The following is a 115,343-nucleotide window of genomic DNA, read 5'->3' as shown; positions in this document are numbered from 1 at the left end:
GGTTAGCGGGTAGCACCCAAGCGTTCTGAAACGCACCGACTTCTCTTCAGGCACTTCACCTGGCGCTAGCGGCAAACGATCGTCGTCTACCATCACCTGCATGCCGTCGCGCTCAACCACTGGGCGCTTGGCTGCGAAGTACAGTGGCACAATCGGGATAGACTCCAGATAGATGTACTGCCAGATATCCAGCTCCGTCCAGTTGGAAAGCGGGAACACGCGAATCGACTCACCCTTGTTGACCCTGGCGTTATACATGTTCCAGAGCTCAGGACGCTGGTTTTTGGGATCCCAACGATGGTATTTGTCACGGAAGGAGTAGACCCGCTCCTTGGCCCGAGAGGCTTCCTCATCGCGCCGGGCACCGCCAAACGCAGCATCAAAACCATGCTTGTCCAGCGCCTGCTTGAGCGCTTGGGTCTTCATGATATCGGTATATTTGGCACTGCCATGCTCGAACGGGTTGATATTCGCCTCCCGCCCCTCTTCGTTGGTATGCACGATCAGTTTCATGCCCGCCTCGGAAGCCATGCGATCACGAAACTCGATCATTTCCCGGAATTTCCAAGTGGTATCCACGTGCATCAGCGGAAACGGCGGGGTACCGGGATAAAATGCCTTCCGCGCCAGGTGCAGCATCACCGAAGAGTCTTTGCCGATCGAATACATCATGACCGGGTTACTGAACTCAGCCGCCACTTCACGAATGATATGGATGGACTCGGCTTCAAGCTGTTTTAAATGAGTGAGACGCGCGGCGCTAAGTGCGCTGGGCACCTCACGCCGGGGCGTCGAAGAGAGCGGGGAGAACTGAGTCATGGTCTGCTACCTCACAAAACAAGCCAATTTTTATAAGCTTGCAGTACACGCTGAATTAAAACGTTATACGTTCGATTGTGGATAGAGTAACGCCGAGTCAATAATAACCCAAAAGAATTAATAACTATCTTTTTATTCTTTTATCGCCTAACGAACATAAAAAACATGATATCGCTATACGTCAACGCGCTCGACCCAGGTATCCCACTGCTCACCGCTAAGGTTTATCACTCGGTAACCAGGCCGTGAGGCTTCATCAATCGTAAATTCATCAGCGCCCGGCATAAACTGATCAGACATGGCTGGGCAGCCGTAAACACTCACTGAACCTGCCGCTGTTTCAATGTGCTGCGCATACGCTTGGTGAGCGTGACCAAACAGCACGACTTTCACCTGAGGATAAGCGCTTAAAACCTGCCAAAACGCTTCACGATCTTGTAGGCCGATAGCATCCATCCAGTCAGCGCCAACATCCACCGGTGGGTGGTGCATGGCAATCAGCGTGGGGCGGTCATCCTCTTCCAAGCGTGTCGTTAATGCCATCAACTGTTCGCTGCCCAGCTCACCGAAGGGTTGGCCCGGCACTTGGGTATTGAGCAGCAGCAGACGCCACTGCTGCAAATCTACCTCGTCAAGCAGCGGATGCTCGGCGCACATGAATGCTACCTGGTCGTGATTGCCCGGGAGCCAAAACCACGGGCAAGGAAGGTCAGCCAACGCCTCCTTGGCCAGTGCATAGGAAGCCGCTGTTTCATCCTGACTGATGTCTCCCGTCACAACGATAACGTCCGGACGCTCAGCCGCTGCCGCCGCGAGAACACGTTGAAAATGCAGCCATGGAACCCCCGCACGCGAACGTGTAGTAACATCAGCATGCAAGTGAGCATCGGTAATCTGTACAAGGCGCATTAGCGCATCTCCGGTAAATCGCAGGTATGACCATGGGCTAGTCCATGCGCTAACCATTCGCCTAAAAAGCGGTTTAGCTGGAGCTTTTCGTCAGGCTGATGCATCTGCGCATTAGGATATCGATAGCGGCCACTAAAGTGGCGCTGACGCTGAAAATCCGTCACCTCCGCCATACGCACGTCATGGTAAAGGTGCACGCGCATGCGCGGACCGTCCATAACTGAATCCAACGGACCGCTTTGAGTGACCGCCACCATGGTGGTGTAAGGGGCATGTTCCAATACGGTAAGCTGCAAATCGCCAAAGTGCTGCTCGTCACTGCTTAAGGCGATCTCTCGGCGCTGGCCACTCTCCATATCGCCCACCAGGCGTAATAACCGCAGGTAGTTGGCGCTGCACTCCCCTTGGAGCGACTTTAAATCGGTGACATAGGCTGTTCTTGCCATGAACACTCCTCGTGGTTTTCACTTTACGTGAGCGCTCGTTGGGATGCCGCGCGCAACGAAGCACGCTGACCAGCTAGCCAGTGCAATCCAATCAAACACATGGCGTTGTCGAGTCTTCCCTGTATCAAGAGTTCCCACGCGGTCGGAAAAGACACCACGTGAACACGAATATCTTCATGCTCCTCATCAAGGCCATGAATACCGCCCATACCTTGAGTATCAACCAGCCCACAAAAAAGCGTTACGCGTTCGTTGCACGCGCCAGGGCTTGGGTAGTACGTATGCATTAGCGTTAACGGGCCTACCACGCAGCCCGACTCTTCCAGCGCTTCGCGCCGGGCAACCTCTTCGAGTGATTCATCTTGTTCAACCAACCCTGCAACCAGCTCTAGCTTCCAAGGCGAAACGGGATCATCGAAAGCACCAGCACGAAACTGCTCCACCAGCACAAGCGCATCCCGTGCAGGGTCGTAAAGCAATACGCCTACCGCATCGCGACGGTGGTGCACTTCGCGATGCATGGGCTTGCTCCAACCACCTTCAAAAAGCCGGTGGCGTAGTTCCATCGCTTCCAAGCGAAAAAAGCCCTGATGAAGCGTTTTACGCTCAATCAGTTCTATATCGTCACGGCCAAAAGGCGGTGTTTCTAATGATGAAGTTTTAGCATTGAATGCCATGCGGCACTCCCAGTAATCACAATTACCCCATTATCAATGCTTACTACCGGGAATGCCAACCTGGCCTGGGCGGGGTTACAGACGGTTTAGCATGGCCTGGGCATCGCGGCGTAGCGCTTCATCGGAGAGTTCACGCTGCGCTCGTGGAGTACCGTTCACCGCACGTTCAGCGTGCTCGCGGGCAGCGGCGGTGTCCCCTTCATCAAGCAGGAACGCGGCGTAATAGTAGTTGACGTCGATACCTTCAGGGCGAATCTCAACGGCACGCTGAAACATTTGCTGAGCTTTTTCACTGCTTCCAAAGCTAATTGGGCGCCCAGGTACGTTGTCGTAAAGTGCGCCCAGTGTGACGTAGGCAGAACCGTTTCCTCCTTGCGGATCAAGCGCAATGGCCTGTTCAAGCGCATCACGCGCATCACCAGCGATACCCAACGCGCCGAAACCACCACGTTCACGCGCATACGAAGCCAGAATAATGCCCTGCCAAATCAGAAGCTCCGGCTGATCCGGGTTTTCGCTGGCCAACGTCGTGACTTCATTGGACAAAACGTCCAACGTGCCTTCACGCTGGTTAGCTGGCAAGTCGCTCACCGTATGTTCCCAACGGTTCTTCAAGGAGAACAGTTCGTTTTCATAGGCCAAGGCCGTTAAGGGTAACAGCATTAGCGTGCTGCCAAGCGCTGCAGTCATTATCAAACGAGAAAACGGTCGTGTGCGCATTATTATCTCCTGAGTTGTTTTTATATCGACATATAGACGCTGCGTTGTTAAGCGCTAATCAGCCTATTCTCACAATGTAACGAACGTTTGATTGATTCGCTAGCCGCGAGTGATGTCACTGTGCTTTTGTTTACTTTCTCTTTACCCTACAGTCGTCTTTAACCAGCGCTATCTTTAACCAGATGAGAGTCCCTTAATGAAAGGTCGTAACATGACCCGCTGGCGCGATCCGGCAAAAGATCCGCGTCAGGCACCCAAAAGCAATTTGATTACCGCCGAGGGCGCCGCGCGTTTACGCGGAATTTTGGATCACTTATCCAGAGTCAAACGCCCCGCACTCTCAACAAAAGTAGGTGAAGCCGCTGCGCTTGGCGACCGTAGTGAAAACGCTGATTACACTTACAACAAGAAAGAGCTGAACCGTGTGATTGCGCGGATTCGCTATTTGACCCTACGTCTGGATGAGCTGCAGGTGGTTGATCGACTACCCGCAGACACCAACAAGATATTTTTTGGGGCATTTGTCGAGCTGGAGGATGAAGATGGCGAAGCGCTTAGCATACGGATTGTAGGACACGACGAAATCGATACCCAAAAGCGCTGGATCAGTATTGATGCGCCCATGGCCAAGGCACTTCTCGGCAAAGGGGTCGATGACGATGTAGAAGTGCTTACTCCGAATGGGAAGGTGTTCTACACCGTTACTGCGATCCGCTATGCCTCGCTTTAGTGCACGGGGCTTCCTAATCTTTTAAGGCATAGTCGATAGTCGTCACCACTCGGACACGCTTGATATGCGGAGTATAGCTGTCCAAATCATCAATCGAGAAATAGCCTTGGGTTGCCTGGCGGATCTGCCCTACCTGACTCCCGGAGTCTTCTGCAAACTGCTGGGCGGCATTACGCGCGTCAGCCGTCGCCTCGGCAATCATCTCAGGCTTGATCGCCTCCAAGCCGGTAAATAGAAACTCGGTTTGGTACTCGTAACTTGGCGAGAGCAAAACCCCTTGACGTACCAGCGACGAGGTCCCTGGCATCGCCTGCATCACGCCCTCTACATCTGGCGAACGCAGCAGTAACGTGGCCTCAGCGCGGTAACGCTCATCAGGGCGCTGCCCGCCATAGAGATTACTAAACTGGTCGGTAATTCTGGGGGGTGTTGTGCTGATATGCCCGGGTTCAAATCCCTGAGACTCCAAAAAGCGACGAATCGCCTGGTCATTATTGGAAAGCTGCTGCTCCAGGTCGCTTAAGCTATTAGCGCTCACGCTGTAGTTAAACGGCCATAGCACCAAGTCGGCCGCCACCTCGCGCTCGGCCAAACCACGCACGGTGACATTGCGCGAAGACTGCTGCCACACGTCGGCCGCCTGCTTGATATAGCTGCCACCTCCTACCAACCCCAGCGCCAGCAATCCACCTAGCACAACTGCACTTCCCAATATCACGATGCTTCTACTGCTTTTAACCATCGTCGCTACCTCGCACAACGTTCATTAAAGTGCCCAATGCCTATCAGCATCATAGCCGTGAAATGGGGATGCGTCGGTAGTTGAATATGGTTAGTGTGAGGAAATAGTGTCAGCTACGCTGGCTACGGTAGACCCGAAACCGCCGATTATCAGCAAGCGTTTCAAAGCTGCCAAAAGCCTCGGTGAGAAGGTCCGGATAAGGCAAGAACACATTGGCGACGATGATGAGACGCCCACGGTTAGCAAGATGCTTGGGCGCTTGGCGAATCAAGCGTTGGCTGGGCCCATAGCTTACGTCTCGCTCTTGATGAAACGGCGGGTTACTAATAATAAAATCGTAGGTTTCACTTTCCAATGCGCTATATACATCGCTTTGCAAAGCGTGCCCATTAACCTGATTAGCCTCTAGCGTGCGATGCGCTGCCTCTACAGCAAAAGCGCTGACATCCACGGCGGTTACCGCATGGCCACGTTTGGCAAGCCAAGCGCTAATAATGCCATCGCCACAGCCCATATCGAGAATACGTTGAGGCGCTTTAGGCAGCTCTTTTTCCAGGCTGTCCAATAGTAGCAGCGTGCCTTCATCTACCTTGCCATGACCAAAAACGCCGGGATGACTAACCAGCGTTAAGCCCAAAGCATCAAAGCGCTGCCAAGCGTCTTCCAGGGTATTCTCAAGCGCGATGGTGCGTGTGGCAAAGAGTGAACAGCGCCGCGCGTTATCGCGCTTGTCACACATCATCCCCCGCTCTGCGAGTACGTTAGGCACGCGTTTCACGCCGCCACTGTGCTCACCGATAATTTCAATGGCCGTGCCCGTGGGTAGCACGCTGCATAGCCACTCAAGCCACCAAATGCCTAGCTGATGCGCTTTAGGCCAGAACAACACTATCTCGCCGTGGGTAACGGCATTTTCAGGCAGCGCGAAGGGGCTATAGACCTGCTTGCCTACCGCTTGCCACTCGCTTAGCACACCAAGATCACCGCTGATAACGCCTGCGGATTGCGCGATTAACCAAGCATCAACCGGTGGCGCTACGACCATAAGTGCCGTGTAGTCATCCTGTTGACGTTCCAGCAGTTGGCAGGCAGGTGATTGGGCACTCATTGGGAAGTCTCCGGTTTAATCAACGTGTAGAGTAAATAACGACCCAGCCGCCAGTGCGGGTCTTGTTGGCAGTACTTCTTTTCGAGCGCCAGCAGCGTTTCACGCTCTTTATCGCTGGCGGGAGGCAGGCGTAGGTAGTCCTGAAATACACGGATACCCGCAACGCTTGCCACTTCAAGACTGTTTTCCGCCCCCCATGCCACCATCTCAGCGTGGGTGACCGGCGAAATAGGCGTTAAGCGCTGCCGCTTGCCCATGCCTTCCAAACGATCACTTAGCGCCTTTTCCAAATTGCCTTTCACCGCGTTGGAAAAGCGCAGTGCATCGCGGTTAAACACCATCAGGCTCAACTGCCCGCCGGGCGCGAGCAGGCTTGCCAGGCTTGCCATCGCTGAGCGCGGGTCGCCCAACCACTCAAGCACCGCATGGCAGGTAATCAACGGCCAGGGGCCAGGAGCTTGCTGGCCTAAATCCTGAAGCGGGGCATGCACGTAGGTCATCGCCTCGCCAGACAGCCGCTTAGCTTCACTGTGCCAATGTTTGGCATACGTAAGCATATCCAGCGAGGGCTCGGCCATGGTGACCGGGTGCTGGCGTTCGGCAAACCACGCCGCCTGCTGGCCTAACCCGCCGCCGACATCCAGTACGGGCTGCTGAGTTAGTTCAAGCATTTGCGGCAGCAAGTAATCCAGCATCGCCAAGCGCAGCTCGCCGCGAGGCGCTTGGTAAAGCGAGCGTGAAAACTTGTCGACCAGACCGTCAAAGTAGCGGTCTCCAGCGTCGTTTAATTCATAGGTTGGATGCATGCATAAGGCCAAGCGGCATAGTAAAGCCGCGTAGTTTACCCTGCCTAAGAGCGGAACGCTTGCAGCGGTAATTGATGCTGCCAGGCATCGTACCGTTCCAATGCCGCAGCTAGCTGTAAGAGCTGTTTATCTTCACCAAACCGCCCGACTATTTGCACGCCTACCGGTAGGCCATTGGCGGCCATATGCAAAGGCACTGACATGGCGGGCTGGCCGGTCAGATTGGCTAATTGGGTGAACGGCGTGCGGCCAAGGGCGTCCACCGCCAGCCTCTTTAATAAGCCAGCCTTTAGCGCCAGCGATGATGCCCCGGGAATGGCCAGCACAGACATTAAGCGTTCACGTGCCGCAGATGGATAGAGCTCGCCAATTTCAGGGGCGGTATCTGCGGTGACCGGCATCACCAGCGCATCAAAGCGTTGATGAAAACGGCTCATCTGTTCAGCGGCCACGTGCCAATGGCGTTTCGCCAGCTCGTAATCCTGTGCTAATAGTTTGCTTCCTAATCGGCCGATGGCACGTGTAGAGGGTTCAATCGCCAAGCGATGAGTGGGCACACCGGTTTGCTGGCTAATCCAGCGAAGGTCCGCCGCCAAGTGGCCAAGGTAAAGCGTCAGGTAGCTATCTGCCAGGGCTTCACCATCCACCGGCGGATCGCACCACTCCATCTCATGGCCCATTTCCGTTAGCGCGGCGGCGGCTTTATTAACCGCTGTTTTTACTTCCGAGCTTAACTGCGTGCCCAAGCCACGGCTTAAAGGCTCGCCCAGCGATACAGCAATACGTAATCGCTTAGGCGAGGACGCTAATGCCGTTACGAAGCCGGTTTCAGCGCGCACTGGGTACGGGCCGGAAGGTGCCATACCGTTCACCTTCTCCAACAGCGCCGCACTATCTCGTACGCTACGCGTCAACGCGTGCTCAATGACTGCACCCTGCCACACCTCCCCATGGCTTGGGTCAAGCGGCATCCGCCCACGCGTAGGTTTAAAGCCAAAAAGCCCACAGTAGCTGGCAGGAATACGGATGGAGCCACCACCGTCCCCGGCCAACGCCAACGGCACAATTCCGCTAGCCACTGCCACGGCTGCACCGCCGCTGGAGCCACCGGGTGAATACCCCTTCCGCCACGGGTTAACAGGGTGCGGAAAGGCTTTAGGCTCGGTAATTCCCATCAATCCCAATTCAGGCGTGGCTGTTTGCCCAATAACGACCAAACCCGCAGCTTTTGCGCGCTGGATAATCGGCGAATCCTCTTTAGGGCGCCACTGAGTTAACGCAGCACATCCGGAGGCCAAGGGTTCACCGGCCAACCCCATCAACAGATCTTTACTTAAGGTGGGCACTCCACCAAAGAGCGCGTCATCGGCGATCTCCTCGCTCTCACGCCGGGCTTTCTCAAATCGCGTTCTAACGACCGCTTTTAGGGCAGGATTTAGTGCTTCAATCGCCTTAAAGGCAGCCTCCAGAACGTCTGCGCGGCTCACCTCCCGGCGGCGGATCAGTTCGGCAAGGCCGGTGGCATCATATTGCTGGTACTCGTGGGACTGCATTACGTTCGCCTATTATGCTTTTCTCTACATCCTAGCAGAGGCCGTCTGCTTAATTTTTCTTAACTATATGTTTTCGCCGACTCTTCTACTGAGCCTTAAGGCGTATTGCCTTTAAACCCAAAACTCACTATGTTGGAGCCAATTGGGAACGTTCCCATTTTACTGTTTAATGGATAGCCAACATGCCCCCTGCCTCTGTGCGCGCCACACTTATTGAAGTCGCTAAACTGGCGGGCACGTCTAAAACCAGCGTATCGCGCTTTTTCGGCCCGGAGCGCGAACGGCTAACGCCCAGCCTTCAAGCGCGCATTGCCAACGCCGCCACGACGCTGGGCTACCAGCCTAATTTAATGGCACGCGGTCTCAAGGGAGGCGGCTCGCGCCTACTGGGCGTACTGGTGGCCGATATCCGCAATCCGTTCTCAGTGGCAGTTGTCCACGGCATAGAGCAAGCGGCTCGGACTCACGGTTATTCATTAATCGTCTGCAATACCGATAACGACCCAGAACGAGAACAGCAGCACCTGCGCCTGCTGACGTCGTATCAGGTAGAAGGCTTGATGATTAATGCTACCGGGCAGCCTGAAGCTCAGTTACAGGCACTCATGCATAGCGGTGTCCCCCTCGTGCTACTTGACCGCGAAGTTCACCAACTTGACGTTGATGTGATCGGGCTTGATAACGCGCTAGCGATTGATATGGCACTGAATCATCTCGTGCAACAAGGGTATCGCTCCCTTCTCTATGTCAGTGAGTCGCCTGCACATGCCAGTACCCGCCAGGAACGGCTACAGCGCTTTAACCAGCAAGCAGAGAGCTTAGGGATCAAAAGTCAGACGCTAATACTGGACAATGCAGCACCTCACATTGAAACGTTAGCCAACTTTAACCAGCACACTGCCTCATCACCAGGCGCTGTTTTATGCGCTAACGGTAACGTCACGCTCGCTATGACACGCAGTTTTCAACAGCTGGGCATCCCTTTGGGCCCTACCGGTTTAATGGGCATTGACGAACTGGATTGGTGTGAGCTGATAACGCCAGGCATCACCACCCTGGCCCAGCCTACCGATGATATCGGCCATGCTGCCGTCAGTTGCCTGCTCAACCAGCTCGGCTCAGCACAGGCATCGCCCGTACGCTACCGCCATGCGCCACGTTTACAGATCCGCGGCAGTACAACGCTTTAGCCAAATCCTTAACACCCTTAAAAAGAGAATATCCTGATGGCAAATACAACGTCCTCCTCCCCACGGATACTGACCTTTGGCGAAGCCATGGCCATGCTGGTGGCGAATACACCGGGTGATCTAGCAGAAGTCGAAAGCTTTCATCGCCGTTTAGCAGGCGCCGACAATAATGTCGCTATCGGCCTTTCGCGCCTGGGTTTTCACGTTGGCTGGTTGAGCCGAGTGGGCACCGACAGCCAGGGCAGGTTTATTCAGCAGTCTTTAAAAGCTGAAGGAGTTGACGACCGGTATATTCATCTTGATGAACACCACCCCACCGGGCTGATGTTCAAAGAGCGCGCAGAAAACGGTGCCGACCCACGGGTTGAGTACTTCAGGCGCGGAAGTGCCGCCAGCCACTTAAGCATTGAAGATGCCGCTTCCATCGATTTTCAGTCGCTCACTCATCTGCATGCTACCGGCATTACCCCCGCGCTTTCTAAAAGCGCCCTGGAATTAACCCGCCACTTGATGCAGCAGGCACGCCAAAGCGGCGCCAGCATTTCCTTCGACCCCAATTTACGCCCATCACTTTGGCCCAGCGAAGCTGTCATGCGTGATACCTTAAATGAGCTGGCTAGTCTTGCTGACTGGGTGCTACCGGGACTTTCCGAAGGGCGGCTTTTGACCGGCTGCGAATCGCCCGAAGCGATTGCCGACTTCTACCTTGAGCGCGGTGCCAAGGCCGTTATCATCAAGCTGGGGCCAGAGGGCAGCTATTATCGCGGCACGCTGGGAGGCTCTTTGGAAAGCATCAACGTGCCCGGCCAGCCGGTCGCCAACGTTGTTGATACCGTGGGGGCTGGCGATGGCTTCGCGGTCGGTGCGATCAGCGCACTGCTGGATGGCCTAACTGCTCGTGATGCGCTTAAACGTGGCAATCTGGTAGGCGCCCAGGCCGTACAAGTCGTCGGCGATATGGAAGGTTTGCCCACCAGGGACAAGCTGGAACAACTTGAGCATTAAGGCCACATGTAACGATCACAACACGAGGAGATAGCATGAAAAAAAGTATCATTGTGACAGGACGACTTGGCGATCCACTAAAAGAAACGCTAGCGCAACACTTTGAGCTTATTGAGCACTCAGGGCCACTTGATCCCACTCAGCAAGGCGTGCTCGACATGCTATCGAAGGCACACGGCATTATCGGCTCAGGACTGCCCATTACACCTGAATTACTGGATGCGGCGCCCGCGCTTGAAGTTATTTCGACAATTTCGGTGGGTTACGACAGCATCCCCGTGGATGAGTTAACCAAGCGTGGCATTCTGCTGTGCAACACGCCTGATGTGCTCACTGAAACGACCGCTGATACCGGTTTTGCGCTGGTGATGGCCTCAGCACGCCGGGTAACAGAGCTTGCCGAATGGGTAAAAGCGGGCAACTGGAAAGCTAGCCTTGGCCCTGATCACTTTGGTAACGACGTACACGGAAAAACGCTGGGCATGATAGGTTTTGGACGCATCGGCCAAGCGGTTGCCCGGCGCGGTGCACTTGGCTTTGGCATGTCGATTCTCTACTCCAACGCGTCTCCCAAACCTGAACGCGAAGCAGAGCTAGGAGCCAAGCGCTGTGAGCTTAACGAACTATTGGAAAAAGCAGACTTTGTCTGTGTGACCGTCCCGCTAACCGCAGAGACCAAGCACCTAATCGGTGCCGACGAGTTTGCACGCATGAAGTCCTCAGGTATTTTCATCAACATTGCTCGCGGTAAAGTCGTCGATGAATCAGCGCTAATTGACGCACTTGAGAAAGGCACCATTAAAGCAGCGGGTCTGGATGTCTTCGAGCAGGAACCGCTGCCAGCCACCTCCCCTCTACTTAACATGACCAACGTCGTTGCCCTGCCCCATATTGGGTCCGCAACACATGAGACTCGCCAGGCAATGGCTCAGCGCGCCGTGGATAATATTCGCTTGGCCCTACAGGGCAAGCCCCCCATTAACCTGGTTAACGAGGACGTACGCCAATGAGTCCTGCTATGCCCAGAGTAACGCCCAGCGCAACGACCGCCGCTTACTGCCTACTGTTTGACAGCGATGGCACGCTGGTAGACAGCGAAGTACTCCTTGCAGAGGTAATGGGCGACATTCTTCCGGAGTTCGGCCTACCGTTCTCTGCGCGTCAGTATATGGAAGAGTTTCGTGGAGTACGCTTTCACACGATAGTCAATACGTTAGAAGCGCGCTTTCAGCCCCTCACAGAAGACCAGGCGGCGACGCTTGAAGCCGGTATGCGGACACGCATGGAAGCCCGCATGCGGGCAGAGCTTGAACCCATCGCTGGCATTCCAGATGCGCTTGATCAATTAAGCAGCTACGCCAAAGCCGTGGTATCTAACGGCCCCGAGCGCAAGATCCGCTGTGCCATGGAAAGCACTGGTTTAGGCCACCATTTTAAAGGGAATTTATTCAGTGCTTATACCCTGAATGTCTGGAAACCCGACCCCGAGCTTTACCGCAAGGCGGCGGCGGCAATGGGCTACGCGCCCGAGCAGTGCATTGTGATCGACGATGCGGCCGTAGGCGTAGAAGCCGGGTTGGCTGCAGGTATGCACGTTATCCATATTAACCACTTTCCTGATGAAGAGAGCACGCCCGAAGGCGCCGTTAGCATTCAGCATGCCAATGAATTGCCTAGCGTGATTGCCCGTTTAGTCGCTTAGATAATTACCGACACACGAGTGCACCGACAAAAAGAACCCCACGGCTGCTTAAGCAGTGAGGTTCTTTGAGGTCCCGATTCAGGGTGGGCTACTTTTCAGCACGCTTCAGATAGCTATTTAATCCATCAACTGGCGTACCGCAAGCTCAATACCGCGCAGTTCGGCAAGCCCGCGCATACGGCCATAAAGCGGGTAGCCCGGCGCGGTTTTACGCTGTTGGTCGTCAAGAATATGATGGCCATGATCAGGGCGTAACGGCAAGCGCGCCCCGCCCTCCTTTTCACGGCGACGCTCTTCTTCGACCAGTGCCTGGATAACGCCGACCATATCAACGTTACCTTCCAGGTGAGGTGCTTCGTGGAACGAACGTGGGTCCGCCTCGCGCTTTGTGGCACGCAGGTGGATAAAGTGAATATGCGGGGCAAAGTGGCGAGCCATGGCAACCAGGTCGTTGTCTTCACGAACACCATAAGAGCCGGTGCAAAACGTTAGGCCATTGGCCGGGCTGGGCACATGATCCACCACCCACTGTGCATCCTCATGAGTTGACACCACTCGCGGCAAGCCCAGAAGCGACCGGGGTGGGTCATCCGGGTGGATCGCCATACGAATGCCGACTTCTTCAGCCACCGGAATAATCGCCTGTAAAAAGCAGCCAAGATTTTCGCGCAGCTTTTGCGCATCAATCTCGGCATACTCCGCCAGTACATCCCGAAACTGTTCCAGCGTATAGTGCTCTTCCGCCCCAGGCAGCCCGGCGATCAGTGTCGTCACCAGCTTGTCGCGGGCGGTCTGATCAAGCGTCTCAAGGTAGCGTTGGGCCATACTCTTATCCGCTTCGCTATACTCAGCCTCGGCCCCTGGCCGCTTAAGAATATAGAGATCAAACGCCGCAAACGCGGTGTGATCAAAGCGCAGCGCCAGCGCACCATCCGGCAGTGCATGGACGAGATCGGTTCGCGTCCAGTCGAGCACCGGCATAAAGTTGTAACAAACGGTGTCGATACCGCAAGCTGCCAAATTACGTAGCGTTTGGCAGTACGTAGCAATCAACGCATCGCGCTCGGGCAGGCCCTGCTTTATCGCTTCATGGACCGGCACACTTTCAACCACCGACCAGCGAAGCCCGGCGGTCTCAATCAGGTTCTTGCGCGCTTGAATAGCCTCGACCGGCCACACTTGGTGATTAGGTATTTCATGCAGTGCCGTCACAATGCCGGTCGCACCGGCCTGGCGAATTTCTTCAAGACGTATCGCATCGTTAGGGCCGAACCAGCGCCAGGTATGCTCCATAAATAACTCCCTATCCTTCGATGCCTAGCGCTGCTAACGCGGCATTTAACCCATCTTGCGTTAAGGCGCGATAGGCCGCTACTACGTCGTCGACAAACGGCTGATGTGTTGCCAACGCGGGCGGTACCACTTCGTCCATGGCTAAAAATGCGTTTACCAACGCGACCGGCTGGCCACCGTGAGTCTGATGTAGCTCAGCAAACTGCTTTGCCATGGGATCATCAACGGTATAAAGCTTGCCGTTTAGCTCTTGGCCATCGGTATAACGAATCCACCCAGCCATTCCTAATGCAGTGCAAGGCGATGCCTGACCCACTTGAATACGCTCAAGAGCGCCGCTCAGCCAGCGCTGGGGCAGCTTCTGGCTGCCGTCCATGGCGATCTGCTGCAAACGGTGGCGCAAGCTGTCATTGGTAAAGCGTGAAAGTAGCGAATCAGCGTACGCCGCAAGGTCAGTGCCTTCGGGCATATTAAGCGTCGGTGCGGCTTCTTCCAGCATGTAGCGGCGCAGCAGCGCGCGCAGTGCCGGTTGGTTGATGCCGTCATACACCGTTTCAACACCTTCCAAAGCACCCAGATAGGCCAGCAGAGAATGGCTACCGTTCAACATTCGCAGCTTCATGGTTTCAAACGGGGCAACATCGGCGACCATTTCTACGCCGTCGGCCTCCCAGCTTGGCCGCCCGGTGGGGAAGTTGTCCTCTACCACCCACTGCGAGAATGCCTCACCCACCACGGCATTAGGATCAGCAACGCCCAAGGTAGCTAAGCGCTCAAAGTCAGCGTCGGTCATCGCTGGCACAATGCGGTCGACCATGGAGCTTGGAAACGCCACTTCCGCATCAATCCACTCGGCAAGTTCAGCACTACGCTGCTGGGCAAGCTTAACCACGGCTTTACGAGTACGCTGACCGTTGTGTGGCATGTTATCGCACGAAAGCACGGTAAACGGTGCCACGCCCGCGGCGTGCCGCCGAGCCAGCGCTTCAACCAGTAAGCCAGGAGCGGTCCGCGGCTCGCCAGGTGAGGCGATATCGCCCGCTACCATGGGGTCATCCAGGCGCAGCTCACCGCTGGCCGGGTTCAGGAAATACCCTTTTTCCGTCACGGTCAGCGTGACAATACGCGTCGCTGGCGCCGCCAGCCGCTCAAGCAGCGCGTCTCTATCCCGCCCCCAGTTGCCCGACGCATCGCGGCCGGAAAACAGCGTTTCTTCAATCACGCCGATCTCGCGTAGCGTCAGCGTCTGGCTGTCGGCATATTCCGCCACCTGATAGTGGTAACCCGCCTTGCGCAGGCTATCTACCAGGTCAACACTCGAGCGTAAATTGGCGCTACATACGCCCCACTCGCCATCGCCTGTGCGCTGGCGATAGCGCTCAAGATAAACCGCTTGGTGAGCACGGTGAAACGCGCCCAAGCCAAGATGGACAATGCTGATATGGCCGGATGGCGGCGCTGCATTAATACGTTTCATGGACATGCCTAGTTACTCCCCATCAGCAGATTAGGCAGCCAGAGTGAAATAGCCGGTACGTAGGTCACCAGCATCAGTACTGCCAGGTTGCATAGCAGGAAAGGGACAATCGCTCGCGCTACCGAAAGCATGGGCAGCTTACCGATGCCAGCGACGACAAACAGACACACCCCGACCGGCGGCGTGGTCAGGCCAATCATCAGGTTAAGCACGGCAATGACGGCAAAGTGCACTGGGTCCACACCCACACCGGTGGCCACGCCTACGAGGGCCGGGAATAGAATGATCAGCGCGGCGATGGTTTCCATGAAGGCGCCGACAAACAGCAGGATCAGGTTGAGAATCAGCAGCACGATCAGCGGGTTTTCACTGATGGAAAGAATCAGCGTGGCGATCATCTGAGGAATCTGCTCGCTGGTCAGAATCCAGCCGAACAGGTTAGCCAGGCCCACCATCAACAAAAGCGCTGACGAGGTCAAAACGGTATCGACCAGAATGCCCGGCAGTTTGCGCCAAGTAAGCCCCTTGTAGACATACATGCCTACCACCAGGGCGTAAAGACTGGCCACAATCGAGGCTTCGGTGGGCGTAAAGAAGCCGCCAATGATGCCGTACAGAATAATCACAGTCATCAACAGCGCCCAGAAGGCTGTTTTCGCTTCGCGCAGAAGCTGCAGGACCGGCACGCGCTTCTCCTTGGGGTAGCCGCGACGAACAGCCAGAATGTACACCGTGACCATCATGGCCAGACCCATTAAAAGGCCAGGCACCGCACCAGCCAAAAACATCCGGCCTACGGAGATACCACTTAATGAGCCTGCAATAATCATCGGCACGCTGGGTGGAATAATCGGCCCTATGGTTGACGAGGCGGCCGTCACCGCGGCGGCAAAGGGCTTGTCATAGCCCGAGCGCGCCATGCCCGGAATCATCACCGAGCCGATACTCGCGGAGTCCGCCACAGCGGTACCGGAAATACCGCCAAAAATCATCGAGCCGCCTACGTTGGCAAGGCCTAGCCCGCCGCGAATATGGCCAAGCAGCGCATTGGAGAAGCGCACGATATGTTCGGTGATATTGCCCACGTTCATCAGATTACCGGCCAGCACAAACCCCGGAATACATAGCAGAACGAAGGTGTCGATACCCGCGTACATACGCTGGGGTACGATGGTGAGCGAAATGCCCTCCAGCAATAGATACGATACAGAGGCGATACCAAGCGCAAACGCAATGGGCATACCCACCACGAGAAGTATCAGAAAAACACTAAACAGAATAATAACTTCCATGCTTACGACTCCTGTTTACGGGTGGCAGAGGGACGACACATTGCGATAATTCCCTCAAGACACCCCAGCACGCTATAAGCCAGGAGTAGCGCAAAGGTGACTACCGTTGAGAAAAAGATATACAGCATGGGAATCCGCAGCGTTGGCGAGGTCTGCCAGGTACCGTTCTGGGCATACTGCCAGGCATAGGGCAGCACCAGAAACGCAAATACCCCAATCATCAAGCAGATCAGCGCCTGAAACGCGGCTTTCACGCGTGGGCCAAGCATATGATGGAACAGCTCGACACTGATATTGCGGTGCTGGCGCATCACCACGCCGACCGAGAGCGCCACCATGTAGATAAACAGGTAGCGCGAGAGCTCTTCTGTCCAGGCAATGGAGAACGGCAGAAATAGCCGAGAACTCACCTGCAACAGCACCGTGCCCGCAATAGCGACCAGTGCAAGCACAGCCAGGGTTAGAAAACAGGTATCCACCCAGTCAATCAAGCGCCCAATAGGACCTTGCAGCCTGGGTACTACCGACATCGAATCCAAACTCTCCAACGCTTCTTGCTCAAGCGCTTTTTGATCCGAGCTCATAAACGTATCCTCATGGGATAAACCACTCTTGCAGATAGACGATGGGCTGGCGCACGACCAGCCCATCGTCATTACTTACCGACTTACAGGCCTTGAATGGCGTCGAAAATCTCACGCTGTTCAGGGGTCAATGCTTCTAGTACCGCTGGACGGGCCGCTTCAGCGAAGGCATCAACATCCACCTCAACGAACTCCATGCCCCGCTCTTGCAGTGCCTGTTCAAGACGCGTTTGGTCTTCGATAAACAGCTCTGACTCATACGCTTGCATGGTCGCTGCTGCATCACGTACCACCTGCTGAAGATCTTCAGGCATGTTTTCCAACTGGTTACGGCCAATCACAACGTAGATCCAGCTGCGCACATGACCGGTCATGTTGACGTAGTCCTGCACCTCGTTGAAGCTGGCGCTTTCGATCAGGCTAAGCGGGTTTTCCTGACCTTCCAGAGTGTTCTGCTGAAGTGCGGTGAACACTTCACTGAACGCCATGGGCGTTGGGCGTGCGCCCATTGCCTGCCAGGTATCCACGAAAAGCGGCACGTTAGGTACGCGCAGGCGTAAGTCGTTTAAGTCCTCTGGCGTGCGGATCGGACGGTTGGAGGTCAGCTCGCGAGGGCCACGCTCAAACCAGGCCAAGGGCACCAAGTTGGTACGCTCTGTGATCTGCTCTTCAATCTCGGTGCCGATCTCACCATTAACGGCTGCGTGCAGATGCTCGGAGTCGCGGAAGGCATAAGGCACGGCCATCATGGCCGCCTTGGGCGCCCAGTTTTGCAGGCTCTCGCCGGTAATCGTCATGTCCGCTGTGCCCAGCTGAATGCTGTTGATCACATCCATTTCACTACCCAACTGCTCGCTGGGGTAAAGGCGAACTTCAATACGGCCGTCAGAGTTGGCTTCTACTTCTTCCTTGAACTTCTCGGCCGCCTGGTGCCAGATATTCTGCTCGTTGGCCAAGTGGCCAAAGCGTAGCGTGTAGTCGGCGGCCAGCGCGGATTGCGCACTGAGAAGAACCGTTCCAAGTACCGCACTGGTTAATAGCTTCTTGATCATTTTTATCGCTCCTGCACTTTGCATTGTTGATTGTTAGTGCGCGTAGTTAATGTGAATGGTTAATGTGAATGGGCGTCGTTAAGCACTGACTTGAATCAGCACTTTACGAGCTTCTTCAGGACGGTGGTCAAGCATATCGATAGCACCCGGCATATCGCTCAGCGGTAACCGATGGCTAACCAACGCCAACGGGTCCAGCTTGCCACTTGCCATTAACGCTAGCACCTCCGGAAACTTACGATTATTAAGCCGTGAGCCGACCAGCGTCAGCTCTTTTTTGATCACTTCAAGCTGCACCAGATCGCTTGGCTGAACGCTGAACCCGAGCAGACCAATACGGCCCGCGGGCGATGCCAGCCGCAGCATCTGGGGAAGCAACGCCGGCACACATGCAGCGTCGGCAATCAGCGGTACGCCTTCACCCTGGGTTAGAGCCAGCACCTCTTTTTCGACATCCTGCTCACGGCTGTTGAGAACGTGCGTGGCGCCCAGCGCTTTAGCGGCCTCCAAGCGCTCATTGATAACATCGGTGACGATGATCTCTTCAATGCCCAAGGCCCGGGCCATCTGCAGGATCGTCATGCCGATCACGCCTGCGCCCAAAATCAGCAGCCGATCACCGGGGTGCGGCTGCATGCGGTCCAGCACGTTGGCGGCAATGGTGTAGGGCTCTACCAGGGCAGCGGCGTCCAGGCTGATATGCTCCGGCAGCTTGTGAACATTCGCTGCGGGCACCGCCACGAACTCTTCAAAACCGCCGTTACGGTGTACACCAATGACTTCAAGGGCGCCGCACACGTTGGGGCGGCCAATACGGCAGGGGTAGCAGGTGCCGCAACTAATAACCGGGTCAACGCAAACGCGATCACCCACCGAAACATCAGCTACGCCTTCGCCAACCGCGTCAATAACGCCCGCAAATTCGTGGCCCGTGATACGCGGAAAGCGCACAAAGGCGTTATCGCCGTGGATAATATGCATGTCCGAACCGCAGATACCGGCAAACGCTACGCGCACCCGTACTTCGCCTGCGGCGGCGGTGGGTACTTCAACATCGGCGACCTGGTAGTCATGGGGCGCCTTGACCTGAAATGCTTTCATGGATGCAAAACTCCTTACCCGTTCGTTAGGTCACCAATGCCAAAGAGTGCCGTCTTCCAACCGGTTAACCGGCAGGCTGGCACGCTTATAGGGATATTGCTTGGCAAGCTCTTCGTCGATATCCACGCCATGCCCAGGCGTTTCGCCCACGATAAAGTGGCCATCCTCAAAACGGTAATCGTGAGGAAACACCTCGTCAGTCGCGCTGGTATGCGGCATGTACTCCTGAATACCAAAGTTAGGCACCCAGGTATCAAAGTGAATAGCTGACCCCAAGCACACCGGAGAAAGATCGGTCGGCCCGTGGAAACCGGTACGCACGTGGTAAAGACCCGCTAAATCAGCAATACGGCGCACGTGAGTGATGCCACCAGCGTGAGTCAGCGTGGCACGAATATAGTCGATCCACTGGTTTTCGATCAGCGCTTTGGCATCATGAATACTATTGAATACCTCACCTACCGCTAGCGGTGTGGTGGTGTGCTGACGTATAAGACCAAACGCCTCCTGGTTTTCAGCCGGTACGCAGTCCTCAAGCCAGAAAAGATGATAAGGCTCAACTTCCTTGCCCAAGCGGGCTGCTTCAATGGGCGTTAGGCGGTGGTGAACATCGTGCAGAATATGCAGATCATCACCAAAGCGCTCGCGTACGGCAGCAAACAGTTTGGGCACATGGTTCAAGTACTTGCTGGTACTCCATACGTGCTCGGCGGGTAAATCGGCATCCGCAGGCTCGTAGGGTTCGCCGTCTTTTTTGGCAACGCCATAAATACTTGCGATGCCTGGCACACCAGCCTGCACGCGCACGGCTTTATAGCCTTCGTCTACATGGCGGGCGACCTCTTCAAGGCACGAATCGATATCGCGCCCGGTGGCGTGGCCATACACCATCACGCGGTCGCGGCTCTTGCCGCCCAGCAGTTGGTAAAGCGGCATACCCGCGAGTTTCGCTTTGATATCCCAAAGGGCCATGTCGACAGCGGCAATCGCGCTCATGGTAACCGGGCCACGGCGCCAGTAAGCACCACGATACAAGTAGTGCCAAATGTCTTCGATGCGCTGAGGATCACGGCCAATCAAGGCCGGGATTACATGCTCATCCAAATAGGCGACCACGGCCATTTCCCGACCGTTTAGCGTGGCATCTCCGATACCGTAGGTCCCCTGGTCGGTAACGATTTTCAAGGTAACGAAATTGCGCCCCGGCGAGGTGACAATGGTATAGGCGTGTTCGATTTTCATGGGGTTGCCTCCTCAATGAGGGATACCGTTTCCTGAGTATCGAACATCTCGGGAAACCGCTGTACTAAATCGGGAAGTGAAACAAAAATTTCACGCAAATGGCGCCGCATGGATTGCTCGGCAAGCGCTACGTCGCGGGCTTCAATCGCCGCCATAATATCGGCGTGCTGTTCAATCAAACGGGCAATCGGTGTGGTGTCAGGAACACTTAAGTAGCGTACACGGTCCAGTTGCGCCCTCACCTCTTTGATAACCTTCCAGGCGGCCTGTTGGCCAACGCCCAGCGACAGCGTTTTGTGAAAATGCTCATCAAGACGGTAGAAACGAATGGTGTCGTGCGGCTCAATACAGCGGCGCTGGCGCTCCAGCAAGTCGTGTAACTCGGTGAGCACTTCGTCGGGAAGCCCTTTGACCGTTGCCTGACGCACTACCGCTACCTCAACCGCCTCACGTACAAAGCGCGCTTCAAGCACTGCTCGCTGAGATATTCTGACCACATAAGTACCACGCTGTGGCCGGACTTCGACGAGCCCTGTTTCAGAAAGACGGATAAAGGCCTCGCGCACCGGCTGACGGCTGACCGAAAAAGCGTCCGCCACTTCTTTTTCAGATAGCGCTCGGCCAGGTTCCAACACCATTTGAATAATCGACTGGCGCAGTACCTGGTAAAGACGCTGACGCACCGACTCGGTCTCCGACGTCTCCTGCCATAGCGCTTGTAGCGTAGTGTTTGTATCACTCATCTGCCGCCGCCTGGGTAAAGGGGCATGACGCCCTTATCTGATACAACTAGTATGGTAGTATGGCGAGACAAACAAAAGCCTAAACGCCCTATACTTTGGTTGAAGGTAACGCACATGAAACGCCAGCTTTACACGGGTTCAAACTATAAGAAATCAATAAATATCAACGATCTTGAACGCATCGCCAAAAAAAGACTGCCGAACTTCGTGTTTGAATATGTGTATGGCGGAAGCGATGATGAACATACGCTGCATCATAATCGCACTGTGTTTGATCAATACCTGTTTGAACCCAGAACAATGACAAAGGTGGGTACGCGGGATTTAAGCACCACACTGTTTGACCGTTCTTACCAAATGCCAGTAGCGATTGGTCCAACAGGATTTAACGGCATGCTGACGCGTGATGGCGACCGAAAACTTGCCTGTGCCGCCCGCGATGCGAATATCCCGTTTGTGCTGAGCAATGTCTCTACCACCGCCATGGAAGATATCCAGGCCATTGAAGGCTTGACGGCGTGGATGCAGCTGTACTTCTATCGTGACCGAGCCTTCGTAAAATCGCTTATTAAGCGCTGCCAGGACGCCCGTTTTGAAGCCATTGTGATCACTACGGATAGCGCCATTTACGGCAACCGTGAGTGGGACGTGCGCAATTTCCGGCGGCCCATGAACCCCACCTTCGCCAACCTGGCACACATGATGACCAAGCCTCGCTGGATGCTGGATGTGTTGCTGCCCGGCCTACCTACCTTTAAAAACCTGGATGAGCTTCTGCCACCGGGAAAGCGTGGCGCCCAAGGCGCATCGCAAATTATCGGCTCGCAGTTGGACCCGTCGCTTAACTGGGAAGACATTGCCTGGTTACGTGAGACGTGGCCAGGCAAGATAATTCTCAAAGGAATTCTGGCGCCGGAAGAAGCCGAGCAGGCCGTAAAACTTGGCGTTGACGGTATCGTGCTTTCCAACCACGGTGGAAGGCAGCTCAATCACTCGCTCTCGCCCATGGATACCCTGGCCGACGTAAAAGCCTGCGTAGGGGAACGCTGCCATGTGTTTGTGGATAGCGGGTTTCGGCGCGGCACCGATATTATAAAAGCACTGGCATTAGGCGCAGACGCCGTTTGGCTTGGAAGAGCGACGCTTTACGGGCTTGCGGCGGGTGGCCAAGCGGGTGCAGCGCATGCTTTAAACCTGCTGAGAGGAGAAGTAGACAGAACGTTAGGCTTGTTGGGCCACACCAATATTGAGGATTTAACCTCAGCGTGCCTGGTCAAGCGACCACGTTGAATTACTTATGAAACCTCTGATTACCTATAACGCAATTGCGTATGCTCAGCGCTTGCAATTGCGTTTAAAAAACCAGGTTACTGACACAACAACATTAACGATCCATACATAAAAACCCTCTCTATTACGCTATTGCTTATCTTCTTTCATGCTGCATAAACCAAGCCAGAAACATTAAAAGAAAAAGAGCAACCTGTGCCACAGGGTTTAAAAAATATTAAAGATTCTCTTCTCCTACGCAAAATACCCACTTAGATCCTACTATCAAACAATGGCTAGCATCATCAACTACTTATTAAGCGTAAACGCCTTTTCCAGCTATTCTTCAAACTAAATTAGTGTAAAGGCGCATCTTCATAAAGGAGGTAATAACGTGAGTATACCGAAGTTTAAAGAGTGCATCGAAGCCTGTAATATATGTGCGGTCTATTGCGATAACTGCGCGGCCTCCTGCCTTCAAGAACCCAACATTGAGCACATGGCTGAATGTATTCGGTTAGATATTCAGTGTGCACAAATTTGCCGGTTGGCCGTCTCCTTTATGGCCCAGAATAGCGAATATGCTCAGGATGTCTGCCAGCTGTGTGCGGATATCTGTCAAAAGTGCGGTGATGAATGCGACCAACATGACGCAGAGCACTGCCAAGAGTGCGCCCAAGCATGTCATCTGTGCGCCAGCCTATGTGCATCAATGGTGGCATAAAAAGGCAGCGCTGCTAAACCCAGCCCTTCATTTGGAAAATAGCTGATTACGCCTAATGTATAAAGTGAGCAAGGCTTGAGCAACCCTATGCTCACTTTTTTGTAAACCTTATTAATGAGCGGTTATCTACATCCCCTTAACGGGAGCGGCTATACGATGCAAAGCAAGGATAGCTTTATATCATGCGTTTTTTGGACCCACATGCTGCTCATTTGTGCAGTTTTCGCTTTGGCAGGTTGCCGTTATCCAGCCAATATTGAACGCCCCATGACAGAGATGCAGGGCGGGGAGCTGAACGTTGGCCTGTCCGAGAACCCGCCTTGGGTCATACATACTGACCAAGGCCCGGCAGGGCTGGAAGTCGACATCATTCGTGCGCTTGCAGAAGATATGGATGCCACCGTTAACTGGCACTGGGATAGCGAAGGAAACCTGTTAGCGGCGCTCTCCCAATACCAGCTTGACCTGGTGGCCGGTGGGCTTACTCAGGATTCAAATGTGAGCGCCCTCGCCACCCCCACCAAGGCCTACTATGAGAGCCGCTATTCAGTCGGGGTACCCAGAAGCACTTCCTTACCCCGCCATCTTGAAGGTGTTGAGGTCGCCCTTCCTGCCGTTAATCATATCGCCCATGCGCTTAAGAAAGAGGGCGCGATTCCCCGCCCCACTTCCAATCTTGATGCACTAAACCAAGCGGTTGCCAACCCCTCCTGGTGGCTTCATGCGCATAACTATCAGGTTGGAGAGTGGGAAATCGCCACCGACCAGCATGTTATGGCGCTACCCAAAGGAGAAAATGCCTGGATGCTGGTCGTACAGCGCCATTTAAATAGCTACCCCGGTATTGAACAACGCCTTCAACAGCTGGAGGCTGAACAATGAAAATACGCAAGCTTTATCACCTGCCTCCGGAGAAACAGCAGGATCTCGACTACCTGATCCGCCTTGAATGGTGGAATTTAGCGTTTCGTCTTTCCATTGTAGCGGTACTGGGTTCGGTATTGGGCAACAGCCAGGCAATGAAAGTCGCATGGCTGGAAGACATGCTGTCGCTCATTCCGCCTATCGCTTTCTTGCTGGCCGTCCGGTTTCGCAATCGCCCGCCTAATAAGACCTACCCTTATGGGTATCAACGTGCCACGATCATTGCCTTTTTATGCACCGCCACTGCACTAAGCGCGATGGGCCTGTTTTTACTAGGAGACTCGTTGCTAAAGCTTGCCCACCAGGAGCACCCCAGTATCGGCGCCATCACGCTGTTTGGTGAGACGATATGGATGGGCTGGGTGATGGTTGGCGTGCTTATCTACAGTGTCATTCCACCGGTTATTATCGGGCGCTTACAGACCAAAGCCGCCGCCAAAGTGCATGAGAAAACCGTCTTTGCGGATGGCAAAATGAGTAAAGCTGACTGGATGACCGGGATGGCTGCCATTGTAGGCGTGCTGGGCGTAGGGGCCGGTTTTTGGTGGGCAGACGCAGTTGCTGCGGCCATTATTGCCTTGGATGTTACCAAGGATGGCATTACCAATTTAAAGGAGGCCGTAGGCGACCTGCTTGATCGCCGCCCTCATTTTACGTCTCGCGAAAAGCCGGAGCACATGGAAGAAGCACTTGAGGCCGAACTTTGCGCCATGCCTTGGGTAGCCGCCGCCTCGGTACGCTTACGTGAAGAAGGCCCCATCTTCAGCGGCGAGGCCTTTGTCACCCCGCATAGTAATGATGATTTGGCGCAGCATCTGAAAGAAGCCTCTCAGCACCTTAATAATTACGACTGGCGCATTTATGAAGTTGTCGTTACCGCATGGCCCAATGAAGAGCACATACCTTCCCCCGCCAATGCCACTCCTTCATAACTGCTTTTTCATGACCTTTTTTCATAATCCTGTTTTCATAACCCCTGTTCCTGAACCGCTTTGGCCTAGCGGATTAACGATGTTCTAAACTCAAGGCCGCCTCTTTCGCATTCACCCACGGCGAAGGAGGCGGTTCGATACTATTCGACTAAGCGATGTCTAACGCCTTCGCCGGGCCGAAGTGCTCGAAGTGGCGGTGTGACTCGGGCACACCCAAGCGAGTCAGGCTTTCATCCACCGCACTCATAAAGCCATGAGGCCCGACAAAGTAACAGCGCTCGCCGGACACGATATGTTTCGCCAAAAGCTCATCACTGATACGCCCCTGGTAGTCACCGCTGTCATCCTGCTCAAATACGGTGACGACGCTTAACTGCTCAGGATACGCGTGTGCCAACTCCTGTAGCGTGGTCGCAAAGGCACGGTGCTCAGCGTCTATCGCGGCATGCAGATAAGCAACCTTACGGCCTTGTTGCAGCGCCTCTTGAGCAATCGGCAGTAAGGGCGTTTGACCGATGCCGCCACTCACCAACAACAGGGGCTCATCGCCCGGTACGAGTGTCATTTCACCCGCTGGCGGCAGCAGCTCAATCGTATCGCCTACGTTTAGTTGGTCATGAAAATAGCGGCTGGCAAGCCCGTGAGGTTCACGCTTGATAGACAAGCGGTAAGAACGCCCATCCGGCATACCTGACAAGCTGTAATGCCGATGTACCGGCTCGCCATCAATCATAAGCTTCACGCCGATATACTGGCCGGGCGTATAGTTTGCGACTGGGCCGCCATCTTCAGGCACCAGGATGAACGAGCGAATAACGCTACTCTCCTGCTGTATTTTTTCAATACGAAAGCGCCGCGTGCTGCGCCAGCCGCCAAGGCGCTGCTCGAACTCCTGATAGCGCTGCTCTTCAAGCTCGATCAACAAAGCGGCAAGCTCTTGGTACAACGCCCCCCAGGCATCCGCCACTTCAGGCGTCACCGCATCGCCCAGCACCTCACCGATAGCCTCCATCAGGCATTCCCCAACAATCGGGTACTGGTGCGGCTGAATATCCAGCGAGATATGCTTATTAACCACGGTTTCCATAATGTGGCGCGCCGTTTCAGGATTCTGGCGAACCTGCACATACGCCAGAATGGAACCTGCCAGCGCTCGTGGCTGCCCGCCATTTTGCTGATGCGTTTGGTTGAAAAGTGACTTCACCTCAGGATAGCGCTCAAACATTAACGGATAAAAGCGCTGGGTAATCGTATCGAGATGCTCAGCCACAACGGGGGCTGTAGCAGCAATGATCTGTTCTTGTGCCGGTGTGAGCATGGCGGCCTCTTCCCTATAGCTTAAAGATTCATTTTAAATGCACCTTTAAAATATCAGATTTCAGCAAGCCATGGCATGAGCTGCGTCAATAAATCGCTCCTCATGGGGAAAAGAAAAATGCCAATGACCCTGACACCACCTATTGAACACAGAGTTTAGGCAATGCGCGCCCAGCGCCTTCCCTGCTATTAACAGAGCTACTTTTTATCAGCGCGTACCCGGCGTTAGATCGCCATAATGCACAGCGGTAACCGCATTTTTTGGCGAGCCATCCACCAGCTTTGTGCTATAGGTCAGATACACAAAGGTTTGTGTTTCAGTATCATGCATGCGCACTACGCGCATATTCTTGAAGAGCACCGAGCGGCGCTGGGTGAACACCACCTCTTGCGGATCTATCTCATCGGGATTAAAAACAATCGCGCCTGTTTGCCTGCAGGCCACGCTTGCTTCGCTAGCTTCTTCAGCAAGCCCAATCGCGCCTGAAATCCCACCAATCTGGGAGTAGGAAATATAACAGGAGATACCCTGCACTTTCGGGTCATCGAACCGCTCGACTTCAATGGTATTGTTGGGCCCCAGCATTCTGAACTCGGTGCGCACGCTACCAATATGCGCCTCCTGAGCCAATAACGAGGCAGGAAGCAGAGCAAGTAAACCCGCCAACGATGCACTGGCGATACGGTTAGACGACAACATGGGCAGTGTCCTTGAAGAAGCGACGAGGTAATAAGTAGGCGACGAGCATACCTGAGTGCGCCTATTCAGAGGAGCCGCATTAATCCTAATGCCGAAATGGGCCAACAAAGAGAACGCCCGCCTTGTGTATCAATCGTTTCTCAACCCTTCGGTTCGATACAGCATATTCACTTCAACAACGCGGCCTTCAACTAAATGGCAGTAATCACGTTGAGTACCACCAGATTCACGACTGCGCACTTCCCCACCCTCACGTTCGCAGTACTCAACGGCATAGCGGTGTGCTTCTTGTGCACCATCCGCCGTACCTTGCGTTGAACACCCAGCCAGTGCAATGGCTATCAAAGCCAACAGGCCATAACGAGCCATTCGCGCCTCCCTTTGCGTCAATGTGTTGAACAGCGTTCATTGGCGTCCAAGAACGCCTGCGCCTGGTTCACTATAGTCAATATTCTGGCTTTCCCGGGCCAAAGGAGAACAGCCAAGGCCGTTATACCGCTGCTGCCATCAAGGCGCTGCCCGCGCGTGACCGGTTAGGGGCGTTGATCGCTTGCGTGATCCAATCCCCTGTTCTTGCTAGCGCGTTTAAATTGATGCCTGACGCGATACCCAAACCTTCAAGCATATACACCACATCTTCGCTGGCCACATTGCCAGAAGCCCCTTTGGCATAGGGGCAGCCACCCAAACCGGCGACGGAGCTATCAATAACGCTTACGCCCTCTTCCAGCACCGCATAGAGATTAGCAAGTGCTTGACCGTAGGTATCATGAAAGTGAGCGGCCAGATTATTCACCGGGACTTGGGCGGCAACAGCCGCCAGCATACGCTTGGCTTTGGATGGCGTGCCGGTGCCAATCGTATCGCCCAGCGATACCTCATAACAGCCCATCTGGTATAGCGCCTTGGCCACCCGCGCCACCTGTAAAGGTTCGACTTCTCCCTCATAAGGGCAGCCAAGCACGCAGGAAACATACCCCCGCACGCGCAGCCCGGCCTGACGCGCACGGGCGACCACCGGCTCAAAGCGTTCGAGCGACTCGGCAATAGAGCAGTTTATGTTCTTGTGCGAGAAGGCTTCGCTCGCCGCACCAAATACAGCGACCTCTTCAACACCACACTCAATCGCCGCCTCCAGGCCTTTCAGGTTAGGCGTCAAGGCTGAATAGACGACGCCGGGGCGCCGCTCAACACCCTGCATTACCTCCCGGTGATCAGCCATCTGAGGCACCCAGCGAGGCGACACGAAGCTCGCCGCCTCGACATTAGTACAGCCCGCTTCTACCAGGCGCTGGATGAACGCAAGTTTCAGATGAGTCGGCACGCGCGCCTGTTCATTTTGCAAACCGTCGCGCGGGCCGACCTCGACCAGACGCACAGAGGATGGCAGGGTCATGTCTTCTCCTTATCCGTGACGCAACTGTTCAAGAAGCTGTTGGGCGATATCCACACGCACCTTACCGCCATCCACAAGCAGCGCCGCGATCCGGTCAACTTCCTCATTTTCGGCCCCGGCCATCACTGCGATATTCTTGGCGTGCAGCGCCATATGGCCTTTCTGAATACCTGTGGTTGCCAGCGCCTTCATGGCGGCAAAATTTTGCGCCAACCCTACTGCGACGATAATACGCGCCAAGCGATCCGCTGTTTTTACACCCAAAATATCCAGGCAATGCCGAGCACTGGGATGCGAGCGAGTAGCGCCGCCCACCAGGCCTACCGGCATGGGCATTTCCAGCGTACCGGTCAGGTTCCCTTCGCTATCAGCCTCCCAATGTGTCAAGGAACGGTAGCGCCCGGTACGCGCGGCGTAGGCATGCGCGCCCGCTTCCACCGCACGGGTATCGTTACCGGTTGCCAGCACGACAGCGCTTACCCCGTTCATGATGCCTTTGTTGTGGGTGGCTGCCCGGTAAGGGTCCTGATCAGCAAAGCGATACGCATTAAGCATGCCGTCACGTACCGACTCGCCACCAAGATCTTCGAGCTTCCAGGTAGCACGCGCTCGCGCAATGCGCCGATCTGCAAGGTTGGAAAGAATACGCAGGCAGCTGCGGCCACCACTCCACTCTGCCAGAGAAGGTGCGACGGCTTCCGCCATCGAGTTGACGGCATTAGCGCCCATGGCGTCACGCACATCCACCAGCAGATGCACGATCAGCATGTTGTCGAGCACGCGCACTTCCAGCTCGCGAAAACCGCCCCCGTGCTGCAGCAACACCGGGTCGGTAGCATCACAAATGCTTTTTACCTGCTCAAACTCGGAAAGTAGCCGGAGGCGCGCAAACTCAGGATTGGGCACATCCAGCAACTGCACCTGTGCAATCATGATGGGTTCTGACGTATCGGTATAAAACCCGCCCGAGGCGCGACACTGCCTGGCCGCATTACAGACGGCGGCGACCACGGAGGACTCCTCGGTCGCCATGGGCACCAGCTGTTCCTCGCCATCAATGACCAGATTGGTAGCAACCCCGATGGGTAGGTTCAGCGTACCGATGACATTCTCGATCATGGCATCGGCAGTGGCTGACGAAATATTGCCCGTATCGGAAAAATGCGCGCGAACCTCGCTGCCAAGTCCGGCTATTTCAATGACTTTATCAAGCCGCTCGCTGGGGGGAAGCTGATAAAAACCGGGAATGCGTGATGTGCTGTGTGCCATTGATAATGCCTCTGATCAATTGAGATTGAATAAGTAAATGTGCCTGAAGCAGGCGGTTTACCAGGACGCTGCATATGCTTCAGGCATGGACCAAACGTATTAAGCAAGCAGCCCTAAAATCCACGGTGCGGCATATAGCGTCATGAACTGCACACCGTAGTTGACGCCCCATCGGTTGAGCAGGCCCGCCATCAGTGCCAACACCATCACGCCCAAAATGCCCATTACGCCAGCATCCATATAGGCGAGCAGCATGACCAGCGAGAAGAACATCGCCAGAAACGCTTCGTGGGGAATGTGCTTGAAGACAAAGATGCAGATACGCCGCGCGTACCGAACCGCAATCGGGTAAGTAATCAGCAAAGCGACACCGGCGCCCAAAATGCTGGCGATGGTAATTTCAGAAAAACTCATCAAGTGGTGAGCGTTCTGCTCAAGCGTCAGCACCGGCGGTGCGTTGAAGAAGGCATTACCCGGACCAATCGCCATGGGGCTCATGGGAATGCCCAGCGCCGCCAGGGGAATCAAGATGCCCGCGATGTAAGAAGCATTGGTGACCGCATCCATTGAAGAGAGCGCTCGGCTGGCCTTATTGACCGTGCCCTTCACCCAGCTCGACATTACCTCGCCCAGAAAAATCGTGATGCCCACTGGGCTCATGAAGAACGTAACCGAGCCCAGTACGGAGCTTGCCGCGGCCGAGGCGGTTTCCTGGCGCGTCAGAATACGAAACGGATTAGGTAGCTGCCCTTTCTCGTCGTCACCGTAGATCTGGATCTGCTTGGGCTCAGACTCCACCATTTTATGGCGCTCACTGTTGACCGTAAGCTGCGCCAGATTAAACATCATCGGACCAATGGTGATGCCCAAAAAGAACGAAATGAAGACCGTCTGTCCTTCTGGAATGACGCCCATTCCCCAATACAGGTGCCGTAACCCCTGGATCAGAGCCGCCAACAGCACAATACTGATCAGACTGATGACTTTCTCCTTGCTCATCAGCGCCAGAAATACGGCACCGCCAAAGAAAATCTGGCTGGCGTACTGGCCAAGCACATCGGCTAGCGGCGTTAACAGAAAGGCGAGGAACAGGCTGATGGGTATCGCGACGAGTGTACCTATGACCGAACCGGAGGCCATTTTACGAATCGCCAGGGTGGCGTGCCCTTCCCGCTTTAGAATCAGCGCGTGCTCGACCATAGGGGCCGACATCACCCCGCCCGGTATACCGGCTACCGAAACGGGGATAGAGTCGGTCAGCTTCTTGGCAACGATTGCCGCCATAAAGAAAGCCAGCACCACGGGAAGCGGTATACCTGCGACCACCAGCGCCAAGATTACGGGAGCCAGTACGGCGGTTTCATCAGTACCCGGCGCAACGCCAATGGCGGTATAAACGACGACAGCAATAATAGCGGCCGCCAGCATTTGAAGTAATAAGACGGGATCCATTACTACGTCTCCTCACCGGTTTGCAGCTGCCGCTTAGGGCGAAACAGCAGCGCATTGATGAAGAACCCCAGAATAGCGCCGCTTAGCCCCAGAATAAGCGGAAGCGGAGGCTGCGCCGGGGCAAGCAGATAGCCGCCTAGTGTTAACGGCGTAGAAATACACAGTGACAGCAGGAGGTCTCTCCCACTCACCGTGTCATCCCACACATTGAGAAACCGGTTCTTTTGCTCAGCCATAGCGTGTCTCCTTGAATTTATTATGGATGTTTCTTTTTTAATGCCGCTCATGATGGGTAAACTTGCGGCTTACTGACAGGTACAGTTAGTGAGATTGTACGAGGTACTGTACCTATCAAAAGAGAGGTACACTGATTTCACCGGGTTGGGTTTAGCCCATTTACGGGAGGCACCTACCATGTCGAAATCCAGACACGTGGCTGACACCATCCTCAAGGCTATCGAAGAAGGCCGCCTGGCACCGGGTGCCAGGCTCGCCTCTATACGCGAAGCCGCCCGCCAGCATGGGGTTTCGAAAAACACGATTGTTGATGCCTATGATCAGCTGATTGCACTGGGCAGGTTGCGCGCCCGGCAAGGAGCCGGCTTTTTTGTTACGCAGCCACCCGCGCTTGAAGCGCTGGAAAAGACCCACGAGCTAAATGAAGCCGTTGATAGCGTCTCGCTTTTGAGAGAGCAGTTAGTAGGTAATTTTCAGGTGCGGGTAGGCGACGGCCGAGCACCCGCTAGCTGGATGGGCGGCGCGGCGCTTGCACGTCAGGCCAAGCGGCTAACGTCCATCGGCAACGATGATATCGAGTACGGTGCCCCACAAGGGTATCTCCCACTGCGTGAAACGATTGCCAGGGTATTGGCCGGACGCTCTATTCATGCTTCCCATGAACAGGTACTGCTGACCTTCGGCGCCAATCACGCTTTCGATCTTATTATTCGCCACCTGATCGCCCCCGGCGACCGAGTTCTGGTGGAAACGCCCGGCTATTACCCGTTATTTGGCAAGCTGCGCCTGGCCAAGGCGAAGCTGATTGGCGTTTCGCGCAGCCACGAAGGGTTGGACCTTGATGACCTTGAGCGCAAAATTATTCAATACCGCCCCAATGTTTTCTTTCTACAGCCCAATGCTCACAACCCGACAGGCTCTACCCTTTCACTTAACCAGCTGTACCGGCTACTGACACTCGCAGAGCGCTACAACCTGATACTGGTAGAAGACGACGCCTTTGCCGACCTGCTCCACCGAGGAAGCGCCCACCTGGCAGCCCTGGATGACCTGAGTCGCGTGATTTACGTAGGCACGTTTTCCAAGACGCTTTCCACCGGCATTCGCTCGGGCTATTTAGCGGCAAACCCTGCGCTGGTTAATGCACTTACCGATATCAAAATGGTCACCGTCGTTAACAGCTCTACCTTCAGCGAGCGCCTAATTCACGACATGATTAACCACGGGCGTTACCGCCGCCACCTGGTACAGCTTCGCGAACGCATTACCAAGGCCAGCGCCAGTACCATTACCGCGTTGAAAGAGGTGGGGCTTGAGAATATAGAGGGGCCAGGGGAAGGTTATTACTTATGGGCGCGCCTGCCGAACAACATTGACGCAATGCTGCTAGCCAAAAAAGCCTCGGACGAAGGTATTTTCATTGCCCCTGGCAGCATCTTTTCACTACGCCCTAATGGGCCGGACGCATCGTCCATGCGTATGCATATTGCCTACGCTAATGATCATCGGTTTTTAGGGTTTCTTGAGCGTTGTTTGGGGTAGGATTTGGCGTCCCTGGCAGGAGTCGAACCTGCGACCTGCCGCTTAGGAGGCGGCTGCTCTATCCTACTGAGCTACAGAGACTTTGCTTGCAGAAGGGGCGCACAGTATAACGTGTTACAGATAACACTCCAACCCGCCTCTGCCCTTCTTACACCCATCCCAACAAACGCAGCGCAAAAATGCCCAGTGTTACCGAAATACTGGCCATTAAGGTGGTGATCGCAATGATGTTGGCGGCCAGGCCTGCGTTGCCGCCCATGGCTTTTACCATGACAAAGCTGGCGGCGGCGGTGGGGCTGGCAAAAAAGAGGAACAACAAACCCAACTGTTCGCCTTCAAAGCCTAACAGCCAGGCAGCTACGGTAGAGAGCACAGGCAAGATGGCCATCTTCATAATGCTGGAGCTCACCGCAATGTCGCTTTTATCTCGAATGCTGGACATCGAGAGCGTTGCGCCAATACAGATCAACGCCAACGGTAGCGTGAGCGACGCAAAATAATCCCCAGAGGTCATCACCCAACTGGGGAGCGAAATGGAAAAAGCGGTAAACGGTAAGGCCACAATCACTGAGATAATCAGCGGGTTCGTCGCAATATGCTTGAGAATGCTGCGCCAGTTAGCGGCTTGTTCCGTTTGATACGCGGTCAGCACCACTACCGATAGCGCGTTGTACATAATAATGACCACTCCAACCAACAGGCTGCCCGTTGACAGCCCATAGTTGCCGTACATGCCCGCTGCCAGCGCCAGCCCAACGACACCGCAATTACCGCGAAAAGCTCCTTGAACATAAATCCCGCGCTCGGCATAAGGAACGCGAAAGTGTGCCCATAGCCAACTCAACACAAACTGCCCCAGTGTGGCGATGGCAAAAAACACCATTAACGAGATATCCAGCGCAACGCTAATATCGGCTTTAATCAAACTTAAAAAAATCAAGGTGGGCAGCGTGGCTTTAAACACCAACGCAGACGCGGTGGTGACAAAGGTGCGATCAATCCACCCCAGGCGCTTTAAGCCAATCCCCAGAAAAACCATGGCAAACACGGGTAAGGTGATATCAAGTGTTTGAGTAAACAATTCAAGTAGGTTCACAGTGTTGCCTCAGCCAATTCAGCGTGCCCTTTCAGTTTGCGGTGGCGGGTAGTTTATCGAATGCATATCAAGAAAGGCAGACGCCGAACAGCATAGCTGTCGTGACCTAATAACGTAATCAAAGAGTTCCTGAAGGGCCTGGTCGGTCGCTGCGTTAACCTCCACGCTGTTGCACCCTTTGCCTGAGTGGATAACCGACACCTGGCTGCCTGGCACAGTGCCGCAATGGTTTACGCTTGCCCCAGTGTACAGCTTGGCAGTAACACGCCAAATTCATCGCCCCCTTGGCGGGCAACGTGGTCGCTACGCCGTACTTCCCACGCCACTATAGGTAAATAACGTCCAATTACCCAATTGGCAAGCCAAACTTAAGCATACGTCTGGAGTATACTGTACGGCCCTAACACCTTGTTTCTATTACACCACCCTATCAAAACAGCAGATTTTATCGCGCCGCATTAAATTAAATTTAAACGATTATTCAGCGTCGTGACTATAAACACAAATTTCTTTAGTCCTGTAAGCACTTGCAGTGGCTAATTGATAAGCGGGTCTGTTTCACGTATGTTCGCTCGCCTAACTTTTTGTTCCGTTACGAATGACAATACCCATGGCAAATAAAACGGCTGGCTTTACCTCATCAGGTATCGGAAAAATTAGCGCACTACCTGCCTTGCTGCCTGAATTTAGCCACTTTTCTTACTTACGACCACTGCAAAACAAACCTGACGTCGTGATTGGCTGGGGACTAAAGCCATCAAGCCTTCAGGCAAGGCGGTATGCCAAGCGCCGCCAGCTACCCTATATTGCTTTGGAAGACGGCTTTTTGCGCTCGCTTGGGCTGGGAGTAGCGGGCTATCAAGGGCATAGCCTGGTCGTTGATCACACCGGTATTTATTACGATGCCTCAAAACCTTCCGATTTAGAAAACTGGCTTAACAACGCCACTTTTACTACCGACGAAATCAACCAGGCCGAGCGGTGCATTAAGCAGCTTGCGCGCTATCGTCTATCCAAGTACAACCACGCGCCAGATCCTGCTTCAAGCAATTCGCCCCAAGAGAGAGTGCTGGTTGTTGATCAAACCGCAGGCGATGCTTCTATTGAGTTTGGGGGAGCGAATGCGGATAGTTTCGAGCAGATGCTGGCAACAGCGCTTACCGACCACCCTACGGCTGAGATTCTGGTCAAGATTCACCCGGATGTTATCGCAGGTAAAAAACAGGGCCACCTGCTCAGCGCGCAAAACCACCCCCGCTGCCGCGTGATCAGCAAAGACATTAACCCTTGGGCATTATTTGATCAGGTTGAAACTGTATATGTCGTGACCAGCCAGCTCGGTTTTGAAGCGTTGCTGGCGGGCAAACGCGTTCACTGCTTTGGCCTGCCCTTTTACGCAGGCTGGGGGCTCACCGAAGACCGGCTAGCCTGCTCGCGACGACATACAAAGCGCACGCTCCATGAAGTATTCGCGGCGGCTTATCTGCGTTATACGCGCTATGCCAATCCGTATACGCTAAAACCTGCCACGCTAGAGGAGACCATTGCGCTAATTGCCGACCAAAAGCGCCAGCAGGAGCGGCTACGCGGCAAGTGGATAGGCTGTGGCTTCTCCTCGTGGAAGCGACGCTTTATTCATGACTTTTTAGGCGGTGCCGCACAGCTTACGTACCAGAAAGCGCTGCCTGAGGCGCCACCTTCACAAAAGCTTTTAGTGTGGTCTAGCCGTATTGATCACACCTTCGAGCAGCAGCACGCCGCACTGATGCCCCATTTGTGGCGGATTGAAGATGGCTTTATTCGTTCTGTAGGCCTGGGGGTTGATCTTACTCAACCGCTTTCACTGGTCATTGATGCTCAAGGGATTTATTACGACCCAAGCCAACCCAGTGACCTGGAGTCGCTGCTTGAATATTCCGATTTTAGTGATGATCTACTAGAGCGTGCTGGCCAACTACGAGAGCGCTTAGTGGCATTAAAGCTCTCCAAATATAACGTGCGCGGACACGACACTCTCGAGCTGCCCGATAACCGGCTGATAATACTCGTACCCGGCCAGGTCGAGAGTGATGCATCCATTGCCACCGGCTCGCCGCATATTCGTACCAACAGCGCGCTTTTACGTGAGGTGCGCCGTACTCACCCCCATGCATTTATTATTTATAAGGCACATCCCGACGTGGTCAGCGGTGCTCGCATCGGAGCACTCGAACCCGATACTAAACACCTGTATGATCTGGATGCCAGCCACGTGGAAATCACCACGCTACTTGAGCGCGTCGATGCGGTTCATACCATGAGCTCGCTGACAGGCTTCGAGGCGCTATTACGTCACCGCAAAGTACATACGTATGGTATGCCGTTTTACGCAGGCTGGGGGTTAACACAGGATGCTATGCACTGCCCGCGCCGCTCTCGCGCCTTAACGCTGGAAGCATTGGTGGCGGGCACGCTAATTCTGTATCCATGCTACGTCGCTCCCTCGAGCCGTCAGCTCTGTAATGCGGAAACCGCCGTTAGCCTTTTAGAGCAGGCACGCACACAGCAACCGACGCTGACATGGAAGCAGCGCCTCTACCGGCTTTACCGTAATTTATTGATTGGAAGACACTGAGTTGAAGTCAAAGCGCGCATTCTTATTCTTACAAGGGGTCTGCTCGCCCTTCTATCAACGTTTAGCACGTCGTTTGACAGAGGACGGGCACCGCGTCGTAAAGGTTAACTTCAACGCTGGCGATATTGCTTACTGGCAACGTACCCACAGTGAAAACTACCTGTTTCGTGAATCATTAAGTGAACTGCCTGACTACATAGCATCGCTCTGGCAGCGCCATGCGATTACCGACCAGGTCATGTTCGGTGACCGCCGCCCTATCCACCGGCCCGCGGTAGAGAACGCCCCTGCGGCAGGGGTACGCACCCACGTGTTTGAAGAGGGCTACTTTCGCCCATTTTGGGTAACGCTTGAGCGCGACGGCGTAAATGGTCACTCGCTCTTACCCCGCGACCCCAGCTGGTTTTATGAAACGGGTAAGGCGCTACCCCAGTTACCCCCACCGGTGCGTTTTAGGTCTTCATTTAAGATCCGCGCCATGCACGATGTCAGTTATCACTTGGCGGGGTTAGCCAACCCATTGGTGGCACCGCACTACCGGAACCATGCACCGATTACTGCGCCGGTTGAATACGCAGGCTATATCAAACGCTTTGCGCTATTAAGGAAGTGGAAAAAGCAGGATGCCCAACGCATAAAAACCTTGATTGAAAGCGCCAAGCCCTACTTTATGCTGCCGCTTCAGCTCAATACCGATGCCCAAATTCGTGACCACTCACCCTATGCCAATATGCAAGAAGTGATAGATCATGTGATGGGCTCGTTTGCCGAACATGCACCAAGCGATGCCCTGCTTTGCATCAAGAATCACCCACTGGATATGGGGCTGGTCAATTACACCAGGATTATTGAACAGCTTGCCCAGTTTTACGGCTTGCCAGGTCGTATCGTCTATTTGGAGTCCGGCAACCTGGAGTTGCTAATTAAACATGCAGTGGGCACCGTGACGGTTAACAGCACTGTCGGCTTTGTTTCTTTGGAAAAACAGTGCCCTACGTTTGCGCTAAGCGACCCCATTTACAATCTTGCCGGGCTTACCTATGAAGGTAGCCTCGACGAGTTTTGGAATCGGCCGCCGCCGCCAAGCCAAGCGCTGTTCACCTATTTTCGTAATACGGTGATGCATAGCGTTCAAGTGAACGGCGGTTTTTACTGCCAGCCAAGCATTGACCTGGCCGTTAACAATGCAGCGCACATACTGGAAGCCTGCCCGTCGCCGTTGGAGAAACTACTTTGAGTACCGCTCCAAACCTCACCACACCTGAGCGCTGCGTGCTGATTACGGGAGCAACCGGCGCTATAGGTGGTGCCTTGGCACGCGCCTATGCCGCTCCACGTACTCACCTGGTGCTGCATGGCAGGCAACAAGACGCACTATCCCACCTGGCGGATGCTTGCCAAGCGCTGGGCGCTCAGGTGACAACCAGCTCAGTTAACCTGGTCGATGAAGAAGCACTCAAGCAGTGGCTTCATACACTGCGTAAAGAACACCTGCCTGATATTGTGATCGCCACCGCTGGCAAGAACGCCCATCCCCAACCAAACGGGGCATTGGAGCCCTGGGACGATGTTCAAGCGCTTCTGGATATCAATCTGAAAACACCCATCGCCATGGCCCAGCATTTGGTGCCTGCCATGCAAAAACGAGGCAGCGGGCAGTTAGTGTTGATTAGCTCGCTCGCCGCTTGGCACGGCCTGCCTACCACGCCCACTTACAGCGCCAGCAAAGCAGGGATTAAGGCTTATGGGGAAGGCTTACGCGGGCTGCTGGCCCCTCATGGTGTGGGGGTAACGGTCGTAATGCCGGGTTATGTAACCTCGCCCATGTGCAATGCCATGCCAGGCCCCAAGCCTTTTGAATGGCCACCAGAACGAGCTGCCAATGTGATTAAGCGGGGCATTGATGCAAACCGGGCTCGTATCAGCTTTCCGTTCCCACTCAATTTTGGCACCTGGTGGCTGGCCGTACTTCCGGCCGCTATTTCACAATGGCTAATCAAACGCCTGGGCTTTAATCATACTGACCATTCAGGGAGCGATTGATATGACAGCCTCGCTGCCCTTTGCGCTTTTTTGGCCATTGCTGGTTGGAGGGATGGGGACGATCATCTTCGAAGCCCTCCTTAACCCTCGCCCTCAGCCGCTTTGGCGGCGTGGCCTGGCGGCCAACTGCGTCCATGTAGGCAGCTGGCTATTGCTATTTGGCGCGTTTATTCTGGTGCTTCAGCGGCCCTGGTTTGCGGTGGTGTTTATTCTGGCGCTTCAGTTGGTGGTCGTTCAATCCAGTAATACAAAATTTCGCACACTCTGTGAGCCGTTCATCTGCCACGATTTTGAGTACTTTTGGGATGCCATCCTCCACCCCCGCCTTTATGTGCCCTTTTTTGGGACCGGCCTTGCCATAGCCGCCATTGGCGCGGGAGCCGCAGCCATCGGAGCGTTTCTGTACTGGGAACCTTCGCTCGTATCTCAGTGGGGCGGGCAACGCTTTATCACTCTCTGCGGCTTACTCATCGCAATAGGTGCGCCGCTTATCGCCTTGGGCTGGCGGGCACTCGCTCCCACCACATTGAACCCGGTAGATGACATAAATCGTTTGGGATTATTTGCAAGCCTATGGGCCTATGGCATCGCCCTTATGCGCTCATCTCCTCCCGCGCCTGAACAATCCCCGTTTTATCTGTTAACCCAAAAGATTGAAGCCAGTCGCCTCACCGCAACATCGAACGTACGTCCTAATGTCGTACTGGTGCAAAGCGAATCCTTTTTCGACCCACGCCCCTGGCACCCTGACATTAGTGACAGCTTATTAAAGAATTTTGATGCTACGCGCTTACAAGCGCAGCTGCATGGCGAGCTGAAGGTGCCCGCATGGGGTGCTAATACCGTGCGTACCGAATGTGCAGTACTTACCGGACTTTCACCGGCCGCGTGGGGCCCGCGCCAATTTAACCCCTATCGCACGCTGTCGCGCCACCCACTGCCAAGCCTGGCCAGTGCGTTTAAGGCAGCGGGGTACCGTACGGTATGCGTTCACCCCTACCCTGCCAGCTTTTATATGCGCCATAAAGTGATCCCCCCGTTAGGGTTCGACCAGTTTATCGATCTCACTGGTTTTGAGAGTAGCGACAAGCAAGGCCAGTACATCGGCGACCTGGCCGTTGCACGAAAGGTTGGACGCCTGCTTGAAGATAGCGATAATGGGCCTCTTTTTATATTTGTGATTACCATGGAAAACCATGGGCCGTTGCACCTGGAAGCACCTCACCAGGAAAGCCTTGCGGCTGCACTGCCCACAGCGCCTTGGCCGCTACCTGCACATTTACACGATTTAGCCGTGTACTTGCGCCATCTAGGCGAGGCCGACAAAATGTTGGCTAGCGTTAAAAGCACGCTGGATGAACATAAGCGGCCAGGATTGCTGGGCTGGTATGGTGATCATGTACCTATATTGCCCGAAGCGTATGAGCACTTCTCGTTACCGGCTGGCACTACGCCGTACATGATATGGTCGACGCAGACTAAAGAGTGGTCGAACGACTTTATGCCCGAACAGCATGACACGTGCGCGTTAACCGCCAGTGAACTTGGCGTCCAGCTATTTAAACAAGCGTTTGGACACGATATAAGTAGCGATGTGATCAAGGCAGAACCAGAACCTCAGGAGCAAGAATGACTAGACGCGTTGCCATTATCGGCGCCGCCCATCGTTTCCCCGGCACCACCCCTGAAACGTTCTGGCAGGACCTGCAAGCCGAAAAAGATCTGGTCACCCAAGTGGCCTCTGACCGCTGGAGCCATGAGGCTTTTTTGCACCCCGACAAGCGCCACCCAGGCACCAGCGTTACCTTTGCGGCAGGAAGCCTTGGCGACATCAGCGGGTTTGATGCCGAGTTTTTTGGTATTTCGCCCCGCGAAGCGGCCAATATGGACCCACAGCAGCGCATGCTGCTGGAGCTCGCCTGGGAAACCATCGAAAGCGCCGGCATCGTCCCCGGCAGCTTACGCGGCAGTCAGTGCGGTGTGTTCCTGGGGGTCGCCAGCCTTGACTACTCGTATCGCATGGCGGATGACATGGCGGCCATTGATGCGTCAACCGCGACGGGTAACACGTCAAGCATTGCTTCCAACCGTCTCTCTTACGTGTTTGACCTACATGGCCCAAGCATGTCGCTGGATACCGCCTGTTCGTCATCCATGGTGGCGTTTCATCAAGCCTGCCAATCCATTCGCAGCGGTGAAACGACCATGGCGCTGGCGGGGGGTATCAGCCTTCATCTGCACCCTTATGGGTTCATTATATTCTCCAAGGCGAGCATGCTCTCGCCAACGGGCCGCTGCCAGGTGTTTGATGAATCAGGCGATGGCTACGTGCGCTCTGAAGGCGCGGGGCTTTTCCTGCTCAAGGATTACGACCAGGCGATTGCTGACGGCGACAATATTCTCGCAGTGGTCGCTGGCTCGGCGGTGAATACCGATGGCCATAAATCAGGCATTACGGTACCTAACCCCAGCGCACAGATTGACCTAATGCGCCGCGCCTACGAACAGGCAGGCATCAGCCCCGACGAGATCGACTATCTGGAAGCCCATGGCACGGGCACCGCCGTTGGCGACCCAATAGAAACCCGTGCTATTGGTGAAGCCCTGGGCAAGTATCGCCAGGCCCCCCTGCCGATTGGCTCTATAAAAAGTAACGTCGGCCATTTGGAAACGGCGTCAGGGGTCGCGGGGATTGCCAAAGCGCTTTATAGCCTGCAACACCGTGAAGTGCCTGCGACCATCGGCATTCGCAAGCTTAATTCACGCATCAAATTTGATGAATGGAACCTGCATGTCGTTACCAAAGCGCAGCCTCTTAAAAAAGAGGGGCGCCTGGTCATCGGGATTAACTCGTTTGGCTTTGGCGGCGCCAATGCCCACGTTATTTTAGAAAGCGCACCGGAAAAACCGGCAGCAGCTGGCCACACATCCGCTCATACACTGCCCATCCGGCTAAGTGCTAAAAGCCAGGACGCACTTACGGATAGCGCTCACTTATTAGCAGAGCACCTCATAGAAGGCAGTGACGCCTTCTACAATGTTGCCCATACACTGTTTAACCACCGTGAACAGCACACCTTTGGCGCACTTTGCTTTGCACAAACGCCAGAAGAAGCCGCAGCGGCGCTGAGCCAATTTGCCAAGGGCGAAGACACCCCGCATGTGATCACGCTGGAACGACTGCCCAATGCGCGTGGCCCGGTATTTGTTTATGACGGCAATGGCTGCCAGTGGGAAACCATGGGCCGTGAACTGCTCAATACAGCCCCCGTGTTTGCCGATGCTATTGACCGCGTGGACAGCCTATTTCAGCAGCACGGCGATTTCTCGCTACGTGCTGAGCTTGAGGGGCAGAACGGAGAGAACCGCTTCGAGCTTACCGAAATCGCTCAGCCAGCCCTGTTTGCTCTACAGGTCGCGCTAACAGAATGGCTAAAAGCGCAGGGCATCATGCCTACCGCTGTGTTTGGGCATAGTGTCGGGGAAGTCGCTGCCGCCTGGGCTGCAGGCGCACTCAGTCTTGAAGACGCCGTCAAGGTCATTTATTTCCGCAGCTTTTATCAAGGCAAAACCCGTGGCAAGGGCGAAATGAGCGCCGTCGCCATGAGCGCCGAAGACATAGCGCCATGGCTTGCCAAGCCAGAATTTGACCAGGTTTGCCTCGCGGGTATTAACAGCCCTAAAGGCATCACGCTGGCAGGTAACCGCGATCAACTGGCCGAGCTTGAAGCCGCGTTAAGTGAACAAGGCACTTTCGCTAAGCGCCTACCGCTGGACTACGCCTTCCATAGCCCCGCCATGGATAGCATCCAGCAGGGGGTTATTGATGCCCTGGCCGACATTACCCCTTGCAAAACACAGCTGCCCTACTACTCAACGGTTACCGGTGAACTTAGCCTGGGCACTGAGCTTGACGCCACGTATTGGTGGAAAAACATCCGCGAACCGGTCCTGTTTGATAACGCAGCCACCGCGCTGATACAACAGGGTTATAACGTATTTGTAGAAGTTGGCGCGCATCCCATTTTGCGCCGCTACCTCAATGAAACACTACGCCAGCAAGAGCGTAAAGGGCTGGCAATTGGCACCATTGAGCGGCACAAGCCTGGTCTTGAACAACTGCTGCAAAGCGTTGGCCAGTTACTGTTGAGCGGGCTTTCATTTGATATGCGTCATGCCTTCCCCGTGGAAGGCCAACGTACCTTACTGCCCCGCTACCCATGGCAACGCACGCGGCACTGGGTCAACAGCACACAAGACAGTCAAGGACTGCTTTCACGCTATTACCAGCATCCTCTACTGGGCTATCCTCTGGCGCAGCAAGAGCACACTTGGGAAAGCCAGTTGGACATTAAGCGTCAGCCTTGGCTTGCTGATCACGTGGTGGGTGAAGGCGCGGTGTTCCCCGGTGCCGGGTTTGTTGAGCTAACCCTGGCCGCCGCATTACAGCAAAAAGATACCCCACTTTTGGATATCGAAGAGCTGGAAATTCGTGCCCCCCTCCTGCTGGATGGACCTAATGGTCGTGCTCTGCGCTTAGCGCTCAATTCGGAAGATGGCCGCATCGCCATTCACTCCCGTGAACCAGCCAATGGTCACGAATGGCAGTTAAACGCGGTAGCGCGCAATATGCACGAAAGCCGTGGCTTTCTGCTCAACCGTCGGGCACCTAAACTGCCTTCGCGCGCACCGGACTACACGCTAACGGAACACCTGCAAATGGCCGAGCGCATCGGCCTGCACTATGGGCCTGCCTTCCAGGCAATTAGCCACGGATGGATCGAAGATAACGCCGTCATCGGCGCCATCGATTTATCCAGTAACGTGCAGGCACAGCTAGCGACGCTTCACCTTCATCCCGGCATTCTGGATAGCGCCTTCCAGATGTTTATCCCTTTGCTAGCGCAGCACAGCGAATTTGCCGCACAGCTTGCGTTTGTGCCTGTTCGGGTTGGTCGTATACAGGTCAACCTCGAAGCGGGTGTGCCGGTACTGGCTCGCGCCGTGATGGGCAAACGCGCGCCCCACTCGTTTACCGCAGATTTTGAGCTGTACGATGCGAATGGAAACGCCGTGGCCGTGCTGAGCCAAACACGCTTCAAGGCGATTCGTTTGAACCGCGCGCATCATCAGTCGTTTAGCTATCTGGATATTGAGCTTACGCCAGCGCCGCTTGACGCCAAGCCACTGCCCTTGGCGGCCGATGCCCTAAACCGTTTGGCACAACTAAGCGGCCACTACGCGTCATATACCGGTCAACGCTACGCCCAGGAAGTCGCTCCGTTACTCGATAGCCTAAGCGAAGCATTTACCCAGCATGGCTATGCCATTGAAGGTGACGAGGAAGCACTGGCGCCCGAGGCTATCTGGCAACTGCTGGTGCAGGATTACCCCGACTATTTTGCACCGATTCACCTGGTGGGCCGCTTGGGCTTGCACCGTGATGCACTACTCAACGGTACGACATCGCTTGAGACACTGGGCATTACCACTGAGCTAATGGCAAGGCTAAATCGTGTACTGATCGGCGAATGCGGTTGGCAAGCGCTTGCCACTGAGCTTGGTAGTTTGATCGAAGCCTCACTTTCCCTATTGGGCCAAGGCGAGCGCCTGCAGCTGCTTGAAGCGGGCCCCTGCGCGCCCGCGCTGGGCCAGCGTCTGCTGGAACAGCTAGCCAATGCAGGCCAGGCAGGCAATCACCACTACCGAGTGGTTACGACGCATGACAGCGCACGTCACCAGGCAGAACAGCTGCAAGAGCGCTACCCGCTTATTGATGTGCAGTCTCTGGATGATGCACCACACACGTTAGCAAACGCAGAAAAAGCCCAGCTCGCCTTCATCAGTACCGATGCCACCCAACCTGCTCGCACGCGCCAGTTGATTGAGGCCTTACCTACCCAGTTGGCTCCTGGCGCCCACCTTATGGTGATGGGTATAGCCCCCAGCCAGTGGCTAGACGACGTGCTGGCAACGCCAGGCATCGACCAGACGGCGCTGGAACACAGCACACTAAGCGATTGGCTAAGTGCCCAAGGCTTTATTGTTTCAGCCCCTATCGAGCTTGAAGAAAGCGCGGCGGGCGCTTACCTGCTGCATGCCCAGCTGCCTCTGACATCCGTCAATTCTCAGGCGGATGAAAGCCTAGCCAACACGCCTTGTCAGTTAATCATAACCGACCCGACCAACGAGGCGCTTGCGGCGCGCTTGGCTAAAGCACTTACCGCTCACCAAGCCAAGGTGCGGGTTGAGCAAAGCGACGACGCACCCGATGCGCTATTGCAAAATGCACTCGGCGAATGGGGCGAGGCTGCTCAAACGTTGAATGTGGTTGACCTACGCGACCTGGGCGGTAGCGACACCGCCGTGCAAACCTTGCGTTGTTATCGTGCCCAGCAGTGGAGCCTGGCGCTGGAAGCGGCCAAACTCACCTCGGCAACGCTATGGCTTACCACTCAAGGTGTTAGCCTGCTTTGGGACACTCAGCAAGCACACGACAACGTACCCGATGATGCAGCACTTTGGGGCTTTGGCCGCTCGCTTGCCAATGAAGCCGTGGGTCATACGGCCAGCTTGCTGGATATCCCCTATGAGGTTAGTGATGCAGCGTTAAGTACATGGGCTGCATCGCTGACTATCGCGGACCGCGAAAACGAAGTCGTCATCAATGCAGGCGGTGAACGCTTTGCCACCCGCTTGCGCACCTTGCCTGCACCAGCACCTCAACAAACCGTTAGTACGCCTGCCCGTCAAGCAATGACCCTCGGCTTTGCGCTACCCGGGCAGCTGCGCCAGTTACAGTGGCGCCCACGAGCGTTACCTGCGCTTAAGGCCGATGAGGTTGAGGTCAAGGTAAAAGCTACCGGGCTTAACTTCCGTGACGTGATGTACACGCTCGGCCTGCTTTCTGACGAAGCGATCGAGAACGGCTTTGCGGGGCCCACGCTGGGCCTTGAGTTCTCTGGTGAAGTTATTGCCGTGGGCGACAACGTTACTCACGTAGCCCCAGGGCAAGCCATCGTCGGCTTTGGGCCAGCCAGTTTTAGTGACCGGCTGATTGCCAGTCAGCACGCGATAGCGCCTCTTCCAGAAGGCGTGAGTTACGCCGCCGCTGCCACTATCCCGACCACGTTTTTTACCGTGTATTACGCGCTTAAACACTTGGCACGCCTGGAGCCAGGTGAAAAAGTCTTGATTCATGGCGCAGCCGGTGGTGTCGGTATTGCCGCGCTGCAAATTGCCCAATGGCTTGGCGCGGAAATTTACGCCACGGTGGGCTCGGAAGAGAAGCGCGACTTTTTACGACTAATGGGCGTGGAGCACCTTTATGATTCCCGCTCGCTCACCTTTGCCGAAGAAATTCTTGAAGACACTCAGGGCGAAGGTGTCGATATCGTACTGAACTCACTTGCCGGGGAAGCCATCAACCAAAACCTGCGCGCCCTGCGCCCCTTTGGTCGATTCCTGGAACTGGGTAAACGCGATTTCTACGAGAATACCCACATTGGCCTGCGTCCTTTCCGCAATAACTTAAGCTATTTCGGTATCGACTCTGATCAGCTAATGAAAGTACAGCCTGCGCTGACCCAGCGGTTGTTCGGGGAAATGATGGCGCTGTTTAACGACGGCACCCTCAGCCCGCTACCGTTTACCGCGTTCAGCCATAGCCAGGTCATCGATGCTTTCCGCTATATGCAGCAAGCGCGCCAGATCGGCAAAGTCGTCGTTACCTATGAGCAGCCTATTGCGCCGCCCAGAAACGAAGCGCTGGGCCGTGAAACGCTGAGCCTATCAAACGATGGCAGCTACTTGGTGACCGGCGGCTTGGGCGGGTTCGGCCTTAAAACCGCCCAATGGCTGGTAAGCAAAGGCGCTCGCCAACTGATTCTGCTTAGCCGCAGCGGCCCGGCCAGCGAAGAAGCACAAGCTGCTATTGCGGATTTTAATGCTCAGGGCGTACAGGTAATGGCAGCAGCCTGCGACATTACCAACCGCGATGCACTGGCCAACGTGTTAGCACGCGCCAAGGATGAGCTGGGCCCGCTGCGCGGTATCGTGCATGCCGCCACGGTGATAGATGACAGCTTGATTCGTAACCTGGACGCCGAACGCATTCAAAAGGTGCTAGCGCCCAAAATAGAGGGTGCTCGCCACTTGGATGCGCTAACGCGTAATGAGCACTTGGACTTCTTTATCCTCTACTCGTCAGCGACCACGCTATTTGGCAACCCAGGTCAGGCCAATTACGTGGCCGCCAACCATTGGCTCGAAGCGTTTACCGCTAATCGTCGTGCCGCCGGTCTTCCTGCAACCTGTGTACGCTGGGGTGCCATTGAAGATGTCGGCTTCCTGGCGCGCAACACGCGCACGCGTGACGCGCTGCAAGAGCGTTTAGGCGGTTCTGCCCTTCGCTCAGATGATGCGCTTAACGTGCTTGAGCAGATGCTGGTATCACCCGGCCCCAGCCTTGGCGTACTGGAGCTTGAATGGGGCGCGCTCGCCCGCTTCTTGCCGACCGCCAATGCGCCACGCTTTAACGAGATTGCCCGTGCCAGCGATGACGACAGCAGCAACGATACCGATGACGATATCAGCGCTCTGCTTGCCGAGCTTTCACCGGAAGAGCTGCATAGTACGGTCACAGAGCTGCTTCGAGCAGAGCTTGCCAGCATCCTGTTAATTGAAGAGGAAAAGATTGACGTTAATCGCTCGGTCTACGACATGGGCTTTGACTCGCTGATGGGGGTCGAGCTGATGACAGCAATCGAGAACCGCTTGGGTGTTCAGGTGCCGGTAATGATACTTAGCGAAGCCTCAACGCTTAACAAGCTGGCGGGTGTGCTGATTCAAAAGCTCCATCAGCATGACGACGATGTTGAAGAAGCACCGCAAGATGCGTTAGCCTCTCTGGCCGCTCGCCACGGGGCAGGCGGGCTCACCGAGCCAGCATCAACATCATCGACAACCGAGACACCATGACCGCTAAGCGCTCTGATTTAAAACGGCAGCTGTTGGAACAAGCACGTAAACGTACTACGCCACGTACGATGCCACGCGCAACGTCCAACGCTGCCGCCCCTTCACAGGGCAACGACTCAAGCAATCCGGTGCCCGAGCGCTTTACGCGGTTTGATGCCCACCCAGGCTACCAGCAGCTTGCCATGCTGCGCCAGGGTGCTGAACAGTTGGGGTTAAAAGACCCCTTCTTTAAGGTGCATGAAGGCATTGCCGGAGCAACCAGCGTTATTCAGGGGCAACCGTGCATTAACTTCGCCAGCTACAATTACCTTGGCTACTCGGGTGACCCGCGCGTTAACCAAGCCGCTTGCGAGGCGGTGACGCGTTACGGCAGCTCCGTATCGGCCAGCCGAGTCGTTTCTGGTGAGCGCCCTATTCACCGGGAGCTGGAACACGCCATTGCCAAGGCGTACCAGGTCGATGATGCGGTCGCGTTTGTGAGCGGGCATGCCACTAACGTATCAACGCTTGGCTATCTGCTTGGGCCTAAAGACCTCGTGCTACATGACGAGTATATTCACAACAGCTCACTGGTTGGCGCGCAGCTTTCCGGCGCCAAACGCATGTCGTTTTCCCATAACGACCCCGATGCCCTCGATGCCTTGCTTAGCCGCCACCGTCATCAATTTGAACGGGTGATTGTCGTCATCGAAGGGCTTTACAGCATGGATGGCGACATCCCGGACCTGCCTCGCTTTATCGAGCTCAAAAAGCGGCACCAAGTATGGCTGATGGTTGATGAAGCACACTCCTTCGGCGTTATGGGTGATAACGGCTTAGGGCTTCATGAGTACTTTGCCATCGACCCACGTGATGTGGATATCTGGATGGGCACGATGAGCAAAACGCTCTCCGGCTGTGGCGGGTACATTGCGGGCACTAAAGCGCTGGTTGAAACGCTGCGCTACTTTGCGCCCGGTTTCTTGTACAGTGTGGGAATGCCTGCCCAGGTCGCCGCCCCTTCGATCAAAGTGCTAGCGCTTATGCAGCAAGAGCCTGAACGGGTGGAAAAACTTCACTCGATCTCGCGCTACTTCCTGCAGCAAGCCAAAAAACACGGCATGGATACCGGGCACAGCATCGGCGCAGCCGTTGTTCCCATCATTGTGGGCAGTTCACCGTTGGCAGCACACCTCTCTCACACGCTGCTTGAACAGTACCACATCAATGTTCAGCCGATTCTTTACCCAGCCGTACCGGAAAAGAGCGCCCGGCTACGCTTTTTCCTTGCCTATGATCATACTCAGGCACATATCGACCAAACCCTAGAAGCACTCGCTACACTGCTCGCCCAGGCACAGAGCTAACGGCATGGAACCTACTGACCTAGAGCTAACCACTTCCGAGTCCAGCATTGAAGAGCGCGCCCTGCCCAACTGGTACGTTATTCAGTGCAAAGGCAGCGAATCATTCCGCGCGGCCGAACACCTCGCTCACCAGGGTTATGAGGTGTTTCATCCAGTACTGAATGTACAACGCAAGCGCCAGGGCAAGCTTGCCACGGTGAGCGAACCGCTGTTTCCCTATTACCTGTTTATTCGTTTAGACCTGGTTGTCAGCAATTGGCGCCCCATTCGCTCTACCCGTGGTGTATTACGCCTGCTGACGTTTGGCAATACGCCCATTAGCGTGCCCAATACACTGGTGGAGACGCTTCGCGCCCAACCTCACCGCTCAGAAGGGAGCCATACCTATTTCTGCGCAGGCGAAAAAGTCACCATTACTGACGGCCCCTTTAAAGACCTTGACGCTATATTCGAACGCTGCAAGGGCGAAGAGCGCGCCATTGTGTTGCTGAATGTACTCCAGCGCCCGCAACATCTTAACGTGCCGATTGAACTGTTGCGTAAGCCATAAAAGGTGAGCACCCCCAACGGTTCGCTGCGGCCTGCTTCGCCTAATACGTAATCAAGGCTACCAGAAGACGTTCATAAGATTATCCTGCTAATGTTGAGCCCTACAGTGGCCTGCTTGGCATATCGCACAAGGATAATTCAATGAACCTCGACCCTCATTACTACCCGGCCGCCTCCCGACGCATGGTGACGTTGGGTAAGCGCGGCATGGTCGCCACCTCCCAAACGCTTGCCGCCCAAGTGGGTGCCGATATTCTGCGTAATGGCGGCAACGCAATTGACGCGGCTATTGCGACCGCCGCCGCACTTACCGTGGTTGAGCCCACCTCCAACGGTATTGGCAGCGATGCATTTGCCCTGGTGTGGGTGAAGGATACATTACACGGCCTGAATGCCAGCGGCAGAGCCCCAATGGGGATTAGTATTGATGCCGTACGAGAGCTTGGCCTGGATGCAATGCCCGCCCACGGACTAACCCCAGTGACCGTACCCGGCGCCCCCGCTGCCTGGGCCACGCTTTCTGAGCGCTTTGGCACGCTTCCCCTTGCGACACTGCTGGCTCCGGCGATTACCCTGGCCGAAGAGGGCTTTGCGGTTTCTCCCGTGGTGAGTCAGCTATGGCAAAAAGCCTTCACCCGTTACAAGCAGTACAACCGCCCAGAGTTTGCCCCCTGGTTTGAACACTTTGCACCACACGGCCATGCCCCAAAAGCGGGCGACATTTGGCATTCACCCGACATGGCCAACACGCTACGCGCGATAGCTGAAAGCGGCGCCAATGTGTTCTACGAAGGCGAGCTAGCCGATGCCATGGATGATTTTTCGCGCCAGCATGGTGGCTTTCTACGCAAGGAAGATCTTGCAGCCTTCACACCTGAATGGGTTGACCCTATTAGCACTCACTATCGCGGTCATGATATCTGGGAAATCCCGCCCAACGGCTGCGGTTTAATCGCACTACAGGCACTCGGCATGCTGGAATCACTGGGCGATGAGCCACGTGATGCGATTGAATCGCTGCATCGCCGCATCGAAGCGACCAAGCTGGGTTATGTAGATGGCCTACGTTATATCACCGAGCGTGAAGCTATGGCACCAAGCGTCGAACAGATGCTCTCACCGGCCTACTTGGCGCAGCGCAGTAAGTTGATCGGAAACGAAGCCATTGACCCCGTACACGGTAATCCACTTCTGGGCGGCACGGTATACCTCGCCACTGCGGATGACGAAGGCAATATGGTCTCGTTTATCCAAAGCAACTTTGAAGGCTTCGGTTCAGGTACTGTCGTGCCAGGCACCGGTATCAGCCTGCAAAACCGGGGCTGGTCATTCTCACTTAACGAAGAAGACGCCAACGTATTGCGCCCCGGCAAGCGCACCTACCACACCATAATCCCCGGCTTTATCACCAAGGATAATCAAGCGGTCGGCCCCTTCGGCGTTATGGGCGGTTACATGCAGCCTCAAGGCCATGTACAGGTAGTTACCAGCCTGCTGGAAGACAGGCTCAACCCACAGGCGGCACTGGACCTACCGCGCTGGAAATGGGTAGCAGGCAAAACCGTTGAGGTGGAACCCAGCTTTCCCGACCACCTCGCCCAAGCATTAGAACGACGCGGGCATCACATTGTCAGGACGAACGATGCACTGACCTTTGGCCGCGGGCAAATTATCCTACGCAACGCCGCCACCGGCACATTCCAGGGCGGCACCGAACCCCGCACAGACGGCGCCGCTCTGCCCGTATAGCGCCGGTAAACGCCATTACCGCGCCCGATGGTTAAGGCCACGCCTCACCAACATGGCAATTGTAGCCCGCACTACGGTTGAAGCACTCCGCATTGATATGCGCAGAATTGTAGCGCGTGGTAACGCAGGCGAGGAACGAGCCTGCAGCACCCGCGAAAGGCGGCGCCAGCCGCCCGGATGCGCCGCCTTGGCCCGGAGCCGCACCCAACACCAACCCCGGCAGCGCGGTGCGCTGCTTTTGCGCCGGGCCGCCGCTGCGGGTGCGCTTCGCTTACCGCGCCCGATGGTTGAATCACGCCACAACAGCATGGCAATTGTAGCGCGCGGTAACGCAGGCGAGGAACGAGCCTACGGCACCCGCGAAAGGCGGCGCCAGCCGCCCGGGTGCGCCGCCCAGGCTTGAAAACCGCACCCAACCCCGGCAGCGCAGGGCGCTGCTTTGCGCCGGGCCGCCGCTGCGGGTGCGCTTCGCTTACACCGCACTACGATTGAGCCTCGCCAGCATGGCAATGAATACTGACGCTACGTATCGTATTTCGTTTAAATATCGTTTAACTGACTTTGTTAATATTCTGCTTTTTTAAGTAAAACACTGCGACTTTGGTCTAAATTCCGCTATTTTTTTACTCATTCCGAAACGACATAGGGTATGCAAGAAAGCGCATCCCCCGTTTAATGTCCCTCAAATAGCTGACCAGCTAACAACGTCTTTAGTAATTACACATGGTATTTTTTCATGCCCTACGTTCACGATACGCTGTCCCGTTTAAAGCTTAGCAGCCCCGCTCAGGTTGAATTTTATCAAGCGGCAGAAGAAGTATTAGAGTGTTTGCGCCCTCTGTTTGAGCGTCAGCCGCACTACCTGCAGCACAGCATTATTGAGCGTATGGTCGAACCAGAGCGCCAAATCATGTTCCGCGTTTGCTGGTTAGATGATGCTGGCTGCGTACAGGTCAACAAAGGCTATCGTATTCAGTTCAACTCAGCCCTTGGGCCCTACAAAGGCGGCTTACGCTTTCACCCAAGCGTTACGGCAGGCACCATCAAGTTTTTAGGGTTTGAGCAAATTTTCAAAAACGCCTTAACCGGGCTGCCTATCGGCGGCGGCAAAGGTGGCTCTGACTTCGACCCCAAGGGTAAGTCAGACAACGAAATCATGCGTTTTTGCCAAGCCTTCATGTCAGAGCTTTACCGCCACATCGGCCCTACCCGCGATGTACCGGCTGGCGACATTGGCGTTGGCGCGCGTGAAATTGGCTATATGTATGGGCAGTACAAACGTCTGACAGGTCGCTATGAAGGCGTATTAACCGGCAAAGGCCTAAACTGGGGCGGCTCGCTTGGTCGTAAAGAAGCCACCGGATACGGCGCTGTTTACTTCGCGCAAAACATGCTGGCGGCCCGCGGCGAGACCCTGGAAGGCAAAACCTGCCTGGTATCCGGCGCGGGGAACGTGTCCATTTATACCATTGAAAAACTGTATGAGCTGGGCGCCACCCCCATCACCTGTAGCGACTCACGCGGCACAGTCCACGATCCAAAGGGTATCGACCTTGGGCTTCTTAAGCAGCTTAAAGAAGTCAAACGGGTATCGCTTGAAGAGTACCTAAGCGAGCACCCTGACGCGCACTACATTAGCGCACGGGATTATCCGCAAGGTGGGCATGCGGTTTGGCACATTCAGGCAGACGCCGCTTTCCCCTGTGCCACCCAAAACGAGCTAACCGAGCTTGATGCCAAAACGCTTCTCGCCAATCAGGTTACCTGTGTGAGCGAAGGCGCCAACATGCCTTCGACCACCGAGGCTGTTGACTGCTTCCTGGCCGCTAAAATTGCCTATGGCCCAGGTAAAGCCGCTAATGCCGGCGGCGTGGCGACAAGCCAGCTGGAGATGGCGCAGAACAGCAGCATGGAGCAGTGGCCCTTGGAAAAAGTTGACCAAAAACTCAAAGAGATAATGGCCAATATTTTCCAACAGTGCGCCACCACGGCGGAAGAGTTTGGCGACCCCACCAACCTGGTACTGGGCGCTAATATTGCCGGGTTCAGAAAGGTGGCGGATGCCATGATTGAGCAAGGAGTAATGTAATCGCCTTCCTCTGCTAGATCGCTTACACTGGTCATGGCGAACAGTCCTCCCTTTTCAGGGAGGACTGTTTTTATTGACAGCTATAAAATCGTTTATTTACTGTTAAATAAAAGTATCCGATTGATTTCATTGCTTTCCAAGGAGAGTGACCATGGGACAACGTCCTCCCATTACTATTAACCGTCTTGATGCAGAGCGCTTGCAGCGCTTGATTGATAACGCTACGGATAAAGAGCTTGCCGTGGCCACGCTGCTTGAGGAAGAGCTATCCCGCGGGGAAGTGATTGATCCCCAGGAAATCCCCGACAACGTGGTCAGCATGAACAGCCAAATCCGCTTCACTGACTTAACCCGTGGGCGCCAAATGGTGCGTACACTGGTTTACCCCCATGCACTCAGCACGGTTGAGGACGGCATTTCGGTAATGGCACCCATTGGCGCGGGCCTTATCGGCCTTAAAGTAGGCGATATTATTGATTGGCCTTTACCCAATAACTCCGAAGTCCGCCTGCGTATCGACGCTATCTTGTGGCAGCCCGAACGCGAAAAGCAGCACCATCGTTAAACGCTCTTACCGCCTTTTGGCACCATCGCGGGCGCGCCAAAGCCCTGCCGCGCACTACATTCAAACCTTGTAATGTGGCGTAAGCGTTAGCGCACCCGCGAGCAAAATGCCCTCAAGATGACATACACCTCATAAGCCATTAACCTTACCTCGTAATATTTATAATATTTTAAAGGAAGGCAGTAATGGCAATCTATCGGCGAGCCTACGTGCCCGGAGGCAGCTATTTCTTTACGGTCGTGACCCATTCACGCCAGCCGCTGCTCGCCGATCAACTCAATATTAATGCGCTTGGGAGAGCTTTTCGTCGAGTACGCGAGGAGCAACCTTTTGTGATGGAGGCGTTTGTACTTCTCCCCGACCACCTTCACTGCCTTTGGACCCTCCCGGAAGATGATTCTGATTACTCTTCTCGCTGGAGAGATATCAAAAAGTATGCATCGAAAGATTTTCTCCTTCCCTCTGGCAACCCAAACGCTTGGCAACGAGGCTTTTGGGAGCACGTTATTCGGGACGAAAACGACTGGCAGCGGCATATCGATTACATTCACTACAACCCGGTGAAACACGGCTGGAGCAAAGCACCTCGCGATTGGAAGTGGTCAAGCTTCCATCAATACGTAAAAAAAGGGTGGTACGAAAGCGATTGGGGTTCAGAACGCATTCCCGACGTTTCCAAAATGGACTGGGAATAACAGCCTGTAAGTAGTATCTATTGCAAGGGGTGGTGCCAGCCGCCCGGATGTGCCGCACCCAATCCCGGCAGCGCGGTGCGCTGCTTTTGCGGGTGCGCTTCGCTTACACCGCACTACATGAACCTCTCCGTACCAATATAGCAAATCGTAGCGCGTGGTAACGCAGGCGAGGAACGAGCCTGCGGCACCCGCGAAAGGCGGCGCCAGCCGCCCGGGCGTGCCTCCTTGGCCCACCCCGGCAGCGCGGTGCGCTGCTTTTGCGGGTGCGCTTCGCTTACCGCGCACTACATGAACCTCTCCGTATCAATATAGCAAACCGTAGCGCGCGGTAACGCAGGCGAGGAACGAGCCTGCGGCACCCGCGAAAGGCGGCGTCAGCCGCCCGGATGTGCCACCTTGGTCTGGAGCCGCACTGCCTATGCATCATTTACGTGGTGGCGGCGCTTTTCTCGCTAATGCCCCCAAACAACAAAATCCGGGTTGAGGGTTTCGTTGGGGTTGGCATAACAAAGCGGGGTGCCGTCCAGGGTTACTACTCGTCCACCCGCTTGTTCGACGACCGCTTGCGCGGCGGCGGTGTCCCATAGGCTGGTGGGGCCGAGGCGTGGATATACATCGGCACTGCCTTCGGCGATGATGCCAAATTTCAACGAGCTGCCCATGGGCCTTGTCTCGTGGGGGCCTAGCTGTTTTAACCAATCTTCCAAATAGGGGCTGGCATGGGAACGGCTCCCCATTACGCGCCACGGGGTACCTTCTTTTGGCCTACCGGAAACATGAATAGCGACTCGCTGCCCGTACTTATCAATCTTAAACGCCCCCACGCCGCTAGCTGCGATATACGCCACGTTAAATACCGGTGCCAGCACAACGCCCAATACAGGCTTGCCGTTCTCGATGAGGGCGATATTCACCGTGAACTCATCATTACGCTTTACAAACTCTTTCGTGCCATCCAACGGGTCCACCAGCCAGTAGCGCCCGCTGGCATCCGGCCCGGTGAACGTCTCGCCCCCTTCTTCGGAAAGAATGGGGATCCCCTCTGGAAGCGCTTTCAGCTTGTCTAAAATAATCTGGTTTGCCGCGTTATCGGCGGCGGTAACGGGGCTGTTATCCGCTTTAATCGCTACATCGAACGGTTGAGCGTAAACACGTAAAATAGCATCGCCCGCCTCACGAGCAATCGCACATACTTCTGTTAACAATTCATTCATACCGCCCCCTTGTCTGCTACATCGTTTTAACCCGCACCCTTGGCTTTGTACGAAAACTGCTTGCGCTCGACCATACGGCGTTAAAAATCAGCTCAAAATACTCATTTACCCATGTAAACTCCGTTTTTTCGCTGATTTTTGCCTGGTCTGGCCTTCGCTCAGCGACTTTTCGTACAAACCCTAAAACGTAAAAGCCGCCAAAAATGGCGGCTTACGATGCAAACATATATACGTGCTAACTTACAGGTTATAGCCCGCTTCACGGGCAAGCGTGTTATTCGCTTGCAGCCAGCCTTCAATATGGCCGCAATCGAAGGTGCGCCCTTTCATTCGGAACGCCTGGACCTGCTGACCTTCCTGCATTAAGCGATCAATGGCGTCAGTCAACTGAATTTCATTACCAGCGCCAGGCGGCTGGTCGCGTAAAAGCTCCATAACCCGATACGGCAGAATATACCGGCCAATGACCGACAACCGTGAAGGCGCGTCTTCGGGCTTGGGTTTCTCGACCACGCCGCGCATATCCGCGCTTTCACCGGCGCTGGGCTCATCACAGTCAACAATACCATAACGATAAACATCTTCCTGAGGCACGGCTTCCACCATAATTTGCGCGGCGCTGCTGGCGTCCCAAAGCGCCACCATACGCCCCAAATCACAGGTAGTACTGCCTGGCTGGGGCTTTACCAACACATCCGGAAGGATAACCGCAAACGGCTCATCCTTACCCAGTAAATGCGCAGCACAAAAAACCGCATGCCCCAAGCCCTTAGCGTTTGCCTGGCGCACGCTGGTAATTTTAAGCTCTGGCGGGGCAATGGCTGCAAGCGTTGCCAGCAATGCATCTTTCCCCTTACTGGCCAGTGCATCCTCAAGCTCAACATGGGCATCAAAGTGGTCTTCAATCGCCGATTTACCTGAACGTGTCACCAGGATAATTTCATTAATGCCCGCTGCCAATGCTTCCTCTATGACGTGCTGAATTAAGGGGCGATCCACAACGGGCACCATTTCCTTGGGGATGGCCTTACTAATGGGCAACAACCGCGTACCAAAACCGGCGACGGGGATAATCGCTTTGCGCACCTGGGTCATTACTAATTTCCTTGTTTCATTTGGTAAAGGGCGCCACCTGCGGGCGGGTAACGCGCTATAAAATAGCCGAAAGCAACGCCCTTGCGCTTTCAATCAACTCATCCAAATGCTCAGGGCCTTTGAAGCTTTCAGCATATACCTTGTAGAGCGATTCCGTGCCGCTGGGGCGTGCAGCGAACCAGCCATTTTCGGTGGTCACCTTGATACCTCCAATGCTCGCCCCATTACCGGGCGCTGTCACCAACACAGCGGTAATCGCCTCTCCCGCCAGTGTTTGTGCCGTCACGCTGTCACTGTTCAGCTTTTTGAAAGCCGCTTTTTCTTCAGGCGTGCAAGCAGTATCGACCCGTTTATAGCAAGGCTCGCCGAAGCGCTGTGTCAACTCGCGATAATAGGCACTAGGGGTTTTACCAGTGACAGCCAAGATCTCTGCTGCCAGCAAGCACAGCGCGATACCGTCTTTATCGGTTGACCACGCTGCACCATCGCGGGTTAGCAGGCTGGCGCCAGCACTTTCTTCGCCACCAAAGGCCAACCACCCTTTATGTAGGCCTTCGACAAACCACTTAAATCCAACCGGTACTTCATAAAGCTCACGATTATGCGATGCCACCACCCGGTCGATCATGGAAGATGATACCAGCGTCTTACCAATTTTTAGCGACGCCGCCCACTCAGGCCGATGCGTCATCAGGTAATCAATACACACCGCTAAAAAGTGGTTCGGGTTCATCAAGCCATTGGCATCCACAATACCGTGGCGGTCGGCATCCGGGTCGTTGCCAAAGGCGATATCGAAGCGGTCTTTCACCGTTAACAGATTCGCCATCGCCGCCGAGCTTGAACAATCCATACGGGTTTTACCGTCATGGTCGGGCGGCATAAACGCAAAGGACGCCTCCACCTGGGCATTAACCACTTCCAGTGTCAGCGCATAGTGCTTTGCAACCGCCTGCCATACGGTCAGCGCAGTGCCGCCCATCGGGTCGGCCCCCAAACGTAGGCCTGCCCGCTGAATAGCCTGCATGTCGATAACGCTGCTCAGGCCTGCCACATAATGAGCGGTAAAATCATACTCCTCTGCGCAGGCAAGTGCTTCTTCTAGAGAAACAAGCGGCACATCATCCAATTCGCGCAGCAAGTACGCGTTGGCACGTAACTCAATCCACGATGTCACGTCGGTATCGGCCGGGCCACCGTGGGCGGGGTTGTACTTAATACCACCATCTTCAGGCGGATTATGCGACGGCGTAATAATCAAACCGTCGGCCAACGCTGCGTTGGACGCGTTGTGTTGCAAAATGGCGTGGCTTACCAAGGGCGTCGCGGTATAGCCGTGGCCTTTTTCAACCAATACCGGTACGTCGTTAGCGACCAATACCTGCAATGCACGTTCCCAGGCTGGCCTGGAAAGCGCGTGGGTATCGAAGCCTAGAAACAGCGGGCCCTGGTAGCCTGCCTCACGCCGAAAATCCACCACGGCTTGAGTAATAGCAGCAATATGCGCAGCGTTAAAAGTACGCTCACCTGCGCGGCCACGGTGGCCAGAAGTACCAAAGGCGACGCGTTCTTTGGCAACATTGGCATCGGGCATTTCGTCAAAAAATGCATTTATAATCGCTTCCATACAAACATCTTCCTAATCAGCTTAATCGTTGCTCTGCCGAGCCTGCCAAACGTGAGGGCCTATTGCTGGTCACTGATATATTGTGAGGCGCTAGCCTGCGGCACCCGCGAGAGGCGGTGCCAGAGCCGCCCGTGCATGGGCACCCAACGTCAACCCCGGCAGCGCTGTGCGCTGCTTTTGCGCCGGGCCGCCGCTGCGGGTGCGCTTCGCTTACCGCGCACTACATGAACCACTCCGCACCGATATAGCAAATCGTAGCGCGTGGTAACGCGGGCGAGGAACGAGCCTGCGGCACCCGCGAGAGGCGGTGCCAGCCGCCTAGGCATGGCAACCAACTCCAACCCCGGGCAGCGCGGTGCGCTGCTTTTGCGGGTGCGCTTCGCTTACCGCGCACTACATGAACCACTCCGCATTGATACAGCAAACCGTAGCGCGCGGTAACGCAGGCGAGGAACGAGCCTGCGGCACCCGCGAAAGGCGGCGCCAGCCGCCTATACATGGGCACCCAACACCAACCCCGGCAGCGCTGTGCGCTGCTTTGCGCCGGGCCGCCGCTGCGGGTGCGCTTCGCTTACCGCGCACTACGATTGAACCACTCCGTATGATATATGCTTAATCGCTGCCAAACAGGTCGCGGGTATATACCTTGGCTTCCACATCCTGAAGCTCTGGCACCATGCGATTTGCTAAAATAATATCGCACTTCTCTTTAAACGCCGCTAAATCACGCATAACGGTTGAACCGAAGAACTTATCTTCTTCTAATACCGGTTCATAAACGACTACTTCTATACCTTTCGCCTTAATGCGCTTCATCACGCCCTGCATGGCACTGGCGCGAAAGTTATCCGACCCTGTTTTCATAATCAGACGGTACACGCCAACCACAGAAGGGTTACGGCGCAGTACCGACTCCGCAATAAAATCCTTGCGCGTACGGTTGGCATCTACAATCGCCTGAACCATGTTACTCGGCACATCGGCGTAGTTCGCTAGCAGTTGCTTAGTATCCTTGGGCAGGCAGTAACCGCCGTAGCCAAAGCTTGGATTGTTGTAGTGGGTGCCTATGCGCGGGTCCAGGCCAACGCCCTGAATAATCTGTTTAGTATTCAGCCCCTGGGATTCTGCGTAGCTGTCCAGCTCATTAAAGTACGCTACCCGCATGGCGAGGTAGGTATTGGCAAACAACTTGATTGCTTCGGCTTCCGTGCTATTAGTCAGTAATACTTCAATATGTTCAGCCGCCGCCCCTTGCTTTAAAAGCGCAGCAAAGGTTTCGCCACGCTCGGAACACTCGCCCACAATAATGCGGGAAGGGTGCAAGTTGTCATAAAGCGCTTTGCCTTCGCGCAAAAACTCCGGCGAAAAAATAAGGTTTTGGGTATTAAAGCGTGCCGAGGCCCCCTTGGTGTAGCCCACGGGCACCGTGGACTTAATCACCATTACCGCCTGGGGATTAATACGCATCACCTGCTCAATCACCGCTTCAACACTTTGCGTATTAAAATAATTGGTTTGCGGGTCGTAATCGGTAGGGGTAGCGATAATGACAAATTGCGCATCCGCATAGGCCTGCTCGGCAACCAGCGTGGCTGAAAAACGCAGATCGTCCCGCTGCAAGAACGCTGTTATTTCAGCGTCTTCAATCGGAGAGTGGCGATTATTCAGCAACTCAACCTTTTCAGGCACAATATCCACCGCGACCACGTCGTGGTGCTGTGCTAACAGCATGGCATTGGAAAGCCCCACATAGCCCGTACCGGCAACGGCAATTTTCATTTTTAGTTTCTTCCTAAAGCTGAATAAAAAAACGTACGAGTTAGTTTATCAAAACCATTGGTCCTTTCCCCTGCAAGCAAGGACTAAACTCCGTCAGCTCAAACGCCCTTGCCGTAACCGCCAAAATGCTGCCGCTATTTGCGGATCACCCATGGCAAATGCATCCCGCGCTGCTTGAGCCGCCATCCTGGCGGTTTCTTCGGGATTATCAAGCAGCTGTATTAAACCTGCCTGCCACGCCTTAGGCGCGTCGTCTACCAGCAAGCCATTCTCTCCATGGCGGACGATCTCAGTATAGGGATAGCGGTTTGAGTAAATACCCACGCCCCCCATCGCGGTAATATCCAAGAACTTGATGAACGACTTACCCTGGTTAAACGGTGTTTCCAAAAGAGGTGCTACGCCAATATGTAACCGACAGCTTGCCTGGTAGGACCGAAACGCCTGCCAGGGCAATGGGTCGGGTGTTTTAACGCGTGGCAAACCCGCCAGTTGGGCGGGCGTGTGTTTACCCAGCATTATTTCAAGTTGGGTATCTGACCTGCCCTGTTGAACCGCCGTTAATGCAGGCGCTATATACAGCAGATCCGTAAGATGGGCACGCGTACCGTGAAAACCAATCTTCCACGGCGCCTGCGCTGAGGGCGGTAGCCTAAAATGCTCAAGGTTCGGCAATGAAGCAATCAATGGCGGTGTTAATACCGAAACGTGGCCATGCTGGGCAACAAAAAGCTGCGCGAGCTGTTCGCTGCAAGCCACCACTTCATCGCTTAACATCAACAAACGTGGCTGAAGGTGGACAATGCGCCCCATACGCTGGCGATAGGCAGCAGGTAGCGTTGGGTCGTTGGCTGCAGCGGCAATATCGTCATCAATCAAATAGACGATATAGCCAAAAGAATTGCGATGACGTTCCAACCAACGTAACCAGCCAGGCGATAATGAGCGGCAAAGTAGCAGGTTCGCACCCGCGTAGCGCTTTAAAAACGTTCGCCCATGGACAAGTGCAGCGCCCAATGAGCGCGAAGCCGTTACCCGATTAATCGTTGCCCCTTGTTGGCGTAAAGCAGGCGCGGCTGATTCCAGAAAATAGATATCTTCCGTAGGTCTACCGCCATCGCTAAGCACCACCCAGCGTGCCTCACTGTTCACTGTTACGCCTCTTTTTCTCGCCCTAATGGTTGTTGGGAGGTTTAGCTCTGGCAGCGCGGTGCGCTGCTTTGCGCCGGGCCGCCGCTGCGGGTGCGCTTCGCTTACGCACTATATGAACCACTTCACATCGATACAGCAAATCGTAGCGCGTGGTAACGCAGGCGAGGAACGAGCCTGCGGCACCCGCGAAAGGCGGCGCCAGCCGCCTATGCATTGGCAACCAACCCTGGCCGCGCGGTGCGCTGCTTTGCGCCGGGCCGTCGATGTACGCTGAACCCAGGCTAATTGTTCATCGCCTACTATTTCTCACTTACGATCTTGTTAACGTAACGAGAAATCTTCGTGCACCAAGGTTAAATTTGGGTTATAGGCAGGGTCGCTGTCGAGCAGTTCGCCCCACGCGTTGCGCATATAGGCATACTCACTTAGCCATCTTGCGCGTTTCTCAGGCGTATCATCTGCACCGCGTGAGACCGACTCGTGATGATAGAGCGCCGCGTAGGGGGTCCAAAGATTGCGGTAACCCGCTTCTCGTACCTTAATGCATAAATCAACGTCGTTGTAAGCCACGGCCAAGTCTGTCTCGTTTAGGCCATTCACTTCATCAAAGACTGACTTACGCACCAGCAAACAGGCAGCGGTAACGGCTGAAAGATTTTGAGTTACCTTGAGCCGCCCCATATAACCGTCTTCGTCGCGTTGGAAGAAACGGTGCGCATGACCAGCCAAGCCCCCTAACCCCAAAATTACCCCACCATGTTGAACCGTATCATTAGGATAATAAAGCTTGGCGCCGACACAGCCAATTTCAGGGCGTGACACCTGTTCGACCATTTCGGTTAACCAGGTGCCTTCCATGGGTTCGATATCGTTGTTGATTAATCCAATGATGCTGCCTTTCGCGTTAGCAGCACCAAAGTTATTAATGGCCGAATAGTTAAACGAATGGTTCCAGTGCAGCACCTTAACCCGTGAATCCCGGGCTTCCACATCTTTCAGGTAGGACAGCGTCTCAGCACAGCTACTCTGGTTATCAAGAATCAGGAGTTCAAAATGGGAATAGTCGGTACGCTCTAATATTGCATTAACACAGGGGCGAAGAATATTCACACCATCGCGAGTGGGCACCAATAGAGTCACTAAAGGCTTGGGCTCAGGCATTGGCCAGCGTACTCGCTGAGTGCCGGGTAACAGCCCTTCACTTACCGTGGCCCCCGCGCCCAACTGGTCAAGATGCTGCTGAACCAGCGAAACATAAGAGGCGCTAGCCGTTTCGGGCACTCCGTGATAGGCAACATGGGGAATATGCGCCAGCATGGCGTGCGTAAAATCGGCGCGGCGCATAACGCTTAGAACTTGCGAGTAGTCCAACCAATCTGCGTTAGCCGCGCTCCCTGCATCACTTTGTACGGTAAGCCGTGGCAAAAACGCACGCTTGTAACATACCGCCCGCCCTACATATGGCATGGAAAGCAGCATATCCGAATTGAACGCTGGCTTGAACTGCGGCGAATGACGTACGCCGTCCTCGTCCAAGCTGTCTTCATCGGCCACCAGCACCTGCGACTGCGGGTTATCGTGAGCAATGCTAGCCGAATGAAATAAGGCATTATCTGCCAAACGGTCGCCAAGGCGTAGAAACCACACCCAAGGGTGCTCGCAATAGGTCAGTGCTTCCAAGCGCTGTGCTGCCACGCTTTGCGCTTCGCTCTCTTTAACCTCCAGAAAGGGTAGCTCGCGCATCCATTCCGCCAGCCAGCTATGCAATTGTTGATGAACAGCGGGGGTTATTAGCAGTAGCGCCTGACGAGGGAAAAGCGACTGTTCCGCCAAACTCGCCAAACTATGGCTCAAGCCCTTTTTAAACGTTGCTACATCGGTTGCTGAGAAGCTTCCGTTTATCAGCAGCACACTGCATGCAAATTGGCGCCGCTCCTTGGCATCTTGCTCGCTGGGCCCTCGACGGCGCTCCACTTGGTGGATCCACTGCTGGTAATGGCGCCTTGTCGACATACTGATAAAGGTACTATCGTAATCTTCAAGGGCGATAGTCTGCCATTTTCGACTCTGTTTGCGCGCCTGCTGCTGCAAGCTCTGCTTTACTTCGGCCAATGGCAAGTCGCGGTAGTGCTGGTGCATGTTGGTCAACCGCTGAAACAAGCGGTTATAGGCAAACATGGGCGTCAACCACACAAACCTGAAATGGCTATAGGAAAAAATGCACTCCGTGCTGACCGGCGCCAGCGTCATGCGCTCAAGCCCAAACGGCACGTAAACCAACCGCTTGGTGATCTTGCCCATGCGTAGCGGGAAATCCACCGTGATGGATTGCCGCGCCGTTTCAAGCGTCAAGGTGGCAACGATGCCACTCTTGTCACACTCACAGGCAATTTCAAGCATGTTCCAGCCAGCCACCGGCAATTGCCCGCGCAACTGAAAAAGAGGCTGCGAGCCAAGTGACTGCCATTCACCGGGGCGAGCAGCGGCAGATAGCTGCTGCAACGGGATAAAATGCTGGGGAGCACGGTGATGAAGACGCCACCTTTTGGGCGTCTCATAGGGTTGGATTCTCTTCATTGTGTCAGCGGCGTACCCAGCTTTAAAAAAGCGGGTATCTTAACAGCCAGCAGCGTTTGCAACATCCCGGAAGACACCTTATGTAACCACCCAAGGAGAAAGACCCAGTGAGGAAATGACAGGGTTATGCGCTTCTACATCTATACGACGCTTGGCCACCATCATGATCTCCTCCTCGGAAAGACACGCTTTTTTTTCAGCGATCAACGCCTGCAACGAACAACTAGCCCTAGGCACCTGCACCACAAAACGCGCATTCGTTTGAGCGACCAAAAACTCAGGCTGTACAGCCTTGACCACTTCAGGGTCAAGATTACCAGCACTATGCACAAACACCACACGCTTAAACAGCCGACTCACGTAGTTAAACATCGAATAGCTGGATGAAGAACCAAATATCAAGCAAGTACCCGGCATCAAAGCCTTTCCATTGGCAAGCACTATCAGGCGTCCAAAGTTCGGCAGGCCATTATCAAAACAGCGGTACTGATGATAATTAAACGTGCGCAGCGAGTTGATACGGCAGGTTCGTTCGGGTTTTAGCTTACTGCCCAAATCGCCGGTCAAGGAACGTTCACCATACTCATCATCGACAAAGGTGTTCTCCACCGCCCACTCATCAAGCCCAAGCGCCGCTGCCAGCACCTTGGACGCCGCCATGGCGCCCCGCTGCGTCCAATGCGTATCCGTCTGAATAAATGCGTCATCACCTAGTGCCATTAATGCCTGCACGGGATAGACCAGCACCTGGGCTTCCGGCAGCGCTAACAGTTGTTGAATGGGCCCGCCTGCGCCTTCCGCGTAAGGGTGATACCGAGGCCCCATCACGCTCTCCTTGGCAGGCGCCACCAGCACTGCAGAGTCCGCTCCATGCTTTTCAGCAAGCGTGCGGAAGTCTTTCAAATAACGCTGCCAACCTTTAACTCCTTCATCGGTAAGCAGTAAACGCCCTCGGTACTGGTCAACGCTGCCGTTGGTATCGTTGTCCAGAAATAGCCAGTTCGCTTTACCTTCCAGTACTTTCAAGGGTGCGACTTCAGCACCGTCTGAATCCGGCAATTCGGGCATACTCACTATGGGCAACGGTATACGTTCACCGTTGACACATAATTCCAGCGTACAGGTAGTTAGTTGACGCGGAACAGTAAAGCGAAATCCACAGCGTAATTGAGGGTGCTTAGCTGGGTCTTCCCCAAGCACGGTTTCAATAACGTCAGGGCGCTCCAGGCTCAGCGGATGGCGAAGCTCAAATACCGGGTTCCAGCAAGCAATGACTCTTACATCTTCCATGGATTTCGAAAGCGAAGGGGGAAGTAACACCCAGCCCTGCACTACCCAGCCGTTTTGATTCAACCAAGGCGGGCATTCAAGCGATGGATAATCCAGATGCCATCGTAGGCCTTGGTTAACCACCTGCAGCCCCCGATGACTGATGACTGTTTTTTTCACCTGCTGCAGCCAGTGATTAGACGCTGTACGTAGGCTTTTCACATCGAAGTTTCCATCATAACCTTACGCCACGGCGACACTCGGTAAGAATTGTATAAAATGAGACAAGCCGCATCTCGTAAAGTGCGGCTTGCCTGAACAACAAATTTCAGTAGTGCCTCTGGAAACGTTATATATCCCAAGGAGCATCAACGAAGTCCAGCCTCACTTTATTAGCGGGGTCCCAGCGATTTTTCTTGAACATGATATCGAACTCGCTCTCTTTCTTACCCGCCAGCTCATCAGTGGATTTTTGCAACTTGTGATAAATCAACGCATCGCTGACGTGGTAGATTCTGAGACCGAGGATATGGCGTACAACATCGCAATAAATACGGTCTGACCGATAGTGGCGTCCGTACTGAGCATCCAGATCGCCAGCTTCGCGATACACATGGCGGGGAATATACACGCAGAAAAACGGCGCAAAGGTAATTTCCAGCGTGCGACCATCGTGAAAGAGTGGCACGTGGTGAACGTTAGCGTGGTGTTTTGAAATATTCACGTCGCATGGGTAGGTGGCATCGGCATACGGCACGTGGTCATTTAGTGTTTTAGTGCCGCCCAACAGCACCTGCTGGGGCACTACCAAACCACACTCAGGCAAGCTGTAAGCTGCATGCTGCATAGCCTCAAACGCGCCAGAGGTTACGAGCGAATCGTTATTGAGAAGTACGATGTCATGGTCGGCTTTCGCCGCATGAATGCCCAGATTAACCGCGTGGGTAAAACCAAAGTTCGCATCGTTGAAAACCGCTTTGATGCGCCCGCCGTCACTCTCCTGGCGGATGAACTCGCATACCGCTGGCGAGGAGTTATTATCCACCACGATGATCTCAAGTGAGGCACCTAAATTCAGCGCATAGAGGCTTTCCAAGCACTCTTGTAAATCATCTCTGGATTCGTAACTGGGAATAACGACTGCCACACCCCGCTCAAGGGTAGCTACTTCCGCTTGCGGCGTACCAGTCACGAAGTTATCAGTAACGGCTGCCTGAGTTTGGCGTGGTTTGGCGGCATAAGTAGCGCCGGTTTTTTCGCGCACAGCCTCCAGATAAGATAAATACTGAGGGTTATTGGTCAGCGAATTGCTCGCTTTATCGATGAAGTAATGGGTGAGTATTACCGGCACTGAATACAGCAAGGCATCCAGTGCGTAACGACGTACCAGATCCCAATCCACGTAGCGCGGTAGTGCTTCATCGAAACCTCCCAAGCGCTGCCACGCTTTGCGAGTATGCGCAAACGTATTCAAATCAACGTAATTGCGATTGAACAGCAGTGATCGATTGAGCGGCCCAAACATCACCCCGGCGGGCGTTTTACTATCGCCATAGTAACGGTATAAGCCTGAATATAGCGCTTCAGCGTGGGGCAGTTTCTTAAACGCCCCTACCATGGCTGCTACATAACGCGTATCCCAGCGGTTATCGGAATCCAAGTACATGATGTACTCGCCCAGGGCGGCTTCTAACCCTCGATTACGTGCCGCCGACACCCCACCGTTTTCGCTCAGCAACAGTGCGTTTACCTGAGGGTTAGTATTAGCACAGCGCTCACACCACTGGGCCGTACCATCTTCGCTGCCGTCGTCGATCAAAATCAGCTCAATGCGCGCATACGACTGCGCCAGTACCGAGTTTACCGCTTCCTCAATGGTATCTAGCCGGTTAAAGCAAGGCATGATGACCGACACAAGCGGCGGTTCAGTTAGCGCCTGAGTGTGCTCGACGAGTATGCGAGCCACGTTTTCCATGGCGGCAAAGCAGCGCTTGTCGGCTTCGCGGAAAGGCTGCGCGACGTAAGGGTTGACCAGAGTGTGCGCCAGATACCCGGAAAAATCGCTAAAGCTGCGCTCAAAAGCCCAGCGCACCTCTTTATTGGCGATACATTCGCCGGTTTCGGCATCCAGCAGTTCGATACTATGCTGCTGGTCATCCAACAGCTCAACGGGCGGATATACATCAAAGGCATGGCACCCCTGGTGCAGCCCGTTGGCACGTAAATCGGCTCGAAAGTGATTGGCAGATGTCTTGATATCTCGCACGCCATCGATACGGATAATGACTTCTCGGGGCGCTGGATTTACGAGTGATGCCAGCCACCCGCGAATGGCGTTACTGCTGTCTAAATTGAGATCGCCGGTTATGCGCAGGCTGCTCTCGTTTTGGCTAACGTCAGCGCTGGTCGTTGGCGCTGCAAGCAGGCGTGAGGGCATAGTGCGCTCAAGGGGCATATGCGATTGATACGGCGCAATGGAAAACTCACCAGAAGAAGCGAGCTCCAGAAGCAAAATCTTCCCTTCCTGGGGCTGGATGACGCCGCCTACCAGCCTTTCCAACGCATGCGCCAGCTCACCATCCTGTTTACCAGTCTCAGGTTCGAACTGATGCTGGGCCACCTCTTGCGCCAACGGCAATAGCGCCTGGGGTCGGCACCAGAACATGCTGCCTGCCAAGAAGCCCCAATCGCTTTCAAGCGGTACACCCAATGGCTTGGCGATCCGTGTAAGCCAGTTTTTATTTCCAAAGCGCATGGCCTGTTGGCTCATGAACAAACGCTTTGGCCCGGCTAACTGCAACCGCGAGTCACTTCGTAGCCTGGTCACCAATCGCCGTACGCCCTCACGACTTGGCAATACGCTACTTACCAGCGCCTCGCGCCACTGCTGGGCAACCGGTGTAACGCCCTGCTTGGTGTGCAGCTTCAGGCATAGCTCATAGCCCTGCAAACGCGGTAGCAACGAAAAAAACGGCGCTATATCGCGCCCCTGGTTGGGGCAATTGACTACTTGCGCACCACTGAAGCGACGCTGCAAGGCTACTACTTCTGTAGTATCCGAGGCATGCGGCGTGGTAATGAACAGGTCAAATGGCTCGCTTAATAACGCTAGCCGGTCACCTAATGGGGCTATCAAATCAAGGTGGTAAACATGCGCTACCACCGCCAACCGAGACACTGGCTCGACGTTACTATCATCCACCAGTTTAAGCCGCCCCTCATGGCAGCCGTGGCAGAGATAGTGCATTAAGGGATCTAGCCCAGAGTTGCTAATATCAGGGTAGCGAGTTCGGTATGCGTCAGTGTCAAAGTGTGGCCCTGGGCAACGGCCCAGCGCCCATCCATAGTTTACAAAATGGTCTAGTGGAGAGAGCTGGCTAAAGGAAGCATCCGGGTAGCGCTGTACGTACCAGGTTTCATCAAATAAGCCGGAATCCAGCAGTAGCGCGCGCTTAGCATTACTCATTATTAGCCCTTCACGCTTCGCTGTTCTTTCTCGCCAAACTTAAGGTAGTGCACCAGCGGGTTGATACCGCTCTCCACTACATCCGGGTTATGAGTCAAGTAGTACACTGAATCGAACTCTGGGCCGGGGTTGCGACCTTCAAAACCGCCCATCAGCAGATAGTGGCGGGCCGGGCTGGCCGACATTTTAGGGTCTGAAGCAATATCCGAGTACTGTGCTAAATACCATTTGGCATCAAACCACTGGCTGGCTTCAATCAACGACACCTGACGCTTAATCGCGCGCTTCGTTAATGCAGGCGTCTTGGCAACGGAAGCGCCAGTGCCTTTAGCTTCCGGGGATTTAGCTACCTGGCTCATACGCAACGCTTCAAGCTGCTCAACCAGATGTGCCAGCTCATGCGTTTGTCGCTCTATCTCGCGGCGCTGTTGTGCCTGGGTTTCCTGGCTGGATTTAGCCTCTGCTTCAACCTTCTGCCTAGCGGCTTTCGCACTTCCAAGCTCACGCTCCAGTTGCTCACGTTGTGCTTCGTTTTTCTCCAGCAGGTCAGTGAGTACGGCCAGCTCCTTGAAGCGCTCATCCACACTGTGAAGCGCTTCTTTCAACTGCGCAGATAACGCGTCCTCACTCGCCTTTTTTTGCTGAGCCAGCTGTTTTTCTGAAGCTGCTCGACTTTGTTCGCCATCCGCGATGCGTTGTTCAGCTTCCTGCAATTTGCGGGTTAACTGGCCCAGCTCGTTAAAACGCGCCTGAAGTGAGGACTCGGTTTGCCGCAGCTTGGCGTTGAGCTCAGCGCGCTCTTCGTGTGCACTGTGCAAACTCTGCTCATTGGCCTCAAGCAGATTGGTCAGCTTGGCCAACTCGCTAAAGCGCGTTTCTACTATCTGTTTAGTTTCATTAACTTCATTGTTAAGCGCCTGTTCGCTACTTTTCAGCGATTCGATTTGCGCCTGCGACTCAGTAAGAGCATGCTCGGTTTTCTCAAGTTTACCGGTTAGCTGGGCATGCTCTTCAAGGGCAGCTTCAAGCTCCTGGCTGGTTTCTTTAGCTTCTCGCTCAAGAACTTGCTCACTGCTTTGTAGTGATTCGACCTGCGCCTGCGCCTCAGTAAGGGCATGCTCGGTTTTCTCAAGCTTACCGGTTAGCTGGGTGTGTTCTGTACGCGCCGCTTCAAGCGCGTTGTTCTTTTCTTCCAACTGCTTCTGGGCCTGGCTCAGCGTCTGCTCACTTACCTTGGCGGCTTGAGCATGTTCGCGTGCCTCAGACGCGTGGCGTTCGCCCTGTTCGCGCTGGCGCATCAGCTCATTTTTCAACTCAGCGTTGAACTCCTCAAGAGAGCTAACCCGCTCGGCCAACCGGCCACGCTCCTGGGCAAAGCGTGCCTCCTGTTGTTCCAAGCGCTCCTTGAGCTTGATGCGCTCATCATGCGCTTGGCGCAGCTGCTCTGCCTGCTGGGCTACCTGTCGCTCCGCTTCCGCCAGGCTGCCTGCCTGCTCGCTTACCCGAGTTTCCAGCGTTTGAAATAGCGCCTGTTGCTGGCGAACCGTCACCTTATCCTGGCAACTGCGGCCAAGGCGCGCGAACACGTCCTGCACTACTTGAGTAGAGGCATTGGATTCCAGTGCGCCTAACAGGTTATTAACCAGATGGGGCAACTCGTTACCCACGGCAATCACACCCAACCCACCGGCATGATGAAATACGAAATGCGGGTAACGATTCTTAATGGACTCAAAGGCACGGAATACAAAGCACCCCGGCTCGCGGCGGGCAATACCCGGCACTACCGCCACACCCTGCGAGGAGAGCCGCGACAACCAGCGGTCCAACAGGTAATCGACACTATTGTCATCAGGACTTATATGCAGCAGCAACAAATCAATCGAGCCTTCATCAAACTGTTCGATCGCCCGAGTTGGGTTGGTTTGAAGCCATTGGCTGATGGCTGAAAAGTGATCGGACGCATAGGCGTGAATCTCATTCGCCGCTTTTTCGTCTATGTCCTCACCCACCATGTAGCAGCGTGTACCCAAGCGAAGGCGCGAAGCCGCCTGGCAAACCGCAAAGTGGGGTACATCATCCACCCCCAGCCCTACTACCTGCTGTGGCCTTAACGCCTCCACCAGCCAAAACAGGAACGGCAAATGCTCCAGCCAGGAAGAAGCTTCGCGATAATCAGGCTGCCAGAACATTGACCCTTGGGCCAAGGTATTAATAGAGGGCTTAATAGCGAGTTCCGTGGCGGCGTGCGGTGCTACCTGGTGTTGTTGCTGGCTCACAATAAATTCCTGACAGGTAATAGATTAACAATAGAATACCAGCTTAACCGGGCAAGTTGGCAGCCGGCGCTGGGAAAGGGCGCATTTCTGGACTAGCTGAAAGGTACAAATCAGTTGGCTGTTCGCCACTAGCATGCCACTGAGCGGCGGCCTCACGATAATCAAAGCGCACACCCTTGAACTGGGTTACCAAATGCGTAGGCCCCGCTTGACTTAGAGACGTAGGAAGGCTACGACCAAAAGCTAAAGGAACTCCTCTTTGCAGCGTACCAAACGCCTTACCTCCGAACACAGTCGTAAAACGCTGAAAGTATTCGGCATCAGCATCTACTCGCACAACATCCCAAAAACCGAGTGTTTCAAAAACTTCCCTTTTGAACATGAAGGATGACGTGTTGCGATAAATCCACCCGTCCATCGCCTCAATCCGCCAGCGGTTGAACATTAGCTCAGTAGAACAGCGCACCCAATCACTAAAGCATGCTTTCCATTCAGGCTGTGCCAGCAAGCCTGCTACTTGGGTTTCAGTTTTTTGCGGATGCGACCAATCATCGCTATCGTGAACGGTGATAAAAGCGCCTTTTGATGCCGCAAGCCCTCGGTTTCGCGCTGCATAAGCGCCCTGGTTAGCAGGCTGGCTTAATACCTTGAACCGAGCATCTTTTTGACTGAATGCTCGGGCAATAGCTAATGAACGATCTGTGGACGCATCATCCACCACGATCACTTCCAAGTTGGTATAGGTTTGCTTGGCCAGGCTACGCAGAGCCGTTGCCAAATGCTCTTCAGCGTTAAATACCGGCACGATAATACTTACCAAGCCATTATCATCTACCTCCGCCGTGCCCGCCATTGCCGAGCTCTCTACCATCACGTTATCAAGCGTTAACGACTGACTGGGGTCTCTAAGACCGACGGGGTGCAGGTTGGCTTTCAAGAACAGCGCATTGATATGCTGCAAACGGAACTGATCTGTAAGCGCATCAGCTTGGGCCGCCGCAGGTCTTTCTTGCGCAGAGGCTTGTACGGCCAGAAGATTGGAGAGTGCCAATGAGGTATCCGGATAATCCGGGTAAGCTATTTTTAGCTGCTGTATGCGCTGCCAGGCATTTACCAGCTGGCCACTTTGAGTCAAGGCCTCTACTTCCAGCAACCAAGGGGCGGGGGTGGCGGGTTTAACTTCACGGTGCTGGTGGCGGCTGGCGAGTACATCTGCGCAGCGCTGCCACTCCCCTTGCCAGGCATACCAACGGCCAAGCGCCCAAGCTGCATAGCTGGCTTCCCAAGCGTCTTGATGAGTAAGCAAGCCCTGCAGAGCCTTCAGTGCCGAAGAGGTAGCCGTTTGTTGCCAAAGCTGCCCCTCACGTTCGTGGGCCCTTAACTCTACCGGCCACCGCCCTTCCTTTTCACCGTTGCGGATAAAGTGCAGCAACGGGCTGATGTCCGCTTTAGCCACATCCTGATGGTTATTAAGGTAATACGCCGCATCAAACCGCGGACCTGCTTTACGCCCCCAAGCTTCTCCCAACAGAAAATAGTGCTGGGCTGGCGACATTCCAGAAACCGCCACATCTGGGTATTGCATCATGTACCACTCGGCATCGAACCAGGGGCTTTGCTCAATGTCAGCGATATCTGATAAGTCCCTTTCTGGCGTATGCGTATGAAGCAGGCCAAGCGATGAAGATGATGTCAAAAGTCATTACCTCGCATAACAGAACAGGATTACGCTACTTATGAAAACGCACCAGCAATTTGCTGAGCACAACGCTGAGCTTTCTCAGCATCCACTGCTTCTACCATCACACGGATCAATGGCTCTGTACCCGATTTACGTAACAGTACACGGCCAGTTTGCCCAAGCTGTTGTTCCACTTCGGTCACCATTTTCTTGACCAAAGGGGCAGCTAATGGGTCTTCGTCACCGCTTGGCGTAAAACGCACGTTGATCAGCGTTTGTGGCAGTTTTTGCATACCCTGCTTGGCCTCAAACAGGGTTACTTGCTGCTGCAGTAAACAGGTAATTACGCGCAGCGATGCAATGATAGCATCGCCGGTGGATGCGTGGTCCAGGCTCAGTAAATGGCCCGAACCTTCCCCGCCCAAGCGCCAGCCGGTTTCTTTTAGCTGCGCTATTACGTAGCGGTCCCCCACCTTGGCCCGAGTGAAGGGAACCCCCATAGTGGCAAGCGCCTGTTCCAAGCCAAGGTTGCTCATCTGGGTGCCCACTACACCACCGCTATAGCCTGCGGCCTTGGCATCTTTGGCCAGCAGGTAAAGCAACTCATCACCATCTACTACGGTGCCGGTATGGTCTACCATCATCAGGCGGTCGGCATCGCCATCCAGCGCGATGCCCATGTCTGCCTCGTTCTCCAATACCGCTGCCCGCAGGCTTTGCATGGAGGTAGCGCCACAGCTGGCATTGATATTTACGCCGTTGGGCTTATCGTGAATGCTGATTAGCTCTGCACCCAGTTCACGGTATACGGCGGGTGCTACCTTGTAGGCGGCGCCATTGGCACTATCCACTACAATTTTCAAACCGTTCAGGCTGAGCGCGCCCGGCAAGGTGGCCTTGCAATACTCGGTATAGCGGCCAGCGGCATCATCTATGCGGCGGGCTTTACCCAGTTTGTCGGATTCTACACACGTCATGCCGCCTTCAATAGCCACCTGTAACCAGCGTTCAATTTCCTGCTCTTGGGCATCGGTTAGTTTGCTGCCGCCCTGAGCGAATATCTTGATGCCGTTATCGTAAAACGGATTGTGCGAAGCGCTGATGACCACCCCGGCATCCGCCCGAAAGGTAGAGGTTAAATAGGCAACGCCCGGCGTGGGCAGCGGGCCAACCAAGGCGACGTTAATCCCCGCTGCTGAAAAGCCTGCTTCCAACGCGGACTCCAGCATATAGCCACTGGCGCGCGTATCCTTACCAATCAGAACTTCTTTCACGCCTTCAGCGCCCAGCACCTGCCCTGCGGCCCACCCAAGCTTCATGGCAAAGTCAGGGGTCATAGGAAACTCCCCCACCCGCCCGCGTACGCCGTCCGTGCCGAAGTATTTACGCATTTTGGATTACCTGAATGATAGATCGTGAATCGTGAAGAGTATAAATAACCGAATACATGCACCAACAAACATAAATGCACAATCGTAGCGCGTGAACGAGTAAACAAGGCATCCACGAGCGGCGGCCTAGCCGCCCTGGCTTAATACCCCCCACACCACAAAATAAGGGTTGAGTTTTTCACTGGGGTTCGCGTAATCAAGCGCCGTACCTTCCAGGGTTTCTACCCGGCCGCCCGCCTCAAGCACTACGGCATGAGCGGCGCCGGTGTCCCAAAGGCAGGTAGGCCCTAAACGCGGGTAGGCATCGGCAAGGCCTTCCGCCACCAGGCACAGCTTTAACGAACTTCCCATCGGCAGCATGGTGTGTTCACCCAGTTTTTCCAGCCAGGCGGCCAAGTCTGGGCTAGGGTGAGAGCGGCTACCCACCACGCGCCACGCCTCACCCGCACCAGGTTTACCCGCAACCGAAATAGCCTTGCGCTCACCACTGGCCTCAATTTTGAACGCACCCAGCCCTTTTGCCGCCACATAGCCAATTTCTAACGCAGGCGCAATAACCACACCGAGTACCGGCACACCCTGTTCGATCAGTGCGATATTAACGGTAAATTCACCGTTGCGTTTGATGAACTCCTTGGTGCCATCCAGCGGGTCTACCAACCAGTAGCGCCCCTCAGCGTTAGCCCCCGCAAAGCTCTCAACATCCTCTTCAGATAAAATTGGAAACTGCACCGGCAGTGCCTGTAAACCGCGCACGATCACATTATGAGCCGCTTTATCTGCCTCGGTCAGCGGGCTTTTATCTTCTTTCTCTTCCACACTAAACTCGCGCGCGTAAACGCTCATAATGGCTTCGCCTGCCTTACGCGCAATGCTTTCAACGGCATCCAACAGTGCTTGATCAATCAGCGCCATATCGTTATCCCTTACATAAAAAAGCTGCCAAGCTGCGGGCAACCTTGCCAGCGCTTGACAGCTAGAGCATTCAAATCAGCGAATCATTCCACGCTCACGCAGTGCTGCAATCACCGTGTCAGCCGCTGCTTCCGCATCCATTTCAGATGTTTTCAGGTGCACATCCGGTGCCGTAGGCGCCTCATAGGCGGAATCGATCCCCGTAAAGTTTTTCAACTCGCCACGGCGCGCCTTCTTGTACAAACCTTTCGGGTCACGAGCTTCAACCACATCAAGAGGGGCATCCACATAAATTTCAATAAACTCCCCCTCTTCCAAAAGGTCTCGCGCCAACTGTCGCTCGCTGCGGAAGGGAGAAATAAACGCAGACATCACAATTAATCCTGCGTCGACCATTAGCTTGGCGGTTTCCGCAACGCGGCGTACGTTTTCAACCCGGTCGGCATCGGTAAAGCCTAAATCACGGTTCAAACCGTGCCGCACGTTATCGCCATCTAATAGATAAGTGTGCTGACCATGGGCGAAGAGTTTTTTCTCAACCAAATTAGCAATGGTTGATTTGCCTGCGCCTGAAAGCCCTGTAAACCACAGCACAGCGGGTTTCTGGTTTTTCGCCAATGCACGTGTTTGCTTATCAAGGTCCACATGCTGCATGTGAATATTCTGGCTGCGCCGTAAAGCAAAGTGGAGCATGCCCGCGCCAACGGTGTTGTTGGTCATGCGGTCTATCAGGATAAAACCGCCGGTATCGTGGTTGTCTTTATAGGCATCAAAGGCAACCGAACGGTTAAGGCTCAAGGTACAAATGCCGATGCTGTTCAGGTCCAGCTGCTTGGCCGCGGTGTGCTCAAGGGTATTCACATTGACCTGATATTTAATATCCGTCACGGTTGCGGAAACCATCTGAGTGCCCAACTTCATCAGATACGGGCGCCCCGGCAGCAACGGCGCTTCGTGCATCCACACCAGGGTTGTTTCGAACTGGTCGGCGGTGTGGGCTGGCTGGTCAACACCCGAGATGATATCGCCTCGTGAGATATCGATTTCATCTTCAAGCAGCAGCGTAATCGACTGGCCCGCCACCGCCTCATCCAGGTCACCGTCAAAGGTATAAATACGCGATACAGTGCTGGCACTACCAGAAGGCTGAACGCGAATGGGATCACCGGGGCGAATCACCCCACTTGCCACCATGCCGGTAAAACCACGAAAATCCAGGTTCGGGCGGTTTACCCACTGCACAGGCATACGGAAGGGTGAACGCTGTAGATGCTCGGCATCCAGCTCAACCGTCTCCAGATAACCCAATAGCGTCGTACCATGATACCAGGGCATTTTGGCACTGTGTTCAATAACGTTGTCGCCCTTCAGTGCCGACATAGGGATAAACGTAATGTTCTCCAGCCCCAACTGCTTGGCAAAAGCACGATACTCTTCAACGATCTCATCAAACCGCGCTTTGGAGTAATCGACCAGATCCATCTTGTTGATGGCGACGATTAAATGGCGCATGCCCATCAAGGACATCAAAAAACTATGGCGACGGGTTTGGGTCAAAATACCGTGGCGCGCATCCACCATCAGAATGGCCGCATCAGCCGTGGAGGCTCCTGTCACCATATTGCGCGTGTACTGCTCGTGCCCTGGGGTGTCCGCTACAATAAACTTGCGCTTTTCGGTCGAAAAGAAGCGATAGGCCACATCAATGGTGATGCCCTGCTCGCGCTCTGCGGCCAGGCCATCTACCAGCAGCGCAAAATCCATTTCGCCGCCCTGGGTGCCGTACTTTTTCGAGTCGGCTTCGATCGCTGCCAGTTGGTCTTCGAACAGCAGCTTGGACTCAAACAATAAACGGCCAATCAGCGTACTTTTACCGTCATCAACGCTGCCACAGGTGATAAAGCGCAACAAGTCCTTATGCTCGTGGGCTTTCAGGTAGCCTTCGATATCGTCAGCAATCAGGTCAGATGAGTGAGACATTAAAAATACCCCTCTTGCTTCTTCTTCTCCATGGAAGCCGCGCTGTCGTTATCAATCACTCGGCCTTGGCGTTCCGATGTTTTGGTCAGCAGCATTTCTTGAATAATCGCCGGTAGTGTATCGGCGTCAGACTCGACGGCCCCCGTAAGCGGGTAGCACCCAAGCGTACGAAAACGCACCTTGCGCATCATGGGCACCTCGCCCGCCTCTAACGGCATGCGCTCGTCGTCTACCATGATTAGCGCACCATCGCGCTCTACCACTGGCCGTTCAGCGGCATAATAGAGCGGCACAATGGGGATATTCTGTAGATGGATGTACTGCCATATATCCAATTCGGTCCAGTTGGATATCGGGAAAACGCGGATCGACTCTTTGGGATGCTTACGCGTGTTATAAAGCTTCCATAACTCGGGGCGCTGGTTTTTCGGGTCCCAGCGGTGCTGCGCCGTACGAAAGGAGAAGATACGCTCTTTGGCGCGTGATTTTTCCTCATCACGCCTTGCCCCACCAAACGCCGCATCAAAGCCGTACTTATCCAGCGCCTGTTTCAAGCCCTCGGTTTTCATTACATCCGTATGAATGGCCGAGCCGTGAGTAAACGGATTAATGTCTTTTTCAATACCTTCTGGATTGACATGCACCAGCAGGTCCATGCCGATCTCTTCCGCCATTTTGTCGCGGAAGTCATACATGGCACGAAACTTCCAACGTGTATCAACGTGCAAAAGAGGGAATGGCGGCGGCGAAGGTGCAAATGCCTTGCGCGCCAGGTGCAGCATAACCGCCGAATCTTTACCTACGGAATAGAGCATTACCGGATTATCCGTCTCGGCGACCACTTCGCGCATGATCTGAATGCTTTCCGCTTCCAGCCGTTGCAAATGGGTGAGTGATGTCATCATCTGTCCCAACGTAAGGTGAAAAGTATGTTCTCAAGTGCTAGGAAGCCACACCGCTATTGGCAGGTACTTGCACTAACCGAAACATCGTCTGTTGCGCCAGCCACGCTGTAACCTCCGAGCTGGCTGAAAACCAGGCGCCATGAAATACCAGGGCGACAGGCCCTTTACGTTCTTGGCCATTAGCTTCTAGGCCCTTGCTAATAAGTGCCTGCATGACGGTTAAGTAATCATCCGCCATAGGAGGGCGGTTAAAGCAGCGCATCCATAAACGCCCACGAGAGCCATGCAAATAGAGCTGATAAACCGAGCGGCCGGGGTGCGCTACGTGCCTCACGCCTCCTTGCCAACGCTGGTCGGCCTCATCCAACCCGGCAAACAGAGGCGCAACCGCTTGCCGATACCACCTGCCCTGCTGGGAGCGCTGCCGAGCCAACGTACTTAACGGCCACGGCTTGTGTTTCAGCCCTTCACTTTCCCACCAGTGCTCGATAGCCCGCTGAGTTGGCTCAATCTCCTGTTCTGCACGCACTAGCGCCGCCAAATCAGCGCTGCTCCACCCTGGCTGCCCCGCTGGGGGGCAGGTGTACAGCGCCTGCCACAACCGCTGCTGCGTTGTCGTATCCAATACGCTGCTTTGCCCCTTTAAGCGCCCCCGCGAACGTACCGGCACCGCCGCCCAGCCCCCTTCGCGAAACGCCTTCCAAGCCGCCGAGACGGTTGGAGCAGAAAGCCCTGATTGCTGACTCGCTAGCGCCACCGTAGCACCATCCAAACGCAGCTTCACAGCCTGCAATCGGCGCTCATTTAGCTTTTCAGGCGATAAATGTTTTATGCTCAATGTTTTATATAACCCACTGTATTAAATAAATTTTCAAACAAAACACATACCATAAAACTGCAATCAATAGACATCATCATAAAAGCCTGCGTAAAATCCAGCAAGTCAATCGAGTTATTAACGTTTTTAAGGACCCTGCCATGACCCCGTGGGCTGTTCTGCTTTCTATTGCCCTATTGTTAGCACTGCTAACCAGCGGACGCGTAAAGCCCGCCATTGCCTTTGTTTCGCTGGCCAGCATTTTCCTCTTGCTGGGGTTTGTAGACACTCCCACGTTGCTTGCCCAATACACCAACCCGGCCCTTGCAACGCTGCTGCTCTTACTGCTGGTATCGCTAGCTCTTGAACGCTCGCCTATGCTGGACTGGCTATCGCGTCACTTGTTAAAAGGACAACCGAAGCTTGCCACGGCCCGCTTAATGGTTAGTACTGCGGTGCTTTCCGCGTTTTTAAACAATACGGCCGTGGTCGCCGCCTTCCTGGGCGCTATTTCGCGTCAGCATCGAATTGCCCCCTCACGGCTATTAATCCCACTCTCTTATGCCTCTATTTTGGGGGGCATTACTACGCTGGTGGGCACATCCACCAACCTGGTCGTTAACTCGTTTACCTTAAGCACTAGTGGCACCGAGCTAGGCATGTTTGAGTTCAGCCTGGTCGGGGTTCCGGTAGCGCTGATAACCCTGTGCGTACTCATGTGGCGCGCTAACGCCCTGCCTCACCACTCGCCTGAAAACACCGATGAAAAGCTCTCCTATTTTCTGGCAGCCGACCTGAAACCGGATTCCCCCATGATCGGCAAAACGATTGAAGAGAACGGCCTGCGCAGCCTGGAGGGACTTTATCTACTGGAGATCGAACGACAAGGACGGCTGATTAGCCCCGTCGCGCCAGATGAGCAACTACTCGCCAATGACACGCTGGTATTCACCGGCGAAGTGGGAAAAGTGCAAGCGTTACAGCGCTTTCCAGGGCTTCAGCTGTTTGGACACCAGGCCGACAACCTGCTGGCGACCAACCTGGTAGAAGTGGTGATTTCCCACGAATCCGAGCTTTCAGGTAAAACCCTGCAGGACGTGGATTTTCGTAGCATGTTCAGTGCCGGGGTGGTGGGAATACGGCGGGGAGAGAAGCGCTTGGAGGGGCAATTAGGCAAAATTCCGTTGCGTGTAGGTGATTGCCTGCTGCTAGCGGTGAGCGCTGACTTCCGTCAACACCGCAACCTGGACCGCAACTTTCACCTGCTAAGTGGCAGCTTCACTCGGCCACAGCTCACTCCCAAAGAGAGCCTATTCACCGTAGGCGGGTTTGCAGCCGTCATCGCCCTGGCAACCGCCAACCTACTGCCCCTGTTCCACGGCCTGCTGATACTGCTGGGCGGGTTACTGCTACTGAAAGTGATTAGCCTTGCAGAACTGCGCCGCCGCTTCCCGTTTGAGCTATGGCTGATTATCGGCTCTGCGCTAGCCATTGCCCAGGCACTGGAAAACTCAGGGGCGGCAAGCCTGCTGGCAAGCGGTATGCAGCACTTGTTTAGTGGTTACGGTGTTTATGCGGCGTTTATCGGCTGCTACCTGTTAACGCTGCTACTGACCGAAACCGTGACCAACAACGCCGCCGCTGCGCTGGCGTTCCCCATTGCCTGGAGCACCGCCCACGCCTTTGGTGCCGACCCACTGCCGTTTATCATGGCCGTGGCCTACGGCGCCAGCGCCTGTTTTTTAATTCCGTTTGGCTACCAAACCCACTTGATGGTTTATTCGCCAGGGCGCTATAAAATTACCGATTTCTTTAAAATCGGTTTACCGATTAGCTTTACCTACTCTGCCGCCGTCCTGGTGATTACACCAATGGTGTTTCCTTTTTAAGAGAGCTCACCCTGAACGGCCAGAAATTCGCCTGATTGACCTGCAGGAAGGTGCTTACAAGCGGAGATGCCTTTCCAGCCCCCAAGCCATAGTGACCTTGACGATATTACTTCACCGTTTCCTCGATACGACGTGGGCTTAGCGGAAACCGCTGCCCCGTTACTGCAACACGACACTGCACCGTATCAAGCAGGGACAGTTTCAATGGCACATGGAAGCCCACATACCCGCCACGGGGAGGCATCAAGTGCCCCAACTCTTGACGAAGCTCTGCTGCGCGTACGGTGTTGGTTAGCTCACCATTGACCCACAGCTCGACTTCCAACGGCGCATCTCGCTCATCCGCCCACCAGGCCCAACCGCTGACACCCTCGGTATTAGCCTCCACAAGGCAGGCATGCGCCCAAGGCTGGTTCGCCTTAAACATCGCATAGCGTGAGTCAAACAATGCTGAGACATACTGATAAAGCTCAATATCGTGCTTGTTCAATCGCTTGAGCTCAGCGACATCGTCTTGATCAAGCTCGTGCTTATCCTCAATACGCGCTTTACCTCGATTGTCTTCACGCTCGGGGATCTGAGTTGCAAAGCGATCATTCAGTACTTCCAAGCCTTCAGAATAACGTTCTGTTAAGCCTATAAACCCAATAGCTTCAACATTCACCCCATTAAGGGCTCTACGCTGACGATTACGCATCGTCGGGTCTGAATAGAACTCCTTGAAGCTTCCCTTGTAACCCCTCTTACTGACAAAGTGCGCATATTCGGATGCAATACGCTGCAGCGGTTCACGCAGGAAGGTAATGGTGTTTCCCGCCCCACATAGGGAAACAAAGCGCATGATAGGCACATGCCCCGAGATCATGGCGGGGTTATCGAGCGCCTGCTTGAACTGCCAGAAATCAGGTTGATCAACATGTAGAAACTCTTTAGCAAGAGGAGACGTTACCTTAGAGTTCGCTCCATAATCATAAACAATGCGCTCCGACGAAAAATACTTTTCAGCTCCCTGCCGAAAGCTTGTTCCGGCTGTTTTAGGCATATGCACAAAAAAAAGCGGCATTTACTCAATCTCCTTTCTACAACGCCCACAAACATAGCCACTTCCGCGTAAAACTGGCAAGAGCCCATTCTGGAGTGGGCCCTATTGGGGTATATACATGTTATGAAGGTGACGTTAAAAGCGAGCCTGCATCATTGCTCGTTTCGCTTAAATCTACGTCGGCCCTTCTTATCGCGATAAAAATCAAACACCGGTACTTTATTGGCGTGGTAACGAGCCTTACGAGAAACAAGCGAACATGAACTTAATGCGCAGGCGAAGTAAGCACCAGAACGGCGCTCAAGGGCGCTACTCGACCGTCACACTCTTGGCCAAATTACGCGGCTTATCTACATCCGTCCCTTTCACCAATGCCACGTGATAAGAGAGCAACTGAAGCGCTACCACATGCAACACCGGTGAAAGCAGCCCGTAATGCTCCGGCATCATCAGCACGTTAACGCCTTCGGAGGGTTTCACAGCACTATCACCATCGGCAAATACATACAGCTGGCCGCCACGCGCACTGACTTCCTGCATGTTGGCCTTCAACTTCTCCAGCATTTCATCGTTAGACGCTACCACTACCACCGGCATTTCCGCATCAACCAGCGCCAACGGGCCGTGCTTCAGCTCGCCCGCCGGGTAGGCTTCCGCATGAATGTAGGAGATTTCTTTCAGCTTCAACGCGCCTTCTAGCGCAATGGGGTAATGCCGCCCACGGCCTAAAAACAGCGCATGCTGTTTATCAGCAAACTGCTTTGCCCAGGCTTCAATGCTAGGCTCCAACGCCAACACCTTATCGACCGCGATAGGTAGATGGCGCAGTTCATCCAGATAGGTTTTTTCGTCTTCCTCACTCAAACGCTGGTTGGCTTTGGCCAGCAGAAGCGTCAGCAAGAACAGCGCGCTTAACTGTGTAGTAAACGCCTTGGTAGACGCCACACCAATTTCAGGCCCGGCACGGGTAATAAAACGCAACGCGGTTTCGCGAACGATGGCGGATTCGGGCACGTTACAAATGGCCAGCGTATGCGTATGCCCTAACGATTTGGCATGCTGTAGCGCGGCCAATGTGTCGGCGGTTTCGCCGGATTGGGAAATAACCACTACCAGCTGCTTGGGGTTGGCAACACTCTGCCGATAGCGATACTCACTGGCAATTTCAACATTGCAGGGGATACCCGCTACCTGCTCAATCCAGTACTTGGCGGTCATACCCGCATAGCTTGACGTACCGCACGCCAGAATCAGAACTGAATCGACCTGTTCAAACACAGCCTGGGCCTCAGCCCCAAAAATACCTGGCTGCAGTTGCCCTGCCCCACTGATCATTTCCAGTGTATTGCCTAATGCCTGGGGCTGCTCAAACATCTCTTTCTGCATATAGTGGTTATAATCACCAAGCTCAACGGCATCGGCATTCAAGGTAGAAGTAACCACTTCACGCTGGGCGGGCTGGCCGATGCGGTCCACCAGGGTAATGGAATCACGCGTTAACCGCGCTACATCGCCATTTTCCAGGTACATCATCTGCTTGGTAACGGAAAGCAGTGCCGATGCATCCGATGCGGCGTAGTGGCCATCTTCAGCAATGCCCAGCATCAGCGGCGAGCCTTCACGTGCCACCACCAAGCAATCCGGTTCTTCTTCGCTAATAACGGCCAGAGCAAACGCCCCTTTCAGATACGCCACGGCGCACTGCACGGCGGAAAACAGGTTGTCCGCCGGTTCGCCAATCTGGCCTTTGAAACAGGCTTGAATAAGGTGGGCAATGGTTTCCGTATCGGTATCGGAGGTAAATTCATGCCCTAAACCTTGCAGTTGCTCACGCAAGGCTTCGTAATTTTCGATAATGCCGTTATGCACAACCGCCAAGCCTGCGGAAATATGCGGGTGAGCATTGCGTTCAGCGGGTACACCGTGGGTGGCCCAACGTGTGTGAGCAATACCGATATTTCCGGTTAGCGCCTGTTTTTCTACGCGAGAAGCTAATTCTGAAACGCGGCCTTTTGCACGGGCACGTTGCAACCCGCGTTCAAGTACAGCAAGACCTGCTGAATCGTAGCCACGATATTCAAGCGTAGATAGCCCTGCGAGTAAAAAACCAGTACATTCCCTTGCGCTTACCGCGCCAACAATTCCACACATGCATTTCCCCTTAGCGAGTATAGATAACAATTAAAATGCAATATTTAAAAAATTGCTCAACCATTGGACAGTAAAGAAAAGTAAAACCTATAACCCATGACTCTTATACACATAATTTACTAAGTACTCGCAACCTTTCGTTCCTTGAAAAACAAAAAACTTATTTTTTTTCAGAAACTATCATTTTCACCACCTATAAAAAATAAAAAACAACGACAGTATGTTAGGGGCATGGCCCCTCAGCAACTAACAAACATTAAAATCCGTATTAAAAGAAAACCTAAACAGCATCTACAAATTGAACTTTCTCTTCATCCCCAACATCTAGAAGAAATTTCTTCATTTCATTTCTGTACTTACTAACAAAATCCAAAAAAATCGGGTCTTCGGAATATAGCAAATACCTTTTATCTAAGTCTTCTGGAGCAACCTGCGAGGCATTGTCAAAGAAAGTATCCCCACCACCACCAAACTTACTAACACTACTTAGACCTTTTGCTCCTCCTCCAAAAAAAACGGAGATTTTTGACATGTAATCACTATCCAGCCAGAACTTATTTGCATAAATAAATTCAAGCTCATCAGCGTTCTGGCAATAGTATTCATACACATTAACCCATTGCATCATATTCTTATCAACCCACGCTAAACTTTTCGCCTTATCTGAATAAAGGAATTTTTTATAAACGCTCAACGTACTTGCCAAGGTATTTAATGGATCCCTAAGAAATATTATTTTTCTTAGTTTTTTCTCTCCCCCTTCTTCATTAATCCCAAAAAAACAAGACAGTTCTTTGCTATTAGCAACATCTTCAATATTGTAATTCATTTCAAAGCTCGCAACATGCAAACGGTCGATAAAGGACATATCTCCCACTACTTTCGTTGGAACAAGCCCCCCTTTACTAAACTCAAGATTATTTTGATAATAAAAATTTTTCCCTTTTAAAACAGATTCTAAAAATGCATGATGAGTACTTCTCTTAGAAGAAAAAACGACTATCTTCATTTTAAAACAACTCCTTATCGAATAATAAAATAAATTAAAAGTCTTTTAATTGATGAACAGCGGTGCAGCCATTGGGCACGTTCAAACCACAGGCAACAGGCTTTTAATCATCATTAATAGTGAATTTTTTCATGATACCCTTAAACGCATCCGCCCCTGGGCTTCCCCAGCAGTAGATTAGCACATTAGCCAGCCCATCCCTCCGCAACTGAGCCATCACACCCTAAACAAACCAGCTATCTGAACCGGACGAGTACGAGAACAAGTACTTTTGTGATGAATCAAGCCTCAGCTACACAGCACGCAGCCGTATCAGTACCAACACCAGATAGCTGTCGTAATCGCCCTGGAATTCAAGCTTTCTCGAAAAAGAAAAATTTGGTGCATTAAGTCGCCGAGTTAGCAAGTGTAACCTTTTCAAAGAAAATTTCCGTTCAGTGCTTAAACTTCGGGCTCAAATAATTCTGATCAAAGGTTAGCGACGCTGATTTCTGGCAAGGTCAATAAATATTGACTGATAGGCTGCCTGAATTATCAACAAACCGAAAAACGCTTGAAGAATTTTTTAGTATTTAAATGCATGCAGCCAACTTCTTCTCCCACGCCCAGGCGTGGCGGATGATGGTCTCAATATCTGCATACTGCGGCTGCCAGCAAAGCTCGTGGCGGGCCAGAGTGGCATCGGCGACCAGTTGAGCCGGATCACCGGGGCGTCGCTCGCCTTCTTCCACTCTCAGCGCGCAGCCGTCCTCGGCCACCACGCGCTCCACCGCTTCGATCACCTGCTGTACCGAATAGCCCTGGCCATTGCCCAGGTTATAGGCCAACGCCCCCTGCTTTTCACCCTGCACCAGGGCTCCCAGTGCCAAGGCATGGGCGCCGCACAGATCCTCGATGTGGATATAGTCGCGAATGCAGGTGCCATCTGCTGTGGTATAGTCGCGGCCGAAGACGGTAATCGACTCGCGCCGGCCTGAGGCCGCCTGCAGGATCAGCGGAATCAGGTGGGTTTCCGGGTCGTGGCACTCGCCAAGTTCGCCCTCCGGGTCTGCCCCGCAGGCATTGAAGTAGCGTAGGCATACCGAGTTAAGACCGTGAGCCGCGTGGAAGTCCTGCAGCAGGCGCTCCACCATCAGCTTGCTGGCGCCGTAGGGGTTAATAGGTCGCTGGGGATGAGCCTCATCAATAGGTGCATAATCTGGCTCACCGAAGGTCGCCGCGGTCGAGGAAAAGATAAAGTGCTTCACGTCGTGACGTACCATCACCTCCAGCAGGCTGAGGGTATTGGCCACGTTGTTGCGATAGTACTTGCCCGGATCCTGCATGGACTCACCCACTAGGCTCGCCGCGGCGAAGTGCATCACGCCGTCGAAGCGATGCTCGGCAAATACCCTTTCCAGCAGCGCAGTATCTGCCAAATCTCCCACCACCAGCTCGCCATGACAGGCCAGCTCGCGAAATCCGGTAGTGAGGTTGTCAAGCACAACCACCGAGTGGCCAGCGCGAGAGAGCTGTTTAACCATGTGTGAGCCGATATATCCTGCACCACCAATTATCAATATTTCCACTTATACACCAAGATCTAAAGCCAGAACATTAAAGACAGCTACCTAAGGAAGTTATCTTCAGTTTAATTATTTTGAAATTACCGATTTTAGCAAATCTTCTAACTAAGCTCGCTTTTACAACAGCCGAAGGTACCTCCAAAGCAAATGAAAACTCTCCCCTAGAAACTCCACGCTCAATATTCAGGTACTTGTACCATCCTATATCCTTATTCTTAGAAAGAGTTAGACCAAAAATCTTATCTTGACTATCAGAGAAACAAAAAGACAAAAGGAATGCTCTCTGTCTTTTCTCACTATCCAGTGAGTCAGTTATAAACAAACCATTCTCCTCGACCTCTTCGATTTCGTACTCTACCTGATACTTGATATGTCTCGATGAGGGCTGAGAAGAAAAGAATGAAGAGGAGTCGCGGGAAAACACCTCATCACTCATATCGATTGGTGCGTTAGCACTCTTCACATCCTCAATAATTTCATTATCAAGAGTGAAAAAACCTGACTCCCTAGGCTTAGCTGAAAGAGGTGGGTAGTCGTTTAAAAAACTTTTATAACTCACACTGTTTTTAGCATGAAAAGTCTTTGTTTTTGTATCCTGCCCATTGTGATGCGTCCATACAAACATCAGCTCTCTAGAGTCAACAACAACGGGAGAGTGTTTATCAACAAGCTCATGGTTACCAATTTTAGGAAGCCAGTAACTCCCTTCAGAATACCTACCAACAAACGCCATCCCTAGCGCCAAAAACCTTCTATGACATTCTCTAAAGTCTATAAAACCACCAGAGTAGTAAGAAGCAGCCAAGCCTCTCCCAAATGAAATAATCATCCCCTCAAAGTTTTCGTTATTATATCTAGAGAGATTGTCCAAATAAGAGGAAGGTAAAATATCATCATCATCAACTCTAAAAAGGGCTAATGAACCTGCAGGCCTGTCTTTTAATATCTCTAAAATCGGTATGGGCTGCAACTCTTTACCAGACTCACTCAATATAATAAAGTCATACTTTCTCGACTCTTCAAAAAGTCTTACCTTCCATTTTTCAGGCATTAGGCTTGAGTATTGTATCACATGATTATAATCATACTTTTCAGCCATCTTTTGATAAATAGGGACTGCTTTTTTAAAAAAAATATTAAACCTTGTGGAAAGTCTCTCGTCGGAAAATAAGCTCTTGACATAATCATCTTCAGAAGTTTTCGACAAAAGCCAAGCTCCGCTTCCCGGTAAGAATAGGCTAAACCTAGTCACTCCTACAAAATACATATCCACCTCTACTTATCTAATAAAAAATTCAGAATGACTGTCGAACTTCGCCAGCGCAGTTTGATCCGAGAAACACAAAACTCAGTCACTATTCATATTTTATTTTTCATTTGTCGCACTCCGTTTGATTTAATATTTTAAAAGGTTTGCGTGACAAAACTGACTTACGTATAACCGTAGCGAAAAAGGACCCGGATACGTATGCAGTCATTATCCTGGACAATGCCAGCATGCATTGCTCCAAGGTATTCAGATGTAGGATTGTCGATTGGATGGCACATGGCGCCTATTTGATTTACCAGTCACCTTACTCGCCTGAACTGAATCTGATTGAAATCCTGTGGTGTGAGATTAAGTACCGGCGGCTGCCGCTAACAGCCTATGGTTCATTTAACAGTATCTGCGAAGCGGCCACAAAAGTGCGCAGGGGATACGGTAGAATATTCGATTACTTTTGGGCAATCAATTAGCAGAGGATAACCTCCATGGGCGGCCTGATCATACATACCCTCTATTGCACTGCTGAGCCAGCAGACACCATGTTATCCTTCTTTTCTAGATTCACAAAACCTTCTAAGCTGGGTAACATTTCTCACAGAAGAAAAATTTTCTCTTCCATACTGCCTTATTGAACGGTTATCAAACTCACTTTCCGTGACCTGCTTCATGATTTCACTAATATCTTTATAAACAAGCCTTCCTGGGTAAACCGTATCTGCGCCATCCCAGTCATAAATAATAGGAATGGAGCTTGCAGCCATTCCTTCTGCAACTGCTTGGTGACTACCCTCAAAATCACTAGTAGAAAGTATATATCCTACTTTCTGGAACCACTCAGGCATATCGTTGCCATGACCATCGTAGATCACACTCTCCCTCCATGGCGCTTCCTCTATGCGCCTGTACAGCGCATCATATTGCGCCATTTCATCTTTTCTGCTCTTGCTCAACATCCACGGGTAGTCTTCTGGGCGCTTTCCTTTCACGCGCAAGACGTAACGATTGTCTTCCTTCCAAAGCTTCTCAAAAATATCCAGCGCACGATCAAACCGTTTACGCCACGGCACCATTCCGATAAAGCCCAATGTAAACTTTGCTTCCGGTAGTTTTTCTCGATTGAATTTTTCAACATCAACAGTGTTGAAAATCATTTTCGCTTTATGCCGGGGTATATCGTGCATCGCCACAAATTCTTCGTATCGATAAGGGGCAATGAAGATAAAGTAGTCGATGTTATCGATATTGGCGTTACGAAGAAATTCAGGGCGCTGATTCTCCTGAAGGTGCATTCTTACCAGTAAGCGCTGACCATTTTTTTTTCGGTTGGCGTACCACTGGATATTACCCAAGCCCCATTCACAAAAAATGATGTCAGATTTATCCAAGCACTCTCGGCTCCAGTTTTCATCATGATCCGTATGATTTCTCCACTGATCTATGAGCACCTCAAAACTGGGATCAGCTTGGTAGTAGCTAATGACATCCTGCAGAAACTTCAGGTCATGCCCAGCAAAGAGGATAGTTTTCTTTGGTGAAATATTGTCTATAAGCTGAGCTGCAAGCTTCCCAACATGCTCACATGCGTATTCCTGAGCTTCAACAGTGTTCACGCTGATACCTTGGGTGATTGCCTTGTACATTTCATCTGCAATCCCCTCGATGTCTTGCTCGGTGCGATAAGGGTACCCAAGCTGATCAAACATATCTGGAACACATCCGCGCTCCATGGTCACAGCAAGTACTGGCGTGCCAGCTCCAAGGTAGTCTGCCAGCTTCCCTGGATAAAAAGGCGTGTAAGAAAGCCCTTGATCAGAAAAATCTGCATCACGCAGCAATAAGCAGTCTGCTTCAACCATTAGCGCAAGGCTATCAAGATAACCAACACTTCCTTGATAAGACACGACACCGCTCAAGTCTTTTTTTACAGCGTCTTGAATAAACGGATCGTTGGCACCGAAAAACTCGACAGTAAACTTACCCTTTAATTTCGGATGCCTCTTAATTAACCTTCGTGCGGCTAATACGAAGGGCTCAGATGTTCTCTTGTGTTTGTAGAGCATCCCAACATGCAGGAACCGAAACACATTACCTTTCTTTTCTTCCTTCACTCCTCGATACATTCTGGGTTCGTAACAGTGAGGAAGAATAAAAAACTTATCAGGATCTACCTTCTCGTTTAATGAACTTAGCACGAGCTCTTTTTGATAGGGGTTTGTCACAACCACTTTGTCTGCGGTTCGGAGAACTTCCGCCTCGGAGCGTGCATCTTCCTCTAAAAGAGGAAACTGATAAGAGGCATTAAAGGGGTTTTCACCTATTGGATCGCCAAAAGACGCAATCCATGGAAGTGACGGATATTTTCTTTTGACGGCTAATGCTGCCAGGTGAGATACAATTTCGTGCGAATGCGATATGACAACCTGATAATGATTTTCTTTTAGCAGCAAGTCTATAAACTCAATTGCCTTTTCAATAAACATTTCCCTGTTAGCAAGATCCCTTGGATCTTCTGTTGGAACACTTATCTCATAGCGGCTGATTTTAGCTGTTGCGTAACGGAACATGGAGAGGTTGTCTTGAGCTCCCTCCCTCTCTCTCTGAATTACATCGTACTCATATCCAGAGTCTTTAAAACGCTTAAAAAGATTGAACCCTGATGAACTTTTGTAAGGTGGAAAGTGCCAGGAAATAATTAATGCCTTCTTAGTCATCAGAGTCACCCCAATACACTGCGTCTTCTAAATATTCACTACTTACATTTTCACTAAGATCAAGCCGCACAACCCTTTCACTTAGGTAAAAGCTTTCATCTCTATCATAAAAGTCTCTACCCAAGGCCATTGCATAGCTTACCTGACTATCACTTTGATTCAGGAACACATGTGCGCCTGTAAATTTCTCCAGACTTATGAAGAGTTTTTTATTAGGATAGGTTTGATTCCAAAAAATGGATTTGGCTTTACCAACATCACTAGAGTTGTTGGCTATAGCTATTGCCGTTATCTCAGGCTGGTCTAAGGCAACATCAACACCAATCAGGTCACAGATCTCTTTTATCCGGTGGCTATACGTATGCTCACGCATGATCCTACGCACACCTTCCTTAGCCAAACTATTATATTTCTCCTTGCTACTTTCTAACTCTCTAACCTTATCAGCGATGGTTCCACTTGAATCATTCATAATCACCAAATCACCAAAGAGCTCGCTTACGCCTTTCGAGGCATTGCTTATCACAGGCGTCCCAGATGCAAGCGATTCGTAGACGCGACGGGCAAACATGGTAGAAGAGTCAGTAACCGAGTTGAGGTTGATTTGGTACTTATACCCGTTATTAACTTTCCATAGCTCTTCGGGGGGTAGCTTTCCTATGATGTTAGCAGCATATCTATCTGGATATTGGAAACGCACAATTCCAGACATGTGATTCCGGTCGTAGATATCATAACCAACGCCTACCGCTTCCAAATCCGCCACTATGTCATGGAAGCCATTGCACCGATCCTCCCGCTCCGAATAATAGGAGCCGGCAAAGACAGCTTTATTTAACCTGACGACACCAAGAGCAGGGTTGTGGATTTTAGGTTGTGCTGCAAAAGAAAGCGCGTGAGCAGTGATACCAAAATCCTTCTTATAGTTTGGCACCATGTTGATGTCGGTGGTTATTGTCACATCGAACAGAGCTGCTACAGCTCCGAATTTATCATAGTGAGGCGGATCTTCCTTATTCCAGAAAACAGTTGGAATGCCTTGCTCCTTACAGTAGCGTAGCAACCCACCGAGTTTTCTCCCCCCACCACTGCCTTTCGTCAGGGTGCCCCAGTTATTGTCATTCCCCCGCCAGCAACTTTCTACAAGAAGAAAGTCAGGCGTGACTTTTTCGAGCTGCTCTTGCCATTCCTCACGGGTGATCTTAATCATGTTAACTTCATGAGAAAGACATTCTGACGTCAGTTCGTCCAAGATACACACAACATTCAGCTCGGAGGTACGGATCTTTTTGTTTGGATCATGTACTGCGGGCTTGGGTAATGTTTGCTGCTTTAGCTCTTGTTCTTTCTTCTTCCTTATCGCTTCCTCACTATAGCAGCGGCCCTGAATACTAAGCTCGACCTGCTCCTCATCGGTAATGCCCAGGCCAGCCACTGAGACTGAGACCCTAGCCACCGCTTCTGGCAGCTTCAACTTGAACACTTCCTGCAGCTTGGCATCCACGCTTTTGCTGTTAGCATTCAGGTAGCGGAAATGCTGTTTAAAAACAGCGGCCACCCCGACCCCCGGAATGGTCGCTACCTTGTTGCCCTGCCTGTCTAGGAAGTCAAACAGCAGCACCGCCTTGCGGGACGTAGCGGCACTCTTGAGCCGATATACCACCGCCGCTGAGAGCTCTAGGGTTGCCCCTGGCACTGGCACCTTGATGACACCCTCGACGGTCTTCTTACTATCACCGTTGAGGGTCAGTTGTTTAAGTGCAATATGGACTGTTTCACCAGCTTGCGCCGTTTTCGGTGTTGCCATAGGCTGGGCAGCAGGTTCGCTCCCCTCTCCCTTCAGCGCCTTGACCATCGGCTCGGTATGCGTGGAGAACAGCAGCTCAGTACTCGGCTTGGGCGTCGGCAACTTCACTGAGGCCTGAAAGGCTTGAGCCAAGCTTGCGGCATTTCCAGCGGTAAAGCTCACTACACCTTCGTACTTGTCAGCATGCTTGGCCAACGGTGCCACGTTCGAAACCACCAGTCGCTTGCCATAAGCCAATGCTTCGGCAGCCTTCATCGGCGACACCAGTTCGCACACAGGCAAACGCTTACGCGGTATCACAATGGTATCAATCAGCGCGTAATAGTCCGTCACGCGCTCATGCGGTACACGCCCCACTTGAATTAACCAAGAGGCATCCTCTGCAGCAGTTGAAAGCGTTCGTTGGTTACCAACCGCGTCTGTTACTGGTTGGTCGTCACCTACCAATAATAATTTGATTTTTTCGCCCTGATGTACAAGCTCAGCGCAGGCTTTTAACAGTACATCGAGGCCTTCGTAGGCATTAAAACTTCCCACGTAGCCCACTACCTTGTCGCCGTGTTCGATGCCCAGTTTTTTCTTTAACACCGAGTCGACTGGTTTTATTTCGGGTAACTTGCTTACCCCGTTAGGCACAAGGGCAATGTTTGCCGCTTTCACACCACGTTTTACCAGCTCTTCTTTCATAGGCTGATTAAGGGTAAATACCGCTTGCGCTTGCTTAGCTACAAAGGTATCGCGCTCGGCTTCAACCTTGAAGGCTTCCGTATTTTTATAGCCTGGCTCACGGGCATCTCGGGAAAGCTCCCAGAACCCGCGAACTTCATTATAAAAAGGCAGGCCTAGCCGTTTAGCGGCAACCCAGGCAGGCAAACCCACGATAGCGTTAGAGGCCGCCAGCACCCCACTAGGGCGGTAGACCTTGAAAAGCTCAATGAAGTATTCAACGCTTTTTTCTAGATGTTCTATTTCGTTTTTAGGCTTTTCGCCTGCCAGCCAGCGGCGATGAATATAACGAACCCCGTTAACGCTTACTTCCGGGCGAGTGCTCTTGTGATCGGCACCCAGCTCCCATGGTCTGCCTGGCCTGACAAAACATAATGTTTCAAAGCCATGCTGGTTGAGGGCGTGCGCAATTCCTTGCGTTCTAATTGCATAACCATTGCTTGCATAGCTTTGCCCATGGCTGACCACATAGGCTATTCGCCTTTGAATGGGTAGATCAATCGTTTGGGCTTTTTGATTTGCAAGTTGAGTGGCGTGTTTCAGCAATGCGTCCATGAAAATCCGGAAAAGTAGAGGGTAAATGGCAAGGTATAAGAGGCGCTGGGTGAGCGCGCACTTACTATTCAACCAAGCAGGCCAACCGCATCAATAACGGTCTCTTTAGCGCGCACGCTATCCGCTTGCTCGATGAACGGCTTATGCTTAACCAGTACACATACTACGTCCGCTTGGGTTAGCGCTTCTTCCAGTGTCTTTAACTCTACGTTGGCGTGCTGAAGGCCCTGAGGTAATACGTCTATGTTTGGTTCCACCACTTGCAGACGGCAACCTAACTGGGCAACCTGTTGGGTAATATTCAACGCAGGGCTTTCGCGCAAGTCATCGATATCTGGCTTGAAGGAAATGCCCAAGCAGGCAACGGTTAGATCACTACGTTTGGCATCCGGATGTTGCTGATGGTAGTACTCAAGCCCTTCTTTCACACGGCCTAGCACCCACTGCGGTTTGGCATCATTCACTTCACGGGCAGCACGTATAATTTTGGCTTGCTCCGGGCATGAGTCCACAATAAACCAAGGGTCTACCGCTATGCAGTGGCCGCCTACGCCTGCCCCTGGGGTAAGAATGTTAACCCGCGGGTGGCGGTTAGCTAGCGCAATCAATTCCCATACATTGATATCCAACTCGTGGCAGATAGTCGAAAGCTCGTTGGCAAACGCAATGTTCACATCACGAAAGCTGTTTTCGGTGAGTTTCGCCATTTCAGCAGTGCGGGCAGTGGTGGTTACGCACTCACCCTCTACGACTAATTTGTAAAGCTTGCAGGCTACGTCAGCGCACTTGGGTGTCATGCCGCCAATCACGCGGTCGTTTTCAACCAGTTCACGAATCACGTGGCCAGGCAGTACACGCTCGGGGCAGTGCGCAATGCGAATGTCGGAAGCTTCGCCATGGGTCTGCGGAAAAGTGAGGTCGGGCCGTGCCTCAGCCAACCACTCGGCCATTTTCTCAGTAGCGCCAATGGGGCTGGTGGATTCAAGCACCACCAGGTTACCTGCTACTAAAACGGGGGCAATGGACTTTGCCGCGGCTTCAATGTAGCTAAGGTCGGCTTTATGGTTCTGTCCATTCTTATCGGTGTGGAATGGCGTGGGTACCGCCACCATGAACGCATCAGCAGGTTCGGGGGTGGTGGTCGCGCGTAAATAGCCTTCTGTGACGGCGGCATGAACGATGATGTCCAGTTCAGGCTCAACAATGTGAATCTCACCACTGTTAATGGTATCTACAGCGTGCTGGTTTACATCTACACCTATCACGTTTTGTTTGCGTGAGGCAAAAACAGCGGCGGTGGGTAGGCCAATGTAGCCCAAGCCAATCATGGAGATAGTATCGAATTGCATGATGTATGTTTACTCTTAACTAGGAAACTAATACCGGAAACCGCTTCGCGCTTTATTGGCTTTGCGCCGGACTGCCTTCGCGGGTACGCTTCGCTTAACACGCGCTACACGATGATTAAGCGTTTGCGAGGGCATCGCGGATGCGTTGGCAGGCTTTGCCGTCGCCATAGGGGTTATGGGCGTAACTCATGGCGTTGTAGGCCTGCTCATCAGTGAGTAGCGTATTCAGCGCTTCTGTTATCCGGGTTACATCCGTGCCGACCAGCTTTACCGTACCTGCTTCAAGCGCTTCTGGCCGTTCAGTAGTATCACGCATTACCAGCACTGGCTTACCTAACGAGGGGGCTTCTTCTTGAATACCGCCGGAGTCCGTCAAAATAATAGAGGCACGGTTCATTAGGTAAACGAAAGGCAGGTAGTCTTGAGGTTCAATCAGGTGGACGTTATTAACATCCGCCAGTAGGCGATTAACCGGCTCGCGCACGTTGGGATTCAGGTGCATTGGATAAAGAATTTGAATATCTGAATGGGCTTTTGCCGTTTCAGCAAGCGCTTGGCAAATGCGCTCGAACCCGCCGCCAAAGCTCTCGCGGCGGTGGCCTGTCACCAATACTAACCGCTTACTGCTATCCAGCATGGGGAAGCGAGCAGCAAGCTCAGTGGTTAAGGCCTCGTTACTTTTCAGTTTTTCAACGATATCCAGAAGTGCATCAATCACCGTATTGCCTGTTACATGGATCGTTGCCGGGTCAATACCTTCGGCCAACAGGTTTTGCATGGAGGTATTGGTGGGGGCGAAGTGAACCGCAGCCAGCGCACCTGTCAATTTGCGGTTACCTTCTTCAGGCCAAGGCGAGTACAAATTGCCGGTACGCAGACCAGCCTCAACGTGCCCTACGGGGATTTGTTGATAATAGCAGGCAAGCGTGGTGGCAAACGTGGTGGCAGTATCGCCATGTACCAGCACAATGTCAGGCTTGAACTCTTCCAGTACGGGTTTCAGGCCTTGCAGAATGCCACAGGTTACATCGTTTAAGTCCTGGCCTGGCTTCATGATATCCAGGTCGTATTCTGGCGTTAGCTCAAATAGATCCAGCACTTGATCCAGCATTTCACGATGCTGTGCCGTGACACATACTTTCGCCTCAAAGCGTTTATCGCCAGCTAACTGAATCGCCAGGGGGGCCATTTTAATCGCTTCAGGGCGTGTGCCAAATACTGTAAGAACTTTCATTCTGATTCCTTTCAAATGCTTACTGATTACCCATTGATTGACATTCAAGTTCTTGACACCGATTAAAATAGTGTTCAAGTAGCGCCTGTGTGTTTTCTAACTGCTTTTCAATTTTATGGCTATTTGAATCAGCCAACGCACCGCCGGTGCCTGGCACATTTTTATTATTAAGTACTACTAGACTATGGTTGCCCGCTACCTCTTTACTAGAGAAAATAGCACGGCCTTCTTTTTTACCGAAACGAAGATAATGCAGGAGAGGGTTCATTCCATCCTTTTTAATATCTCCGTATTCAGCTAAATAGGAAGCTGTAGAAAACTGATTGGACGGATCGCGCATCATTTTCCAGCCGTACTTATAAAAGTGTTCGGCCGGGTTCATATTGGCGGCTTTTACATCTGGGTAACGCTCTGTATACCACTCGGCATTAAATAGCGCTGACCGCTCAATAACCTGGACTGCTTCATGTGCTGTCACTGCACCCCTCCCACATCATCCATTTAAATACGTCCTACCGAGATATAGCGTAAATTAACTGCTTTTGCGTCTTCCGGGTGATACAGGTTATACCCATCGACAACCACACCGTCTTTTGGTGAACGGCAACCCACTTTAAGTCTGTGATCCTAAACTGTTTCCACTGGTACATATTACTAATGTACCTACACCAAGAAGTGTGCCTTCCATTCGATCACACAACCTTCAATTTTCACGATCGCCATAAAATCGCGACGCTGCTTTCATTGCCATAGGGTCACAATGCGCTTACCTTGGCATCGGCTTTCCACAGCGCGCCTATTAATACGCGGCTAGGGGCTTCGCGCGTATCCTTTATTCGGCTTGAAGGCTAGCCCTATACGGCAATCGTTTTGCCGTTCAGTTCCTCGTTAAGCGATTTTTGCAGCCTGGTAAACAAGGGCTGGAAATAGTGGCTAACACTACTGGACACATCTGACTGATCGAAACCTGCCATATTTTTCCATGTATTTTGACCAGCGGTTACGCAATGACTACTTATGCAAACCGCTTATTTAGTTTGGCTCTGCGTTTCGATAAGCGTGTCCAAGTGTAACCGTGCGTCTTTGGCTACAGACCCTGCCGTATTAACGTCTTGCCTTGCGGCCTTGATTTGTTCGGCGGGTGCGCTCTCTGCTTGCAGCTCTTTTAGTGTTTCTTGCGCGCCTTTTAAAATTTGATGGCACTCCGCCAGGTGATGCCTTGCGCCAATCACATCGTTAGGTAATACGCTTTCGCCCGCCTTTTTCTTGGCATCAGCATCGGCGTGGTATACCGCAATCGCTTCGTTAATATCTTCGTACCAGTAGGCGCTGCCGTTTTTAAGGTATAGGCCTGCCTGGCACAGGTCTTTCAGGATGCCTTCCGAGTGGGACACCATAATAAGTGAGGCCTGGCCCACTTTCGATTGAAAGAGCTTTTTGGCTTTGTCTTTAAAGGCGCGGTCGCCAACGGCGGTGGCTTCATCGGAAATATACACGTCAAAATCGAACGCAAATGATAACCCAAACGAGATGCGTGATTTCATGCCGGTTGAGTAGGTGCGGATCGGTTCATCGAACGCGGGGCCAATCTCGGCAAAGTCTTCAACAAACTGAATGACGCGCTGTACTTCTTTTGGGCTGCTGCCCTGCACACGGGCCACAAACTTGGCGTTTTGGCGGCCTGTCATATTATTTTGCATTCCGCCTGAAAGCCCAACCGGCCAGGAAACGCGGCTACGGCGGATGACTTCACCGCGTTCGGGCGTATCCATACCTGCGATTAGGCGCAATAGCGTTGACTTACCCGCACCATTGGCGCCAATAAGCCCTACGCTTACCCCGGTAGGGATCGTCAAGTTTATATCTCTTAATACCCAATCGCTGCCGTGGTGGTTGTGGTAGCGCTTGTAGAGGTTTTTGATTTCAATCATTTGGTGTTGGTAACCGATGGTAATTCAAAACAGAGTGCAATGATTGTGTTGGGGGGGAGGCGAAGACATTCGAAGAGCACCTGAAGCAGTGCTGAAGGTGAGCACGATGGCGAGATCAGGGCGTCGTGCCGACGCCTTCCGCGGGTGCCTCATTCGCTCGTTCCTCGCGAGATTCGTTACCACACGCTACGAAGAGCTGGTAACTCCCACTTCCCTGCCCTTTCGTTCGTACATTGCTTCTAGCTTGCTTTTCAACACTGCGCGGGCGTTTTGGTCACCGTGTACCAAACGGATGGTGTGGGGCCAGCGGCGCATGCGCTTTACAAAGTTTAGCAGGTCGTTTTGGTCGGCGTGGGCGGAGTAGCCGCTGATGGAGGTAACGCCTGCGTTAATGTCGATACGCTGGCCGTCGATTTCTACCCAGCCGCCTTGGCCGTATTGCTGTATGGCGCGGCCAGGAGTGCCTGCGCCTTGATAGCCGACAAACAGCACTTGGTGGCGGGCATCACCTAGCATGGCTTTTAGGTAGTTCATAATGCGCCCACCTGCGCACATGCCGCTGGCGGCTATCACCACGGCGGGCCTGCCGGTTTTGGCTAAATACTCAACCGTTTGCTCGTGTTCGGTGTGGCTTTCTACAGTGTAGAGGCTGGCAAAGTTGAGCGGGTGTCGGCCCCCTTTTAGCCGCTTTTGGGCTTCATCATCCCAGTAGGGTTTTAGCTCGCGGTATACCTTTGTGAAACGGGCAGCCAGGGGCGAATCGACAATGATTTCTAGCTTTTTCCACTGGCTGCTTTTGGCGTCATGAATGATGCCTTCCAGCTCGTAGAGTAGCTCTTGGGTGCGGCCAATGCTGAAGGCGGGCACCATGACCGTGCCGCCGTTAGCTAGCGCTTGCTCTATCGCCTTTCTTAAAACGGCGCGGCGCTGGCGGCGGTCCGGGTGGGTGCGATTGCCGTAGGTGCTTTCCAGCACTAGCTGGTCGCAGCCGTGGGGCGATGTAGGCGCGGGTAACAGCGGCGCGTGGGGGGCGCCTAAGTCGCCGGAGAAGACGATACGCTCTTTTTCGCCATTGGCCGCCTGGTGCGCTACTTCAACGTAGCAGGAGCCTAATATGTGCCCTGCCCGTTTGAGCTTGATGCGGGTGGTGCCGTTTTCATCTTCAACGATGCGGTGCCATGTTTTGTAAGGCACGCTAACAATTTGCTTTTCCAGCTGTTCCTGAAAACGTTGGATCAGTTGTGTATTGCGGGTAAAGCCAATTTTTAGCGCGTCTTCAATGACCAGAGGCAGTAGCTTGGCAGAAGGCTCTGAACAGATAATGGGGCCTTTGAACCCGGCTGCCAGCAAATAAGGCAGCCGCCCTACGTGGTCGATATGTACGTGGGTGATGACAAGCGCCTGTACGGTGCTGATATCAAATTCGATTTGGAGCTGTTCGAAGCTGTCTTCTTCCGCGTCTTCACCTTGAAAGAGGCCGCAGTCGATGAGTAGTGAGTGTTCGCTATTCAGTATGAGCTGGTGGCAACTGCCGGTAACGCCGGTTGCGCCACCGTGATGAATAATGTCGAGCATGTGGCTCCTTTTTTGGTGTTGTTAGGGGGCTTCACGAAGCCAGGTAGCGGTGCCGAGGTGGGCCTTGGTGGCGCATTCGGGGCGTCGTTTCGCGGGTGCCTTTTGCTCGTGCCTCGCAAAGCGTTACCGCGCGCTACACAACCAGCAGGGTAGATATTTCGTAGCGTGTGGTAAGCGCAGCACACCCGCGGAAACACCGCAAAGCGGTGCCGGGGTAGGCATTGAGGCGCATCCGGGCGTCGTTCCGCCGCCTTTCGCGGGTGCCTTTTTGCTCGTTCCTCGCAAAGCGTTACCGCGCGCTACATTTGAATAATCAAAGCGTTAGATAACTTGTAGTGCGTGGTAAGCGCAGCGCATCCGGGGCGTCGTTCCGCCGCCTTTCGCGGGTGCCTTTTGCTCGTTCCTCGCAAGCGTTACCGCGCGCTACGTTTGAATAATCAAAGCGTTAGATAACTTGTAGCGCGTGGTAAGCGCCAGCGCACCCGCAGGAGCAGCGCGAAGCGGTGCCGGGGTAGGCATTGGTGGCGCATCCGGGGTCGTTCCGCCGCCTTTCGCGGGTGCCTTTTGCTCGTGCCTCGCAAAGCGTTACCGCGCGCTACTCGAAGGTGTGCCTAACATCTACTAGCGCGCTTAGCGCCCACTAGCGACCCTAGCTTGAATAATTTTTTGATAATAACCGCTTAGTTGTTTCTTTTTCTGCCTTAACGCATCGATTTCGGATCTCGTCAGCGGTTCTAAAGCCGACGAGATAACTTGCTTCGTTGGCGGTGAGGGCTGAGGTTTGTATTCCGAAGATATTTTTGATGTCATCACCAAAGCGCTCCTCCAATAATTGGATATGCTTTTTTACTGCGCGAAAATTTGTTGATCGACCAGCATTTACCAGCAGTATAGACCCAATTGCGTTTCCGCCGTTCATTAACAGGTAATTAGCCAACTCTGCCAATGTGCTCCCCATGCTGGTCACGTCATCGACAAGCACATATTTTCCACCCTGCTCCACAGTTCCTTCAAATGAGGGCCTTGAGATTAGCCTTTCCATAGGGTCTGCGCCGGTATGAAACACTCTTTGCAGCTGGACAATGTCTGTCTCACTGGTACCCCCACACACTTCAGCACATAAAAGTGAAAGCATTAGTGGTATCGCATTATCACCAGCGGCTTCCTTGGCATAAGGAGAAACAAAAATAGCATCCTCAGGAAACTCACCATTGAGCGACGCTAGAAACTCAAGAGCCAACTCCTCTACAAGCTGTAACGCAGCATCAGGGTTACCAGCTTTCGCAGTTATGTAGTCCGGATGCTGCTTTATATCATTATCATCGTTAAAACAATGAAAGTGCTTAGCCCCTTCCGGGAAGGCGTATACCCTATCCATTGTCTTTACCCACAGTTCGTTGCCTTATGTACACAATGTACTACTTGGAGATTTGCGTTAGTCGGTCCAAGTCAGCGTGTATATTTTGGCCCGTGCCACGATGCGTGTATTTTCGGTAATGCCCGGGTTGGGCATTCGTGGCGCATCCGGGGCGTCGTTCCGCCGCCTTTCGCGGGTGCCTTTTGCTCGTTCCTCGCAAAGCGTTACCGCGCGCTACACAACCGGATAGATATTTCGTAGCGCGTGGTAAGCGCAGCGCACCCGCGGGAGCGCCGCGAAGCGGTGCCGGGGTTGGGCCTTGAGGCGCATCCGGGGCGTCGTTCCGCCGCCTTTCGCGGGTGCCTTTTGCTCGTGCCTCGCAAAGCGTTACCGCGCGCTACATTTGAATAATCAAGGCGTTAGATAACTTGTAGCGCGTGGTAAGCGCAGCGCACCCGCAGCGGCGGCCCGGCGCGAGAGCAGCGCGAAGCGGTGCCGGGGTTGGGCATTGGGGCGCATCCGGGGCGTCGTTCCGCCGCCATTCGCGGGTGCCTTTTTGCTCGTTCCTCGCAAAGCGTTACCGCGCGCTACGTTTGAATAATCAAAGCGTTAGATAACGTGTAGCGCGTGGTAAGCGAAGCGCACCCGCGGGAGCACCGCGAAGCGGTGCCGGGGTTGGGCATTGGGGCACATCCGGGGCGTCGTTCCGCCGCCTTTCGCGGGTGCCTTTTGCTCGTTCCTCGCAAGGCGTTACCGCGCGCTACAGGGTTGGTTTTCACCCTTGCACCGTTCACCGTTCACCGTTCACCGTTCACCGTTCACCGTTCACCGTTATCAGTCTCGGTGATCTTTTACGATCATGATGATCATGCTGAGGATGAAGGCGAGGAAAATGGTGATGATGGCGAATACGGTGCTGTTGTATAGCCGCCTGGGTTCGGTTGGGTACTCGGGGTATAGCGGGCTTTGCAGTACGCTTACCTGTTTGAGCTGGCGGGCGGCTTCCAAGCGGGTGTTTTCCAGGGCGGCTAGCGCGCTTGAGTAGGTTTCCTGGGCAAACTGGGCCTGGAGTTCGAGTGTTTCGTACTCGGCGGAAACGCGGTTGAGTGCGCCACCTGCGGCTTGGGCGAGGCGTTCGCTCTGTTCGCTGATCTGGTCTCTTAGTGCCGTAATATTGCGCTCTACCTGGCGTAGTTCAGCAGATTGCGAGCTTTGGAAACTGGCCAGGGCATCGCGCTGGGCTTGTAGGCGGGCAAGGTCACCTTCCAGCGTGGCGACTACCTGGTTCAGGCCTTCAACGGTGGCTGTGGGTGAAACGAGGCCATACTCGTTTTGAAAGTCCAGTAGCTCCGCGCGGGTTGCTCGAAAACGCTCTTCCAAGCGAACCAGTTGCTGTTCCAGGAATAATACCTGCTCGTCTGCCAAGCGATGCCCCATGGCGTTCATGTGGTCCTCACCCGCTTTTAGAAGCAGTTCGGTCATATCGTGCGCAAATTCGGGGGTAAATGCTTGTGAGCTGATATTGAGCACGCCTGCGTATTCATCAAGTTCAACATTGACACGGCGCAGGTAATACTTATGTAGCTCTTCAATGGGCGCATCGGGGTCGCGCAACCGGGCAAAAATATCCCCGTGTTCGCTGTAGTGTTCACGAAAGCCTAGCGCTGTGTCCATCTGACGCAACATATCGGTTGAAAGCAGATATTCGCGCAGTAGCAGTAGGTCGTGCGTATTGCCACCACCGCCTCCGCCCATTAACGAGGCAAAGCTTATTTCAGGCGTTGCTACTTGGGGGCTTTCAAGCACCACGGTTGCATTGGATACATAGCGGGCTTGTGCCCAAATAAACCAGTAGAAGGAGACCAAAACGATTGCGATGAGGGCGATAGCCCACTGGGGGTATTGCGTGCCAAAGCGACGAAGAGACGATTGCATGAATTAGCTTGCCTTTAAACGGTCAATAAAGCGCAGGTGCATAAGAAGCCCTAGCGCAATAAGCGAAAACGTAAATAGCCAGAAATAGAGCATGCTGGTGCCAGGCACCACATGGTAGTGCTCAAAAAAGCCCAATCGCAGTGTCTCTAACCCGTGAGGTATAGGATTTAGCATCAGGTATTCAAGCAGCCAGTGCGGCAAGCTATTCAACGGTAGAATGACGCCGGAAATAATCAGCAGCGGCAAAGAAATCATGCTGATGACGCGCCCTACCTCAGGCACTAACGTTGCGGAAACAGAAGTAACTAACCCCAGCCCCAAGCCTAAACACCAGAGCGAGAACCAGGCGGCCATCGCGCGAACAGCATTATCCGGGTACATTTCCTGGTCGAGCATTAGCCCGCCTACCATAAAAATCAGGAAGATAAAGGTGCGTAGCATCCCTTCAAGAAAATTACGCGAAAGTACCGGGTCCACAGGCTGCACTTGACGGTAGGCAAACAGCGCCTTATTTGCATTAATGGCACCCATGCCTCGTATCATGCCTTCACGCACTAAAAAAAAACCCATTAAGCCGGTAATCAGCCAAGGGATAAATGGTGCGTTAACGACTAGGCTATCACCACGGATAAAGCTGCGAATGGCCACCATGATCCCTACCATGGCAACCGGTTCAAAGATCATCCAGAACCAGCCCATGCGGTCGGCCATGGTGCGTGAAATAGCTTCACGCATGAACATGGCGTACCACACGCTGCGGGTCACTTGCCAGGGCGTGCGGGCGCTTCGGCGTGTTGCTTGTGTATCAGCCATGACGGGTTGCCGCCTTTAAGTGCATGTTGCTTGTCATGAATTTCTGCATGTGCGGGCGCTGCCTTTCGCGGGTGCCTCGCTGCGCTCGTTACCGCACGCTACGAGGCCCCTTAGCGACTCACCAACCGCTCATTACAGGTCCAGCGCTACGCGAGTGGTCACGGCGATCTGGAAGAGGATCTGCGTTAGCGTAGAAGCCAGCTGCAAGTTGTGTACCGGCGCCTTGGGCATTACGAGGATTTCATCACCCGGGCGTAGCGGTGAATTACGCGCGTGTTCCACAGCACCGTTTTGGCGCACTAGTAGAATCTGGCTCTCATCGGCACGCTCGGTAAAGCCACCGGCGCCGTTGACGTAGTCGATCACGCTTAGACCGGGGCGATACACCACGGCCTGGGGCACCACGATTTCACCGCTGATCAGAACCGAATCGCTGATTTCAGGAATGGTAATGACATCGCCGTCTTGCAGGCGGATATCTGAAATCTTGCCGCCTTGCGCGACTACCAGGCGGCCACTGGGTTCCAGGTCGCTTGCGCGTTCAATAAAGCGTTCAATCAGTTCGGCTTCACGCAGGCGAATTTGGGCTTCTTCGTCGGTGCGTGAGGTGGCGCCCAGGTAGGTGGTTTCCAGGCGGCGTAGGCTGTCTTCCAGCGCCTGTTCCTGCTGCTCCTTGACGCTTTCACGGCGCAGGGAAACGCTTTCAACGGCGGTCAGCCCTTGTGGCACGGCAATGGCATCAAGCAGTTCACTTAGGCGAGCATTGCGCGGCAAGGCGTAGAGCGAAGGCCCGAAGTAGCTGCCTTCTATTTCAACCACGATAGTTTCACTGCGCTGGTCGGCGGTGAAGGTGACTTCATCGCCACTGCGAATGGTTTGGCCAGCAAACAGGGCGACGGGGAAATAGTGGGCGATAGGACCATCGGTACGATGACCACGCAGCAGTACGTTGGATACGCCGCTTCGCAATCGCGCCAGGTTTAAAAGCTCGGCACCGCTAAGCGTGTTACTGGTCAGCTCATAGCGCATCTCGCGGTGCACGTCTCCAGTAACCGCAATCGCCGGGCCGCGCTCTTCTACAACGATAGTGTCACCGTCCTGGAATTGCGGGCGTGCAATGGTGCCGTTAAGCAAAAAGTCGTAGAGGTCCACCGTTGCAACCAGGCGATCGTTGCGCATTACGCGCACTTGGCGATAGCTGCCGAGGTCTTGTTCGATCCCGCCTGCCTGGTCAAGAAAGTAGAGCAGCGAGTCATCGGGCGTACCGGCATAACGTCCGGGGTTTTGCACATAACCTGTTACATAAACAGCAACGGGCTGGACGCCTTGCAGGTTGGTGTAAACCTCAACGTTGTCAGGGTATACCGAGGTAATCGCTTGGCGAACGCTGTTATCGACCTGCTGGCTACTCTGACCTTCTACATTTAAGGGGCCGGAACCGGGGATGAAGATGTTGCCTTGGGCGTCAACCGGCAGCACACGGTCCAACTCGAACGCACCCCAGGCGCGCACGGTGACCTGGTCGCCTGGCTTAATGCGGTAATCAGCGTTCAGGCCATCGCCCATGGCGCCGCGAAAGCCACCAGTGAAGAGGTTATATCCAAAGGGGGGCAGTGCATCCGGGTCGCGGGGCGGTGTGGCAATGGGGCCATAAGTGCCACTGCGCCAATCGGCGCGGGGCATATCATCTACCTGGCCTTGCTGCTCTACCCCTTGCTGCCCTTGAGACGATGATGCCTGATTGCTGCTGCGTTGGCCTGAAAGGGTGTCGTCCGGCAGACTGAGAATCTGGGCGGAGGCAGACGCACTGAACACAACCAAACAGGCGAGTGAAACGGTAGTCAGCGCTTTCGATAGGCAAGCGCGCTTGCATGCTTCAAAGAGATTCATTAAAGGCGCCCTTCTGCCGTTTGCGTTATGACTCGCTGGTTTACCCACTCTTCTGACGATGCTTTGCATACCAGTGCGCGGCGAGCTTCGCCACTCATGCCAATCACTTGTAAGCGACGGCATTCACGCCCACTGGCTGCCAGGTAGGATTCGTCGGCGACAATTTCAACATTGTCGCCCCACGGGCTGTTAGCCACGCTGATAACGCCACCAGCCGGTGTTTGGTCCAGAAAACCGTTCACACGTTCATCAAGAATGGGCTTTGCGGAGTCATCATTAAGGACATAGCGCTGCTGCTGGGAGGCGCTGCCAGAGGGGTAGCTCGTAGCGCACCCACTTATTACGGCCATACTTAACACGGCTAGCAGCATGCGAGCCGGTCGAACTACTAAAAATGAGGTCTTTGGCATAATAATTTCCAGAAAAGGCACGCTACCGCCCGGGGATTGTAACGGGCGCATTCCCTTGCCCAACGCTGTGCGGATAAAATTTGATAGCTTGTACTACCCAAACGCACCAGCATTGTAAGGGATTAGTGGGTTTGTCTCTACACTTGAGAGTATTTGCTAGCTGGGCATTTATGCTGGCCCGCCAATACCAGGGTTCATCAACATTTCAGCAAATAACGCCCTGTAATGCCAAGCACAACACACGACATATAAACGCCGCACTGACTACCAGGGCGACGTTATGCGATGCCCAGCCACTTTAATGCAACTACCCATATACCTCGGCCGTTTTAAACGCGCTGCCTGCCTGATCTTTCTCTGACAGTGCAAACTCCACCGGCAAGGCTGGCCACTGGATCGCCAATTCCGGATCATCAAAGCGGATACAGCGCTCTGACGCCGGGTGGTAATAGTCCGTGGTCTTGTACAAAAAATCAGCCGTTTCGGAAAGCACTACAAACGCATGACCAAAGCCTTCTGGCACCCACAGCTGTCGGCTGTTTTCAGCCGAAAGTTCAACCCCCACCCATTGGCCGAAGTGAGCCGAGTGTTTACGCAAATCGACCGCTACATCCCACACAGAGCCTTGCACCACGCGTACCAACTTGCCCTGTGGCTGCTCTAACTGGTAATGGATGCCACGCAGTACACCCTGACGGGAGCGCGAGTGGTTATCCTGCACAAATTCACGTGTGCAGCCTGTGGCCTCTTCAAACGCCTTCTGATTAAAGCTTTCCATAAAGAAGCCGCGTTCGTCACCAAACACCTTGGGCGTTAACGCTACCACGCCGGGTAGCGAGGTCTCTTCAATCTGCATTACAGGCCCCCTTTGGCATCCAGCCGCGTCAACAGGTATTGACCATAGCCGGTTTTAGACAGTGCATTCGCGCTCTCTCGCAGTTGAGCATCACTCAACCAGCCTTGCTGCCAAGCGATCTCTTCCAGGCAAGCTACTTTCAGGCCTTGGCGATGCTCGATGGTTTGCACGTACTGGCTAGCTTCCAGCAGGCTATCGTGGGTGCCGGTATCCAACCATGCAAAGCCGCGCCCCAGGCGTTCAACACGCAGATCACCACGCTCAAGATACGCGTTATTGATGCTGGTAATTTCCAGTTCGCCACGCTCTGAAGGCTTCACCTGGCGGGCAATGTCCACCACATCGTTGTCGTAGAAGTAGAGGCCGGTAACGGCATAGGGAGACTTCGGCGTAGCAGGCTTTTCCTCAATGGAAACCGCCTTGCCATCATCGTTAAACTCGACCACGCCAAAGCGCTCGGGGTCTTTCACTAAATAGCCAAACACCGTGGCGCCGCTTTGCTGCTCAGAAGCTCGTTTCAACTGGTCCGAAAAGTGCTGTCCATGAAAGATATTATCGCCCAGCACCAAACAGACCGGCGCATCACCAATAAAATCTTCACCGATCAAAAACGCTTGCGCCAGGCCATCCGGGCTTGGCTGCACCGCGTACTCAAAACGTACGCCGAACGCGCTGCCATCGCCCAGCAGGTTTTCGTACTGAGAAAGATCCTCAGGTGTAGAGATAATCAGAATTTCCCGGATCCCGGCCAACATAAGCACCGAAATGGGATAGTAAATCATTGGCTTGTCATAAATAGGCAGTAGCTGCTTTGAAACACCGCGTGTAATGGGATGCAAGCGCGTACCGCTGCCTCCTGCCAAAATAATACCTTTACGTTGCATCGCTTTTTGCTCCTTGCTTATGGCTGCGCGGTTAACGCGAGCGGGCTATTTCTTCCACTGTCAGTGCCAATTGGCTTTGCCAATCCGGCAGCTGTACTGATAGCGCTTTTTCAAGTTTATCAACGGATAGCCGCGAGTTCAGCGGGCGCGCAGCGGGCGTCGGGTAATCCGTGGTTGGAATAGCCGAAACGCCGTCCGGCGTAATGACCAACGGTAAATCGCACTGCTTTGCCGCCTTAAAAATCTCACAGGCAAAGCCATGCCAACTGGTCTCGCCACGTGGTGCCAAATGATACACCCCGCTGGCCAAGGTGGCACCTTCGCTTAGCAATCTCGTTAGCGCCTGCTGCGTTATCAGCGCGATCAAACGCGCTGGCGTCGGCGCGCCCACCTGGTCATTAATAATGCTTAACGCCGAACGCTCTGCTCCCAAGCGCAGCATGGTGGCTAAAAAGCTTTTGCCAAAGGCACTGTAGACCCAACTGGTACGAAAGATCAGGTGCTGGCAGCTACTATTCATCACCGCTTCATCACCGGCAAGCTTGGTCGCGCCATAGACGTTGCACGGCCCGGTGGTGTCACTCTCTTGCCAGGGCGCACTGCCTTGGCCGGTGTATACGTAATCAGAAGAGTAATGGATCAGCCATTTGGATTGCTGCTGGCAGTATTCAGCCAACTGAGCGGGCAGCGCCGCATTCAGGCGCCCAGCCATTGCCTGGTCAGATTCAGCGTTATCCACCGCCGTATAAGCCGCCGCATTGATCACTACATCGGGCTGATGCGTTGCCAAGTACGCCGCAACTGCATTGGCATCGGAAAGGTCCAGCGCCGCTCTGCCGGGTGCCAACACATTACCCAACGTTGCCAACTGGCGCTGGAGTTCAAACCCGACTTGGCCATTGCCGCCGGTAACGAAAATATTCATACCCAAACCCTATAGGTCACAGTGATCCGTGAGCGGGGTTACAAACTCCCCAACCGCTCGCCTTGATAGCTGCCGTCCTGCACGCGCTGCCACCATGCGCGGTTATCAAGGTACCACTGCACGGTTTTCCGCAGCCCGGTTTCAAAGGTTTCTTCCGGGCGCCAGCCAAGTTCGCGTTCGATTTTGCTGGCATCAATCGCGTAGCGCAGGTCGTGGCCTGGGCGGTCTTGTACGAAGGTGATTAAATCGCGGTAGCTACGCTCAGCGGGCACCAGTTCCTGCAGTAAATCACACAAGGTTTCGACCACCTCAAGATTCGCCTTTTCGTTATGGCCACCGATGTTGTAGGTTTCGCCTACCACGCCCTCGGTCGCGACCTTTACCAACGCACGGGCGTGGTCTTCTACGTACAGCCAATCACGCACCTGCTGGCCATTGCCATATACCGGCAACGGCTTGCCCGCCAGGGCGTTTAAAATCATCAACGGGATCAGTTTTTCAGGGAAGTGGTACGGCCCGTAGTTATTGGAGCAGTTGGTTACCAGTACCGGCAGGCCGTAGGTACGGTGCCAAGCACGCACCAAGTGGTCCGAGCTTGCCTTGCTGGCGGAATAGGGTGAGCTGGGTGCATACGGGGTTTCTTCGCTGAAGAGGTCTTCCGGGCCTTCCAAATCGCCATACACTTCATCGGTCGAGATATGATGAAAGCGAAACGCCGAGGCTTTTTCTGGCGCGCTTGTTTGCAAGCCTTTCCAGTAATGGCGAGCCGCTTCCAACAGCGTGTAAGTGCCCACAATGTTGGTTTGAATAAACGCCGCAGGGCCATCTATAGAGCGGTCTACGTGCGACTCTGCCGCCAAGTGCATCACCACATCCGGCTGGTAGCGCTCAACAATAGCCGCCATACGCGATGCATCACCAATATCGGCCTGCTCAAAAGCGTAGCGCTCGCTGCCTTCAACATCAGCAAGCGACTCTAAATTACCGGCATAGGTTAACGCATCGATATTGACGACCGTGTGTTCGGTCTTTTTGATAAGTGCTCGCACAACCGCCGAGCCAATAAAGCCCGCGCCGCCTGTTATTAAAAAAGTTTTCGTAGACATAGTTTCTTCACAAAAGGCCAATTTAATGATTCACCGTTATGCATGAGTCTGCGCTTTAAGCCAAATATTTTGGCATGTAGGCTCTTTAGCAACGACACATAGATAAAACTGGGAGGCTAGGCGCAGGCTTGTACCCAGCACACTTTGTAATAGTGGCAAGAACCCCGGTTACGATACTGGTGCCTGACGGGCCATTTTCGTTTGATTAGCGTAGATCCCCCAGAGCACAGCCAGCAAGAACGCGTACATCATTACGCCGCTGTTGTGCGTTAAAAATGCTTGCGATAATCCAAAGTCCATAAAGGTAACCGGTAGCAGCACGCCCGCCGTTGCAACCGCACGCGTCGCTAAATTTTTTGCATTTATTTGTTTGGCGAATAAGCGCATGGGTACTAGATAAAGCGCTAACAGCACGGCCAAACCAAGTACGCCTCGCTTTGCAAACGCGTCTATAAACTCATTATGCGCGTGCCCATACTGGGTGACCTGCTGGTCAATAACCCCTTGTTCGCCCAGTGCCTGCATTGCCTGTACGTAGCCTTGCGTGCCCCACCCTGTGAGTGGTTTTTCCATTATTAAATGACTGGCGCCCCGCCACATTTCAAAGCGAGCACCTAACGAATTAGTACGGTTCTCACCACTTATATAATTATTGAGATCGTAAAAGGTGTAGTGCACCCTATCCTGAACACCTGTTTGAGGAATCAAGTAAACAACCAGGCCCGCTGCTATAACAGCGCCAACGATGGCAAGCTTCATGCTGGTAGCAAAGAAACTTCCGTAAGCGCGATAGAGTATAAGTAAAACAATGGGAAAACCTACCCAGCCGCCACGGCTACCAGAAAAAAGCGACCCAAGCACACCGCCTAAAAAACCAGCAAAGAGCAGCGTTATCCATAGCATACGGTGCTGGCGCTGGACATGCGCCCACCCCAGCCCCGCCAGGCAGAGCACGCCTAACAGCATACTTAAATTACCGAACTGAATAACGTGCGTGAATCCTTGCGCTCTATCAATACCTTCGGCCAGTTTTTGCCAACTTGCCCAGCTTCCTGCGCTTATTCCTCCCAACGCAATACCGGCCCACACAACACTTAAATGGGGCGGGTAGCGTAGCACCCACCATAGTGCAGGCACAGCCAATATAAAGCGTACAGGCTTATCGATTCCGCTACTGCCTTGTCCATCCCATAACGCTTCGGCCATACCTACTAGTGCATAAGCGCATAACACCGCCACAATCAGCCAGTCTTCTCGAGCAAGCGTTGGGAGGCGCCAACGCAACAATAAGTAAAGACCCGCTAGCATTAAAACAGCGGCACCTAGTGAGTAACCGCTGGGAATAATGAGTGCAATACTGACCAGTAGGAAAACAGCGGCATCCGTTAGCATCACAGAAAACGAGCGAGGCGTATCGGGGTCGTGCATATTCATTGCAGGCTTCAAGACAAGTACCCTTCGATAAGCGCTGCTATAAACGGCAGCAGAAAGAGCGTGAATGCTACCACAGTTAAAACCTGTCCAAGAAAAGCATGCGTGCTTCCCAAGCACCCTGTGCCACTTTTAGGCTAGCAGTCTTACAATATGCCCACGGACTTTCACGGGAGAGAATCTGCTCATTTAGGTTCAGGCATGGTTAACCATCGCGTATTGCTGCCAGCGCCATGTATCTAACAACATCTCATCGAGTGATTTTTCGGCGTGCCAGGATAACTCCTTCTCGGCTTTAGCAGCATTGGCCCAAAAAGCAGCAAGATCGCCTTGGCGTCGTGGCGCAAATTGATAAGGAATATTGACCCCCGTTACCTCTATAAAGCTCTGCACCATATTGAGTACCGAGGTTCCACACCCAGTACCCAAATTGTAGTAATTCACTCCTGGCGCCTCCAATACGCATAATGCAGCACGATGCCCCTTGGCGAGGTCGACAACGTGCAGATAGTCACGCATGCAGGTGCCGTCCGGGGTTGGGTAGTCATTGCCAAAAATCATGACGTGTGGAAGCGCTCCCGCTGCTACTTGGCTGATATAGGGCATCAAATTATTAGGCGCCCCTTGGGGAGACTCACCAATAAGCCCTGTAGGGTGTGCTCCAATAGGATTAAAATAGCGCAGCAGAACGACAGACCAATCTGGGTCGCTTGTGTGCAAATCTTCAAGCACTGTTTCAACCATTCCCTTGGAAACGCCGTATGGGCTTGCCGCGACACCTCTTGGCATACTCTCCAGGTAAGGAACCTCTGACTCGGTTCCATATACGGTTGCTGATGAGCTAAAAATCAGCTTCTTGACGTTGGCTTGTTGCATGGCCTGGCACAAACATATCGTGCCATAAACGTTGACTTCATAATAAGCCAAAGGCGTGCGGACACTTTCTCCCACTGCCTTTAAGCCTGCACAATGAATCACCGCATCAATCGAATTTTCAGCAAAGACAGAAGCCAAAAAAGCAGTATCGCGGATATCGCCCTCGTAAAATGAAACCGAGCGCCGTGTAATCGTCTCTATACGCTCGATAACACTGTGTTTACTGTTACAAAGGTTATCGACAATAATCACATCAATGCCAGCATGAAGCAGTTCTACTGCGATATGAGAGCCGATATAACCTGTACCGCCCGTTAACAACATCATCACAACATCTCATTAATACGCATTTTTATGCTTGAATCCCTTAAAAATCGTCATACAGATAATTTTTAAATCCAGCCAGATGGACCAGTTATCGATATACCATAAGTCGTGCTCGACGCGTCTTTGCATTTTTTCCAATGTATCGGTTTCCCCTCTTAATCCATTGACCTGCGCCCAGCCCGTAATACCGGGTTTTACCTTATGGCGCCGCATATAGGATTCGACAAGCTCTTTGTAATACTCATTATGGGCGAGTGCATGTGGTCGTGGCCCAACTATCGACATTCTTCCTTGTAATACGTTATAAAATTGCGGTAATTCATCCAATGAGGTTTTGCGTAGAAAAGCACCTATCGGCGTAAGGCGGCTGTCTCCCTTGGTCGCTTGGGTCACGGCCCCCTGCTTCTCTTTATGAACCTTCATTGAGCGAAATTTATATACTTTAAAAACTTTACCGCTTGAGCCAGTTCTGTACTGCTTAAACAAGACAGGCCCTGGCGATGTCATTTTAATGATCACGGCGATGACGGCGCATACCGGCAAAATCAGAAGCGTAATGAGTGTGCCCAACACAATGTCCTCAGCACGTTTAGAAAAACGTGCCATGCCGTTTATGGGCGATACACTCAGGTCAATCACCAAGTGCCCAGCCATTTCGCTAGTACGATGATTCAGCAAACGCATATCTTTAAAGTCAGGAATTAGTCGAATATCTTCGGTATGGTTCCTTAGCGCATAAAACAGAGCATGTACTGTTTCGCCCATCTCCAACGGAGCACAAATCCATATTTCAGCGGCGCCAGAGCGGCCTATCCTGGCCGATATGTTTTTCAGCTGATCGTCACTAGGGGTTAACGTTGTATGAAAACGCTCTACACCCACGATAGAGTGTCCTTCCCAAGCGGCTGCCCGCATTCCCTTAGCGACTTTAAGTACATTTTGGCCCGGCCCCACTAAAAATATGGGTCGCCGACTTCCTCCACGAAGAGGAAGCCTGCGCAAGCCCTGTTGTACAAGCACTCTGGCGCATGCGGCCAGAATAAAGGAGCTCAGTAGCGTGAACCCCACCCATAACCGAGAGTAACGTTCTGATGCATCGGCAAAATAGATAATCGACGTGACAAAAATACCTACTCCTAGCCATACGAAAAGTAGCTTACTAAGTAAATCTATGGTGGAAAATACGCGCCAACGCTTGTAGCTACCTGTTGAGCTATTAACCATTAAGACTATTAACGATATGCATGTTAATGCGAGAGCATATCGTTCATGCAAAGCGATAGTGCCAAATCTCGCAAGATAGACGCCTACCCCACAGAGAAAAATAATCAGTATATCAAGCACTGGAAATATAACTTGTGATGGGAAGCGCCCTGAGAAGGCTATACCTGTTTTTTGCCGATTAGTTGCGCCACCCATTTATTCACCATTCCATTTAAGATATTTTTTAACATACCCAAAAGGGAAAACGTGAATTTTCTTGCCATCGCTATCGTTGAAAAAAATAAAGGCTGATATATACACAACTAGAAAACCAATTATGTTAGTGGATTTTGTTGTGTAGGATTCAGTTATATTTGAGATCAAAAAAAGCATTAAAAACGCGAAGCAAACGATCACTTCTTTAAATCCAAAACTATCATTCTTTACGAATTTCTTCATAACTAAATAAAATATAATCCCATATAAAACCACCCCCAAAAAGCCACCCTGAACAACGATATCAATATAGCCGTTATGAGCATCTTCTGGAAAAAAATTGCCCATCCCCTGAATCGGGCCAAACAAGTAAAAATTTTCCTTTGTCCAAAAGCCATCCAATCCATAACCAAACCAAAAATGCACGCCATTTATATGCGTGAGCGCAAAGTCCCAAATAGTAAGACGTCCCGTTAGAGACAAAAAATTACCATAAATGCTAACCCCATCATGCCCTGAAAACAAATCAATCACTTCTATATTCATAGCGACAAGTAAAGAAGCTATTAGGAACTCTGCAGCCAGGATCGTTATAAATGCCTTTTTATATAAATAGTTGCTTTTAAGCACATAATATATCAAGCCGAACGCAAACGTAATTAAAGCAACTAACACTCCTGTAGCAAGGCCAGTGCGTGACCCAGTATTTAAGGTGACAATGACAGCAGATACCAAGGCAAAAAGAGAATACAGTTGCATAGCTCGATCCCTGCTATAAAACATTAGTAGCATAGAGGATACCATCAACAATGCGCCTACTCTTCCCAGCGCATTTTTCTGATCGTAAATGCCCTTCCAATCACCTTCAAACTTTCCAGCCTCTAACCCAATATGGGGTAAAAATGCGGACACAGCGATGTTGACTATTAGTAATAAAAAAAGTGACACAACCAGCGTTTCAAGAAACGCCAGCAATGTTAATTTATTAGCAGCAAAAGCAGCCATCACAACAACAAAACTATAAGCAATGACCTTGATTACTTCCGTTCCCACGTCGCCAACAAAAAAACCAGTCACCAACATATAGACAAATAGGGCAGGAAAAAGAAAAACCCAAGGGCTTAAAACGATGCCTCTGACGAAAATTAGAGCGCCAAAGTATGCCAATATAATAAGCATCAAACTATACTGGTGCCAAAATGATAAAATTCTGTCATCAATATTTCCGCCGCTTAAAAAAAACCAGCCTCCCAGAAACAGAGGGTGTTCAAAACTTTGTGTCAGTTTGGTCATTATAGGTCGATATGACCGTCCAGGCGTTTTGGGAAATGTATCGCCATTTGCGACAGCGTCAGGTTCCAATTTTGCACAGGGTGAGTCCAGCGTTCTGAGGCCTTGAGGATACCCGCATACAGCAGTTTCAACAGGCTATTTTCGTTGGCAAACCCACCCTTGGTCTTGGTGAGTTTTCGGAACTG

Annotated in this window: 89 protein-coding genes, 1 tRNA gene and 2 pseudogenes (1 of these 92 running past the window's edge); 24 read left to right on the top strand and 68 right to left on the bottom strand. The window is 53.3% G+C overall.

Translation table 11 applies throughout. The annotated features are described in order from the left end of the window. From cysD (INT20_RS00460) to INT20_RS00440, 5 genes are all read right to left on the bottom strand, one after another. Window positions 1-819 carry the 5' portion of a sulfate adenylyltransferase subunit CysD gene (cysD, locus tag INT20_RS00460; protein WP_172116252.1) on the bottom strand. The gene continues 144 nt to the left of window position 1, outside the view, so only the first 819 of its 963 coding nucleotides appear in the window; its start codon is at window positions 817-819; its stop codon lies off the left edge, out of view. 174 nt (window positions 820-993) lie between these two features. After that, entirely contained in the window at window positions 994-1,728 is a 735-nt protein-coding gene (locus tag INT20_RS00455; RefSeq protein WP_192526285.1) for a metallophosphoesterase, read from the bottom strand. Beyond that, a complete protein-coding gene (locus INT20_RS00450; protein ID WP_193056264.1) occupies window positions 1,728-2,174 on the bottom strand; it encodes a DUF1249 domain-containing protein in 447 nt (148 codons plus the stop codon). Before INT20_RS00450 ends, INT20_RS00455 begins: the two co-directional genes overlap by 1 nt. 23 nt (window positions 2,175-2,197) lie before the next feature. Further along, window positions 2,198-2,851, bottom strand: coding sequence for an NUDIX domain-containing protein (locus INT20_RS00445; RefSeq protein ID WP_193053848.1), 654 nt, complete (start codon window positions 2,849-2,851; stop codon window positions 2,198-2,200). Window positions 2,852-2,926: 75 nt separating this feature from the next. Then, entirely contained in the window at window positions 2,927-3,571 is a 645-nt protein-coding gene (locus INT20_RS00440) for a tetratricopeptide repeat protein (RefSeq protein ID WP_172116248.1), read from the bottom strand. 196 nt (window positions 3,572-3,767) lie between these two features. Here INT20_RS00440 and greB point away from each other — a divergent pair, with 196 nt between their 5' ends. Next, on the top strand, window positions 3,768-4,301 hold the full coding sequence (gene greB, locus INT20_RS00435; protein ID WP_172116247.1) for a transcription elongation factor GreB: 534 nt from the start codon (window positions 3,768-3,770) through the stop codon (window positions 4,299-4,301). A 13-nt stretch (window positions 4,302-4,314) separates the two neighbouring features. Here the strand turns inward: greB and INT20_RS00430 are convergent, their stop codons facing one another. The 4 genes from INT20_RS00430 to INT20_RS00415 form a co-directional block, all read right to left on the bottom strand. After that, window positions 4,315-5,043, bottom strand: a complete 729-nt coding sequence (locus INT20_RS00430; protein ID WP_192526282.1) for an SIMPL domain-containing protein — start codon at window positions 5,041-5,043, stop codon at window positions 4,315-4,317. Window positions 5,044-5,152: 109 nt separating this feature from the next. Continuing rightward, the gene (locus INT20_RS00425; protein ID WP_192526281.1) at window positions 5,153-6,151 is read right to left on the bottom strand and encodes a methyltransferase; all 999 of its coding nucleotides are present in this window, start codon (window positions 6,149-6,151) and stop codon (window positions 5,153-5,155) included. Beyond that, window positions 6,148-6,957 (bottom strand): methyltransferase domain-containing protein, encoded by an 810-nt coding sequence (locus INT20_RS00420; protein ID WP_192526280.1) that lies wholly within the window; start codon window positions 6,955-6,957, stop codon window positions 6,148-6,150. Before INT20_RS00420 ends, INT20_RS00425 begins: the two co-directional genes overlap by 4 nt. Window positions 6,958-7,001: 44 nt before the next feature. Next, window positions 7,002-8,510, bottom strand: coding sequence for an amidase (locus INT20_RS00415; protein ID WP_193056263.1), 1,509 nt, complete (start codon window positions 8,508-8,510; stop codon window positions 7,002-7,004). Window positions 8,511-8,692: 182 nt separating this feature from the next. On the opposite strand from INT20_RS00415, the gene INT20_RS00410 reads away from it, so the two are divergent. The 4 genes from INT20_RS00410 to INT20_RS00395 are packed head-to-tail and all read left to right on the top strand — an operon-like array spanning window position 8,693 to window position 12,407. Then, on the top strand, window positions 8,693-9,700 hold the full coding sequence (locus INT20_RS00410) for a LacI family DNA-binding transcriptional regulator (protein WP_193056262.1): 1,008 nt from the start codon (window positions 8,693-8,695) through the stop codon (window positions 9,698-9,700). 36 nt (window positions 9,701-9,736) lie between these two features. Beyond that, complete coding sequence (locus INT20_RS00405; RefSeq protein WP_193056261.1) at window positions 9,737-10,705, top strand: sugar kinase; 969 nt, start codon at window positions 9,737-9,739, stop codon at window positions 10,703-10,705. A gap of 35 nt (window positions 10,706-10,740) precedes the next feature. Next, window positions 10,741-11,715 carry a 2-hydroxyacid dehydrogenase gene (locus INT20_RS00400; RefSeq protein WP_193056260.1) on the top strand — a complete coding sequence of 325 codons (975 nt, stop codon included), beginning with the start codon at window positions 10,741-10,743 and terminating at the stop codon, window positions 11,713-11,715. Further along, window positions 11,712-12,407 carry an HAD family hydrolase gene (locus tag INT20_RS00395; protein ID WP_226911979.1) on the top strand — a complete coding sequence of 232 codons (696 nt, stop codon included), beginning with the start codon at window positions 11,712-11,714 and terminating at the stop codon, window positions 12,405-12,407. The genes INT20_RS00400 and INT20_RS00395 overlap by 4 nt, the downstream gene beginning before the upstream one ends. Before the next feature lie 117 nt (window positions 12,408-12,524). Here INT20_RS00395 and uxuA read toward each other — a convergent pair whose 3' ends face one another. The 8 genes from uxuA to INT20_RS00355 form a co-directional block, all read right to left on the bottom strand. After that, complete coding sequence (gene uxuA / locus INT20_RS00390; protein ID WP_193053856.1) at window positions 12,525-13,700, bottom strand: mannonate dehydratase; 1,176 nt, start codon at window positions 13,698-13,700, stop codon at window positions 12,525-12,527. Window positions 13,701-13,710: 10 nt separating this feature from the next. Beyond that, window positions 13,711-15,183, bottom strand: coding sequence for a mannitol dehydrogenase family protein (locus INT20_RS00385; RefSeq protein WP_193053857.1), 1,473 nt, complete (start codon window positions 15,181-15,183; stop codon window positions 13,711-13,713). A 2-nt stretch (window positions 15,184-15,185) separates the two neighbouring features. After that, a complete protein-coding gene (locus INT20_RS00380; RefSeq protein ID WP_192526273.1) occupies window positions 15,186-16,469 on the bottom strand; it encodes a TRAP transporter large permease in 1,284 nt (427 codons plus the stop codon). A gap of 2 nt (window positions 16,470-16,471) precedes the next feature. Then, window positions 16,472-17,053, bottom strand: coding sequence for a TRAP transporter small permease (locus INT20_RS00375; protein WP_193053858.1), 582 nt, complete (start codon window positions 17,051-17,053; stop codon window positions 16,472-16,474). 83 nt (window positions 17,054-17,136) lie between these two features. Beyond that, complete coding sequence (locus INT20_RS00370) at window positions 17,137-18,105, bottom strand: TRAP transporter substrate-binding protein (RefSeq protein WP_193056259.1); 969 nt, start codon at window positions 18,103-18,105, stop codon at window positions 17,137-17,139. A 78-nt stretch (window positions 18,106-18,183) separates the two neighbouring features. Then, complete coding sequence (locus INT20_RS00365; protein WP_193053860.1) at window positions 18,184-19,206, bottom strand: Zn-dependent oxidoreductase; 1,023 nt, start codon at window positions 19,204-19,206, stop codon at window positions 18,184-18,186. Between the two features lie 30 nt (window positions 19,207-19,236). Beyond that, window positions 19,237-20,448 carry a D-mannonate dehydratase ManD gene (gene manD / locus INT20_RS00360; protein WP_192526269.1) on the bottom strand — a complete coding sequence of 404 codons (1,212 nt, stop codon included), beginning with the start codon at window positions 20,446-20,448 and terminating at the stop codon, window positions 19,237-19,239. Next, on the bottom strand, window positions 20,445-21,191 hold the full coding sequence (locus INT20_RS00355) for a GntR family transcriptional regulator (protein ID WP_193056258.1): 747 nt from the start codon (window positions 21,189-21,191) through the stop codon (window positions 20,445-20,447). The genes manD and INT20_RS00355 overlap by 4 nt, the downstream gene beginning before the upstream one ends. Window positions 21,192-21,305: 114 nt before the next feature. On the opposite strand from INT20_RS00355, the gene INT20_RS00350 reads away from it, so the two are divergent. The 4 genes from INT20_RS00350 to INT20_RS00335 all read left to right on the top strand — a co-directional run bounded on the left by INT20_RS00350 (window position 21,306) and on the right by INT20_RS00335 (window position 25,040). Then, complete coding sequence (locus INT20_RS00350) at window positions 21,306-22,481, top strand: alpha-hydroxy acid oxidase (protein ID WP_193056257.1); 1,176 nt, start codon at window positions 21,306-21,308, stop codon at window positions 22,479-22,481. A 373-nt stretch (window positions 22,482-22,854) separates the two neighbouring features. Further along, window positions 22,855-23,184 carry a four-helix bundle copper-binding protein gene (locus INT20_RS00345; RefSeq protein ID WP_192528543.1) on the top strand — a complete coding sequence of 110 codons (330 nt, stop codon included), beginning with the start codon at window positions 22,855-22,857 and terminating at the stop codon, window positions 23,182-23,184. Between the two features lie 267 nt (window positions 23,185-23,451). Next, entirely contained in the window at window positions 23,452-24,066 is a 615-nt protein-coding gene (locus INT20_RS00340) for a transporter substrate-binding domain-containing protein (protein WP_226911978.1), read from the top strand. Then, the gene (locus INT20_RS00335) at window positions 24,063-25,040 is read left to right on the top strand and encodes a cation diffusion facilitator family transporter (RefSeq protein ID WP_193056255.1); all 978 of its coding nucleotides are present in this window, start codon (window positions 24,063-24,065) and stop codon (window positions 25,038-25,040) included. The genes INT20_RS00340 and INT20_RS00335 overlap by 4 nt, the downstream gene beginning before the upstream one ends. 148 nt (window positions 25,041-25,188) lie before the next feature. Here the strand turns inward: INT20_RS00335 and hmpA are convergent, their stop codons facing one another. The 7 genes from hmpA to INT20_RS00300 form a co-directional block, all read right to left on the bottom strand. Next, window positions 25,189-26,358 (bottom strand): NO-inducible flavohemoprotein, encoded by a 1,170-nt coding sequence (gene hmpA, locus INT20_RS00330; protein WP_193056254.1) that lies wholly within the window; start codon window positions 26,356-26,358, stop codon window positions 25,189-25,191. Window positions 26,359-26,565: 207 nt separating this feature from the next. Continuing rightward, window positions 26,566-27,057, bottom strand: a complete 492-nt coding sequence (locus INT20_RS00325; protein WP_193056253.1) for a CreA family protein — start codon at window positions 27,055-27,057, stop codon at window positions 26,566-26,568. 129 nt (window positions 27,058-27,186) lie between these two features. Then, window positions 27,187-27,426, bottom strand: coding sequence for a DUF333 domain-containing protein (locus INT20_RS00320; RefSeq protein ID WP_193056252.1), 240 nt, complete (start codon window positions 27,424-27,426; stop codon window positions 27,187-27,189). A 121-nt stretch (window positions 27,427-27,547) separates the two neighbouring features. Continuing rightward, window positions 27,548-28,453 (bottom strand): hydroxymethylglutaryl-CoA lyase, encoded by a 906-nt coding sequence (locus tag INT20_RS00315; RefSeq protein WP_193056251.1) that lies wholly within the window; start codon window positions 28,451-28,453, stop codon window positions 27,548-27,550. Between the two features lie 9 nt (window positions 28,454-28,462). Beyond that, window positions 28,463-29,722, bottom strand: a complete 1,260-nt coding sequence (locus tag INT20_RS00310) for a hydroxymethylglutaryl-CoA reductase, degradative (protein WP_193056250.1) — start codon at window positions 29,720-29,722, stop codon at window positions 28,463-28,465. Between the two features lie 99 nt (window positions 29,723-29,821). Further along, on the bottom strand, window positions 29,822-31,174 hold the full coding sequence (locus INT20_RS00305; RefSeq protein WP_192528551.1) for a tripartite tricarboxylate transporter permease: 1,353 nt from the start codon (window positions 31,172-31,174) through the stop codon (window positions 29,822-29,824). Window positions 31,175-31,176: 2 nt separating this feature from the next. Beyond that, window positions 31,177-31,410 (bottom strand): hypothetical protein, encoded by a 234-nt coding sequence (locus tag INT20_RS00300; protein ID WP_193053870.1) that lies wholly within the window; start codon window positions 31,408-31,410, stop codon window positions 31,177-31,179. A 178-nt stretch (window positions 31,411-31,588) separates the two neighbouring features. Here INT20_RS00300 and INT20_RS00295 point away from each other — a divergent pair, with 178 nt between their 5' ends. Then, complete coding sequence (locus tag INT20_RS00295) at window positions 31,589-32,953, top strand: aminotransferase-like domain-containing protein (RefSeq protein ID WP_193056249.1); 1,365 nt, start codon at window positions 31,589-31,591, stop codon at window positions 32,951-32,953. Window positions 32,954-32,957: 4 nt separating this feature from the next. On the opposite strand, the gene INT20_RS00290 is transcribed toward INT20_RS00295, so the two are convergent. The 3 genes and pseudogenes from INT20_RS00290 to INT20_RS00280 all read right to left on the bottom strand — a co-directional run. Then, window positions 32,958-33,034, bottom strand: a tRNA-Arg gene (locus INT20_RS00290). Between the two features lie 67 nt (window positions 33,035-33,101). After that, entirely contained in the window at window positions 33,102-34,049 is a 948-nt protein-coding gene (locus INT20_RS00285) for an AEC family transporter (RefSeq protein ID WP_192528553.1), read from the bottom strand. A gap of 233 nt (window positions 34,050-34,282) precedes the next feature. Continuing rightward, window positions 34,283-34,381: pseudogene (locus tag INT20_RS00280) on the bottom strand (diguanylate cyclase domain-containing protein); the annotation flags it as partial. Between the two features lie 278 nt (window positions 34,382-34,659). On the opposite strand from INT20_RS00280, the gene INT20_RS00275 reads away from it, so the two are divergent. From INT20_RS00275 to INT20_RS00220, 12 genes are all read left to right on the top strand, one after another. Beyond that, on the top strand, window positions 34,660-36,663 hold the full coding sequence (locus tag INT20_RS00275; protein WP_193056248.1) for a capsular polysaccharide biosynthesis protein: 2,004 nt from the start codon (window positions 34,660-34,662) through the stop codon (window positions 36,661-36,663). Between the two features lies 1 nt (window position 36,664). Next, window positions 36,665-37,900, top strand: coding sequence for a capsule biosynthesis protein (locus INT20_RS00270; RefSeq protein ID WP_193056247.1), 1,236 nt, complete (start codon window positions 36,665-36,667; stop codon window positions 37,898-37,900). Next, window positions 37,897-38,706, top strand: a complete 810-nt coding sequence (locus INT20_RS00265) for an SDR family NAD(P)-dependent oxidoreductase (RefSeq protein WP_193056246.1) — start codon at window positions 37,897-37,899, stop codon at window positions 38,704-38,706. The genes INT20_RS00270 and INT20_RS00265 overlap by 4 nt, the downstream gene beginning before the upstream one ends. 1 nt (window position 38,707) lies before the next feature. Further along, window positions 38,708-40,339, top strand: coding sequence for an LTA synthase family protein (locus INT20_RS00260; RefSeq protein WP_193056245.1), 1,632 nt, complete (start codon window positions 38,708-38,710; stop codon window positions 40,337-40,339). Then, a complete protein-coding gene (locus INT20_RS00255) occupies window positions 40,336-47,685 on the top strand; it encodes a type I polyketide synthase (protein ID WP_193056244.1) in 7,350 nt (2,449 codons plus the stop codon). The genes INT20_RS00260 and INT20_RS00255 overlap by 4 nt, the downstream gene beginning before the upstream one ends. Beyond that, window positions 47,682-49,031: an aminotransferase class I/II-fold pyridoxal phosphate-dependent enzyme gene (locus INT20_RS00250; protein ID WP_193056243.1), complete on the top strand. Its 1,350-nt coding sequence runs from the start codon at window positions 47,682-47,684 to the stop codon at window positions 49,029-49,031. Before INT20_RS00255 ends, INT20_RS00250 begins: the two co-directional genes overlap by 4 nt. A 4-nt stretch (window positions 49,032-49,035) precedes the next feature. Then, on the top strand, window positions 49,036-49,581 hold the full coding sequence (rfaH, locus tag INT20_RS00245; protein WP_193053879.1) for a transcription/translation regulatory transformer protein RfaH: 546 nt from the start codon (window positions 49,036-49,038) through the stop codon (window positions 49,579-49,581). Window positions 49,582-49,721: 140 nt separating this feature from the next. Further along, the gene (locus INT20_RS00240; RefSeq protein ID WP_193056242.1) at window positions 49,722-51,329 is read left to right on the top strand and encodes a gamma-glutamyltransferase family protein; all 1,608 of its coding nucleotides are present in this window, start codon (window positions 49,722-49,724) and stop codon (window positions 51,327-51,329) included. Between the two features lie 52 nt (window positions 51,330-51,381). After that, a complete protein-coding gene (locus INT20_RS00235; protein ID WP_193056241.1) occupies window positions 51,382-51,732 on the top strand; it encodes a hypothetical protein in 351 nt (116 codons plus the stop codon). 333 nt (window positions 51,733-52,065) lie between these two features. After that, window positions 52,066-53,418 carry an NADP-specific glutamate dehydrogenase gene (gene gdhA / locus INT20_RS00230; protein ID WP_193056240.1) on the top strand — a complete coding sequence of 451 codons (1,353 nt, stop codon included), beginning with the start codon at window positions 52,066-52,068 and terminating at the stop codon, window positions 53,416-53,418. Between the two features lie 151 nt (window positions 53,419-53,569). Continuing rightward, window positions 53,570-53,983, top strand: coding sequence for a nucleoside diphosphate kinase regulator (gene rnk / locus INT20_RS00225; protein ID WP_193056239.1), 414 nt, complete (start codon window positions 53,570-53,572; stop codon window positions 53,981-53,983). A 185-nt stretch (window positions 53,984-54,168) separates the two neighbouring features. Next, window positions 54,169-54,678 carry an REP-associated tyrosine transposase gene (locus tag INT20_RS00220; protein WP_193056238.1) on the top strand — a complete coding sequence of 170 codons (510 nt, stop codon included), beginning with the start codon at window positions 54,169-54,171 and terminating at the stop codon, window positions 54,676-54,678. Window positions 54,679-55,130: 452 nt separating this feature from the next. Here the strand turns inward: INT20_RS00220 and cysQ (INT20_RS00215) are convergent, their stop codons facing one another. The 15 genes from cysQ (INT20_RS00215) to INT20_RS00145 form a co-directional block, all read right to left on the bottom strand. After that, the gene (gene cysQ, locus INT20_RS00215) at window positions 55,131-55,892 is read right to left on the bottom strand and encodes a 3'(2'),5'-bisphosphate nucleotidase CysQ (RefSeq protein ID WP_193054196.1); all 762 of its coding nucleotides are present in this window, start codon (window positions 55,890-55,892) and stop codon (window positions 55,131-55,133) included. A gap of 240 nt (window positions 55,893-56,132) precedes the next feature. Continuing rightward, window positions 56,133-56,987 carry a UTP--glucose-1-phosphate uridylyltransferase gene (locus INT20_RS00210; RefSeq protein WP_193056237.1) on the bottom strand — a complete coding sequence of 285 codons (855 nt, stop codon included), beginning with the start codon at window positions 56,985-56,987 and terminating at the stop codon, window positions 56,133-56,135. 55 nt (window positions 56,988-57,042) lie between these two features. Next, window positions 57,043-58,614, bottom strand: coding sequence for a phosphoglucomutase (alpha-D-glucose-1,6-bisphosphate-dependent) (pgm, locus tag INT20_RS00205; protein WP_193056236.1), 1,572 nt, complete (start codon window positions 58,612-58,614; stop codon window positions 57,043-57,045). 612 nt (window positions 58,615-59,226) lie between these two features. Then, window positions 59,227-60,393, bottom strand: a complete 1,167-nt coding sequence (locus tag INT20_RS00200) for a nucleotide sugar dehydrogenase (protein ID WP_193054934.1) — start codon at window positions 60,391-60,393, stop codon at window positions 59,227-59,229. Between the two features lie 93 nt (window positions 60,394-60,486). Continuing rightward, window positions 60,487-61,545 (bottom strand): glycosyltransferase, encoded by a 1,059-nt coding sequence (locus INT20_RS00195; protein WP_193054933.1) that lies wholly within the window; start codon window positions 61,543-61,545, stop codon window positions 60,487-60,489. A 321-nt stretch (window positions 61,546-61,866) separates the two neighbouring features. Further along, window positions 61,867-64,122, bottom strand: a complete 2,256-nt coding sequence (locus INT20_RS00190; protein ID WP_193056235.1) for a glycosyltransferase family 2 protein — start codon at window positions 64,120-64,122, stop codon at window positions 61,867-61,869. A gap of 78 nt (window positions 64,123-64,200) precedes the next feature. Then, window positions 64,201-65,613: an alginate O-acetyltransferase AlgX-related protein gene (locus INT20_RS00185; RefSeq protein ID WP_193056234.1), complete on the bottom strand. Its 1,413-nt coding sequence runs from the start codon at window positions 65,611-65,613 to the stop codon at window positions 64,201-64,203. 127 nt (window positions 65,614-65,740) lie between these two features. Then, on the bottom strand, window positions 65,741-68,857 hold the full coding sequence (locus INT20_RS00180) for a glycosyltransferase (RefSeq protein WP_193056233.1): 3,117 nt from the start codon (window positions 68,855-68,857) through the stop codon (window positions 65,741-65,743). Window positions 68,858-68,859: 2 nt separating this feature from the next. Beyond that, complete coding sequence (locus INT20_RS00175; protein WP_193056232.1) at window positions 68,860-71,136, bottom strand: coiled-coil domain-containing protein; 2,277 nt, start codon at window positions 71,134-71,136, stop codon at window positions 68,860-68,862. A gap of 43 nt (window positions 71,137-71,179) precedes the next feature. Beyond that, window positions 71,180-72,832 carry a glycosyltransferase family 2 protein gene (locus INT20_RS00170; RefSeq protein ID WP_193056231.1) on the bottom strand — a complete coding sequence of 551 codons (1,653 nt, stop codon included), beginning with the start codon at window positions 72,830-72,832 and terminating at the stop codon, window positions 71,180-71,182. A 38-nt stretch (window positions 72,833-72,870) separates the two neighbouring features. Continuing rightward, on the bottom strand, window positions 72,871-74,208 hold the full coding sequence (gene glmM, locus INT20_RS00165; RefSeq protein WP_193056230.1) for a phosphoglucosamine mutase: 1,338 nt from the start codon (window positions 74,206-74,208) through the stop codon (window positions 72,871-72,873). 126 nt (window positions 74,209-74,334) lie between these two features. After that, entirely contained in the window at window positions 74,335-75,123 is a 789-nt protein-coding gene (gene cysQ / locus INT20_RS00160) for a 3'(2'),5'-bisphosphate nucleotidase CysQ (RefSeq protein WP_193056229.1), read from the bottom strand. Window positions 75,124-75,198: 75 nt separating this feature from the next. After that, window positions 75,199-77,103: a sulfate adenylyltransferase subunit CysN gene (cysN, locus tag INT20_RS00155; protein ID WP_193056228.1), complete on the bottom strand. Its 1,905-nt coding sequence runs from the start codon at window positions 77,101-77,103 to the stop codon at window positions 75,199-75,201. Continuing rightward, complete coding sequence (gene cysD / locus INT20_RS00150; protein WP_192528627.1) at window positions 77,103-78,005, bottom strand: sulfate adenylyltransferase subunit CysD; 903 nt, start codon at window positions 78,003-78,005, stop codon at window positions 77,103-77,105. The genes cysN and cysD (INT20_RS00150) overlap by 1 nt, the downstream gene beginning before the upstream one ends. A 40-nt stretch (window positions 78,006-78,045) precedes the next feature. Beyond that, on the bottom strand, window positions 78,046-78,792 hold the full coding sequence (locus INT20_RS00145; protein WP_319643840.1) for a helix-turn-helix domain-containing protein: 747 nt from the start codon (window positions 78,790-78,792) through the stop codon (window positions 78,046-78,048). 194 nt (window positions 78,793-78,986) lie between these two features. On the opposite strand from INT20_RS00145, the gene INT20_RS00140 reads away from it, so the two are divergent. Further along, window positions 78,987-80,714 carry an SLC13 family permease gene (locus INT20_RS00140; RefSeq protein ID WP_193056226.1) on the top strand — a complete coding sequence of 576 codons (1,728 nt, stop codon included), beginning with the start codon at window positions 78,987-78,989 and terminating at the stop codon, window positions 80,712-80,714. Window positions 80,715-80,820: 106 nt separating this feature from the next. On the opposite strand, the gene INT20_RS00135 is transcribed toward INT20_RS00140, so the two are convergent. The 5 genes from INT20_RS00135 to INT20_RS00115 form a co-directional block, all read right to left on the bottom strand. After that, window positions 80,821-81,777: a sulfotransferase family 2 domain-containing protein gene (locus INT20_RS00135; protein ID WP_193056225.1), complete on the bottom strand. Its 957-nt coding sequence runs from the start codon at window positions 81,775-81,777 to the stop codon at window positions 80,821-80,823. Window positions 81,778-82,065: 288 nt separating this feature from the next. Then, window positions 82,066-83,907, bottom strand: coding sequence for a glutamine--fructose-6-phosphate transaminase (isomerizing) (gene glmS / locus INT20_RS00130; protein WP_193056224.1), 1,842 nt, complete (start codon window positions 83,905-83,907; stop codon window positions 82,066-82,068). Window positions 83,908-84,187: 280 nt separating this feature from the next. Beyond that, complete coding sequence (locus INT20_RS00125) at window positions 84,188-84,916, bottom strand: hypothetical protein (RefSeq protein ID WP_193056223.1); 729 nt, start codon at window positions 84,914-84,916, stop codon at window positions 84,188-84,190. A 572-nt stretch (window positions 84,917-85,488) separates the two neighbouring features. Continuing rightward, window positions 85,489-86,484, bottom strand: coding sequence for a UDP-glucose 4-epimerase GalE (gene galE / locus INT20_RS00120; protein ID WP_193056222.1), 996 nt, complete (start codon window positions 86,482-86,484; stop codon window positions 85,489-85,491). A gap of 28 nt (window positions 86,485-86,512) precedes the next feature. Next, the gene (locus tag INT20_RS00115; protein ID WP_193056221.1) at window positions 86,513-87,748 is read right to left on the bottom strand and encodes a glycosyltransferase; all 1,236 of its coding nucleotides are present in this window, start codon (window positions 87,746-87,748) and stop codon (window positions 86,513-86,515) included. A 146-nt stretch (window positions 87,749-87,894) separates the two neighbouring features. On the opposite strand from INT20_RS00115, the gene INT20_RS00110 reads away from it, so the two are divergent. Then, on the top strand, window positions 87,895-88,218 hold the full coding sequence (locus INT20_RS00110; RefSeq protein ID WP_193056220.1) for a transposase: 324 nt from the start codon (window positions 87,895-87,897) through the stop codon (window positions 88,216-88,218). A gap of 72 nt (window positions 88,219-88,290) precedes the next feature. Here INT20_RS00110 and INT20_RS00105 read toward each other — a convergent pair whose 3' ends face one another. The 21 genes and pseudogenes from INT20_RS00105 to INT20_RS00005 all read right to left on the bottom strand — a co-directional run. Next, entirely contained in the window at window positions 88,291-90,459 is a 2,169-nt protein-coding gene (locus tag INT20_RS00105; RefSeq protein WP_193056219.1) for a glycosyltransferase, read from the bottom strand. Beyond that, window positions 90,452-93,547: a glycosyltransferase gene (locus INT20_RS00100; protein ID WP_193056218.1), complete on the bottom strand. Its 3,096-nt coding sequence runs from the start codon at window positions 93,545-93,547 to the stop codon at window positions 90,452-90,454. The genes INT20_RS00105 and INT20_RS00100 overlap by 8 nt, the downstream gene beginning before the upstream one ends. 68 nt (window positions 93,548-93,615) lie before the next feature. Further along, window positions 93,616-94,896: a UDP-N-acetyl-D-mannosamine dehydrogenase gene (gene wecC / locus INT20_RS00095; RefSeq protein WP_193056217.1), complete on the bottom strand. Its 1,281-nt coding sequence runs from the start codon at window positions 94,894-94,896 to the stop codon at window positions 93,616-93,618. A gap of 115 nt (window positions 94,897-95,011) precedes the next feature. Beyond that, window positions 95,012-96,130, bottom strand: a complete 1,119-nt coding sequence (gene wecB, locus INT20_RS00090) for a non-hydrolyzing UDP-N-acetylglucosamine 2-epimerase (RefSeq protein ID WP_193056216.1) — start codon at window positions 96,128-96,130, stop codon at window positions 95,012-95,014. A gap of 19 nt (window positions 96,131-96,149) precedes the next feature. Next, window positions 96,150-96,608: a hypothetical protein gene (locus tag INT20_RS00085; RefSeq protein WP_193056215.1), complete on the bottom strand. Its 459-nt coding sequence runs from the start codon at window positions 96,606-96,608 to the stop codon at window positions 96,150-96,152. Between the two features lie 550 nt (window positions 96,609-97,158). Beyond that, window positions 97,159-98,061: an ABC transporter ATP-binding protein gene (locus tag INT20_RS00080; protein ID WP_193056214.1), complete on the bottom strand. Its 903-nt coding sequence runs from the start codon at window positions 98,059-98,061 to the stop codon at window positions 97,159-97,161. Between the two features lie 186 nt (window positions 98,062-98,247). Next, window positions 98,248-99,636 carry an MBL fold metallo-hydrolase RNA specificity domain-containing protein gene (locus INT20_RS00075; RefSeq protein WP_193056213.1) on the bottom strand — a complete coding sequence of 463 codons (1,389 nt, stop codon included), beginning with the start codon at window positions 99,634-99,636 and terminating at the stop codon, window positions 98,248-98,250. A gap of 649 nt (window positions 99,637-100,285) precedes the next feature. Beyond that, window positions 100,286-101,014, bottom strand: coding sequence for a phosphoribosyltransferase (locus INT20_RS00070; protein WP_193056212.1), 729 nt, complete (start codon window positions 101,012-101,014; stop codon window positions 100,286-100,288). An 813-nt stretch (window positions 101,015-101,827) separates the two neighbouring features. After that, window positions 101,828-102,928 carry a chain-length determining protein gene (locus INT20_RS00065; protein WP_193056211.1) on the bottom strand — a complete coding sequence of 367 codons (1,101 nt, stop codon included), beginning with the start codon at window positions 102,926-102,928 and terminating at the stop codon, window positions 101,828-101,830. A gap of 3 nt (window positions 102,929-102,931) precedes the next feature. Beyond that, window positions 102,932-103,741: an ABC transporter permease gene (locus INT20_RS00060; RefSeq protein WP_193056210.1), complete on the bottom strand. Its 810-nt coding sequence runs from the start codon at window positions 103,739-103,741 to the stop codon at window positions 102,932-102,934. Between the two features lie 132 nt (window positions 103,742-103,873). Beyond that, on the bottom strand, window positions 103,874-105,631 hold the full coding sequence (locus INT20_RS00055) for a polysaccharide biosynthesis/export family protein (protein WP_193056209.1): 1,758 nt from the start codon (window positions 105,629-105,631) through the stop codon (window positions 103,874-103,876). Beyond that, complete coding sequence (locus INT20_RS00050) at window positions 105,631-106,041, bottom strand: DVU3141 family protein (RefSeq protein WP_193056208.1); 411 nt, start codon at window positions 106,039-106,041, stop codon at window positions 105,631-105,633. The genes INT20_RS00055 and INT20_RS00050 overlap by 1 nt, the downstream gene beginning before the upstream one ends. A gap of 307 nt (window positions 106,042-106,348) precedes the next feature. Continuing rightward, window positions 106,349-106,897: a dTDP-4-dehydrorhamnose 3,5-epimerase gene (gene rfbC, locus INT20_RS00045; RefSeq protein ID WP_193056207.1), complete on the bottom strand. Its 549-nt coding sequence runs from the start codon at window positions 106,895-106,897 to the stop codon at window positions 106,349-106,351. After that, window positions 106,897-107,781, bottom strand: a complete 885-nt coding sequence (gene rfbA, locus INT20_RS00040; RefSeq protein ID WP_193056206.1) for a glucose-1-phosphate thymidylyltransferase RfbA — start codon at window positions 107,779-107,781, stop codon at window positions 106,897-106,899. Before rfbA ends, rfbC begins: the two co-directional genes overlap by 1 nt. 31 nt (window positions 107,782-107,812) lie before the next feature. Then, window positions 107,813-108,706: a dTDP-4-dehydrorhamnose reductase gene (rfbD, locus tag INT20_RS00035; RefSeq protein WP_193056205.1), complete on the bottom strand. Its 894-nt coding sequence runs from the start codon at window positions 108,704-108,706 to the stop codon at window positions 107,813-107,815. A 38-nt stretch (window positions 108,707-108,744) separates the two neighbouring features. Further along, entirely contained in the window at window positions 108,745-109,812 is a 1,068-nt protein-coding gene (gene rfbB / locus INT20_RS00030) for a dTDP-glucose 4,6-dehydratase (protein WP_193056204.1), read from the bottom strand. A gap of 168 nt (window positions 109,813-109,980) precedes the next feature. Then, window positions 109,981-111,246 carry an O-antigen ligase family protein gene (locus tag INT20_RS00025; RefSeq protein ID WP_226911977.1) on the bottom strand — a complete coding sequence of 422 codons (1,266 nt, stop codon included), beginning with the start codon at window positions 111,244-111,246 and terminating at the stop codon, window positions 109,981-109,983. A gap of 192 nt (window positions 111,247-111,438) precedes the next feature. Next, window positions 111,439-112,446, bottom strand: a complete 1,008-nt coding sequence (galE, locus tag INT20_RS00020) for a UDP-glucose 4-epimerase GalE (RefSeq protein ID WP_226911976.1) — start codon at window positions 112,444-112,446, stop codon at window positions 111,439-111,441. A 12-nt stretch (window positions 112,447-112,458) separates the two neighbouring features. Next, window positions 112,459-113,865 carry an undecaprenyl-phosphate glucose phosphotransferase gene (locus INT20_RS00015; RefSeq protein WP_193056202.1) on the bottom strand — a complete coding sequence of 469 codons (1,407 nt, stop codon included), beginning with the start codon at window positions 113,863-113,865 and terminating at the stop codon, window positions 112,459-112,461. After that, window positions 113,866-115,158: an O-antigen ligase family protein gene (locus tag INT20_RS00010; protein ID WP_193056201.1), complete on the bottom strand. Its 1,293-nt coding sequence runs from the start codon at window positions 115,156-115,158 to the stop codon at window positions 113,866-113,868. It abuts the gene before it with no gap. After that, a pseudogene (locus INT20_RS00005) lies at window positions 115,158-115,343 on the bottom strand (IS256 family transposase); the annotation flags it as partial. The gene INT20_RS00010 and the pseudogene INT20_RS00005, both read right to left, overlap by 1 nt.

It is taken from the genome of Halomonas citrativorans (assembly GCF_014898005.1).
Taxonomy (GTDB): domain Bacteria; phylum Pseudomonadota; class Gammaproteobacteria; order Pseudomonadales; family Halomonadaceae; genus Vreelandella; species Vreelandella citrativorans.
This window is presented reverse-complemented; position numbering and strand designations above follow the sequence as displayed.

What these genes read in the sequence shown, in the direction of transcription:
- INT20_RS00455 (WP_192526285.1), bottom strand. Translation starts at nt 1,728, where the DNA reads ATGCGCCTTGTACAGATTACCGATGCTCACTTGCATGCTGATGTTACT.
- INT20_RS00450 (WP_193056264.1), bottom strand. Translation starts at nt 2,174, where the DNA reads ATGGCAAGAACAGCCTATGTCACCGATTTAAAGTCGCTCCAAGGGGAG.
- INT20_RS00445 (WP_193053848.1), bottom strand. Translation starts at nt 2,851, where the DNA reads ATGGCATTCAATGCTAAAACTTCATCATTAGAAACACCGCCTTTTGGC.
- INT20_RS00440 (WP_172116248.1), bottom strand. Translation starts at nt 3,571, where the DNA reads ATGCGCACACGACCGTTTTCTCGTTTGATAATGACTGCAGCGCTTGGC.
- greB (WP_172116247.1), top strand. Translation starts at nt 3,768, where the DNA reads ATGAAAGGTCGTAACATGACCCGCTGGCGCGATCCGGCAAAAGATCCG.
- INT20_RS00430 (WP_192526282.1), bottom strand. Translation starts at nt 5,043, where the DNA reads ATGGTTAAAAGCAGTAGAAGCATCGTGATATTGGGAAGTGCAGTTGTG.
- INT20_RS00425 (WP_192526281.1), bottom strand. Translation starts at nt 6,151, where the DNA reads ATGAGTGCCCAATCACCTGCCTGCCAACTGCTGGAACGTCAACAGGAT.
- INT20_RS00420 (WP_192526280.1), bottom strand. Translation starts at nt 6,957, where the DNA reads ATGCATCCAACCTATGAATTAAACGACGCTGGAGACCGCTACTTTGAC.
- INT20_RS00415 (WP_193056263.1), bottom strand. Translation starts at nt 8,510, where the DNA reads ATGCAGTCCCACGAGTACCAGCAATATGATGCCACCGGCCTTGCCGAA.
- INT20_RS00410 (WP_193056262.1), top strand. Translation starts at nt 8,693, where the DNA reads ATGCCCCCTGCCTCTGTGCGCGCCACACTTATTGAAGTCGCTAAACTG.
- INT20_RS00405 (WP_193056261.1), top strand. Translation starts at nt 9,737, where the DNA reads ATGGCAAATACAACGTCCTCCTCCCCACGGATACTGACCTTTGGCGAA.
- INT20_RS00400 (WP_193056260.1), top strand. Translation starts at nt 10,741, where the DNA reads ATGAAAAAAAGTATCATTGTGACAGGACGACTTGGCGATCCACTAAAA.
- INT20_RS00395 (WP_226911979.1), top strand. Translation starts at nt 11,712, where the DNA reads ATGAGTCCTGCTATGCCCAGAGTAACGCCCAGCGCAACGACCGCCGCT.
- uxuA (WP_193053856.1), bottom strand. Translation starts at nt 13,700, where the DNA reads ATGGAGCATACCTGGCGCTGGTTCGGCCCTAACGATGCGATACGTCTT.
- INT20_RS00385 (WP_193053857.1), bottom strand. Translation starts at nt 15,183, where the DNA reads ATGTCCATGAAACGTATTAATGCAGCGCCGCCATCCGGCCATATCAGC.
- INT20_RS00380 (WP_192526273.1), bottom strand. Translation starts at nt 16,469, where the DNA reads ATGGAAGTTATTATTCTGTTTAGTGTTTTTCTGATACTTCTCGTGGTG.
- INT20_RS00375 (WP_193053858.1), bottom strand. Translation starts at nt 17,053, where the DNA reads ATGAGCTCGGATCAAAAAGCGCTTGAGCAAGAAGCGTTGGAGAGTTTG.
- INT20_RS00370 (WP_193056259.1), bottom strand. Translation starts at nt 18,105, where the DNA reads ATGATCAAGAAGCTATTAACCAGTGCGGTACTTGGAACGGTTCTTCTC.
- INT20_RS00365 (WP_193053860.1), bottom strand. Translation starts at nt 19,206, where the DNA reads ATGAAAGCATTTCAGGTCAAGGCGCCCCATGACTACCAGGTCGCCGAT.
- manD (WP_192526269.1), bottom strand. Translation starts at nt 20,448, where the DNA reads ATGAAAATCGAACACGCCTATACCATTGTCACCTCGCCGGGGCGCAAT.
- INT20_RS00355 (WP_193056258.1), bottom strand. Translation starts at nt 21,191, where the DNA reads ATGAGTGATACAAACACTACGCTACAAGCGCTATGGCAGGAGACGTCG.
- INT20_RS00350 (WP_193056257.1), top strand. Translation starts at nt 21,306, where the DNA reads ATGAAACGCCAGCTTTACACGGGTTCAAACTATAAGAAATCAATAAAT.
- INT20_RS00340 (WP_226911978.1), top strand. Translation starts at nt 23,452, where the DNA reads ATGACAGAGATGCAGGGCGGGGAGCTGAACGTTGGCCTGTCCGAGAAC.
- INT20_RS00335 (WP_193056255.1), top strand. Translation starts at nt 24,063, where the DNA reads ATGAAAATACGCAAGCTTTATCACCTGCCTCCGGAGAAACAGCAGGAT.
- hmpA (WP_193056254.1), bottom strand. Translation starts at nt 26,358, where the DNA reads ATGCTCACACCGGCACAAGAACAGATCATTGCTGCTACAGCCCCCGTT.
- INT20_RS00325 (WP_193056253.1), bottom strand. Translation starts at nt 27,057, where the DNA reads ATGTTGTCGTCTAACCGTATCGCCAGTGCATCGTTGGCGGGTTTACTT.
- INT20_RS00320 (WP_193056252.1), bottom strand. Translation starts at nt 27,426, where the DNA reads ATGGCTCGTTATGGCCTGTTGGCTTTGATAGCCATTGCACTGGCTGGG.
- INT20_RS00315 (WP_193056251.1), bottom strand. Translation starts at nt 28,453, where the DNA reads ATGACCCTGCCATCCTCTGTGCGTCTGGTCGAGGTCGGCCCGCGCGAC.
- INT20_RS00310 (WP_193056250.1), bottom strand. Translation starts at nt 29,722, where the DNA reads ATGGCACACAGCACATCACGCATTCCCGGTTTTTATCAGCTTCCCCCC.
- INT20_RS00305 (WP_192528551.1), bottom strand. Translation starts at nt 31,174, where the DNA reads ATGGATCCCGTCTTATTACTTCAAATGCTGGCGGCCGCTATTATTGCT.
- INT20_RS00300 (WP_193053870.1), bottom strand. Translation starts at nt 31,410, where the DNA reads ATGGCTGAGCAAAAGAACCGGTTTCTCAATGTGTGGGATGACACGGTG.
- INT20_RS00295 (WP_193056249.1), top strand. Translation starts at nt 31,589, where the DNA reads ATGTCGAAATCCAGACACGTGGCTGACACCATCCTCAAGGCTATCGAA.
- INT20_RS00275 (WP_193056248.1), top strand. Translation starts at nt 34,660, where the DNA reads ATGGCAAATAAAACGGCTGGCTTTACCTCATCAGGTATCGGAAAAATT.
- INT20_RS00260 (WP_193056245.1), top strand. Translation starts at nt 38,708, where the DNA reads ATGACAGCCTCGCTGCCCTTTGCGCTTTTTTGGCCATTGCTGGTTGGA.
- INT20_RS00255 (WP_193056244.1), top strand. Translation starts at nt 40,336, where the DNA reads ATGACTAGACGCGTTGCCATTATCGGCGCCGCCCATCGTTTCCCCGGC.
- INT20_RS00250 (WP_193056243.1), top strand. Translation starts at nt 47,682, where the DNA reads ATGACCGCTAAGCGCTCTGATTTAAAACGGCAGCTGTTGGAACAAGCA.
- rfaH (WP_193053879.1), top strand. Translation starts at nt 49,036, where the DNA reads ATGGAACCTACTGACCTAGAGCTAACCACTTCCGAGTCCAGCATTGAA.
- INT20_RS00240 (WP_193056242.1), top strand. Translation starts at nt 49,722, where the DNA reads ATGAACCTCGACCCTCATTACTACCCGGCCGCCTCCCGACGCATGGTG.
- INT20_RS00235 (WP_193056241.1), top strand. Translation starts at nt 51,382, where the DNA reads ATGGCAATTGTAGCCCGCACTACGGTTGAAGCACTCCGCATTGATATG.
- gdhA (WP_193056240.1), top strand. Translation starts at nt 52,066, where the DNA reads ATGCCCTACGTTCACGATACGCTGTCCCGTTTAAAGCTTAGCAGCCCC.
- rnk (WP_193056239.1), top strand. Translation starts at nt 53,570, where the DNA reads ATGGGACAACGTCCTCCCATTACTATTAACCGTCTTGATGCAGAGCGC.
- INT20_RS00220 (WP_193056238.1), top strand. Translation starts at nt 54,169, where the DNA reads ATGGCAATCTATCGGCGAGCCTACGTGCCCGGAGGCAGCTATTTCTTT.
- cysQ (WP_193054196.1), bottom strand. Translation starts at nt 55,892, where the DNA reads ATGAATGAATTGTTAACAGAAGTATGTGCGATTGCTCGTGAGGCGGGC.
- INT20_RS00210 (WP_193056237.1), bottom strand. Translation starts at nt 56,987, where the DNA reads ATGACCCAGGTGCGCAAAGCGATTATCCCCGTCGCCGGTTTTGGTACG.
- pgm (WP_193056236.1), bottom strand. Translation starts at nt 58,614, where the DNA reads ATGGAAGCGATTATAAATGCATTTTTTGACGAAATGCCCGATGCCAAT.
- INT20_RS00200 (WP_193054934.1), bottom strand. Translation starts at nt 60,393, where the DNA reads ATGAAAATTGCCGTTGCCGGTACGGGCTATGTGGGGCTTTCCAATGCC.
- INT20_RS00190 (WP_193056235.1), bottom strand. Translation starts at nt 64,122, where the DNA reads ATGAAGAGAATCCAACCCTATGAGACGCCCAAAAGGTGGCGTCTTCAT.
- INT20_RS00180 (WP_193056233.1), bottom strand. Translation starts at nt 68,857, where the DNA reads ATGAGTAATGCTAAGCGCGCGCTACTGCTGGATTCCGGCTTATTTGAT.
- glmM (WP_193056230.1), bottom strand. Translation starts at nt 74,208, where the DNA reads ATGCGTAAATACTTCGGCACGGACGGCGTACGCGGGCGGGTGGGGGAG.
- cysQ (WP_193056229.1), bottom strand. Translation starts at nt 75,123, where the DNA reads ATGGCGCTGATTGATCAAGCACTGTTGGATGCCGTTGAAAGCATTGCG.
- cysN (WP_193056228.1), bottom strand. Translation starts at nt 77,103, where the DNA reads ATGTCTCACTCATCTGACCTGATTGCTGACGATATCGAAGGCTACCTG.
- cysD (WP_192528627.1), bottom strand. Translation starts at nt 78,005, where the DNA reads ATGACATCACTCACCCATTTGCAACGGCTGGAAGCGGAAAGCATTCAG.
- INT20_RS00140 (WP_193056226.1), top strand. Translation starts at nt 78,987, where the DNA reads ATGACCCCGTGGGCTGTTCTGCTTTCTATTGCCCTATTGTTAGCACTG.
- INT20_RS00135 (WP_193056225.1), bottom strand. Translation starts at nt 81,777, where the DNA reads ATGCCGCTTTTTTTTGTGCATATGCCTAAAACAGCCGGAACAAGCTTT.
- glmS (WP_193056224.1), bottom strand. Translation starts at nt 83,907, where the DNA reads ATGTGTGGAATTGTTGGCGCGGTAAGCGCAAGGGAATGTACTGGTTTT.
- INT20_RS00125 (WP_193056223.1), bottom strand. Translation starts at nt 84,916, where the DNA reads ATGAAGATAGTCGTTTTTTCTTCTAAGAGAAGTACTCATCATGCATTT.
- INT20_RS00115 (WP_193056221.1), bottom strand. Translation starts at nt 87,748, where the DNA reads ATGTATTTTGTAGGAGTGACTAGGTTTAGCCTATTCTTACCGGGAAGC.
- INT20_RS00105 (WP_193056219.1), bottom strand. Translation starts at nt 90,459, where the DNA reads ATGACTAAGAAGGCATTAATTATTTCCTGGCACTTTCCACCTTACAAA.
- INT20_RS00100 (WP_193056218.1), bottom strand. Translation starts at nt 93,547, where the DNA reads ATGGACGCATTGCTGAAACACGCCACTCAACTTGCAAATCAAAAAGCC.
- wecC (WP_193056217.1), bottom strand. Translation starts at nt 94,896, where the DNA reads ATGCAATTCGATACTATCTCCATGATTGGCTTGGGCTACATTGGCCTA.
- wecB (WP_193056216.1), bottom strand. Translation starts at nt 96,130, where the DNA reads ATGAAAGTTCTTACAGTATTTGGCACACGCCCTGAAGCGATTAAAATG.
- INT20_RS00080 (WP_193056214.1), bottom strand. Translation starts at nt 98,061, where the DNA reads ATGATTGAAATCAAAAACCTCTACAAGCGCTACCACAACCACCACGGC.
- INT20_RS00075 (WP_193056213.1), bottom strand. Translation starts at nt 99,636, where the DNA reads ATGCTCGACATTATTCATCACGGTGGCGCAACCGGCGTTACCGGCAGT.
- INT20_RS00070 (WP_193056212.1), bottom strand. Translation starts at nt 101,014, where the DNA reads ATGGATAGGGTATACGCCTTCCCGGAAGGGGCTAAGCACTTTCATTGT.
- INT20_RS00065 (WP_193056211.1), bottom strand. Translation starts at nt 102,928, where the DNA reads ATGCAATCGTCTCTTCGTCGCTTTGGCACGCAATACCCCCAGTGGGCT.
- INT20_RS00060 (WP_193056210.1), bottom strand. Translation starts at nt 103,741, where the DNA reads ATGGCTGATACACAAGCAACACGCCGAAGCGCCCGCACGCCCTGGCAA.
- INT20_RS00055 (WP_193056209.1), bottom strand. Translation starts at nt 105,631, where the DNA reads ATGAATCTCTTTGAAGCATGCAAGCGCGCTTGCCTATCGAAAGCGCTG.
- INT20_RS00050 (WP_193056208.1), bottom strand. Translation starts at nt 106,041, where the DNA reads ATGCCAAAGACCTCATTTTTAGTAGTTCGACCGGCTCGCATGCTGCTA.
- rfbC (WP_193056207.1), bottom strand. Translation starts at nt 106,897, where the DNA reads ATGCAGATTGAAGAGACCTCGCTACCCGGCGTGGTAGCGTTAACGCCC.
- rfbA (WP_193056206.1), bottom strand. Translation starts at nt 107,781, where the DNA reads ATGCAACGTAAAGGTATTATTTTGGCAGGAGGCAGCGGTACGCGCTTG.
- rfbD (WP_193056205.1), bottom strand. Translation starts at nt 108,706, where the DNA reads ATGAATATTTTCGTTACCGGCGGCAATGGCCAAGTCGGGTTTGAACTC.
- rfbB (WP_193056204.1), bottom strand. Translation starts at nt 109,812, where the DNA reads ATGTCTACGAAAACTTTTTTAATAACAGGCGGCGCGGGCTTTATTGGC.
- INT20_RS00025 (WP_226911977.1), bottom strand. Translation starts at nt 111,246, where the DNA reads ATGAATATGCACGACCCCGATACGCCTCGCTCGTTTTCTGTGATGCTA.
- galE (WP_226911976.1), bottom strand. Translation starts at nt 112,446, where the DNA reads ATGATGTTGTTAACGGGCGGTACAGGTTATATCGGCTCTCATATCGCA.
- INT20_RS00015 (WP_193056202.1), bottom strand. Translation starts at nt 113,865, where the DNA reads ATGGGTGGCGCAACTAATCGGCAAAAAACAGGTATAGCCTTCTCAGGG.
- INT20_RS00010 (WP_193056201.1), bottom strand. Translation starts at nt 115,158, where the DNA reads ATGACCAAACTGACACAAAGTTTTGAACACCCTCTGTTTCTGGGAGGC.